This window comes from Pseudomonas sp. MF4836 (assembly GCF_002018875.1).
GTDB lineage: Bacteria > Pseudomonadota > Gammaproteobacteria > Pseudomonadales > Pseudomonadaceae > Aquipseudomonas.
In genome coordinates this window covers 1-111,397 of record NZ_MVOL01000004.1, presented here as the reverse complement: position 1 = coordinate 111,397, position 111,397 = coordinate 1, and the positions used below count along the sequence as shown (strand labels likewise).

At 62.7% G+C, this 111,397-nt stretch carries 107 protein-coding genes (1 of these 107 cut by a window edge); 48 read left to right on the top strand and 59 right to left on the bottom strand.

Annotated elements, in window-relative coordinates; all coding sequences use genetic code 11:
* Positions 1-233, bottom strand: partial view of a peptide deformylase gene (def, locus tag MF4836_RS10680; RefSeq protein WP_020294974.1) — the 5' portion only. It extends 274 nt beyond the left edge of the window; only the first 233 of its 507 coding nucleotides appear in the window; its start codon is at positions 231-233; its stop codon lies beyond the left edge, outside the window.
* Positions 234-388: 155 nt separating this feature from the next.
* On the opposite strand from def, the gene MF4836_RS10675 reads away from it, so the two are divergent.
* From MF4836_RS10675 to MF4836_RS10665, 3 genes are all read left to right on the top strand, one after another.
* Positions 389-1,417, top strand: a complete 1,029-nt coding sequence (locus MF4836_RS10675; protein ID WP_078470315.1) for a LysM peptidoglycan-binding domain-containing protein — start codon at positions 389-391, stop codon at positions 1,415-1,417.
* An 88-nt stretch (positions 1,418-1,505) separates the two neighbouring features.
* Positions 1,506-2,612, top strand: a complete 1,107-nt coding sequence (dprA, locus tag MF4836_RS10670) for a DNA-processing protein DprA (protein WP_078470314.1) — start codon at positions 1,506-1,508, stop codon at positions 2,610-2,612.
* A gap of 55 nt (positions 2,613-2,667) precedes the next feature.
* A complete protein-coding gene (locus MF4836_RS10665; RefSeq protein WP_078470313.1) occupies positions 2,668-3,225 on the top strand; it encodes an L-threonylcarbamoyladenylate synthase in 558 nt (185 codons plus the stop codon).
* A gap of 108 nt (positions 3,226-3,333) precedes the next feature.
* On the opposite strand, the gene MF4836_RS34975 is transcribed toward MF4836_RS10665, so the two are convergent.
* The gene (locus MF4836_RS34975; RefSeq protein WP_153050227.1) at positions 3,334-4,371 is read right to left on the bottom strand and encodes a hypothetical protein; all 1,038 of its coding nucleotides are present in this window, start codon (positions 4,369-4,371) and stop codon (positions 3,334-3,336) included.
* A 609-nt stretch (positions 4,372-4,980) separates the two neighbouring features.
* Complete coding sequence (locus MF4836_RS10650; protein WP_078470310.1) at positions 4,981-5,958, bottom strand: quinone oxidoreductase family protein; 978 nt, start codon at positions 5,956-5,958, stop codon at positions 4,981-4,983.
* 168 nt (positions 5,959-6,126) lie between these two features.
* On the opposite strand from MF4836_RS10650, the gene hemF reads away from it, so the two are divergent.
* Entirely contained in the window at positions 6,127-7,044 is a 918-nt protein-coding gene (gene hemF / locus MF4836_RS10645; protein ID WP_078470309.1) for an oxygen-dependent coproporphyrinogen oxidase, read from the top strand.
* Positions 7,045-7,062: 18 nt separating this feature from the next.
* A complete protein-coding gene (aroE, locus tag MF4836_RS10640) occupies positions 7,063-7,884 on the top strand; it encodes a shikimate dehydrogenase (protein ID WP_078470308.1) in 822 nt (273 codons plus the stop codon).
* 171 nt (positions 7,885-8,055) lie between these two features.
* Here the strand turns inward: aroE and MF4836_RS10635 are convergent, their stop codons facing one another.
* The 3 genes from MF4836_RS10635 to betC all read right to left on the bottom strand — a co-directional run bounded on the left by MF4836_RS10635 (position 8,056) and on the right by betC (position 12,238).
* The gene (locus tag MF4836_RS10635) at positions 8,056-9,624 is read right to left on the bottom strand and encodes a SulP family inorganic anion transporter (RefSeq protein ID WP_078470307.1); all 1,569 of its coding nucleotides are present in this window, start codon (positions 9,622-9,624) and stop codon (positions 8,056-8,058) included.
* Between the two features lie 154 nt (positions 9,625-9,778).
* Positions 9,779-10,708 (bottom strand): choline ABC transporter substrate-binding protein, encoded by a 930-nt coding sequence (gene choX, locus MF4836_RS10630; RefSeq protein WP_078470306.1) that lies wholly within the window; start codon positions 10,706-10,708, stop codon positions 9,779-9,781.
* 15 nt (positions 10,709-10,723) lie between these two features.
* Positions 10,724-12,238, bottom strand: coding sequence for a choline-sulfatase (gene betC / locus MF4836_RS10625; protein ID WP_078470305.1), 1,515 nt, complete (start codon positions 12,236-12,238; stop codon positions 10,724-10,726).
* Positions 12,239-12,352: 114 nt separating this feature from the next.
* Here betC and MF4836_RS10620 point away from each other — a divergent pair, with 114 nt between their 5' ends.
* Positions 12,353-13,303 (top strand): choline sulfate utilization transcriptional regulator, encoded by a 951-nt coding sequence (locus tag MF4836_RS10620; protein WP_078470304.1) that lies wholly within the window; start codon positions 12,353-12,355, stop codon positions 13,301-13,303.
* A 20-nt stretch (positions 13,304-13,323) separates the two neighbouring features.
* Here MF4836_RS10620 and MF4836_RS10615 read toward each other — a convergent pair whose 3' ends face one another.
* Positions 13,324-13,977, bottom strand: a complete 654-nt coding sequence (locus MF4836_RS10615) for an NAD(P)-dependent oxidoreductase (RefSeq protein ID WP_078470303.1) — start codon at positions 13,975-13,977, stop codon at positions 13,324-13,326.
* Positions 13,978-14,059: 82 nt separating this feature from the next.
* Here MF4836_RS10615 and MF4836_RS10610 point away from each other — a divergent pair, with 82 nt between their 5' ends.
* A complete protein-coding gene (locus tag MF4836_RS10610; protein WP_078470302.1) occupies positions 14,060-14,386 on the top strand; it encodes a DOPA 4,5-dioxygenase family protein in 327 nt (108 codons plus the stop codon).
* Between the two features lie 79 nt (positions 14,387-14,465).
* Here MF4836_RS10610 and MF4836_RS10605 read toward each other — a convergent pair whose 3' ends face one another.
* From MF4836_RS10605 to trpB, 3 genes are all read right to left on the bottom strand, one after another.
* Positions 14,466-14,921 (bottom strand): anti-virulence regulator CigR family protein, encoded by a 456-nt coding sequence (locus MF4836_RS10605; protein WP_078470301.1) that lies wholly within the window; start codon positions 14,919-14,921, stop codon positions 14,466-14,468.
* A 119-nt stretch (positions 14,922-15,040) separates the two neighbouring features.
* Positions 15,041-15,853, bottom strand: coding sequence for a tryptophan synthase subunit alpha (gene trpA / locus MF4836_RS10600; protein ID WP_078470300.1), 813 nt, complete (start codon positions 15,851-15,853; stop codon positions 15,041-15,043).
* Positions 15,853-17,088 (bottom strand): tryptophan synthase subunit beta, encoded by a 1,236-nt coding sequence (gene trpB / locus MF4836_RS10595; protein ID WP_078470299.1) that lies wholly within the window; start codon positions 17,086-17,088, stop codon positions 15,853-15,855. The genes trpA and trpB overlap by 1 nt, the downstream gene beginning before the upstream one ends.
* A 127-nt stretch (positions 17,089-17,215) precedes the next feature.
* Between trpB and MF4836_RS10590 the strand changes: the two genes are divergently transcribed.
* Positions 17,216-18,109, top strand: a complete 894-nt coding sequence (locus tag MF4836_RS10590; RefSeq protein WP_078470298.1) for a LysR family transcriptional regulator — start codon at positions 17,216-17,218, stop codon at positions 18,107-18,109.
* On the opposite strand, the gene MF4836_RS10585 is transcribed toward MF4836_RS10590, so the two are convergent.
* Positions 18,106-18,432: a DUF883 family protein gene (locus tag MF4836_RS10585; protein WP_020294995.1), complete on the bottom strand. Its 327-nt coding sequence runs from the start codon at positions 18,430-18,432 to the stop codon at positions 18,106-18,108. The genes MF4836_RS10590 and MF4836_RS10585 overlap by 4 nt on opposite strands.
* A gap of 157 nt (positions 18,433-18,589) precedes the next feature.
* Here MF4836_RS10585 and MF4836_RS10580 point away from each other — a divergent pair, with 157 nt between their 5' ends.
* Positions 18,590-18,805, top strand: coding sequence for a dodecin (locus MF4836_RS10580; protein WP_078470297.1), 216 nt, complete (start codon positions 18,590-18,592; stop codon positions 18,803-18,805).
* 133 nt (positions 18,806-18,938) lie between these two features.
* Complete coding sequence (locus MF4836_RS10575) at positions 18,939-19,163, top strand: DUF1161 domain-containing protein (RefSeq protein ID WP_078470296.1); 225 nt, start codon at positions 18,939-18,941, stop codon at positions 19,161-19,163.
* A 165-nt stretch (positions 19,164-19,328) separates the two neighbouring features.
* Here MF4836_RS10575 and MF4836_RS10570 read toward each other — a convergent pair whose 3' ends face one another.
* Entirely contained in the window at positions 19,329-20,330 is a 1,002-nt protein-coding gene (locus MF4836_RS10570; protein WP_078470295.1) for an LLM class flavin-dependent oxidoreductase, read from the bottom strand.
* A 241-nt stretch (positions 20,331-20,571) separates the two neighbouring features.
* Between MF4836_RS10570 and MF4836_RS10565 the strand changes: the two genes are divergently transcribed.
* Positions 20,572-21,003: an OsmC family protein gene (locus tag MF4836_RS10565; RefSeq protein ID WP_078470294.1), complete on the top strand. Its 432-nt coding sequence runs from the start codon at positions 20,572-20,574 to the stop codon at positions 21,001-21,003.
* 184 nt (positions 21,004-21,187) lie between these two features.
* Entirely contained in the window at positions 21,188-21,421 is a 234-nt protein-coding gene (locus MF4836_RS10560) for a DUF1161 domain-containing protein (protein ID WP_020295000.1), read from the top strand.
* Between the two features lie 11 nt (positions 21,422-21,432).
* Here the strand turns inward: MF4836_RS10560 and MF4836_RS10555 are convergent, their stop codons facing one another.
* Positions 21,433-21,852 carry a PA0061/PA0062 family lipoprotein gene (locus MF4836_RS10555; protein ID WP_078470293.1) on the bottom strand — a complete coding sequence of 140 codons (420 nt, stop codon included), beginning with the start codon at positions 21,850-21,852 and terminating at the stop codon, positions 21,433-21,435.
* A gap of 42 nt (positions 21,853-21,894) precedes the next feature.
* Positions 21,895-22,308, bottom strand: coding sequence for a PA0061/PA0062 family lipoprotein (locus MF4836_RS10550; protein ID WP_078470292.1), 414 nt, complete (start codon positions 22,306-22,308; stop codon positions 21,895-21,897).
* 59 nt (positions 22,309-22,367) lie between these two features.
* On the opposite strand from MF4836_RS10550, the gene MF4836_RS10545 reads away from it, so the two are divergent.
* On the top strand, positions 22,368-23,444 hold the full coding sequence (locus tag MF4836_RS10545; RefSeq protein WP_078470291.1) for an aminopeptidase: 1,077 nt from the start codon (positions 22,368-22,370) through the stop codon (positions 23,442-23,444).
* 142 nt (positions 23,445-23,586) lie between these two features.
* On the opposite strand, the gene MF4836_RS10540 is transcribed toward MF4836_RS10545, so the two are convergent.
* Positions 23,587-24,237: an HAD family hydrolase gene (locus tag MF4836_RS10540; protein WP_078470290.1), complete on the bottom strand. Its 651-nt coding sequence runs from the start codon at positions 24,235-24,237 to the stop codon at positions 23,587-23,589.
* A 31-nt stretch (positions 24,238-24,268) separates the two neighbouring features.
* Entirely contained in the window at positions 24,269-24,814 is a 546-nt protein-coding gene (locus tag MF4836_RS10535; RefSeq protein WP_078470289.1) for a gamma carbonic anhydrase family protein, read from the bottom strand.
* Positions 24,815-24,916: 102 nt separating this feature from the next.
* Here MF4836_RS10535 and prlC point away from each other — a divergent pair, with 102 nt between their 5' ends.
* Together prlC and MF4836_RS10525 are read left to right on the top strand one after the other, a co-directional pair.
* Positions 24,917-26,968 (top strand): oligopeptidase A, encoded by a 2,052-nt coding sequence (prlC, locus tag MF4836_RS10530; RefSeq protein WP_078470288.1) that lies wholly within the window; start codon positions 24,917-24,919, stop codon positions 26,966-26,968.
* Positions 26,965-27,255 (top strand): YheV family putative zinc ribbon protein, encoded by a 291-nt coding sequence (locus MF4836_RS10525; protein WP_020295007.1) that lies wholly within the window; start codon positions 26,965-26,967, stop codon positions 27,253-27,255. The genes prlC and MF4836_RS10525 overlap by 4 nt, the downstream gene beginning before the upstream one ends.
* A gap of 86 nt (positions 27,256-27,341) precedes the next feature.
* Here MF4836_RS10525 and MF4836_RS10520 read toward each other — a convergent pair whose 3' ends face one another.
* Positions 27,342-27,998 (bottom strand): dual specificity protein phosphatase family protein, encoded by a 657-nt coding sequence (locus MF4836_RS10520; RefSeq protein WP_078470578.1) that lies wholly within the window; start codon positions 27,996-27,998, stop codon positions 27,342-27,344.
* Positions 27,999-28,290: 292 nt separating this feature from the next.
* Between MF4836_RS10520 and MF4836_RS10515 the strand changes: the two genes are divergently transcribed.
* Genes MF4836_RS10515 through MF4836_RS10505 form a run of 3 tightly spaced genes read left to right on the top strand, consistent with a single transcriptional unit; the run spans position 28,291 to position 32,138 of the window.
* A complete protein-coding gene (locus MF4836_RS10515) occupies positions 28,291-29,034 on the top strand; it encodes a gluconate 2-dehydrogenase subunit 3 family protein (protein WP_078470287.1) in 744 nt (247 codons plus the stop codon).
* Positions 29,035-29,036: 2 nt separating this feature from the next.
* Positions 29,037-30,821, top strand: a complete 1,785-nt coding sequence (locus MF4836_RS10510; RefSeq protein ID WP_020295010.1) for a GMC family oxidoreductase — start codon at positions 29,037-29,039, stop codon at positions 30,819-30,821.
* Between the two features lie 12 nt (positions 30,822-30,833).
* Positions 30,834-32,138, top strand: coding sequence for a c-type cytochrome (locus tag MF4836_RS10505; protein ID WP_078470286.1), 1,305 nt, complete (start codon positions 30,834-30,836; stop codon positions 32,136-32,138).
* A gap of 51 nt (positions 32,139-32,189) precedes the next feature.
* Here the strand turns inward: MF4836_RS10505 and MF4836_RS10500 are convergent, their stop codons facing one another.
* Positions 32,190-32,519 carry a hypothetical protein gene (locus MF4836_RS10500; RefSeq protein ID WP_078470285.1) on the bottom strand — a complete coding sequence of 110 codons (330 nt, stop codon included), beginning with the start codon at positions 32,517-32,519 and terminating at the stop codon, positions 32,190-32,192.
* A gap of 5 nt (positions 32,520-32,524) precedes the next feature.
* On the bottom strand, positions 32,525-32,953 hold the full coding sequence (locus tag MF4836_RS10495; RefSeq protein ID WP_078470284.1) for a hypothetical protein: 429 nt from the start codon (positions 32,951-32,953) through the stop codon (positions 32,525-32,527).
* Positions 32,954-33,090: 137 nt separating this feature from the next.
* On the opposite strand from MF4836_RS10495, the gene MF4836_RS10490 reads away from it, so the two are divergent.
* The 3 genes from MF4836_RS10490 to MF4836_RS10480 all read left to right on the top strand — a co-directional run bounded on the left by MF4836_RS10490 (position 33,091) and on the right by MF4836_RS10480 (position 36,795).
* Positions 33,091-34,149, top strand: coding sequence for a PA0069 family radical SAM protein (locus MF4836_RS10490; protein ID WP_078470283.1), 1,059 nt, complete (start codon positions 33,091-33,093; stop codon positions 34,147-34,149).
* A gap of 259 nt (positions 34,150-34,408) precedes the next feature.
* A complete protein-coding gene (locus tag MF4836_RS10485) occupies positions 34,409-35,137 on the top strand; it encodes a carbonic anhydrase (RefSeq protein WP_078470282.1) in 729 nt (242 codons plus the stop codon).
* An 89-nt stretch (positions 35,138-35,226) separates the two neighbouring features.
* Positions 35,227-36,795, top strand: coding sequence for a SulP family inorganic anion transporter (locus tag MF4836_RS10480; protein ID WP_078470281.1), 1,569 nt, complete (start codon positions 35,227-35,229; stop codon positions 36,793-36,795).
* A 46-nt stretch (positions 36,796-36,841) separates the two neighbouring features.
* Here MF4836_RS10480 and MF4836_RS10475 read toward each other — a convergent pair whose 3' ends face one another.
* Positions 36,842-37,492, bottom strand: coding sequence for a hypothetical protein (locus MF4836_RS10475; protein ID WP_078470280.1), 651 nt, complete (start codon positions 37,490-37,492; stop codon positions 36,842-36,844).
* A gap of 371 nt (positions 37,493-37,863) precedes the next feature.
* On the opposite strand from MF4836_RS10475, the gene coxB reads away from it, so the two are divergent.
* The 4 genes from coxB to MF4836_RS10455 all read left to right on the top strand — a co-directional run bounded on the left by coxB (position 37,864) and on the right by MF4836_RS10455 (position 42,233).
* The gene (coxB, locus tag MF4836_RS10470) at positions 37,864-38,991 is read left to right on the top strand and encodes a cytochrome c oxidase subunit II (RefSeq protein WP_078470279.1); all 1,128 of its coding nucleotides are present in this window, start codon (positions 37,864-37,866) and stop codon (positions 38,989-38,991) included.
* Between the two features lie 82 nt (positions 38,992-39,073).
* Positions 39,074-40,669 carry a cytochrome c oxidase subunit I gene (gene ctaD / locus MF4836_RS10465; protein ID WP_078470278.1) on the top strand — a complete coding sequence of 532 codons (1,596 nt, stop codon included), beginning with the start codon at positions 39,074-39,076 and terminating at the stop codon, positions 40,667-40,669.
* An 84-nt stretch (positions 40,670-40,753) separates the two neighbouring features.
* The gene (locus MF4836_RS10460; RefSeq protein ID WP_020295019.1) at positions 40,754-41,311 is read left to right on the top strand and encodes a cytochrome c oxidase assembly protein; all 558 of its coding nucleotides are present in this window, start codon (positions 40,754-40,756) and stop codon (positions 41,309-41,311) included.
* Between the two features lie 34 nt (positions 41,312-41,345).
* Complete coding sequence (locus tag MF4836_RS10455; RefSeq protein WP_020295020.1) at positions 41,346-42,233, top strand: cytochrome c oxidase subunit 3; 888 nt, start codon at positions 41,346-41,348, stop codon at positions 42,231-42,233.
* Positions 42,234-42,240: 7 nt separating this feature from the next.
* On the opposite strand, the gene MF4836_RS10450 is transcribed toward MF4836_RS10455, so the two are convergent.
* Complete coding sequence (locus MF4836_RS10450) at positions 42,241-42,444, bottom strand: twin transmembrane helix small protein (protein WP_020295021.1); 204 nt, start codon at positions 42,442-42,444, stop codon at positions 42,241-42,243.
* Positions 42,445-42,515: 71 nt separating this feature from the next.
* Between MF4836_RS10450 and MF4836_RS10445 the strand changes: the two genes are divergently transcribed.
* The 5 genes from MF4836_RS10445 to MF4836_RS10425 are packed head-to-tail and all read left to right on the top strand — an operon-like array spanning position 42,516 to position 46,415.
* On the top strand, positions 42,516-43,256 hold the full coding sequence (locus tag MF4836_RS10445) for an SURF1 family protein (RefSeq protein WP_078470277.1): 741 nt from the start codon (positions 42,516-42,518) through the stop codon (positions 43,254-43,256).
* Positions 43,222-43,809, top strand: coding sequence for a hypothetical protein (locus MF4836_RS10440; protein ID WP_078470276.1), 588 nt, complete (start codon positions 43,222-43,224; stop codon positions 43,807-43,809). Before MF4836_RS10445 ends, MF4836_RS10440 begins: the two co-directional genes overlap by 35 nt.
* A 10-nt stretch (positions 43,810-43,819) precedes the next feature.
* On the top strand, positions 43,820-44,899 hold the full coding sequence (locus MF4836_RS10435) for a COX15/CtaA family protein (RefSeq protein WP_078470275.1): 1,080 nt from the start codon (positions 43,820-43,822) through the stop codon (positions 44,897-44,899).
* A complete protein-coding gene (gene cyoE / locus MF4836_RS10430) occupies positions 44,887-45,786 on the top strand; it encodes a heme o synthase (protein ID WP_020295025.1) in 900 nt (299 codons plus the stop codon). The genes MF4836_RS10435 and cyoE overlap by 13 nt, the downstream gene beginning before the upstream one ends.
* Positions 45,783-46,415 (top strand): SCO family protein, encoded by a 633-nt coding sequence (locus MF4836_RS10425; RefSeq protein ID WP_020295026.1) that lies wholly within the window; start codon positions 45,783-45,785, stop codon positions 46,413-46,415. Before cyoE ends, MF4836_RS10425 begins: the two co-directional genes overlap by 4 nt.
* 88 nt (positions 46,416-46,503) lie before the next feature.
* Here MF4836_RS10425 and MF4836_RS10420 read toward each other — a convergent pair whose 3' ends face one another.
* From MF4836_RS10420 to MF4836_RS10410, 3 genes are read right to left on the bottom strand one after another with little or no spacing between them, the layout of a single operon-like run.
* Entirely contained in the window at positions 46,504-47,277 is a 774-nt protein-coding gene (locus MF4836_RS10420) for a MetQ/NlpA family ABC transporter substrate-binding protein (RefSeq protein WP_078470274.1), read from the bottom strand.
* 47 nt (positions 47,278-47,324) lie between these two features.
* On the bottom strand, positions 47,325-47,990 hold the full coding sequence (locus MF4836_RS10415; protein ID WP_078470273.1) for a methionine ABC transporter permease: 666 nt from the start codon (positions 47,988-47,990) through the stop codon (positions 47,325-47,327).
* Positions 47,990-48,997 (bottom strand): methionine ABC transporter ATP-binding protein, encoded by a 1,008-nt coding sequence (locus MF4836_RS10410; protein ID WP_078470577.1) that lies wholly within the window; start codon positions 48,995-48,997, stop codon positions 47,990-47,992. The genes MF4836_RS10415 and MF4836_RS10410 overlap by 1 nt, the downstream gene beginning before the upstream one ends.
* Before the next feature lie 270 nt (positions 48,998-49,267).
* Between MF4836_RS10410 and katE the strand changes: the two genes are divergently transcribed.
* The gene (gene katE, locus MF4836_RS10405; RefSeq protein WP_078470272.1) at positions 49,268-51,406 is read left to right on the top strand and encodes a catalase HPII; all 2,139 of its coding nucleotides are present in this window, start codon (positions 49,268-49,270) and stop codon (positions 51,404-51,406) included.
* Positions 51,407-51,483: 77 nt separating this feature from the next.
* Here katE and MF4836_RS10400 read toward each other — a convergent pair whose 3' ends face one another.
* The 4 genes from MF4836_RS10400 to zur are packed head-to-tail and all read right to left on the bottom strand — an operon-like array spanning position 51,484 to position 54,292.
* Entirely contained in the window at positions 51,484-52,203 is a 720-nt protein-coding gene (locus tag MF4836_RS10400; RefSeq protein WP_078470271.1) for a PA5502 family lipoprotein, read from the bottom strand.
* Positions 52,204-52,240: 37 nt separating this feature from the next.
* The gene (gene znuB, locus MF4836_RS10395; protein WP_020295032.1) at positions 52,241-53,029 is read right to left on the bottom strand and encodes a zinc ABC transporter permease subunit ZnuB; all 789 of its coding nucleotides are present in this window, start codon (positions 53,027-53,029) and stop codon (positions 52,241-52,243) included.
* Complete coding sequence (znuC, locus tag MF4836_RS10390) at positions 53,022-53,810, bottom strand: zinc ABC transporter ATP-binding protein ZnuC (protein ID WP_020295033.1); 789 nt, start codon at positions 53,808-53,810, stop codon at positions 53,022-53,024. The genes znuB and znuC overlap by 8 nt, the downstream gene beginning before the upstream one ends.
* Entirely contained in the window at positions 53,810-54,292 is a 483-nt protein-coding gene (zur, locus tag MF4836_RS10385) for a zinc uptake transcriptional repressor Zur (protein WP_020295034.1), read from the bottom strand. The genes znuC and zur overlap by 1 nt, the downstream gene beginning before the upstream one ends.
* Positions 54,293-54,349: 57 nt before the next feature.
* Here zur and MF4836_RS10380 point away from each other — a divergent pair, with 57 nt between their 5' ends.
* Entirely contained in the window at positions 54,350-55,279 is a 930-nt protein-coding gene (locus MF4836_RS10380; protein WP_078470270.1) for a zinc ABC transporter substrate-binding protein ZnuA, read from the top strand.
* A 102-nt stretch (positions 55,280-55,381) separates the two neighbouring features.
* Here MF4836_RS10380 and MF4836_RS10375 read toward each other — a convergent pair whose 3' ends face one another.
* Together MF4836_RS10375 and MF4836_RS10370 are read right to left on the bottom strand one after the other, a co-directional pair.
* Positions 55,382-56,332: a homoserine kinase gene (locus MF4836_RS10375; protein ID WP_078470269.1), complete on the bottom strand. Its 951-nt coding sequence runs from the start codon at positions 56,330-56,332 to the stop codon at positions 55,382-55,384.
* A gap of 61 nt (positions 56,333-56,393) precedes the next feature.
* Positions 56,394-56,681, bottom strand: a complete 288-nt coding sequence (locus MF4836_RS10370; RefSeq protein ID WP_020295037.1) for a DUF2782 domain-containing protein — start codon at positions 56,679-56,681, stop codon at positions 56,394-56,396.
* Positions 56,682-56,755: 74 nt separating this feature from the next.
* On the opposite strand from MF4836_RS10370, the gene polA reads away from it, so the two are divergent.
* Positions 56,756-59,554, top strand: coding sequence for a DNA polymerase I (polA, locus tag MF4836_RS10365; protein WP_078470268.1), 2,799 nt, complete (start codon positions 56,756-56,758; stop codon positions 59,552-59,554).
* Positions 59,555-59,880: 326 nt separating this feature from the next.
* On the opposite strand, the gene yihA is transcribed toward polA, so the two are convergent.
* On the bottom strand, positions 59,881-60,522 hold the full coding sequence (gene yihA / locus MF4836_RS10360) for a ribosome biogenesis GTP-binding protein YihA/YsxC (protein ID WP_020295039.1): 642 nt from the start codon (positions 60,520-60,522) through the stop codon (positions 59,881-59,883).
* A 191-nt stretch (positions 60,523-60,713) separates the two neighbouring features.
* Between yihA and MF4836_RS10355 the strand changes: the two genes are divergently transcribed.
* The 7 genes from MF4836_RS10355 to MF4836_RS10325 all read left to right on the top strand — a co-directional run bounded on the left by MF4836_RS10355 (position 60,714) and on the right by MF4836_RS10325 (position 68,130).
* Positions 60,714-61,004 carry a c-type cytochrome gene (locus MF4836_RS10355; RefSeq protein ID WP_078470267.1) on the top strand — a complete coding sequence of 97 codons (291 nt, stop codon included), beginning with the start codon at positions 60,714-60,716 and terminating at the stop codon, positions 61,002-61,004.
* Positions 61,005-61,050: 46 nt separating this feature from the next.
* Entirely contained in the window at positions 61,051-61,656 is a 606-nt protein-coding gene (locus MF4836_RS10350; RefSeq protein ID WP_020295041.1) for a c-type cytochrome, read from the top strand.
* Positions 61,657-61,854: 198 nt separating this feature from the next.
* Entirely contained in the window at positions 61,855-62,484 is a 630-nt protein-coding gene (locus MF4836_RS10345) for a thiol:disulfide interchange protein DsbA/DsbL (RefSeq protein ID WP_078470266.1), read from the top strand.
* Positions 62,485-62,496: 12 nt separating this feature from the next.
* Complete coding sequence (locus MF4836_RS10340) at positions 62,497-63,375, top strand: endonuclease/exonuclease/phosphatase family protein (RefSeq protein WP_078470265.1); 879 nt, start codon at positions 62,497-62,499, stop codon at positions 63,373-63,375.
* Positions 63,372-65,549: a GGDEF domain-containing protein gene (locus tag MF4836_RS10335; RefSeq protein ID WP_078470264.1), complete on the top strand. Its 2,178-nt coding sequence runs from the start codon at positions 63,372-63,374 to the stop codon at positions 65,547-65,549. The genes MF4836_RS10340 and MF4836_RS10335 overlap by 4 nt, the downstream gene beginning before the upstream one ends.
* Positions 65,550-65,654: 105 nt before the next feature.
* Positions 65,655-66,434, top strand: a complete 780-nt coding sequence (locus MF4836_RS10330) for an N-acetylmuramoyl-L-alanine amidase (protein WP_078470263.1) — start codon at positions 65,655-65,657, stop codon at positions 66,432-66,434.
* 76 nt (positions 66,435-66,510) lie between these two features.
* Positions 66,511-68,130 carry an EAL domain-containing protein gene (locus MF4836_RS10325; RefSeq protein ID WP_078470262.1) on the top strand — a complete coding sequence of 540 codons (1,620 nt, stop codon included), beginning with the start codon at positions 66,511-66,513 and terminating at the stop codon, positions 68,128-68,130.
* Positions 68,131-68,136: 6 nt separating this feature from the next.
* On the opposite strand, the gene MF4836_RS10320 is transcribed toward MF4836_RS10325, so the two are convergent.
* Positions 68,137-69,924 carry an ATP-binding protein gene (locus MF4836_RS10320; RefSeq protein WP_078470261.1) on the bottom strand — a complete coding sequence of 596 codons (1,788 nt, stop codon included), beginning with the start codon at positions 69,922-69,924 and terminating at the stop codon, positions 68,137-68,139.
* Between the two features lie 10 nt (positions 69,925-69,934).
* Positions 69,935-71,281 (bottom strand): sigma-54-dependent response regulator transcription factor AlgB, encoded by a 1,347-nt coding sequence (algB, locus tag MF4836_RS10315; protein WP_078470260.1) that lies wholly within the window; start codon positions 71,279-71,281, stop codon positions 69,935-69,937.
* Positions 71,282-71,709: 428 nt separating this feature from the next.
* On the opposite strand from algB, the gene MF4836_RS10310 reads away from it, so the two are divergent.
* From MF4836_RS10310 to MF4836_RS10290, 5 genes are all read left to right on the top strand, one after another.
* The gene (locus MF4836_RS10310; RefSeq protein ID WP_078470259.1) at positions 71,710-71,997 is read left to right on the top strand and encodes a hypothetical protein; all 288 of its coding nucleotides are present in this window, start codon (positions 71,710-71,712) and stop codon (positions 71,995-71,997) included.
* Between the two features lie 81 nt (positions 71,998-72,078).
* Positions 72,079-72,243, top strand: coding sequence for a DUF1328 domain-containing protein (locus MF4836_RS10305; protein ID WP_003170804.1), 165 nt, complete (start codon positions 72,079-72,081; stop codon positions 72,241-72,243).
* A 2-nt stretch (positions 72,244-72,245) separates the two neighbouring features.
* Positions 72,246-72,710 (top strand): inhibitor of vertebrate lysozyme family protein, encoded by a 465-nt coding sequence (locus MF4836_RS10300; protein WP_078470258.1) that lies wholly within the window; start codon positions 72,246-72,248, stop codon positions 72,708-72,710.
* Positions 72,711-73,446: 736 nt separating this feature from the next.
* Positions 73,447-74,775 carry a glutamate/aspartate:proton symporter GltP gene (gene gltP, locus MF4836_RS10295; protein WP_078470257.1) on the top strand — a complete coding sequence of 443 codons (1,329 nt, stop codon included), beginning with the start codon at positions 73,447-73,449 and terminating at the stop codon, positions 74,773-74,775.
* 150 nt (positions 74,776-74,925) lie between these two features.
* A complete protein-coding gene (locus MF4836_RS10290) occupies positions 74,926-76,155 on the top strand; it encodes a nucleoside recognition domain-containing protein (protein ID WP_020297731.1) in 1,230 nt (409 codons plus the stop codon).
* Positions 76,156-76,205: 50 nt separating this feature from the next.
* Here the strand turns inward: MF4836_RS10290 and MF4836_RS10285 are convergent, their stop codons facing one another.
* The 9 genes from MF4836_RS10285 to MF4836_RS10245 all read right to left on the bottom strand — a co-directional run bounded on the left by MF4836_RS10285 (position 76,206) and on the right by MF4836_RS10245 (position 86,380).
* Complete coding sequence (locus MF4836_RS10285) at positions 76,206-76,835, bottom strand: ABC-type transport auxiliary lipoprotein family protein (RefSeq protein WP_078470256.1); 630 nt, start codon at positions 76,833-76,835, stop codon at positions 76,206-76,208.
* Positions 76,832-77,770 carry an MlaD family protein gene (locus MF4836_RS10280; RefSeq protein ID WP_020297733.1) on the bottom strand — a complete coding sequence of 313 codons (939 nt, stop codon included), beginning with the start codon at positions 77,768-77,770 and terminating at the stop codon, positions 76,832-76,834. Before MF4836_RS10280 ends, MF4836_RS10285 begins: the two co-directional genes overlap by 4 nt.
* Before the next feature lies 1 nt (position 77,771).
* Positions 77,772-78,578, bottom strand: coding sequence for an ABC transporter ATP-binding protein (locus tag MF4836_RS10275; protein ID WP_178102930.1), 807 nt, complete (start codon positions 78,576-78,578; stop codon positions 77,772-77,774).
* Entirely contained in the window at positions 78,572-79,720 is a 1,149-nt protein-coding gene (locus MF4836_RS10270) for an ABC transporter permease (RefSeq protein ID WP_078470255.1), read from the bottom strand. Before MF4836_RS10270 ends, MF4836_RS10275 begins: the two co-directional genes overlap by 7 nt.
* A gap of 54 nt (positions 79,721-79,774) precedes the next feature.
* Positions 79,775-80,818 carry a DUF5924 family protein gene (locus tag MF4836_RS10265; RefSeq protein ID WP_078470254.1) on the bottom strand — a complete coding sequence of 348 codons (1,044 nt, stop codon included), beginning with the start codon at positions 80,816-80,818 and terminating at the stop codon, positions 79,775-79,777.
* A 108-nt stretch (positions 80,819-80,926) separates the two neighbouring features.
* Positions 80,927-82,300, bottom strand: a complete 1,374-nt coding sequence (locus MF4836_RS10260; RefSeq protein WP_078470253.1) for a M16 family metallopeptidase — start codon at positions 82,298-82,300, stop codon at positions 80,927-80,929.
* A gap of 56 nt (positions 82,301-82,356) precedes the next feature.
* Positions 82,357-84,015: a Na/Pi cotransporter family protein gene (locus MF4836_RS10255; protein ID WP_078470252.1), complete on the bottom strand. Its 1,659-nt coding sequence runs from the start codon at positions 84,013-84,015 to the stop codon at positions 82,357-82,359.
* Between the two features lie 212 nt (positions 84,016-84,227).
* Positions 84,228-84,995, bottom strand: a complete 768-nt coding sequence (locus MF4836_RS10250) for a TerC family protein (protein ID WP_078470251.1) — start codon at positions 84,993-84,995, stop codon at positions 84,228-84,230.
* A 77-nt stretch (positions 84,996-85,072) separates the two neighbouring features.
* On the bottom strand, positions 85,073-86,380 hold the full coding sequence (locus tag MF4836_RS10245) for a CitMHS family transporter (RefSeq protein ID WP_020297740.1): 1,308 nt from the start codon (positions 86,378-86,380) through the stop codon (positions 85,073-85,075).
* A 319-nt stretch (positions 86,381-86,699) separates the two neighbouring features.
* Between MF4836_RS10245 and MF4836_RS10240 the strand changes: the two genes are divergently transcribed.
* Entirely contained in the window at positions 86,700-87,101 is a 402-nt protein-coding gene (locus MF4836_RS10240) for a GFA family protein (RefSeq protein WP_078470250.1), read from the top strand.
* Here the strand turns inward: MF4836_RS10240 and MF4836_RS10235 are convergent.
* From MF4836_RS10235 to MF4836_RS10155, 17 genes are all read right to left on the bottom strand, one after another.
* Positions 87,098-89,464, bottom strand: a complete 2,367-nt coding sequence (locus tag MF4836_RS10235) for a tubulin-like doman-containing protein (RefSeq protein WP_161955741.1) — start codon at positions 89,462-89,464, stop codon at positions 87,098-87,100. The two genes, MF4836_RS10240 and MF4836_RS10235, sit on opposite strands and share 4 nt — an antisense overlap.
* Positions 89,465-89,531: 67 nt before the next feature.
* On the bottom strand, positions 89,532-90,245 hold the full coding sequence (locus tag MF4836_RS10230) for a hypothetical protein (protein ID WP_078470248.1): 714 nt from the start codon (positions 90,243-90,245) through the stop codon (positions 89,532-89,534).
* Between the two features lie 37 nt (positions 90,246-90,282).
* The gene (locus MF4836_RS35370) at positions 90,283-91,254 is read right to left on the bottom strand and encodes a hypothetical protein (protein WP_161955740.1); all 972 of its coding nucleotides are present in this window, start codon (positions 91,252-91,254) and stop codon (positions 90,283-90,285) included.
* Between the two features lie 22 nt (positions 91,255-91,276).
* Entirely contained in the window at positions 91,277-94,954 is a 3,678-nt protein-coding gene (locus MF4836_RS10220; RefSeq protein WP_161955739.1) for a tubulin-like doman-containing protein, read from the bottom strand.
* 113 nt (positions 94,955-95,067) lie between these two features.
* Entirely contained in the window at positions 95,068-95,484 is a 417-nt protein-coding gene (locus MF4836_RS10215; RefSeq protein WP_078470245.1) for a hypothetical protein, read from the bottom strand.
* Positions 95,485-95,516: 32 nt separating this feature from the next.
* Positions 95,517-96,992 carry a hypothetical protein gene (locus MF4836_RS10210; protein WP_078470244.1) on the bottom strand — a complete coding sequence of 492 codons (1,476 nt, stop codon included), beginning with the start codon at positions 96,990-96,992 and terminating at the stop codon, positions 95,517-95,519.
* Positions 96,980-98,437: a hypothetical protein gene (locus MF4836_RS10205; protein ID WP_078470243.1), complete on the bottom strand. Its 1,458-nt coding sequence runs from the start codon at positions 98,435-98,437 to the stop codon at positions 96,980-96,982. Before MF4836_RS10205 ends, MF4836_RS10210 begins: the two co-directional genes overlap by 13 nt.
* Positions 98,438-98,652: 215 nt before the next feature.
* On the bottom strand, positions 98,653-100,614 hold the full coding sequence (locus MF4836_RS10200; RefSeq protein ID WP_078470242.1) for a DUF7844 domain-containing protein: 1,962 nt from the start codon (positions 100,612-100,614) through the stop codon (positions 98,653-98,655).
* Positions 100,611-100,931 carry a DUF2388 domain-containing protein gene (locus MF4836_RS10195; protein ID WP_020296239.1) on the bottom strand — a complete coding sequence of 107 codons (321 nt, stop codon included), beginning with the start codon at positions 100,929-100,931 and terminating at the stop codon, positions 100,611-100,613. The genes MF4836_RS10200 and MF4836_RS10195 overlap by 4 nt, the downstream gene beginning before the upstream one ends.
* Positions 100,932-100,959: 28 nt before the next feature.
* Positions 100,960-101,262, bottom strand: a complete 303-nt coding sequence (locus MF4836_RS10190) for a DUF2388 domain-containing protein (protein ID WP_443217309.1) — start codon at positions 101,260-101,262, stop codon at positions 100,960-100,962.
* A gap of 113 nt (positions 101,263-101,375) precedes the next feature.
* Positions 101,376-101,693, bottom strand: coding sequence for a DUF2388 domain-containing protein (locus MF4836_RS10185; protein WP_078470240.1), 318 nt, complete (start codon positions 101,691-101,693; stop codon positions 101,376-101,378).
* 453 nt (positions 101,694-102,146) lie between these two features.
* On the bottom strand, positions 102,147-102,362 hold the full coding sequence (locus tag MF4836_RS10180) for a DUF1127 domain-containing protein (RefSeq protein ID WP_078470239.1): 216 nt from the start codon (positions 102,360-102,362) through the stop codon (positions 102,147-102,149).
* Positions 102,363-102,681: 319 nt separating this feature from the next.
* Positions 102,682-104,175, bottom strand: a complete 1,494-nt coding sequence (locus tag MF4836_RS10175; protein WP_078470238.1) for an acetyl-CoA hydrolase/transferase family protein — start codon at positions 104,173-104,175, stop codon at positions 102,682-102,684.
* A gap of 180 nt (positions 104,176-104,355) precedes the next feature.
* On the bottom strand, positions 104,356-105,792 hold the full coding sequence (locus MF4836_RS10170; protein ID WP_078470237.1) for an NAD(P)(+) transhydrogenase (Re/Si-specific) subunit beta: 1,437 nt from the start codon (positions 105,790-105,792) through the stop codon (positions 104,356-104,358).
* A complete protein-coding gene (locus MF4836_RS10165; protein WP_003187417.1) occupies positions 105,792-106,112 on the bottom strand; it encodes an NAD(P) transhydrogenase subunit alpha in 321 nt (106 codons plus the stop codon). The genes MF4836_RS10170 and MF4836_RS10165 overlap by 1 nt, the downstream gene beginning before the upstream one ends.
* Positions 106,113-106,127: 15 nt before the next feature.
* Positions 106,128-107,249 carry a Re/Si-specific NAD(P)(+) transhydrogenase subunit alpha gene (locus tag MF4836_RS10160; RefSeq protein WP_078470236.1) on the bottom strand — a complete coding sequence of 374 codons (1,122 nt, stop codon included), beginning with the start codon at positions 107,247-107,249 and terminating at the stop codon, positions 106,128-106,130.
* A gap of 451 nt (positions 107,250-107,700) precedes the next feature.
* Positions 107,701-108,600, bottom strand: a complete 900-nt coding sequence (locus MF4836_RS10155; protein WP_078470235.1) for a LysR family transcriptional regulator — start codon at positions 108,598-108,600, stop codon at positions 107,701-107,703.
* 158 nt (positions 108,601-108,758) lie between these two features.
* On the opposite strand from MF4836_RS10155, the gene MF4836_RS10150 reads away from it, so the two are divergent.
* Together MF4836_RS10150 and MF4836_RS10145 are read left to right on the top strand one after the other, a co-directional pair.
* Positions 108,759-109,940, top strand: a complete 1,182-nt coding sequence (locus tag MF4836_RS10150) for an acyl-CoA dehydrogenase (RefSeq protein ID WP_078470234.1) — start codon at positions 108,759-108,761, stop codon at positions 109,938-109,940.
* 13 nt (positions 109,941-109,953) lie between these two features.
* On the top strand, positions 109,954-111,174 hold the full coding sequence (locus MF4836_RS10145) for a CaiB/BaiF CoA transferase family protein (RefSeq protein WP_078470233.1): 1,221 nt from the start codon (positions 109,954-109,956) through the stop codon (positions 111,172-111,174).
* The last annotated feature ends 223 nt before the right edge of the window (positions 111,175-111,397 follow it).

Below are 111,397 nucleotides of genomic sequence, written 5' to 3'. Positions count from 1 at the left end.
AACTCGGGGTTGATGAACACCCGAGGTTCGCTGCGGTCTTCGGAGAGGTCCATGACCACGATGCGCTTGTGTACGTTGACTTGAGTCGCGGCCAGGCCGATACCGGGCGCTTCATACATTGTTTCAAACATGTCGTCGACCAACTGACGCACTTCGTCGTCCACTACGTCCACCGGTTTGGCGATAGTGCGCAGGCGCGAATCGGGGAATTCGAGGATGTTTAAAATGGCCATAGGCGTAATTGCTACACGTGTGAAGTAAGGGCGGAGTCGGTGGCCTTGCAGGTGCTGGACCCGGGCTACCGTTGCAAAACGTGCTCCAGCAGGAGGAGCGAGCCGCGCAGGCTCTGGCGTTTCACGCGAACGCACATAATAAAGGGATTCACCGCATGAGGAAATCACTACTCGCCTTGCTGCTGTTGGGCTGGGCCGCGATCGCCCAGGCGCAGGTGCCACTTCGGGAGGGTTATCCACAGCGCTATACGGTGGCTGCGGGCGATACGCTGTGGAGCATCGCCGGCCAATTCCTGCGTGATCCCTGGCAATGGCCGGCACTGTGGCAGGCCAATACCCAGGTGGGTGATCCCGACCTGCTGTATCCGGGCGATGTCCTGACCCTGGTCCAGTCTTCCGGACAGCCGCAGCTCAACCTCGAGCGCGGCACCTCACGCGGCACCCTCAAGTTATCCCCGCAAGTACGGCGCACGCCCCTGGTGGATGCGATACCGGCTCTGCCACCGCACGCCATCGACAGCTTCCTGCTGGGCAATCGCATGATCGAGCGCGAAGAGGATTTCCGGCAGGCGCCCTATATCGTTGCCGGCGATGCCGAGCGGGTCCTGGCCGGCAGCGGCGACCGTGTGTTCGCGCGCGGGCATTTCGACGTGGCGCTGCCCGTGGCCTATGGCATCTTCCGTCAGGGCAAGGTCTACCGCGATCCGCAAAGCCAGGAGGTATTGGGGATCAATGCCGACGATATCGGCGGCGGCGAGGTGCTGGCGCTCGACGGTGACCTGGCGACCTTGGCCCTGCAACGCACCACTCAGGAGGTGCGCCCGGGGGATCGCCTGTTCCCCAGCCAGGCCCCGCCCGCGGCAGAGAACTTCGTGCCCAGCGCGCCGGATCGCCCCGTCGACGGCCTGATCATCGATGTGCCGCGTGGGGTGACCCAGGTCGGGGCCATGGATGTGGTGACCCTGGACAAGGGCCGGCTGGACGGCCTGACACCCGGCAACGTGCTGGCGGTGATGAAGACCGGCGAAACCGTGCGTGACCGGGTCGCCGGCGAACAGGTGAAGATTCCTGACGAACGTGCCGGACTGCTGATGGTGTTTCGAACCTATGACCGGCTCAGCTATGGATTGGTGCTCAGCGCCTCGCGTTCGCTGGCAGTGCAGGACAAGCTGCGCAACCCTTGAAGCAGCCCATTCCTCAACAAGTTACCAACAGAGTTATCCACAGCTTATTCCCGCCACAGCGGGGCTTATAACGATCAAGGATGATCCTATGACCCAGCCTGTCACTGCCCAGGTTTCCCCCGCGGAACTGGAAGCGCGTTTACGTTTGCATCGCCTGCCGGAGCTAGGTCCGAGGCGTTTTCAGCGCTTGCTTGACGCCTTTGGTTCGGCCTCCAAGGCCATCAGCGCGCCGGCCAGTGCGTGGCGTGCCCTGGGGTTGCCCCAGGCTTGTACCGAGGCCCGGCGCAGTGTCGAAGTACGGGATGGCGCCAGCCGTGCATTGGCCTGGCTTGAGCGTCCGGGCCAGCATTTGCTGCTGTTGGGCGAGCCGGGCTACCCGGCGTTGCTCGCGCAATTGTCTGACGCTCCACCCCTGTTGTTTGTCGCGGGTGACCCACGGATTCTGGAAAAACCGCAGTTGGCGATGGTCGGCAGCCGCCGCGCGTCCAAGCCCGGGATGGACACGGCGAGGGCTTTTTCCCGCAGCCTCGCCGGGGCCGGTTTTGTCATCACCAGTGGCTTGGCTTTGGGCATCGATGGTGCGGCGCATCAGGCTGCACTGGATGTTGGCGGGCAAACCGTGGGCGTGCTCGGCACCGGCCTGGAAAATTTTTATCCACAGCGCCACCGGGCCCTGGCCGAGGCGATGATTGAGCGCGGCAGCGCGGTGGTTTCCGAGTTCCCGCTGGAGACCGGGCCCCAGGCCAGCCACTTCCCGCGGCGCAACCGGATCATCAGTGGTTTGTCCCTGGGGGTGCTGGTGGTCGAGGCCAGTGTCGCCAGCGGGTCGTTGATCACCGCGCGCCTGGCGGGGGAACAGGGGCGTGAGGTCTACGCCATTCCGGGGTCGATTCATCACCCCGGGGCCCGTGGCTGTCATCAATTGATTCGTGATGGCGCGGTGCTGGTGGAGACCATCGAACACATTCTCGAAGCCCTGCGCGGTTGGCAGCACCTGGGGTTATCCACAGAGCCACCGCCGGCTGTCGCCGAGCATCCGTTGCTGCAGCTGCTGCACGCGGCGCCGCAGACCAGCGAGGCCCTGGCCACGGCCAGCGGCTGGGCGTTGCCCAAGGTGTTGGGTGAACTCACGGAGCTGGAATTGGCAGGGCGCGCCGTCTGTGAGTCCGGTCGCTGGTTTGCGCGGGTGAGCTAGGTTTTACAGACAAGATCGGTAAACTGCGCACAGCCTTAATCCCGGAGAATCAGTAATGGTCAGCAGTTGGCGCGTGCAACAAGCCGCACGAGAAATTCGCGCAGGAGCGGTAATTGCCTACCCAACCGAAGCGGTCTGGGGCCTGGGGTGCGATCCATGGAACGAGGAGGCAGTGGATCGTCTGCTGGCGATCAAGTCGCGTTCGGTGGACAAGGGCCTGATCCTGATCGCCGATAACATCCGCCAGTTCGACTTTCTCTTCGAAGACTTCCCGGACACCTGGATCGAGCGCATGTCCAGCACCTGGCCCGGGCCCAACACCTGGTTGGTGCCCCATCAGGACCTGTTGCCGGAATGGATTACCGGGGTCCACGACACCGTGGCATTGCGGGTCAGCGACCATCCGCAGGTGCGTGAGCTGTGTGCCTTGGTCGGTCCGTTGATTTCCACTTCGGCCAATCCCCAGGGGCGTCCCGCGGCACGCACGCGAATCCGTGTGGAGCAGTACTTTCGCGGGCAGCTGGATCTGGTGCTGGGTGGCAGCTTGGGTGGGCGCAAGAATCCGAGTGTTATCCGTGACCTGGCCAGCGGGAAGGTCATTCGCTCAGCGTGATGAGCCGGGCCAGTTTCCTGTGAGGACAGTCACTGGCACCAGCTCATGCAGGCAGGCACATCAGGCAATGCTGGGTGCTGCTTGCCCTGTGATGCAGGCGAGCGCGGTCTAGAGAGAATCGATGATTAGGGTGAGTATGGCGTCCGTGCGCCCGGGCGTAATGACTGACGACGCAGTCGCAGGTTTAAGTTTGGCGACGAACTGATGGGTGATCGTGTCATTGCCAATACTGTAGTTTCCATTCTTCAGTCTGAACTTTTCATTTAGGTTGATAGCTACGCCCCCTTCAGGCTTCACTTCAATGACGGTGCCCTTCGCACACCCTTTCTCGCAGGGGATGGTATCGAGGTTGCCATCAGCACGTATGTTTGCTGAAAGAAAACGAAGTGATGCAACGTTGTTGAAGTATTCCGCGTTACTCTGGATGCCACAACCACTGAACTCAAGCCTGAACGGCCTTTCTACAGCCCCTCTTGCCACATCATCTACCTGCACAGTTCCAAATCTGACGTTAGTTTGCGCACTGCTGAAGTGACACGGGTTGACCAGCAACTTGGTATTCGCCACAAACACAATTTTGCCCCAGGCACTACTGTTAGTTGTCCCTGGCCAGAAGGAAGTGAGTGAGTTTTTTGGATCAATCAATACATCATGAGTACCAGGGGGTAGGGTTGTATTTTCCTTGGTCTTTATAAGCTCGGCTACGAGTGGAGTATTCATGGTGTATATTTGGCCATTGACCACGTTTGTTATTTTGAAAAATTCCCCCCAACGGCTACAGGGTGTATATCCACCGCCGTCAGCATTTCTATAACGAATACCAACACCGTCTAGTTGTGTCTTGCAGACGTATCCACTTTCTCCGCTATTGGGGAAACCTTGTATGACAAAGGTTTTGCCCCACATGCTGCTACCGTTGCTACCGCCGCATATAAGAGAACCGGTCATGTTGGCAGTACCTAATACGCCATTGACAGGTACTGCATTGAACGGTTTCAGGCTCGTCAAACGTATTTCAGCTTGATTGTTACCTGCAGAGGCGTTCGGGCTGCTGCGGCACAGAGCGTTGAGCGGATTGGAATAAGCGAGGCTGGGTAGAAAAAGTGTGGGCAGGAAAGCAGCGATCAGTATTCTTTTATACTGCATGGGAATATCTTTTTTTATGAAAAATCATCATCTGTCTTCTGCATTTCTAATTACAGTTATTAGGAGGCAAAATCCTAACAGGTTTTGATTTTTGAATGGTGTGCGACTTATGTTTCTGGATTTTTTTCAGACAAGTCCTGTTGGTAGAACTAGGGTGCAGGCATGTAAAACCGTGCCTGGCGCGCCTTGCGTCCATTCACAGAATGTCGATGCAGACAGTGAGCGTGGCGTTGGTTTTCCCGTCCGTGGTGTTTGAGGTCTTGATAATATTTGGAGATACACTTTAAATCTTGACGTCGCCCCGGACGGTAATGAAGTAACGAGGAATGAGCGGCAATCGGGAGTTCGTAATAAATTTACTTTACCCCCAAGGGCCCCGGTCGTTCGCCCTGACCACTAGGGTAAAAGTCTATTGTGCAGGGCGAGGCTAAAGTAATACGGCCGAGGAGCAAGACTTGTCTTCTAATCGGCTTTTATATGGGCTCCATCAATGGATATTCCACGGTGTGGTGAGTCTCTGTATTGAGTGCGCAGCGCTCCGCACTTAGCCAGGTCATGTATGGATTCATACGCCTGCCGTGGTTGTTTCGCGCCACGCACCTGCCGGGTTTAGGGCAGCAAAATGGTCGAGCCGGTGGTACGACGCGCCGACAATTCGGTGTGGGCCTTGGCGGCGTCGGACAGTGGATAACGCTGGCCGATCTCAATCTTCAGCTTGCCGCTGGCAATCATCGCGAACAGGTCATCAGCCATCAGTTGCAGGTTTTGCGCGTTGTTGGCGTAGCTCGCCAGGGTCGGCCGGGTGACGTACAGCGAGCCCTTGGCCGATAGGATTCCCAGGTTGACCCCCTCCACTGCGCCCGAGGCATTGCCGAAGCTGACCATCAGCCCGCGTGGCGCCAGGCAGTCCAGGGAGGTCAGCCAGGTGTCCTTGCCCACGCCGTCGTAGACCACCGGGCACTTTTTGCCGTCGGTCAGTTCCAGCACGCGCTTGGCCACGTCTTCATGGCTGTAGTCGATGGTCTCCCAGGCGCCCAATGCCTTGGCGATGGCGGCTTTTTCCGGCGAACTGACGGTGCCGATCAGTTTTACCCCCAGGGCCTTGGCCCATTGGCAGGCCAGGGAGCCGACGCCACCGGCCGCCGCGTGGAACAACACGGTTTCGCCGCCCTTGAGCTCGTAGGTCTGGCGCAACAGGTATTGCACGGTCAGGCCCTTGAGCATGACGCCCGCCGCCTGTTCGAAGCTGATGGAGTCCGGCAGGTGCACCAGGTTCGCCGCCGGCAGCACATGCACATCGCTGTAGGCGCCCAGGGGGCCGCTGCCATAGGCCACACGGTCGCCGACCTTGAACTGGGTGACCTCGGTGCCCACTGCGTCGACCACGCCCGCGCCTTCGGCGCCCAGGCCTGATGGCAGGCTCGGCGGCGCATACAGGCCACTGCGGAAATAGGTGTCGATAAAATTCAGGCCGATGGCCTTGTTGCTGACACGGACTTGTTGGGGACCCGGCTCGGCGGGCTGGTAGTCCGCATATTCAAGTACTTCGGGGCCGCCATGGGCACGGAACTGGATACGTTTGGCCATCTGCATTCTCTCCTCGGTCGTGTCGCGAAAGTGTTCTATCGGACTCCTCTGCTTGACCTTCGTCAACTGCGGCAGGCCGGGGTGCAGTGTTATGCTACGCGCCCATTTGCGCCGGCCCCTGCTTCATCCCTAGCGCCGCGTAGCTTTGCCCCGATTCAAGGTGATGCCATGACTACCCGCACCGAGGCCGTAAAAGCCTACCTGCTCGACCTGCAAGACCGCATTTGCGCTGCGCTGGAAACCGAAGACGGCGGCGCACGCTTCATCGAGGACGCCTGGACCCGCCCGGCCGGCGGTGGCGGACGCACCCGAGTGATTGGCGACGGAGCGGTGATCGAAAAAGGCGGCGTCAACTTTTCCCACGTGTTCGGCAGCGGTTTGCCCCCTTCGGCCAGTGCCCACCGGCCGGAGCTGGCTGGTCGCGGTTTCGAGGCCCTGGGCGTGTCGCTGGTGATCCACCCGCACAACCCTCACGTGCCGACATCCCACGCCAACGTGCGCTTCTTCATCGCCGAGAAAGAAGGCGAAGAGCCGGTCTGGTGGTTCGGTGGCGGTTTTGACCTGACCCCCTATTACGGCAATGAAGCGGACTGCGTGCACTGGCACCGTGTCGCCGAAAAGGCCTGCGCACCGTTCGGCGCCGATGTTTATCCACGCTACAAGGCCTGGTGCGACAGCTACTTCCACATCAAGCATCGCAGCGAGCCACGGGGCATTGGCGGCCTGTTCTTCGACGATCTGAACGAGTGGGACTTCGACACCAGCTTCGCCTTTATGCGCGCCATCGGTGACGCCTACATCGAGGCTTACCTGCCGATCGTCCAGCGCCGCAAGGCTGCGGCCTACACCGCCCAGCAACGCGAGTTCCAGGAATTCCGCCGGGGCCGCTACGTCGAGTTCAACCTGGTCTACGACCGTGGCACCCTGTTCGGCCTGCAATCGGGCGGGCGCACCGAATCGATCCTGATGTCGCTGCCGCCGCAGGTGCGTTGGGGCTATGACTGGAAAGCCGAGCCCGGCAGCGAAGAAGCACGCCTGACCGAATACTTCCTGCAAGACCGTGACTGGCTGGCCGGTTCCGCTTGAACAAAAGGGCTTTAGCAGATGGATCAGTACGTCGTTTTTGGTAACCCGATCGGCCACAGCAAATCGCCGCTGATCCATCGCCTGTTCGCCGAGCAGACGGCTCAGCAACTGGACTACAACACCCTGCTGGCCCCCCTGGACGACTTCACCGGCAGCGCCCGGGCGTTCTTCGCCGAGGGCCGTGGCGCCAACGTCACCGTGCCGTTCAAGGAAGAAGCCTATCGCCTGGCCGACAGCCTGACCGAGCGCGCGCAACGGGCCGGTGCGGTGAACACCTTGAGCAAGCTCGCCGACGGCCGCCTGCTGGGGGACAACACCGACGGTGCCGGCCTGGTCCGGGACCTGACGGTCAATGCCGGGTTCAGCCTCAAGGGCAAGCGCATCCTGCTGCTGGGGGCCGGTGGCGCGGTGCGCGGTGCCCTGGAACCGTTGCTGGCGGAACAGCCGGCCTCGGTCATCATCGCCAACCGCACTGTGGAAAAGGCCGAGCTGCTGGCGGAGTTGTTCGCCGACCTGGGGCCGGTGTCGGCCAGCGGTTTCGACTGGTTGCAAGAGTCGGTGGACCTGATCATCAACGCGACCTCGGCCAGCCTCTCCGGCGATGTGCCGCCGATTGCCGGGAGCCTGATCGAGCCCGGCCACACCCTGTGCTACGACATGATGTACGGCAAGGAACCCACGCCGTTCTGCCGTTGGGCCAGGGAGCACGGGGCGACGCAGGTGATGGATGGCCTGGGCATGCTCGCCGAGCAGGCGGCGGAAGCCTTCTACCTCTGGCGTGGCGTGCGCCCGGACAGCGCGCCGGTGCTGGCTGAGTTGCGGCGGCAATTGGCGCAGTAACGGGCTGCAACAGTGTGGCGAGGAGCTTGCTCGCGCTCGGCCGCGCAGCGGTGGTAGAACCGGCTTTCGAAGTCTGTCAGACGGACGACGGTGCCCGGCTTTGGGCCTGCTGCGCAGTCCAGCGCGAGCAAGCTCGCTCGCCACAGGGAGCGCCCCCGTCAAACCTTGGGGTCAGTCTTCGAAGTGGATCGGGCAATGCTGCGGTCCTTCGAGCTTGATCAACTCCTCCTTCACCGCCTGGCGCGCCCGGCGCAGGATCAGGCTGCGATCCTGGCGCCGCAGACGCCTGGCCTCCTGGTGCAGCATTTCCACCCCCGAGTAATCGATGAAATTGATGTGCTGGGCCTCGATCACCAGGCGTGGCGCGTGGCAGCGTTGCATGCGCACTTGCAGGTAGTGGCTGGCGCCGAAGAAGATCGAGCCGCCAACCCGCAGGATGTCCTCGTCACCCTCGCGCCATTGCTGCACCCGCGGTTGCGAGGTGCGCTTGAGGTAGAAAAACAGCGACGCCAGGACCCCGGCATAAATCGCCGTTTGCAGCTCTAGGAGCAAGGTGGCGATGCAGGTCAGACTCATCACCACGAACTCGGCGCGACTGACCCGGAACAACGCGCGGATGCCGCGATGGTCCACCAGCCCCCAGCAGATCAGCAGGATGCTGCCCGCCATGGCCGGGATCGGAATATGGGCGATCAGCGACGCGCCACTCACGGCAAACAGCGCCACCCACAGTGCGGAAAACACCCCGGCCAGCGGTGAATGCGCGCCGGCTTCGTAGCTCAGGCCGGAGCGGGTAAAAGAGCCGGACGACAGATAGCCGGAAAAAAACGCGCCGACGATATTCGACAGACCCTGTGCACGCACTTCCTGGTTGGCATCGAGCAATTGTTCGGAGCGGGCCGACAGTGAGCGGGCAATCGACAAACTGGTGACCAGCCCCAGCATCCCCACCGCCACGGCGCTGGGCAGCAGGCGCAGGATCATTTCCAGGTCCAGCGGCAGGGGGCTGAGGGGTGGCAGTTGGCCGACAAAGGCGCTGACCAGTTGCACATGGCCGAACAGCGCGGGCCACATCCACACCACCAGGGCGCTGAGTACCAAGGTTATCAACAGGCTCGGCCAGCGGGGCAGCAGCAGTTTCAGCGCCACCCCCAACAACAAGGTGCCCAGGCCGAGCAGCAAGGAGGGTTTATCCACAGCGTCGAGGTGGCCCAGCAGTGAGAGCAGGCTGTTGAGGGCGGTGGCCTGGTTCGGCAGGTCCAGCCCCAGCAGGTTGGGCAATTGGCCGAGGGCGATTACCACGGCGGCGCCGAGGGTGAACCCCAGCACCACCGAGTGCGAGACGAAGTTCACCAGGGCGCCAAAGCGCAGCATGCCCAGCAACCACTGGAACACCCCGGCCAGCAGGGTCAGCAACAGGATCAGGGTGATGTAGTCCTGGGACGCGGGCACGGCCAGGGGGCTGACACTGGCATAGAGCACGATGGAAATGGCCGCCGTCGGGCCGCAGATCAGGTGCCAGGAAGAGCCCCAGAGGCAGGCGATCAGCACCGGCACTATCGCGGCATACAGGCCGTACTCCGGCGGCAGCCCGGCGATCAGGGCGTAGGCAATGGATTGCGGCAGGGCCAGGATGGCGCCGCTCAGCCCCACCAACAGATCACGTCCGACGCTGGCGCGGGTTTGCCGAGGCAGCCAGCTCAGGAAGGGAAAGAGTGAATGGCGGTTGGGCCAGGCCATGGTTCCTCGCGGGTGGATTGATTCAAGGGCGTCAGGTTAAAGCATTGCCCAGGCGCTTGCCCAAGGATGGCGCGCGCGCCGGGCTTCAGCCCAGCCTTCAAAAGCTGGGATGGGGACGCTGGCGCTTCAGGGTGCAGCGTCCCCATCCAGCCCACTACAGCTTGGCCTTCACCGCCGCCAGCGCATCCTTGCCATCGAGGGTCTTCACCCCTTCCAGCCAGGTGTCCAGCACCCCCGGATTGGCCTTGATCCAGGCCTTGGCCGCATCCGCATTGCTGACCTTCTTGTTGGCCACCTCGGACATGATGCTGTTCTCCATTTCCTGGGTGAAGCTCAGGTTGGTCAGCAACTTGCCGACGTTCGGGCAGGCCTGTGCATAACCCTTGCGGGTCAGGGTGTAGACGCTGCCGGTGTCGCCGAAATACTTCTCGCCACCTTTGAGGTAGTGCATTTTCAGCTGCACGTTCATCGGGTGCGGGGTCCAGCCGAGGAAGGTCACGAACTTCTGTTTCTTCATGGCCCGCGACACTTCCGCCAGCATCGCCTGCTCGCTGGACTCCACCAGCTTCCACTGGCCGAGGTTGAAGTCATTCTTCTTGATGATCTCCTGCAACGAGATATTGGCCGGCGCGCCGGAGCCGATGCCGTAGATCTTCTTCTCGACGTCCTTGGGGTGCGCCTCGGCGTAGGTGTTCAGGTCGGCAAAATCGTGCACTCCTGCATCCCACACGTAATCCGGCACGGCCAGGGTGAACTCGGTGCCGTCGAGGTTCTTCGCCAGCTGGGTGACATCGCCGGTGGCCACGAACTTGTCGTAGAAGCCCTGCTGCGCCGGCATCCAGTTGCCGAGGAACACATCCACCTGGCCGTCCTTGAGACCGCCAAAGGTGATCGGCACCGCCAGGGTATCGACCTTGGCCTTGTAGCCCATGCCGCTCAACAGGAAACCGGTGATGGCGTTGGTCGCGGCGATGTCGCTCCAGCCCGGATCGGCCATTTTCACCGTTTCGCACTGATCGGCCCGGGCCGACGCACTGCCCAGGGCCAGGAGGCCGATGGCGACTGCTGTGGATAACCTTTGCATGCTCTTCCCCTTACGTTATTGGTTTTGGCAGGGTTGTGGATAACGAGCCTTGCGCTCCAGATCGTCGAGGTCGATGTGGTTACGCATGTATTGCTGGCTGGCATCGACCAGTGGCTGGTGGTCCCAGCTCTTCAGCTTGCCCACGGTCAGCGCGCTGGCGACGAAACGCCGACGCCGCTGGCTGGCGAGTACCTGTTGCCGGATCAGCGGGATATCCCACTTGGCCCGGGCTTCGGCGAGGAAGGCCTCGAACAGCGGCCGATGCTGCGGCGACTGGCTGAGTTCTTCGAGCTCGCGGGGATCGTTGGCTACATCGAAGAGTAGGCACGGGTCGTCTTCGCTGTAGATGAATTTATAGGCGCCGCGGCGGATCATCATCAGCGGGCTGATGGTGCCTTCGGCCATGTATTCGCCAAAGACCTCGTCGTGCCCGCCCTGCCCTTGCAGGTGGGGCACCAGCGAGCGTCCGTCGAGAGGCAGGCCCGGTTCCAGCTCGCCGCCGGCGAGTTCCACCAGGGTCGGCAGCAGGTCGGCGGTCGAGACCGCCGCGCTGACCCGCCCGGCGGCGAACAGACCGGGAGCGCTGACCAGCAGCGGCACCCGCGCGGCCATCTCGAACCAGTGCATTTTGTACCAGAGCCCGCGCTCGCCGAGCATGTCGCCATGGTCGCCGGAGAACACAATGATGGTGTCGTCGATCAGCCCCGTGTCCTCCAGGGTTTGCAGGAGTTTGCCGACGTTGCTGTCGATATAGCTGCACGCGCCGAAGTAGGCGCGGCGGGCGTCGCGGATCTTATCCACAGGCAGCGGCTTGTCCCACAGGTCGTAGACCTTGAGCAGGCGCCGGGAATGGGGATCCTGGCTGCTCTGTGGTGGCGTTTCCGGCAGCGGAATGTCGTCGTCGCGGTACAGGTCCCAGAAGGCCTTTGGAATGGTGTACGGGTCGTGGGGGTGGGTCATGGACACGGTGAGGCAGAACGGCTGGTCGCCGTCTTCGCGGATATGGTCGAACAGGTACTGCTGGGCCTTGAACACCACCTCTTCATCGAAATCCAGCTGGTTGGTGCGCACGCAGGGCCCGGCCTGCAGCACCGAGGACATGTTGTGGTACCAGCTGGGCCGCACATCGGGTTCATCCCAGTTCACCGCCCAGCCATAGTCGGCGGGGTAGATATCGCTGGTCAGGCGCTCTTCATAACCGTGCAACTGGTCCGGGCCGCAGAAGTGCATCTTGCCCGACAGCGCGGTGCGGTAGCCGAGGCGGCGCAGATAGTGGGCGTAAGTCGGGACATCCGCGGGAAAGTCCGCAGCGTTGTCGTAGGCGCCGATCTTGCTCGGCAACTGGCCGCTGACCAGGGTGAAACGCGAGGGCGCGCACAGCGGGCTGTTGCAGTACGCGGCGTCGAACACCACGCCCTGGGCGGCGAGGCGACTGAGATTGGGCAGCTTGATGGGCGAGGAACCGTAGAACGGCAACATTGGCGCGGCCATTTGATCGGCCATGATGAAAAGAATGTTCTTGCGCTTCATGTATTCGCGGCATTCCATAGTAAGCAGTTATGCGAAAGTGCTGCGATCGAGCATGTAGCCCATGCATTTTGCGGTAAAGCCCATGCCGGGCAATGACTAGGATAAGTACAGCTTATGTATGAAGCGCTCGGGGACCTGTCCCTTGATCTGTTTCGCGCCTTTGAAACCGCAGCCCGCCTGCGCAGCTTTACCGCGGCGGCGGTGGAGCTGGGCACCACCCAGCCGGCCATCAGCCAACAGATCAAGCGCCTGGAAGAGCAACTGGGCACCCGGCTGTTCGACCGCATCTACCGTGGCATCGAGCTGACCGAGGCCGGGGCGACGCTGTTCGAGCAGGTGCAGGAAGGCTTGCAAAGCATCGACGCCGGCTTGAGCGCGATCAGCACCCAGCATCAGCATGAGGTGCTGCAGGTGGCCACCGACTTTGCCTTCGCCGCCTACTGGCTGATGCCGCGCCTGCATCGGTTCCACCAGGCCAACCCCCAGGTCGATGTCAGCCTGGTGACCAGCGAGCGCAGCCACACCATGCTGCGCAGCGATATCGATGTGGCGGTGCTGTTTGGCGACGGGCGTTTCAAACAGGGCACCAGCCATTGGCTGTTCAGCGAGGAAGTGTTCCCGGTGTGCAGCCCGCTGCTGCTCAAGGAGCAGGCCGCGCCCTTGCCCCTGGCGGCGTTGCTGGAGATGCCCCTGCTGCATCTGCGCGGGGAAAACAGCAGCCACTGGTTCGACTGGAGCGGGGTGTTTCGCGAACTGGGGATCGCCACGCCTCCGGCTCCAGGGCAGCTGCGTTTCGATAACTACACCCTGCTGATCCAGGCAGCGATCGGCGGTCAGGGCGTGGCCATCGGTTGGCGGCACCTTGTGGATAACTTGCTGGCCCAGGGCCTGCTCTGTCGGCCCATCAGCGAAACGGTGATGTCCCGCTACGGCTATTACGTGGTGTTGCCGCAACGCAAACGGCGCGCGGCCCTGATCCAGCGCTTCGTCGACTGGCTGATGCTCGAGCAGGCCAGCAGCGCCCAGTCACTGACCGGTATGGCGCTGCCGTCAATCGCGGTGTGAGGCCCGGCGTGCGCCCTGCCCTAGCTGACAAATTGCACATGCTCACGCAGGTGCAGATTCAGCCGCAGTTCATCGGCGATCCCGATTGCCACGCTGTTGAGTCGCTGCAGGGGTTCTGCGAGCCCCGGCTCCAGGCTGCTGCTGACCTGGCTGAAATGCTCGATGCCAAGGCCCGGCACGCCGCGTGGAGCGTTGACCAGGGTCCAGCGCAAGGTACTGGTCTGCAATGCATCGAGGATTTCCTGGGCGGCGTGATGCTGCAATGGGTCGCGGGGTTGAGTGCTGTCGAGCACCTCGAAGTCGCCGACCACGAACAGGCGCTGCACCTGGGTCGCCTGCATCCCGGCGATCAAGGCATCGATGGCCCGGACCTGCTCCAGGGAATCGCAGATTCGCAGCTTTTCCACCTGCTCACTGCCCATAGGCAGGCCGGGCGCGTCCAGCAGGCACACCACCAGATCGCCGCCGGCAACACTTTGCTTGACCCGTTCGGCGTCGAACAGGTCGCCGCTCTTGGTCCGCAGCCCGGGGCGCGGCGCGAGGGCGGTGAGGTCGTCGAGGATGGCAATGACTTCATGCTGGCGGCGCAGGAATTCGGCCATCAGCGCACTGCCCAGGCTACTCATGGCACCATAGAGCACCAGTTTGATCACCAGGGTTTCGGCATTTTTCATGGCGCAGCTTCCTTCTTTCCACAGGTATGAGGTGTGACCTGTGGCGGGTCGCAAGGGTTCGACTTTGTCGCGAGGGGTTTTGATGCAACGAATCAAGGGCTATCACGCCCACGTCTATTTTGACGCCAGCACTATCGATCAGGCGCGCAGCTTGTGCGAACAGGCGGCGCAGTTGTTTTCATTGAAGATGGGCCGGGTTCATGAACGTCCGGTGGGTCCGCACCCGGACTGGAGCTGCCAGTTGGCCTTCGAACCGCAGTACCTGGGCGTGGTGCTGCCGTGGCTGGCGCTGAACCGCAAGGGGTTGGTGGTGTTTTTGCACCCGGACACCGGCGATGACCTGGTGGACCACACCGACCATGCCATCTGGATGGGCGCGGTGCGGCCGCTGGATCTGTCGGGGTTTTAGGCGCAGCAGGCCTGCAAGCCGCTCATCGGCTTGCAGGTACTCGTCAGGGGATGGACGTCAGCGATTGGACAAAAAACGATCAGTTGAGTACGCCATCGAGAATCTCGTAGACGATGCCTGAGCCAATGGCGATCAACACCACGTCACCGCCCATGCGCCGCCATTCGTAGCCCTGGTAGTACGGCAGGTGGGCCAGGGCGCGGTTGTCCAGGCGCTCGCCGTAGTAGCCCCGTGGCAACGGCTGGCCACGCACCAGGTGCACACCCGGTGGCGGTGGCGCACCCCGCACGAAGTAACCGTGGTTATCGCGGATGGTCTGGCGCACCGGGCCGAAATCCCTGGGTGGCGCGCCGCGATGATCATTCTGCGGACCGCGATGCTCTTCGCCACGATTGTCCCGCTGGCCCTGTTGCGGGCCGCCGCGATCACCGCCGCGATCATTGTCCCCCCGTTGATCGGCCATGACATTCAGCATCGGGCCGGCACTGAGCATCAGCACACCGAGACCGGCAATCAGGCGTTTGGGCATTTTCATCAGGTCTTCCTCACAGCGAGCAACAAAAAGGGGTAGGCAACCTGAGCTGCCTACCCCTGGGTCTTGCTATTTAGTCTGTGACTTCGGGTGCTAATTCCTCTGTATCAGGAACTTTACCTTCAGCTGACCCGCGCTTTACCAATGCCTTCGGCCAGGGAGGCGCACAGGCTGAGCACGCCATCGACGGCCTGCTCGGGGGTGGTGGCGTTGGCGATCTGGTCGATCAGTGCCGACCCCACCACCACGCCGTCGGCGAGGCGCGCGATGGCCGCGGCCTGCTCCGGGGTGCGGATGCCGAAACCGATGCTGATCGGCAAATCGGTGTGGCGACGCAGACGGGTCACGGCTTCTTCGACGTGCTCCAGGGTCGCAGCACCGGCCCCGGTCACGCCGGCCACTGAGACGTAGTAGACGAAGCCGGAGCTGCCGTTGAGCACCTTCGGCAGGCGCGCATCGTCGGTGGTCGGCGTGGTCAGGCGGATGAAGTCGATGCCCGCAGCCTGGGCCGGGTCGCACAGCTCGCTGTTATGTTCCGGCGGCATGTCGACCACGATCAGGCCATCGACCCCGGCGGCCTTGGCGTCGCTGATGAAACGCGGCACGCCGTAGTGGTGGATCGGGTTGAAATAACCCATCAGCACCAGCGGGGTTTCACTGTTGCCTTCGCGGAACTCGCGAACCATTTGCAGGGTTTTCGCCAGGTTTTGCTTGGCGTCCAGGGCGCGGATATTGGCCAGCTGGATCGCCGGGCCGTCGGCCATCGGGTCGGTGAAGGGCATGCCCAGCTCGATCACGTCGGCACCGGCGGCGGGCAAGCCCTTGAGGATCGCCAGCGAGGTGTCGTAGCCCGGGTCGCCGGCGGTGATGAAGGTCACCAGGGCGGCGCGGTTTTGTTGCTTAAGCTCGGCAAAGCGCGTTTGCAGGCGGCTCATCAGTGTTTCTCCTGCTGGGATTTTTCTTGTTGAGAGCTTTCCATATGGTGCATCACGGTCTGCATGTCTTTGTCGCCACGGCCCGACAGGTTGACCACCATCAGGTGATCCTTGGGCAGGGTCGGTGCGCGTTTGAATACTTCAGCCAGGGCGTGGGCGCTTTCCAGGGCCGGGATGATGCCTTCCAGGCGGCAGCACTGGTGGAAGGCGGCCAGGGCTTCGTCATCGGTCACCGAGGTGTACTGGACGCGGCCGATGTCGTGCAACCAGGCGTGCTCGGGGCCGATGCCCGGGTAGTCGAGGCCGGCGGAAATCGAGTGGGCGTCGATGATCTGGCCATCGTCGTCCTGCAGCAGGAAGGTGCGGTTGCCGTGCAGCACGCCCGGCACCCCGCCGTTCAGGCTGGCGGCGTGCTTGCCGGTTTCAATGCCGTAGCCGGCGGCTTCGACGCCGATGATTTCGACGCTCTTGTCGTCGAGGAACGGGTGAAACAGGCCCATGGCGTTGGAACCGCCACCGATGCACGCCACCAGGCTGTCCGGCAGGCGGCCTTCCTGGGCTTGCAGCTGTTCACGGGTTTCCTTGCCGATCACGGCCTGGAAGTCGCGGACCATCGCCGGGTACGGGTGCGGGCCGGCCACGGTGCCGATCAGGTAGAAGGTGCTGTCGACATTGGTGACCCAGTCGCGCAGGGCTTCGTTCATCGCGTCCTTCAGGGTGCCGGTACCGGCGACGACCGGGATTACCTCGGCCCCCAGCAGCTTCATGCGGAACACGTTGGCCTGCTGGCGCTCGATGTCGGTGGTGCCCATGTAGATCACGCAGTCCAGGCCGAAGCGCGCGGCCACGGTGGCAGTGGCCACGCCGTGCATGCCGGCGCCGGTCTCGGCGATGATGCGTTTCTTGCCCATGCGCCGGGCCAGGAGGATCTGGCCGATGCAGTTGTTGATCTTGTGCGCGCCGGTGTGGTTCAGCTCTTCGCGCTTGAGGTAGATCTTGGCGCCGCCGCAGTGCTCGGTCAGGCGTTCGGCGAAGTACAGCGGGCTCGGACGGCCGACGTAATCGCTCTGGAAGTAGGCCAGTTCCTTGAGGAAGGCCGGATCTTCCTTGGCGATTTCATACTCGCGGGCCAGGTCGAGGATCAGCGGCATCAAGGTTTCTGCCACGTAGCGGCCGCCGAACGAGCCAAACATGCCGTTGGTGTCAGGACCGTTGCGCAAAGGGGTCTGGGTCATCGGAAGCTCCCGGTGAAGGTCAAAAGAGTGAATTGATGCGAAGACAATGGCGTTCACTCTACCCCTGACAGGGCAGGCTGAAAACCGATAAGATCGCCGCAACCTGTCAGGAAAACTCACAGATACCATGAGCCACGACCTTCCTCCGCTGAATGCCCTCAGGGCCTTTGAAGCCACCGCCCGCCTCGGCAGCGTCAGCCAGGCGGCCGAGCAACTGCACGTCACCCATGGCGCGGTCAGCCGGCAGTTGAAAGTGCTGGAAGAGCACCTCGGGGTGAGCCTTTTCGTCAAGGACGGGCGTGGCCTTAAACTCACAGATGCCGGGGTGCGCCTGCGCGATGCCAGCAACGATGCCTTTGAGCGGCTGCGCGCGGTCTGCGCCGAACTGACCCAGGGAGGCGCCGACGCGCCGTTTGTCCTTGGGTGCTCCGGCAGCCTGTTGGCGCGCTGGCTGATCCCGCGCCTGGGGCGGCTGAACGCCGACCTGCCGGACCTGCGTCTGCACCTGTCAGCCGGCGAAGGCGATCTCGACCCGCGGCGCCCGGGGCTGGATGCGCTGCTGGTGTTCGCCGAGCCACCGTGGCCGGCGGACATGCAGGTCTACGAACTGGCCAGCGAGCGCATCGGTCCGGTCATGAGCCCACGTTTTGCCGGCTACGAGCAGCTGCGTCGACAGCCGCCTGCCGCATTGCTTGACCAGGCCTTGCTGCAAACCACGTCGCGGCCCCAGGCGTGGCCCAGTTGGGCACGGCAAAACGGCCTCGATGCCCAGGCATTGAAGTTCGGACAGGGGTTCGAGCATTTGTATTATTTGCTGGAGGCGGCGGTGGCCGGGCTGGGGGTGGCGATTGCGCCAGAGCCGCTGGTGGCCGAAGACTTGCGGGCGGGTCGCCTGGTTGCCCCGTGGGGTTTTGGTGAAACCTCGGGGCAACTGGCGTTGTGGCTACCCAAGCGCGCCGCGGATGGGCGCGCCCGGCAACTGGCGCAGTGGCTCAGGAATGAGCTGCGCCAGGCAACTTAATCGCCGCGTTTGCACAACAGATAAGCCGCCAGCAGGCCCAGGGCGCCGACCGCGACACCGGCCGTGGTCCAAGGGTGTTCCTGGGCGTAATCGCGGGTGGCGATCCCGGTTTCGCGGGTCTTCACTTTGACTTCTTCATAGGCATCGCTGAGCAGGCTGCGGGAATGTTTCAGCGCGCTCTCGGCGTTGGTTTTCAGGGCCTTGAGGGTTTTACGCGACTCGTCAGACGCGTCGTCCTTGAGGCTTTCCAGAGACTTGAGCAGGCTCGAGATCTCCGCTTCCATACTTTCCAGTGAGGCTTTACGTAACGAGTTGTTAGCCATGTCGGCTCTCCTGCATGGTTGATGAGTGGCATGTGTAGGTTCCGACTCCAGCGCTTGGCGAAAGTGCAGTTAATCTGAACTTTGCTGTATGCGATGCACCGAAAAGGGGTATCAAAAAATCACTGCTAGGCTGTATTCAAACCTTAAGGAGCACGCCATGACTGACCACCACACGTACAAAAAAGTCGAACTCGTCGGTTCGTCCCCCTCCAGCATCGAAGACGCCATCAATAACGCGTTGGCCGAGGCCAGCAAAAGCATCAAGCACCTGGAGTGGTTCGAAGTGATCGAAACCCGGGGCCATATCAAGGACGGCAAGGCGGCGCATTTCCAGGTCACGCTCAAGGTTGGCTTTCGTATTGCCAACAGTTGAGGGCTTGGACTAGGCTCTTGAACTTGTGCGCTGGCCGATTGCCATAGGAAATGGCAAAGCGCTACAGCTGTCTTGAGCCTGAGAAAGGCTGGCGCAGATGCTTACCTTTTGATCCGACCAGGGAATGTGACCGATGAAGAAACTAATATTGGCAGCAGCATTGTTCAGCCTCGCGGGAACAGCCCTTGCCGCAGGCAAGCCGTGCGAAGAGCTGAAAAGCGAAATCGCCGCGAAGATCGACGCCAACGGCGCCACGCATTACTCGCTGGAAGTGGTGGACAAGGGCGCAGCCGCTGACGGCAAAGTCGTGGGCTCGTGCGAAGCCGGGACCAAGGAAATCGTCTACAAACGTGGTTGAGACGTTGTAGATGCAGATTGAGAAAACCGACGCCATGGCGTCGGTTTTTTTATGCCTGGGAGATAGGGGCGGGGCGGGGTCGCGTCAGCGCAGCCGCCTGCTGGAGCCACTGCCGAAGGCAGCGCTGGCCTTGCGCACCACCGCCGCATTACCTGAAAAGACCCTTCAGCCCTTCATCACCTGCGCCAGCAGTTCATAGGAGTGCAGGCGATCGGCGTGTTCATACAGGTCGCAGGTGAAGATCAGCTCATCGGCCCCAGTCTGTTCGATCAGCACTTCGAGCTTGGCGCGGATTTTCGCCGGGCTGCCGACCATGGCCAGGCCGAGGAAGCTCGCCACCGCTTCTTTCTCGTGGGGCAGCCACAGGCCGTCCATGGTTTTCACCGGGGCGCGCTGCACCAGGCTCTGCCCGCGCATCAGCGCGAGGATGCGCTGGTACACCGAGGTCGCCAGGTAATCGGCCTGCTCGTCGGTATCGGCCGCCACCAGGGGCACGCCGAGCATCACGTAGGGCTTGTCGAGCACGGCCGAAGGTTTGAAGTGGTTGCGGTACACGCGAATCGCTTCATGCATGTAGCGCGGTGCGAAATGCGAAGCGAAGGCATAAGGCAGGCCGAGTTCGCCGGCCAGTTGCGCACTGAACAGGCTGGAGCCCAGCAGCCAGACCGGGACCTGGGTGCCAGTGCCCGGCACCGCGATCACCCGTTGTTCCGGGGTGCGTGGGCCGAGGTAGGCCATCAGCTCGGCCACATCCTCGGGGAAGTCGTCGGCGCTGCCTGAGCGCTCGCGGCGCAGGGCGCGGGCGGTCATCTGGTCGGAACCGGGGGCGCGGCCCAGACCCAGGTCAATACGGCCGGGGTACAGGCTTTCCAGGGTGCCGAACTGCTCGGCAATCACCAGCGGCGCATGGTTGGGCAGCATCACCCCGCCGGAACCGACGCGGATGGTCGAAGTACCGCCGGCCAGGTAACCGAGCAGAACCGAGGTCGCGGAGCTGGCGATGCCATCCATGTTGTGGTGTTCCGCTACCCAGAAGCGGTTATAGCCGAACTTCTCGACATGTTGCGCCAGATCCAGGGAGTTTCGCAGGGACTGCGCGGGGCTGCCGTCGGCGCGTACCGGTACCAGGTCGAGGGTGGAAAACTTGACGTCGGACAGTGGTTTCATAAGCCTGCTTCTCCAAAGGGCGTGCAGGCTTTTGTCATGAACCAAAACCTGCCGAATTTAATAAGCCAGGTCTATGCAATGTGGGCATATACCCGAGTTTCAATAGCCAGCGTGAATTTGCCGCTCTGATCGGTGGTGAATTCAGACAGGATGAACTTTGTCCGGCCTTCTATCCTCAGAACCCTGTGTAGCGCAAACCCGTTGGGCGTGAATTCTCGCGCTCGATCTTGAGGAGACAGAGATGAGTATCAAAAAGAAAGCCTCGGCTCATTGGGAAGGTGATCTGAAAACCGGCATCGGTTCTATTTCGACCGAAACCGGTGTCTTGCGTGAAGCGCCCTACGGCTTCAAGGCGCGTTTTGAAGGGGGCAAAGGCACCAACCCGGAAGAACTGATCGGCGCGGCCCATGCCGGCTGCTTCTCCATGGCTTTTTCCATGATCCTCGGCGATGCCGGGCTCAAGGCGGATGCCATCGACACCACCGCCGAGGTGACCCTGGACCAGGTTGATGGTGGTTTTGCGATCACTGCAGTGCACCTGATTCTCAAGGCCAAGATCCCGGGCGCGAGCCAGCAGCAGTTCGATGAACTGAGCCGCAAGGCCAAGGAAGGGTGCCCGGTGTCCAAGGTGCTCAATGCCAAGATCAGCCTGGACGCCACGCTGATCAGCTGACCTGTGCCGCGCCCGGGGTCACGCGCCGGCATGCTCGGCGCCGCTCCCCGGGGCGGGCCTGGCCAGCCAGCGCAGTGATCCGCAGGTGCGCCGCGTCAGAACTCGGTTCTGCGAAATGTGGTCGAATGAGTGACTGCGGCTTCAGTCCATGACCATGGGCGCTGCAGCAAGGGAGCTCCACATCATGAAACGTTTTGCCTTGGCGGTTGTTTGTTGCGCGCTGGCCACATCGGCCCTGGCGGCACCCAAGCCCTGCGATGAGCTCAAGGCCGAGATCGAGGCCAAGATCCAGGCCCAGGGGGTGGCGTCCTACACCCTGGAAATCGTCACCAATGACGAAGTCCACGACAACAACATGGTGGTCGGTAGCTGTGAAAACGGCACCCGCAAGATCATCTATCAAAAGAACGATCGCTGAAGCATTCAGGTTCAGGGCACGCAGTTGACCATGCGGTCTTCGGCGACGAGCTGACGCTGGGCGTCGTATAGCCGCGCGCTGGCGTTGAAGCCCAGGGAGCGTGCCTCCAGCCGGTAGCGCTGGCCGGCCTGGAAGTGGTCGTAGCGCACCGTCAGGTAGCACAGGCGCTCCGAGGTGCCGGTCATCATGCCCATGCCACCGGAATAGATCTCGAAATCGAAACGTACCGTCAGCTCGTGACTGCCCGGGGTGACCTGGAAGTAGCGCCCGTCGGGCAAACGCTGCTGGTCCAGGCGCTCGGCCATCACCAGCTTGCCGCCCGGCGCGGGGGCGGCCAGGTCGACCCAGGCCTGTTGCGGGTCGACGTTGGGCAAGGGGCTGGAACAGGCACAAAGGCTGGCCAGGGAGAGAGCGAGCAAAGGTTGGCGCATGAGGGTGGCCACATCAACGAAAGACCTGAAGCATAGCGCCGATCAGGTTCGCTGGCAGCCCGCCGGTTGGCCCATGCCGACGACTTTGCGTTGTTCGTCATACAGCTTGGCCCAGGGCCGGAAGCCGATATTCCCGGCCTGCACCTGATAACGCTGGCCGGCGTTGAAGTCCTTGAATTTCAGACTCAGTTGGCAGTCGCGCCACAGCGGTTCTGCGTCCGGCCCGATATTGGTCGGCTGCACCGCGAACTGATAACGCAGGGTCAGCTCATGGCTGCCGGGCGCCACCTCGAAGTAGCGTTTGTCACCGGCGGCCTTTTCGTCGACCTCCAGGGCCTGCAGGGTGGTGTCGCGGTGGGGGTGAAGGTCGATCCAGGCTTGTGCCGGATCCGGGTCGGGCAGGCTGGCGCAGCCACCCAGGGCAAGCAGGCCAGTGGTCAACAGCAATACGCGCATAGCGAAACTCCAGGCAGGCGAGATAGTCTTGCGAACCGATTCTCGACGGATGATTCGATTTGATTAGGCCGCGTTCAAGCCATGGGTTACTTGATCCTCTTTTGCGCCTTTTGTTTCCGGCCCTGATGCTTTTGTTGCTCAACGGTTGCGCCAGCGTCGGTTATTACAGCCAGCTCGCCAGCGGCCAATGGCAGTTGTTGCGGGCCCGCACCCCGGTGGCCGAGGTGGTCGCCGACCCGGCCCGCGACCCGCAACTGCGGGCGCACCTGGAGCAATCGCAGCAGGCCCGGGCCTTCGCCAGCGAGCACCTGCACCTGCCGGACAACCAGAGTTACCGCCTGTATGCCGATATCGGCCGGCCCTATGTGGTGTGGAACGTGTTCGCCACCCCGGAGTTTTCCCTGCAGGCGCAAACCCATTGCTTCCCGATTGCCGGGTGCGTGGCCTATCGCGGCTACTACAACCAGGGTGCTGCTCGCGGTGCGGCGGCCCTGTTGCAACAGCAAGGCATGGATGTGGCGGTGAGTGGGGTCGAGGCGTATTCGACCCTGGGCTGGTTCAACGACCCGATCATCAGTTCGATGATGCATTGGGGCGACGAGCGCCTGGCGACCCTGATCTTCCACGAGCTGGCGCACCAGCGGTTTTACGTGCAGGACGACACCGAGTTCAATGAGTCCTTCGCCACCTTCGTCGAGCAGCAGGGCACCCGGCAGTGGCGCGCCTATCGCGGCTTGCCCCCGGCCAGCGAAGCCCAGGTGCAGCAGCGCGACCAATTTACCCAGTTGCTCCTCGATACCCGGCAACGCCTGGAGCATCTGTACGCCCAGGCGTTGCCTGCCGAGCAGATGCGTGAGCGCAAGGCGGCGCAATTCGAGCAACTGCGTCAGGACTATCGGCAACTGCGCGACAGCCAATGGCACGGCGACAAGCGCTACGACGCCTGGATCAACGCCCCGATCAACAATGCCCGGTTGCTGCCTTTCGGCCTTTACGACCAGTGGGTGCCAGCGTTTGCCGCCCTGTTCAAACAGGTGGGCGGCGACTGGCCGGCCTTCTACGATGCGGTGCAAACCCTGGGTAAACGCCCGCCGGCCGAGCGCAAGGCAGAGCTGCGGCGCTTGGCCCAACTCTAAGGCGCCAGAGGCTTTGCGCCGAGGGGCGGCATTCTGTGGTCCGCACCTGGGCTTTTTGTGGCGAGGGCGCTTGCTCCCGTTCGGCTGCGCAGCGGCCGTCATCAGGTCACTGCGGTGTGTCAGGCCAAGTGGCGGTGTGGCCTTAGCTGCGCAAAAACGCCTGGTGCAATTGGTCCAGGGTCTGGAAGTGATAGGCCGGCGCTTCGGCAGTCAGTTCTTCGTGGCTGCCAAAACCGTAGCCCACTGCCGCCGCGTCCAGGCCGTTGCGTCGGGCGCCGATCAGGTCGTGCTTGCGGTCGCCAATCATCAGGGTGTTCGCCGGATCCAGGCGTTCCTGTTCCAGCAAATGGGCGATCAACTCGACTTTGTCGGTGCGGGTGCCGTCCAGCTCGCTGCCGTAGATCACCTTGAAGTGCTTGGCGAAATCGAAATGGCGGGCGATTTCCCGGGCGAATACCCAAGGCTTGGAGGTCGCGATATACAGCTGCCGGCCCTGGCCGCTCAAGGTTTCGAGCAAAGGTGTAACGCCGTCGAACACGCGGTTCTCATACAGGCCGCTGACCTTGAAACGTTCGCGATAGAAGTTCACCGCCTCCCAGGCCCGGGCCTCGTCGAAGTCGTAGAACTGCATGAAGGCCTGCAACAGCGGCGGCCCGATGAAGTGTTCGAGTCGGGTCAGGTCAGGTTCGTCGATGCCCAATTTGCTCAGGGCGAACTGGATCGAACGGGTGATGCCTTCACGTGGGTCGGTCAGGGTGCCATCGAGGTCAAATAGAACGGTCTGGTAATGCATGGGGTTTCCTGGGCAAGGGGTCAGAGGGCATTCAAGGCAGGTGGTAGCCTTCGGCCAGGTGCAGGTCCTTGAGTTTTACGTAATTGGCGGCGCTGTAGGTGAAGAAGGCGCGCTCCTTGTCGGTCAGGGCCCGCACTTGTTTCACCGGGCTGCCGACATACAGGAAGCCACTTTCCAGCTGCTTGCCCGGGGGCACCAGGCTGCCGGCGCCGATGATCACATCGTCGGCCACCCGGGCGCCGTCCATGACAATGCTGCCCATGCCGATCAGTACCCGGCTGCCGACGGTGCAGCCGTGCAGCATGACTTTGTGGGCGATGGTCACGTCATCGCCGATCAGCAGCGGGAAGCCGTCGGGGTTGAACGGGCCGGCATGGGTGATGTGCAGCACGCAGCCGTCCTGCACGCTGGTGCGTTGGCCGATGCGGATGCGGTGCATGTCGCCGCGGATCACGGTCAGTGGCCAGATCGAGCTGTCGCTGCCGATCTCGACGTCGCCGATCACCACCGCCGAGTGGTCGACGAAGGCCCGTTCACCGAGGCTCGGCGTGTGCTGCTGATAGGTGCGAATGGCCACGTGGGGTTGCCTCTCTGACATTTATTAATGGGGTCGATAGCTGCGGTGGGCATCGATTGTAATTAAGATGGCGCTACGTTTCTTCCAGCCAAGGTGCCAACCGTGAGCCTGAACAACCCTCTTCTGCAGTCCTACGACCTGCCGCCGTTCTCGGCGATCCGTGCCGAGCATGTGCAACCGGCCATCGAACAGATCCTGGCGGATAACCGGGTTGCCATCGCGCAGATCCTCAAGACTCAAGGCCAGCAGCCGACCTGGGCCGGCCTGGTGCTGGCCATGGACGAACTCAATGATCGCCTGGGCGCCGCCTGGAGCCCGGTCAGCCACCTCAACGCCGTGTGCAACAGCGCCGAACTGCGTGAAGCCTATGAGGCGTGCCTGCCTGCCCTGAGCGCCTACTCTACCGAGATGGGCCAGAACCGCGAGTTGTTCCAGGCCTTCGAAGCCCTGGCCAACAGCCCCGAAGCCGCCGGTTTCGATGTGGCGCAGAAGACTATCCTCGAACATTCCCTGCGTGACTTCCGCCTGTCGGGTATCGACCTGCCGCCGGAGCAGCAGAAGCGCTACGCCGAGGTGCAGAGCAAACTGTCGGAGCTGGGCAGCCGCTTCTCCAACCAGTTGCTCGACGCCACCCAGGCCTGGACCAAGCACGTCACCGACGAAGCGGCCTTGGCCGGCCTGACCGACTCGGCCAAGGCGCAAATGGCCGCCGCCGCCCAGGCCAAAGAGCTCGACGGCTGGCTGATCACCCTGGAATTCCCCAGCTACTACGCAGTGATGACCTACGCCCAGGACCGTGCCCTGCGTGAAGAGATCTACGCCGCCTACTGCACCCGTGCCTCGGACCAGGGCCCGAATGCCGGGCAGAACGACAATGGCCCGGTGATGGAGCAGATCCTCGACCTGCGTCAGGAACTGGCCAAGCTCCTGGGCTTTGCCAGCTTCTCCGAATTGAGCCTGGCCACCAAGATGGCCGAATCCAGCGACCAGGTGCTGAGTTTCCTGCGCGACCTGGCCAAGCGCAGCAAGCCGTTTGCCGCCCAGGACCTGCAGCAGCTCAAGGCTTACGCCGCCGAACAGGGCTGCCCGGACCTGCAAAGCTGGGACAGCGGCTTCTACGGTGAAAAACTCCGTGAGCAGCGTTACAGCGTGGCCCAGGAAGCCCTGCGCGCCTACTTCCCGATCGACAAGGTGCTGGGCGGCCTGTTCGCCATCGTGCAGCGTCTGTATGGCATCGAGATCGCCGAGCAGAAAGGCTTCGACACCTGGCACCCGGATGTACGCCTGTTCGAAATCAAGGAGAACGGCCAGCACGTCGGCCGTTTCTTCTTCGACCTGTATGCCCGCGCCAACAAGCGTGGCGGGGCCTGGATGGATGGCGCCCGTGACCGTCGCCGCACCCTGGACGGCGTGTTGCAGAGCCCGGTGGCCAATCTGGTGTGCAACTTCACCCCGGCCGACAGCGGCAAGCCTGCGCTGCTGACCCACGATGAAGTCACCACCCTGTTCCACGAATTCGGCCACGGCCTGCACCACCTGCTGACCCGGGTTGAACATGCCGGCGTATCCGGTATCAACGGCGTGGCCTGGGATGCGGTCGAGCTGCCGAGCCAGTTCATGGAGAACTGGTGCTGGGAGCCGGAAGGCCTGGCGCTGATCTCCGGCCACTATGAGAGCGGCGAGCCGCTGCCCGAGGACCTGTTGCAGAAGATGCTCGCGGCGAAGAACTTCCAGTCCGGACTGATGATGGTGCGCCAGCTGGAATTCTCGCTGTTCGACTTCGAGCTGCACGCCACCCACGGCGACGGGCGCAGCGTGCTGCAAGTGCTAGAAGGGATACGCGACGAGGTCTCGGTCATGCGTCCGCCGGCCTACAACCGCTTCCCCAACAGCTTCGCGCACATCTTCGCCGGCGGTTACGCCGCGGGTTACTACAGCTACAAGTGGGCGGAAGTGCTGTCGGCGGATGCGTTCTCCAGGTTCGAAGAGGAAGGCGTGCTCAACCCGGCCACCGGGCGTGCGTTCCGCGAGGCGATCCTGGCCCGTGGCGGCTCCCAGGCGCCGATGGTGCTGTTCGTCGATTTCCGCGGACGTGCCCCGTCGATTGACGCACTCTTGCGCCACAGCGGCCTGAGTGAGGACGCGGCGGCATGAGTGAGGGTTCCGTGAAGATCACCAAGAAGCGCTTTATCGCCGGGGCCGTCTGCCCGGCGTGCAGCGAGCCGGACCGGCTGATGATGTGGAGCGAGGGCGACGTGCCCCATCGCGAGTGCGTGGCCTGCGGCTATTCCGACACCCTGAATGAACAGGGGCTGTCGGTGCCCAAGGAATTGGGGACCCGGGTCAATACCACGGCGTTGAAAGTGCAGGATGCCAAGGTGCAGTCGGTGCAGTTTTTCCCCAACCCCAAGCTGAAGAAAAAAACCGACGACCCGCAATAACTCCCCGCCATACCACCGGCTCCGCAAGGAGCCGGCCTGTTTTTCCCCATCGTCAATAAAACAGCTCGCTCGGCCCGCTGCTGCGGTCAGATGGCGGGTTTGTTGCTGCTCACGGTTTCGAGCCAGCTCTTCATCGAGCAGGTATCAAACACGCTGGTACTGCAATCGCCATTGGCCAGGGCGGTACGCAGTTTGTCGACATCGGCCTGCATCATGTAGCGAATGCCGTCCTTGAAGTGGGAACTGTCGCCGAACCCGCCCTGGGTCATTTCATTCAGGGCGTCCTCTTTGCTCCAGCCCTGGATCACCACCCGGTACATCGCTGAAATCAGCCCGGTACGGTCCGAGCCGTGCTTGCAATGCATCAGCACCGGGCCCTGGCTCTCTGCGCTCTGGATGGCCCGCAGCGCATTCAGCACATCGGCGTCGTCCACATGATTGGTTCGGTACGGCAGTTGCACCTGCTTGATCCCCGGGGCCGATAGCCAGCGGGAGTCGGCCTCGGGCAGGAAGTTGATCACGGTGCCCACTTGCAACTGTTGCAGCAGGGGCAAGGCTCGGCTGTCGGGCAATGCGCTGCGATAGAGGGTCGGCGACATCTGGTACAGGTTGTAGTGCGCATCTACCGGCTGCGCCCATTGGCTCGGGCGGCTGCTGGGCGCATCGGCGGCCCAGGCCTGGGGCCATGCGAGCAGGGTCAGCAGCGACAGGCAGAGGGCGGGAAAGAGGCGAGTGTTTGACATGCGCAGGCCGACGCTCAGGAAGGAGGGATGATGCTGCACAGCCTGTTCTGGCGGGCGTCAAAGCCCCGTGAGGCCTTTGTCAAAGAATCGTGAAGCATCGGCTGTTGGCTAAAAAAACTGTTTTTTCCACCTTGAAGCGACTTATCTGGATGCTTAGCCTGCTACCATTTGCCCAGTTGTAACCAAATTTTGCTGAGGTTGGGGGGATGCCCCGGCCTGTACCGCGACCAGAACGACAAGCTGCGCCATGACGCCGCTGATCAATCCATCAATGCCTGATGAGGTGCCCCCCATGTCTGATCAAGATCGAGACAACCCGCGGCGTGAGTTTTTGCGCAAATCCCTGACCTTGATCCCGGTGGTCACCGTCGCCAGTACCGGCCTGGGCAGTTCCGTGCTGATGGCGGCGTCGGAGCCGGCCAAGCCGGTCGAACCCGCCAGGGCGGCACCTGCCGGCCAGGCCTATGAGCCGAGTTACTTCACTGCCGAGGAATGGGCCTTTATCAAGGCCGCCGTCGAGCGCCTGATCCCGGCCGACGAGCAAGGCCCTGGAGCCCTGGAAGCCGGTGTCCCGGAATACATCGACCGGCAGATGAACACCCCCTACGCCGCTGGCGCCCTGTGGTACATGCAAGGGCCGTTCAACGCCGACGCCGCGCCGGAAATGGGCTGGCAGAGCAAGCTGGTGCCCAAGGACATCTACCGTCTGGGCATAGCCGCCACGGATGCCTGGTCCAAAGCCTTCAACGGCAAATTATTTGCCGAGCAAGACAGCGCTACCCGGGACGACCTGCTCAAGCAGCTCGAAGCCGGCAAACCGCAGTTCGACAGTGTTCCGGCGAAGATTTTCTTCAACCTGCTGCTGCAAAACACCAAGGAAGGGTTCTTCTGCGACCCGATCCACGGTGGCAATAAAGGTATGGTCGGCTGGACCCTGATCGGCTTTCCCGGCGCCCGCGCCGATTTCATGGATTGGGTGGAACGCAACGAGCAATACCCCTTCCCGGCAGTGTCGATTCGCGGCGAGAGGGCTTGAGCATGGCAACGGTAATGAAGAAGGTCGATGCAGTGATCGTCGGGTTTGGCTGGACCGGCGCGATCATGGCCAAGGAGCTGACCGAGGCGGGCCTCAACGTGCTGGCGCTGGAGCGCGGGCCGATGCAGGACACCTACCCCGACGGCAACTATCCCCAGGTGATCGACGAACTCACCTACAGCGTGCGTAAGAAACTTTTCCAGGACATCTCCAAAGAGACGGTGACCATTCGCCACAGCGTCAACGACATCGCCCTGCCCAACCGCCAGCTGGGCGCGTTCCTGCCTGGCAATGGCGTCGGCGGCGCCGGTCTGCACTGGTCGGGCGTGCATTTTCGGGTGGACCCCATCGAGTTGCGCATGCGCAGCCACTACGAAGAACGCTACGGCAAAAATTTCATTCCCAAGGACATGACCATCCAGGACTTCGGCGTCAGCTACGAAGAGCTGGAGCCGTTCTTCGACTATGCCGAAAAAGTCTTCGGTACTTCGGGTCAGGCCTGGACCGTGAAAGGTCAACTGGTCGGCGAGGGCAAGGGCGGCAACCCTTACGCCCCGGATCGCTCGAACCCATTCCCGCTGGAGTCGCAGAAAAACACCTATTCCGCACAGCTGTTTCAGAAGGCGGCCGGGGATGTCGGGTACAAACCCTACAATCTGCCGTCGGCCAATACCTCGGGGCCTTACACCAACCCCTACGGCGCGCAGATGGGCCCGTGCAACTTCTGCGGCTTCTGCAGCGGTTACGTCTGCTACATGTATTCCAAGGCCTCGCCCAACGTGAACATCCTGCCGGCCCTCAAGCCGCTGCCGAATTTCGAGTTGCGGCCCAATTCCCACGTGCTCAAGGTCAACCTCGACAGCACCAAGACCCGTGCCACCGGCGTGACCTATGTCGACGGCCAGGGTCGCGAGATCGAGCAACCGGCCGACCTGGTGATTCTCGGCGCGTTCCAGTTCCACAACGTGCGCCTGATGCTGCTGTCCGGCATTGGCAAGCCTTACGACCCGATCAGCGGTGAAGGCGTGGTGGGCAAGAACTTCGCCTACCAGAACATGGCCACCATCAAGGCCTACTTCGACAAGGATGTGCACACCAACAACTTCATCGGCGCTGGCGGCAATGGCGTAGCGGTGGACGACTTCAACGCCGACAACTTCGACCACGGCCCCCACGGTTTCGTCGGTGGTTCGCCGATGTGGGTCAACCAGGCCGGCAGCCGGCCGATTGCGGGCACTTCCAACCCACCCGGCACTCCGGCCTGGGGCAGCGCATGGAAGAAGGCCACGGCCGATTACTACACCCACCAGGTATCGATGGACGCCCACGGCGCGCATCAGTCCTACCGGGGCAACTACCTCGATCTGGACCCGGTGTACCGCGATGCCTACGGCCTTCCCCTGCTGCGGATGACCTTCGACTGGCAGGAAAACGACATCAAGATGAACCGCTTCATGGTCGAGAAAATGAGCAAGATCGCCGAAGCCATGAACCCCAAGGCCATCGCCCTGCTGGGCAAGAAGGTCGGCGAGCACTTCAACACCGCGTCCTACCAGACCACCCACCTCAACGGTGGCGCGATCATGGGCACCGACCCCAAGACCAGTGCCCTGAACCGTTACCTGCAAAGCTGGGACGTGCACAACGTGTTTGTTCCCGGCGCGTCGGCATTCCCCCAGGGCCTGGGCTACAACCCCACTGGCCTGGTGGCGGCCCTGACCTACTGGTCGGCGCGGGCGATTCGCGAGCAGTACCTGAAAAACCCCGGCCCGCTGGTTCAGGCTTAAGGAGCGATGACCATGAAAGCACTCGTTATCGCGACCCTGGCCCTGCTCGGCAGCGCCTCCCTCCAGGCGGCCGAAGTCGATCAGCCGGCCCTGGTCAAACAAGGTGAATACCTGGCCCGCGCCGGTGACTGCGTGGCCTGCCACACCGCCAAGGGCGGCAAGCCGTTCGCCGGCGGGCTGGCGATGGAAACCCCGATCGGGGTGATCTACTCGACCAACATCACCCCGGACAAGACCGGGATTGGCGACTACAGCTTCGAAGACTTCGACCAGGCCGTGCGCCATGGCGTGGCCAAGAGCGGCAGCACCCTGTACCCGGCCATGCCCTTCCCGTCCTATGCGCGGGTCAGCGATGCCGACATGCAGGCGCTCTATGCCTACTTCATGCAAGGCGTGGCGCCGGTGGCCCAGGACAACAAGGACAGCGACATCCCCTGGCCGCTGAGCATGCGCTGGCCGCTGACCGCCTGGCGCTGGATGTTCGCGCCCAAGGTCGAAGCCCAGCAGCCGAACATCGGTGCCGACCCGGTGGTCAGCCGCGGTGCGTATCTGGTGGAAGGCCTGGGGCATTGCGGCGCCTGCCATACGCCACGGGCCCTGACCATGCAGGAGAAGGCCCTGAGCGCCAACGATGGCAGCCGCTTTCTGTCCGGCAGTGCGCCCCTGGAGGGCTGGATCGCCAAGAGCCTGCGCGGTGACCACAAGGACGGTCTCGGCAGCTGGAGCGAAGAGCAACTGGTGCAGTTCCTCAAGACCGGGCGCAGTGATCGCAGCGCCGTCTTCGGCGGCATGAGCGATGTGGTGGTGCACAGCATGCAGTACATGTCCGAGGACGACCTGACCGCGATTGCCCGCTACCTCAAATCCTTGCCGGCCAACGACCCCGCGGATCAGCCGCACCAGTACGACAAGCAGGTGGCCGAAGCCCTGTGGAAAGGCGACGACAGCAAGCCGGGGGCCGCGGTGTACATCGACAATTGCGCGGCTTGCCACCGCACCGACGGCCATGGCTACACCCGGGTGTTCCCGGCGTTGGCGGGCAATCCGGTGTTGCAGTCGGACGATGCCACCTCGCTGATTCACATCGTGCTCAAGGGTGGCACCTTGCCGGCGACCCATACCGCGCCGTCGACCTTCACCATGCCGGCCTTCGCCTGGCGCCTGTCGGACCAGGAAGTGGCGGATGTGGTGAATTTCATCCGCACCAACTGGGGCAACCAGGGTTCCAAGGTCAAGGCCGGGGACGTGGCCGACCTGCGCAAGGACGATATGCAGAGCACGTCCGGTGACGACCTGGGGCAAGTGACCAGCCACTGAGGATCAGCTGCGGCCCCCCCGCCAGCGCTGGTTGGCGGGGGTGCTTGGGGCTTATTTGAAGCGGCGGATGCCCAGTTCGCTGCCCAACTGGTAGCCGCACACGTGGTCCGATAGCCCGGCGTGCATCAGGTCCTCCCAACCGGCGGGGACAAGGCCGATCGCGTCGCTGTACTCGACCCAGTGCGCCTGGGCGAAGCGCGGGTCGTGTTCATCGAAGGTGGCGTTGCGTGGCAGCGTCGCCAGGGCGATATCCCGGGTGCAGATGTCAAATTCCAACGACACGCCCCACAGCGCTCCGGCGCTGCTCTTGACCATGATCATGTCGGCGCCCTGGTCGTAGCTCGGCAGGTAGGCATCGGCTGCGTAGAAAATTTTCTCCATGTCGCTTACTCCGCCAGGTACCAGGTTAAAAACTGGAAAAAACCATCCCACTTCAGCGCAACGCTGCCCGCCAGGAACAACTCCCGGTCGGCCAGGCTGAAGTCCAGCACCGCGCCGCTGTTGCGGTCATACAGGTAGCAGCCTTCGCCCTGGCAACTGGTGAGGCATATCAGGTGCTGCGGCAGCTCCCACACCTCATGCACGAATTCGGTGCCGAACCGGATGGCGCCGTCATCGATGTCGACCAGCTCTACATCGCTGGCGTGGCCGCGGTAGCAAGTGATGGCGTAGTTGAGGAAAAACACCCCGAACTCACTGTCCAGGGGTACGCCCAGGGCCTGGAGCTCCTCGATCACCGGCCCCTCGTGGGTTCTGTGGATGCTGCCTGGCTGGCGCTCGATCAAGCGCACCAGCGCGCTGGGGATTGCGGGCATTCCTGTGCTCCTTCGGATTCAGGGCGACCTTATACCGCGATCTGCGTCCGCCCGGGGCGGGGTTTTCGGCTCGGCGGCGCTAGGCGCCGGGCGCAGGCTCCATTACTGTATGTGCATACAGTTGAGGAGTGCCTTTCATGTTCACCCCCTTGCCGCCTCGCGGTCGTGGCACCGCGAGCAACCCCCACAACCGTTTCGCCCCCAGCCGTTCAGTGGCCGAGGACGATGGCTGGTATCAGGAAGCGCCGCTGACCCAAGGCACCGAGGTGATGTTTGAAACGGCCAAGACCATTATTTCCCGCAATACCTCGCCGGACCTGCCCTTCGACCGCTCGATCAACCCCTATCGCGGCTGCGAGCACGGCTGCATCTACTGCTACGCCCGGCCCAGCCATGCGTACTGGGACCTGTCCCCGGGGCTTGATTTTGAAACCAAGCTGATCGCCAAGACCAACGCTGCGTCGGTGCTCGAACAGCAGTTGTCCAAACCCGGCTACGTCTGTGCGCCGATCAACCTGGGCTCCAACACCGACCCCTACCAGCCGATCGAGCGCGAGCACCAGTTGACCCGGCGCACCCTCGAAGTGCTGCTGCGTTACCGGCATCCGGTGACCATCGTCACCAAGGGCTCGCTGATTTTGCGCGACCTCGACCTGCTGGTGCAGTTGGCCGAGCAGCGGCTGGTGGCGGTGATGATCAGCCTGACCACCCTGGACGACGAGCTCAAGCGCATTCTCGAACCCCGCGCAGCGGCGCCCAAGGCGCGCTTGCGGGCGATCCGGGTGATGCGCGAAGCGGGAATCCCGGTGGGGGTGCTGTGTTCGCCGATGATCCCGATGATCAACGACAGCGAGCTGGAAAGCCTGCTCACCGAAGCCTTTGAGGCCGGGGCGCAGAGCGCGGCCTACATGATGTTGCGCCTGCCGTTGGAAGTGGCGCCGCTGTTCGAGGAATGGTTGGCGGCGCACTACCCGCAGCGAGCAGCCCATGTGCTGAGCCTGATTCGCCAGAGCCGTGGCGGCGAACTGTACGACAGCCGTTTTGGCGCGCGCATGCGCGGCGAAGGTCCGTTCGCCGACCTGCTGGCGCAGCGTTTTACCAAGGCCATCAAGCGTCTGGGGCTTGATCGGCGGGAGGGCTACAACCTCGACTGCAGTGCGTTTTGTCCGCCGGGCGGTCAGATGTCGTTGCTGTAAGGGCAACGGGCCTATGGTTGAATTGGCCTATGGTTGCGTAGTACCGCGAGAGGTCGTTCGCTAACATAGTCACGTTTTGCCGTGCCTATAGTGGCGTTCTAGAGCGCTCCATTCAGTTTGAGTTAAGTTTCCATGGCTACCGTGTTCATCGAGTGACCGATGGGTCGCAGTCAGTGTGCTGGTTGTTTATTGATCAAGTGCTGGCTTCGCGCCGGATAAAACTGGAAAATTTTGCCTAATCCGTCAGAGAGAATGAATCATGAGTGACAAGGATAAACAGCCGCTAGCTGCGTCGGCTTCAGCCCAATCCACTGAAAGCGCCGATGCAGCGCTGCAGCATATCGTTGATGGCTTTTTGCATTTTCAACATGAAGTCTTTCCGCAGCAGGAAGAGTTGTTCAAGAAGCTGGCCACCGCCCAGCGGCCCCGGGCGATGTTCATTGCCTGCGCCGATTCGCGGATCGTTCCCGAATTGATTACCCAAAGTGCCCCCGGCGATCTGTTTGTCACCCGCAACGTGGGCAACGTGGTGCCGCCCTACGGGCAAATGAACGGCGGCGTGTCGACCGCCATCGAGTACGCGGTGCTGGCGCTGGGTGTGCACCACATCATCGTTTGCGGGCATTCCGATTGCGGCGCCATGCGTGCGGTACTCAACCCGCAAAGCCTGGAAAAAATGCCCACGGTCAAAGCCTGGCTGCGCCACGCCGAAGTGGCCAAGACCATGGTCCACGAGAACTGCGATTGCGCCGACGAAAACGCCAGCATGCATGTGCTGACCGAAGAGAACGTCATCGCCCAGCTCCAGCATTTGCGCACCCACCCCTCCGTGGCTTCGCGCATGGCCAACGGCCAGTTGTTTATCCATGGCTGGGTCTACGACATCGAAAGTTGCGAGATCAAGGCCTACGACGCCGACCAGGGCATCTTCCTGCCATTGGACGGCAAACACCCGGTGCCTGTCGCGACGCCTAAAGCGCGCTTCTAAAACCTCCTAATCCCAGCCTGGCTCTGCCCTGACGGCCGTTTATACGGCCGGGCTTTGCCACGCCTGAAGAAAGTCGCGGGAGAGTCATCATGCGTGCAGCGCAACTCAAAGCTGTTTTGCCACGGGAGCTGCTGGCCTCCGTGGTGGTGTTTCTGGTCGCCCTGCCCTTGTGTATGGGGATCGCCATTGCCTCGGGCCTGCCGCCGGCCAAGGGCCTGATTACCGGGATTATCGGTGGCCTGGTGGTGGGTTGGCTGGCCGGCTCGCCGTTGCAGGTCAGTGGCCCCGCCGCGGGCCTGGCGGTGCTGGTGTTCGAACTGGTGCGCCAGCACGGTATCGCCATGCTGGGGCCGATCCTGTTGCTGGCGGGGTTTCTGCAATTGGTGGCCGGCCGCTTGCGCCTGGGCTGCTGGTTTCGGGTCACCGCGCCAGCGGTGGTGTACGGCATGCTGGCCGGGATCGGGGTGTTGATCGTGCTTTCCCAGGTGCATGTGATGCTCGATGCCAAGCCCCAGGCGTCGGGCCTGGATAACCTGGCGGGCTTCCCCCAGGCCGTGGTCGAAGCCTGGCCGACCCTGGGCGGTGGGTTGGGCTGGCAGGCAGGCCTGCTCGGGCTGCTGACCATCGGCGTGATGTACCTGTGGGACAAAGTGCGGCCCCATCGTTTGCGTTTCATTCCCGGCGCGCTGCTGGGGGTGGGCCTGGCCACGGGCATCAGCCTGGCGCTGGCGTTGCAGGTGAAACGGGTCGAGGTGCCGGCCAACCTGGCCGAGGCCATCGACTGGCTGCGCCCCGCCGACCTGCTCAACCTGGCGGATCCGACCTTGCTGATCGCAGCCTTCGCCGTGGCCTTTATCGCCAGCGCCGAAACCCTGCTTTCGGCGGCCGCGGTGGATCGTATGCACAGCGGCCAGCGCTCGGATTTCGATCGTGAACTGTCGGCCCAGGGTGTGGGCAATATGCTCTGCGGCCTGCTGGGAGCGTTGCCGATGACCGGGGTGATCGTGCGCAGTTCGGCCAATGTGCAGGCCGGCGCCACCACACGCCTGTCGGCAATTTTCCATGGTCTGTGGCTGCTGGCTTTCGTGATGTTGCTGTCCAGCGTGTTGCAGAGCATCCCGGTGGCCAGCCTGGCGGGCGTGCTGGTGTACACCGGCTTCAAGCTGGTGGACCTCAAGTCGCTGCGCAAGCTGGGGCGCTATGGGCCGATGCCGATGCTGATCTATGGGGTGACGGCGCTGGCCATCGTCTTCACTGACTTGCTGACTGGGGTCTTGATCGGTTTTGGCCTGACCCTGGTGAAGCTGGCGTGGGGGGCGTCGCGCCTGAAGATCAGCCTGGTGGACCTGCCGGCCGAAGGCGAGATGGAACTGCGCCTGGTGGGCTCGGCGACTTTCCTTAAGGTGCCGGCGCTGACCCAGGCCCTGGGCAGCATCCCCCCCGGAACCACGGTCCATGTGCCCCTGAGCAACCTGGGCTATATCGACCATGCGTGTCTTGAGCTACTGGAAGAATGGGACCGGGCCAATGCAGCGAAAGGTTCGCGGCTGGTGATCGAGGCGCGCGGCCTCAGGCGGCGACTGGAGGGGCGCTTGCACACCGCGAGCGGGGTGGGCAGTGCGCGCAGCCTGGTTGCGGCGGGTCACGACCGAGGGTAGGCGCGCCATGAAAAAAGCCCTCTAGCGAGGGCTTTTGCTTATCAGGTCAGGCGGCGGGTTGGTCCAGCTCCAGCTCGACCCCCAGTTGGCGCGACAGGCACGGCCAGCGTTTCCAGGCGGCTTCGGTGTCGGGGCTGGCGAGTTTTTCGCGGTAGGCCTCGACCGACTCCAGGGCAAAGCTTTCCTCATCGAGCATGGAGTCCACCGCATGGTGCACGGCCTCATCCAGTTGGTTGGCGAAGGTTTCGCCGATCAGCTGGTGCGCGATCAGGTTGGCGACAGTCATGTCCAGCGGGATCAGGGGCTGGTTGAAATGCTTGATATAGAGATCGTTGACCTCCTCCACCAGACGGTGGGCCAGGTAGGCTTCGTCCAGCAGGCTGTCGAGGCCGACATGGCCTTCCATGATTGCCGGCGGCTGGATGAAGAAGTGTTCGGCGATTTTCAGCACCGGTTTGATCTGGGATTCGATGCCGGCTTCACGCGCAACGGCGTTGGCGGCGTCCAGCAGATCGGGAACCTGGTCGATGTAGGCCGTGACGAAACGGGTCATCACGCCCTTGGCGTCGACGTCAGGCAGCGAAATAGCGGGGTGAAGATGGGGCAGTTGGGTCTCCAGCTGGCTCGTCAGTTGGCCAGTGCTGGCTTCATGTTGATGGGCAAGGTGAATCTGCTCGCGCAATGCGGCGGTGTTCATGAAATCTCCAGGGAACAAGGGCAGTTAAATAGGGAAGACATAAGTTAGCCTGCTTGAGAAACCAGCTAAGACGCATTTGTCATAATTATTTCATGCTTAGTCGTCCAGGTTATATCGATTTGCCATCACTGATCCCGCAACCCCTTTCCCTCCGGGGCCTTCGCGGCTGAGCCGAAGTGTTTTCGCTGATTTGCCCCGTCGCGTTGCGAGGTCACAGGCCCTGTCTATACTCGGCCTTGTATGAAGTTAGCTGATGACGCCCGACTGCAAATGCAGCGAGGCCCGGCGGTTTAAGTTCGTAGTCTAGGCAGCCGCTCCCTTGCCGCAGGTGAAAGCCGGCGGGATAACAAGAACGATAAGGGGAACCCGCAATGATGCGACATCCACAAGTCTGGATGGGCCTCCTGTTGTGGTCGATATTCAGCCAGGCAAACGCTGCCTGGACCGTGAATATGGCGCCTGGAGCTACTGAAATCAGTCACGCGGTATTCGACCTGCACATGACCATTTTCTGGATCTGTGTGGTGATCGGCGTCATCGTCTTCGGCGCCATGTTCTGGTCGATGATGGTTCACCGCCGTTCCACCGGCCAGGTGGCTGCCAAATTCCATGAAAGCACGACCGTCGAGATTCTCTGGACGGTGATCCCTTTCCTGATCCTGGTGGCCATGGCGGTGCCGGCGACCGCGACCCTGATCAAGATGTACGACACCAGTGAGCCGGATGTGGACATCCAGATCACCGGCTATCAGTGGAAGTGGCACTACAAGTACCTGGGCCAGGACGTCGAGTTCTTCAGCAACCTGGCCACCCCGGCCGAGCAGATTCATAACCAGGCCGTCAAAGGCGAGCATTACCTGCTGGAGGTGGACCAACCGCTGGTGCTGCCGGTGGGCGCCAAGGTGCGATTCCTGGTGACGGCGGCGGACGTGATCCACTCCTGGTGGGTGCCGGCGTTTGCGGTCAAGCGCGATGCCATCCCCGGGTTCGTCAACGAAGCCTGGACCCGGGTCGACAAGCCCGGCATCTACCGTGGCCAGTGCGCCGAGCTGTGCGGCAAGGACCACGGCTTCATGCCGATCGTGGTCGAGGTCAAGACTCAGGCCGACTACGACACCTGGCTCGGCGAGCGCAAAGCCGAGGCCGCCAAGCTCAAGGAACTGACCAGCAAGGAATGGACACTCGACGAGCTCAAGGAGCGCGGTGACAAGATCTACCACACCACCTGCGTCGCCTGTCACCAGGCCGAAGGCCAGGGCCTGCCGCCGATGTTCCCGGCACTCAAGGGCTCGAAAATCGCCACCGGGCCCAAGGAGGGTCACCTGAGCCTGGTGTTCCACGGCAAACCGGGTACTGCCATGGCTGCGTTCGGCAAGCAGCTGTCGGAAGTCGATATCGCCGCGGTCGTGACCTACGAACGCAACGCCTGGGGCAACAACAAGGGCGACATGGTCACGCCAAAAGAGGTTTTGGCTCTGAAACAGGCGGAAAGCAAATGAGCCGGTCTATTGCGTATTTCCGGAACCGGTCACGGGGCATCGCCCCTGATCGTCCAGCCCACCCGTTTGCAGGAGACAGGGCATGAGTGCTGTTATCGATGACCACGGCCACGCCGGCCATGATGACCACGCCCATGGCCCGGCCAAGGGCCTGATGCGCTGGGTACTGACCACCAACCACAAAGACATCGGCACCCTCTACCTGTGGTTCAGCTTCTGCATGTTCCTCCTGGGCGGTTCGTTCGCCATGGTGATCCGCGCCGAGCTGTTCCAGCCCGGGTTGCAGATCGTCGAGCCGGCGTTCTTCAACCAGATGACCACCATGCATGGCCTGGTGATGGTCTTCGGTGCGGTGATGCCGGCCTTCGTCGGCCTCGCCAACTGGATGATCCCGCTGATGATCGGCGCGCCGGACATGGCCCTGCCGCGCATGAACAACTTCAGTTTCTGGCTGCTGCCGGCGGCGTTCCTGCTGCTGGTCTCGACCCTGTTCATGCCCGGTGGCGGGCCCAACTTCGGTTGGACCTTCTACGCCCCGCTCTCCACCACTTACGCCCCGGAAAGCGTGACCTTCTTTATCTTTGCCATCCACCTGATGGGCATCAGCTCGATCATGGGCGCGATCAACGTGATCGCCACCATCCTCAACCTGCGTGCCCCGGGCATGACCCTGATGAAGATGCCGCTGTTCGTCTGGACCTGGCTGATCACCGCATTCCTGCTGATTGCGGTCATGCCGGTGCTGGCCGGTTGCGTGACCATGATGCTGATGGACATCCACTTCGGCACCAGCTTCTTCAGCGCGGCCGGTGGCGGCGACCCGGTGTTGTTCCAGCACGTATTCTGGTTCTTCGGCCACCCCGAGGTGTACATCATGATCCTGCCGGCCTTCGGCGCCGTCAGCTCGATCATCCCCACCTTCTCGCGCAAGCCGCTGTTCGGCTACACCTCGATGGTCTACGCCACGGCGAGCATCGCCTTCCTGTCGTTCATCGTCTGGGCGCACCACATGTTCGTGGTCGGCATTCCGCTGGTGGGCGAACTGTTCTTCATGTACGCGACCCTGCTGATTGCAGTGCCCACCGGGGTCAAGGTGTTCAACTGGGTCAGCACCATGTGGCAGGGCTCGCTGACCTTCGAGACGCCGATGCTGTTCGCCGTGGCCTTCGTGATCCTGTTCACCATCGGCGGCTTCTCCGGGCTGATGCTGGCCATTGCCCCGGCGGACTTCCAGTACCAGGACACCTACTTCGTGGTGGCGCACTTCCACTACGTGCTGGTGCCGGGAGCGATCTTCGGCATCTTCGCCTCGGCCTATTACTGGCTGCCGAAGTGGACCGGGCACATGTACGACGAAACCCTGGGCAAGCTGCACTTCTGGCTGTCCTTCGTCGGCATGAACATGGCCTTCTTCCCGATGCACTTCGTCGGGCTGGCGGGCATGCCGCGCCGGATCCCGGACTACAACCTGCAGTTCGCCGACTTCAACATGGTGTCGTCCATCGGCGCCTTCACCTTTGGCGCAACGCAGATCTTCTTCCTGTTCATCGTCATCAAGACCATTCGTGGTGGTCCGGCGGCACCGGCCAAACCCTGGGACGGTGCCGAAGGGCTGGAGTGGAGCGTGCCGTCGCCGGCGCCTTACCACACCTTCACCACGCCCCCGGAAGTCAAATGAAAGCCATGGCCGCGGGGCCCGGCGCCCGTGCGTGGCTCAAGCACACTGCCGGCGTGAGCCCGCCGGCTGCGGGAGGTTGCCGTCATGGCTGAGGTCTCGCTGAAAAAACTGGTCACCCGGCTGCTGCTGGTGGTGCTGGCGATGTTTGCCTTCGGCTTTGCCCTGGTGCCGATCTACGACGTGATGTGCAAGGCCCTGGGCATCAACGGCAAGACCGGTGGCCAGTACCAGCAGGGCGAGCTGCAGGTGGATGCGTCGCGCCAGGTCCGGGTGCAGTTCCTGTCCACCAATGCCATCGACATGGTCTGGGATTTCTACCCCAAGTCCGATGACATCGTGGTCCACCCGGGGGCGGTCAACGAGATGATTTTCATCGCCCGCAACCCGAGCAATCACCCGATGAGTGCGCAGGCGGTGCCGAGTATTTCACCGAGCAGCGCGGCGATGTATTTCCACAAGACCGAGTGCTTCTGCTTTACCCAGCAGGTGCTGCAGCCCGGCGAACAGATCGAGATGCCGGTCCGTTTCATCGTGGACCGTGACATGCCCAAGGATGTGAAGCACCTGACGCTGGCTTACACGCTGTTCGATATCACCGCGCGTCATCCACCGGTCGCGGTAACCACCCCCTCCGGCGGTTAAGACGATCTAGCGTGCCCGATAAGGAGAACAATAAATGGCGACTCATGAGCACTATTACGTTCCCGCCCAGAGCAAATGGCCGATCATTGCCACGGTGGGCATGTTTGTCACCGTGTTCGGCCTGGCCACCTGGTTCAACGACCTCAAGGCCGCGCGCCCGGAGTCCCATGGCCCGCTGATCTTTTTCGTCGGTGGCCTGCTGCTGGCCTACATGCTCTTCGGCTGGTTCGGCGCGGTGATCAAGGAAAGCCGCGCCGGGCTCTACAGCGCCCAGCTCGACCGCTCGTTCCGCTGGGGCATGAGCTGGTTCATCTTTTCCGAAGTGATGTTCTTCATCGCCTTCTTCGGCGCGCTGTTTTACGTGCGGCATATGTCCGGGCCGTGGCTCGGCGGCGAGGGGCACAAAGGCATCGCCCATATGCTGTGGCCGAACTTCGAGTTCGTCTGGCCGCTGCTGAACAACCCCGACCCCAAACTGTTCCCGGCGCCCAAGGGCACCATCAGCCCCTGGGGCCTGCCCCTGCTGAACACGGTGCTGCTGGTCAGCTCCAGCGTCACCGTGACCATCGCCCACCACGCGTTAAAAAAAGGCCATCGCGGCGCGCTGAAAATCTGGCTGGCGCTGACCGTGCTGCTCGGTTGTGCCTTCCTTGGCTTCCAGGCCGAGGAGTACATCCACGCCTATCACGAGTTGGGCCTGACCCTGGGGTCCGGCGTGTACGGCGCGACCTTCTTCATGCTCACCGGCTTTCACGGGGCCCACGTCACCATCGGCACCCTGATCCTGTTTGTGATGCTGATGCGGGTGATGAAGGGGCATTTCGATGCCGAGCACCAGTTCGGCTTCGAGGCGGCCAGTTGGTACTGGCACTTCGTCGATGTGGTGTGGATCGGTCTGTTCGTTTTCGTCTACGTGCTCTGAGGCGCGCCTACCAGGGCGCGTGGGACACCAGCTGGCCGCTGAAGAAACCCCAGGCAATCAAGCCGACGGTGATCGCGGCCAGGCACACGCGAATGGTCAGGCTGGTGAGCACGCGGTTGGAGTGACTGTCGTCCCTGACCAGAAAGAACAGGCCGCTGAACAGGCTGATTACCGTGGCTATCAGCATCAGGACGATCGCTGCTTTGAGCATGGTCGGACTCCGGGGGGAACTGCGATGCGCTTGAGTATAGCTAGCCGATTTCTCGACCCTGTGGCGCAAGCATGAGGCGCTTTCGCCCGGGCATCCTGCCGACCCTGGTGGTGCTGGCGTTGCTGCCTGTGCTGGTGGGCCTGGGCTTCTGGCAGCTGTCGCGCGGCGAACAGAAACGCGAGCTGCTGGCCAGCTACGCCGAGCGCCGGGTGGCCGAGCCGATGTCGCTCTATGAACTGCAAGGCACCGAGGATCCGGCGTTTCGCCGGGTGCGCCTGCACGGGCATTTCGATGCCGCCCACAGCCTCCTGCTGGATAACCGCATGCATGACGGCAAGGTCGGCGTGGAGTTGCTTCAACCCTTTCTCGACCAGGCCAGCGGGCTCTGGCTGCTGCTCAATCGCGGCTGGTTGCCCTGGCCCGACCGCCGCACCCCGCCGGTGTTCAGCACCCCTGACTCAAGCCTGAGCCTGGAGGCCTGGGTCTACGTCAGCCCCGGTACGACCTTCCAGCTGCATGCCGACCCGACAGGCGCGAGCTGGCCGCGCCTGGTCACCGCGGTCGATCCGGCCAGGCTCTGGAGCGAGCTGGGGCGTGGCGGCTTTAGTTATGAACTGCGCGCAGAAGGCGGCCCCGGCACCTACGTCACCGAATGGCCGGTGGTGGCCATGGGCCCGGAAAAACACCTGGCCTACGCCGTGCAGTGGTTCGCCATGGCCCTGGCGCTGCTGGCTCTGTACCTCTACCTCGGATGGCACAACGCAAGGGAGAAAAACCATGGGAACGGCCATGAATCCACCCAACACATCTGACGCTCCGCGCACGAAAAGCCGCGGGCGCTGGCAGTTGATCCTGATCGTGGCCATGGTCATCGGCCCCATGATCCTCGCCACCGGCATGTACAAGTTGCAGTTCTGGGTGCCGGAAAGCCGCAGCTACCATGGCGAGCTGATCGGCAATGGCCAGACCCGGGCCGATATCGGGGTGCAGGCCGACGAAGAGCGCTGGCAGATCCTGGTCACCGCACCCAAAGAATGCGCCGTGGATTGCCAGCAACTGGTGTACCTGGCGCGGCAGATCCAGGTCGCCCTCGGCCGTGATGCCTCCCGGGCCAGCCATGCGTTGGCCAGTGCCCAGCCCCTGAGCGCCGAGTACAGCGCCAAGCTGCAACGTGAATACCCGCAACTGCAACGCTACCCGCTGGACCTCTCGACCTTCAGCCGCAACGCCAATGACCAGGGCGCGCCGCAGCTGTGGATCGTCGACCCGCACAGCAACCTGGTGCTGCGCTACGACGCCCGGGTCAAGGGCAAGGACCTGCTCAACGACCTGCGCCACCTGTTGAAACTGTCGAACATCGGATAAGGGCACCGTCATGGCCAAACCTGGATTTCGCCTCGCGCTGTTTGCCACCCTGCTCGCACTGATCGTGGTGTTGCTCGGCGCCTACACCCGGCTGACCCACGCCGGCCTGGGCTGCCCGGATTGGCCAGGCTGCTACGGCTTTATCAGCGTGCCCAAAAGCGAGGCCCAACTGGCCCATGCCGAACTGCACTTTCCCGATGCGCCAGTGGAGGCCCACAAGGGCTGGAACGAGATGGTCCATCGCTACTTCGCCGGGACCCTGGGCCTGCTGATCGTGGCCCTGGCCGCCCGCGCCTGGACCCATCGCCGCCATCCGGGGCAGCCGTTGAAGCTGCCGCTGTTCCTGTTGTTCGTGGTCTTCGCCCAGGCGGCCTTCGGCATGTGGACGGTGACCCTCAAGCTCTGGCCGCAGGTGGTGACGGCGCACCTGCTGGGCGGTTTCGCCACCTTGAGCCTGCTGTTTTTGCTGACTCTGCGCCTGTCCGGGGTCCTGCCGGCGCTGATCGTGCCGCGTCGCCTGCAGTATTGGGCCACGGCGGGGCTGGTGCTGGTGATCGGGCAGATCGCGCTGGGCGGCTGGGTCAGCTCCAACTATGCGGCGGTGGCCTGTATCGACCTGCCGACCTGCCACGGCCAGTGGTGGCCGAATGCGGACTTTGCCAATGGCTTCCACCTGACCCAGCACATCGGCCCCAACTACCTGGGTGGGCAACTGGACAGCGATGCCCGCACCGCCATTCACCTGACCCACCGCATCGGCGCGATGCTGGTGACCCTGGTGTTGCTGGGCCTGGCCTGGCAGCTCAAGCAGGTGGGCATGACTCGCCTTGCCGGGCTGGTGCTGGTTGCGCTGGCGGCGCAGGTCGGCCTGGGCATCAGCAACGTGTTGTTCCACCTGCCGCTGCCGGTGGCCGTGGCCCACAACGCCGGCGGCGCGGCGCTGCTGCTGAGCCTGGTGCTGGTCAACTATCACGCCCGTACCAGCCTGGTCCGGGCTCGGCGCCAATGGCCCCTGGGCTGGCGCCTCAGCCCGCGTAAACAGCCGGTTGGGCCCATAACCATAAAAGGAGAGATGCCATGGCGACTTTGATCGGCGAGCGTCACAGTCAGGCGATCTGGCGCGACTACCTGGAGCTGACCAAGCCCAAGGTGGTGGTGCTGATGCTGATCACCTCGCTGGTGGGCATGTTCCTCGCCACCCGCGCCGGCGTGCCGTGGACGGTACTGGTGTTCGGCAACCTGGGGATTGGCCTGTGCGCGGGCGGTGCGGCGGCGGTCAACCACGTGGTGGACCGACGCATCGATGCAGTGATGGCCCGCACCCACAAGCGGCCGCTGGCTGAAGGCCGGGTGTCGCCGGCGGCGGCGCTGACCTTTGCCCTTGCTCTTGCCCTGGCCGGTCAGGCCTTGCTGCTGACCTTTACCAACCCGCTGACGGCCTGGCTGACCCTGGCATCGCTCTTGGGGTACGCGGTGATCTATACCGGCTTTCTCAAGCGCGCCACGCCGCAGAACATCGTGATCGGCGGCCTGGCCGGGGCCGCACCGCCGCTGCTGGGCTGGGTGGCGGCCACCGGGCATGTCAGCGCCGAGCCCCTGCTGCTGGTGCTGATTATCTTCGCCTGGACCCCGCCGCACTTCTGGGCCCTGGCGATCCATCGCAAGGAGGAATACGCCAAGGCCGATATCCCGATGCTGCCGGTGACCCACGGCGAGCACTACACCAAGGTGCATATCCTGCTCTACACCTTTGCCCTGCTGGCCGTGAGCCTGCTGCCTTTCGTCATCCACATGAGCGGCGTGCTGTACCTGGTGTGCGCCCTCGGATTGGGCGCACGGTTTCTGCAATGGGCCTGGGTGCTGTACCGTGGCACTCGGCCGCACGCGGCGATCAACACCTTCAAGTACTCTATTTACTACTTGTTCCTGCTGTTTATCGCCCTGCTCGTAGACCACTACCTAGTGTTGAACCTATGACTCGAACTCAAAAAACCGTCTTTATTCTCGTTGCCCTGGTGGCCCTGGTCCTGGGGCTCACCGTCAATAAAGTGCTGTCCGGCAAGGGCCAGGGTGATCCGACTGCGCTGATCGACGCCGGGATCATCCTGCTGCCACAGAGCCGCAACCTGCCGGATGTGCAGATGATCGATCAGGACGGCCAACCGGTGGTGGTCAACCAATTGAAGGGCAAGTGGAGCCTCCTGTTCTTCGGCTATACCTTCTGCCCCGATATCTGCCCGACCACCCTCGCCCAGCTGCGCCAGATCAAAAGCGAGCTGCCCAAGGAGGCGGTGGCCAACCTGCAAATCATTCTGGTCAGCGTCGACCCGAACCGCGATAACCCCAAGCAGCTCAAGCAGTATCTGGGTTACTTCGACCCGGAGTTCAAGGGCCTGACCGCCGCTTCGGTGGAAGACCTTCAGAAGCTGGCCAACGCGGTGAGCATCCCCTTTATCCCGGCGGATACCAGCAAGCCCAACTACACCGTCGACCACAGCGGCAACCTGGCCGTGATCGGCCCCGACGGCACCCAGCGTGGCTTCATCCGTGCACCCCTTAACAACCAGAAACTCGTGGTCCAACTGCCGGTGATGTTGAAGCGCTAGCCATTCGATCGCCGAGCCTCTGTAGCAGCTGCCGAGGCCAAAACAAAACGGGGCGCCCTAAGGCGCCCCGTTTTTGTATCGGTAGCAATCAGAACGCTGGCAGTACTGCGCCTTTGTACTTCTCGAGAATGAATTGCTTCACTTCCGGGCTGTGCAGGGCGGCAACCAGTTTCTGCAGGGCAACCGAGTCCTTGTTGTCAGGACGGGCCACCAGGATGTTCACGTAAGGCGAGTCCTTGCCTTCGATCACCAGGGCGTCCTTGGACGGATCCAGCTTGGCTTCCAGGGCGTAGTTGGTGTTGATCAGCGCCAGGTCGACCTGGGTCAGCACGCGCGGGATGGTGGCGGCTTCCAGTTCGCGGAATTTCAGGTCCTTGGGGTTCTCGCTGATGTCCTTGATCGTCGACAGGATGTTGGTCGAGTCCTTGAGCTTGATCAGGCCGGCTTTATCCAGCAGCAACAGGGCGCGGCCACCGTTGGTAGCGTCGTTGGGGATCACCACGTTGGCGCCGCCTGGCAGTTCGTCGAGCTTCTTGAACTTGTTGGAGTAGGCGCCCAGGGGTTCCAGGTGCACGCCGGCCACGCTCACCAGTTGCGTGCCCTTGGCCTTGTTGAACTCATCCAGGTACGGCTGGTGCTGGAAGAAGTTGGCGTCCAGGCGCTTTTCGGCCACTTGCACGTTGGGCTGGATGTAGTCGGTGAAGACTTTGACCTTGAGGTCCACGCCTTCTTTGGCCAGTGCCGGTTTGACGAATTCCAGGATCTCGGCGTGGGGCACCGGGGAGGCGGCCACGGTCAGGGTTTCGGCAGCGTGCGCGGAGAACGCGGCAACGGCTGCGAAAGCGACGAGTAGTTTTTTCATCCAGCAAACTCCTTGTGAGGCGCCCGTCGCCGGGCGTCGGCCATGCGTTATTTTCGGGAAAAATGCACCACCAGCTTATCGCCGACGGTCTGCAGAACTTGAACCAGCACCAGCAACAGGATCACCGTGACCACCATCACATCGGTCTGGAAGCGCTGGTAACCAAAGCGGATCGCCAGGTCGCCCAAACCGCCGGCACCCACCACCCCGGCCATGGCCGTGTAGGACACCAGGGTAATCGCGGTCACGGTAATGGCGGCAAAGATGCCGGGACGCGCTTCGGGCAGCAAGGCATTGGTAATGATCTGTCGGGTGGTGGCGCCCATGGCCTGGGTGGCCTCGATGATGCCGCGGTCGACTTCACGCAGTGCCGTCTCCACCAGCCGCGCAAAGAACGGCGTGGCCCCGACTACCAGGGGCGGGATGGCGCCGCCGACACCCAGCGAAGTGCCGGTGATCAGGACGGTGAACGGGATCATCACGATCAGCAAAATGATGAAAGGCAGCGAGCGCAGGATATTCACGATCAGCGACAGCAAGGCATACACCGACTTCTGCTCCAGCAGCTGCCGTGGGCTGCACAGAAACAGCAGCACGCCCAGGGGCAGGCCGAGCAGCACGGTGAACAGCAGCGAGCCGCCGAGCATCATCAGGGTGTCGCCGGTGGCCAGCCAGATTTCAATCCAGTCGATATTGGCGAAGAAAGCATCCATCAGCGCAGCACCTCCATATGCACATCGGCCGCGGTGAAGCGGGCGAAGGCCGCTTCCATGTCACCGCCGGTCACGGCCAGGGTCAGTTGCCCATAAGGGGTGTCTTTGATGCGGTCGATGCGTCCGGCGAGAATGCTGTAGTCGACTCCGGTCTCGCGGGCCACGGTGCCCAGCAGCGGCGCGTAGGTGGCGTCGCCCTGGAACGTCAGGCGCACGATGCGCCCCGGCACGTGAGCGAAATCGTCGCGCTGTTCGTTTTCGTCGATCTGCTCGTTTTCCTGGACGAAACGCTTGGTGGTCGGGTGCTTGGGGTGCAGGAACACATCGGCCACCGCACCTTGCTCGACGATCACGCCGGCATCCATCACCGCCACCTGGTCGCAGACGCGGCGGATCACGTCCATTTCATGGGTGATCAGCACGATGGTCAGGTTCAGCTCGCGGTTGATCTCGGCCAGCAGTTGCAGGACCGACGCAGTGGTTTGCGGGTCCAGGGCACTGGTGGCTTCGTCGCAGAGCAGGATTTTCGGCTTGGTGGCCAGGGCGCGGGCGATGCCGACGCGCTGCTTCTGGCCTCCGGAAAGCTGGGCCGGGTACTTCTTGGCGTGATCGGCGAGGCCGACGCGATCCAGCAGCTCGGCGACCCGTTTGTCGATCTCGCTGCGGGGCATTTCGCCGGCCAGGGTCAGGGGCAAGGCCACGTTGTCGGCCACGGTCTTGGACGCCAGCAGGTTGAAGTGCTGGAAAATCATCCCGACCTGCTGGCGGAAGCGCCGCAGGCCATAGGCGTTGAGCAGGGTGACAGCCTCGCCGTCGACGATGATCTCGCCGCCGCTGGGGTTTTCCAGGCGGTTGATCAGGCGCAGCAGGGTACTTTTGCCCGCGCCGGAATGGCCGATGATGCCGAACACCTGGCCTTCCTCGACACGCAGATTGGTCGAATGCAGGGCGGGAATATCCTTACCGGCGACCCGGTAGGTTTTATGGACGTCTTGAAACTCGATCACGTAGCGAACCTTGTGGGGCGCGTTGGAAAAAGGGTCAGCGGTTAGCCGGGCGCGCATTTTAGCCTGTCCGTATAGAGGTTCTTAGCATTTATTTCTTATTCATCCTTCGATTTGGCAATAACGCGATCAAAGGTCATAAAAAAGGAACGGCCACAGCGGCTCGCCAGTCACTACTTAAGCAACTCGAAAGCTCCCAGGTGCCGTGCCTGGGGACCTTGCTCATGAAACCCAGGCCTGCTGGGGATTCGCAAAACGAGGAGTTTTTGTCTGATGAGTACCAAGAAGCCAAACCCAGCAAAAAGCCAGCTGGCCGGGACCGACACCCTGGATCGGGGCAACACCAACAGCAAGCTGCAAAGCCTGGAACCCTTTCGCTCGGACGCCACCGAGCAAGCCCTGCGCACCAACCAGGGGGTCAAGGTCGCCGATAACCAGAACACCCTGAAGGCCGGCGCCCGCGGGCCTTCGCTGCTGGAAGACTTCATCATGCGTGAGAAAATCACGCATTTTGACCATGAGCGCATTCCGGAGCGCATCGTCCACGCCCGCGGCGTCGGCGCCCATGGCTACTTTCAGACCTACGACAACCATTCGGCCCTGACCAAAGCCGGTTTCCTGCGGGACCCGGGGAAGAAAACCCCGGTCTTCGTCCGTTTCTCCACGGTGCAGGGCCCCCGTGGCTCGGGTGATACCGTGCGTGACGTGCGTGGCTTTGCCGTGAAGTTCTTCACCGACGAGGGCAACTTCGACCTGGTGGGCAACAACATGCCGGTGTTCTTTATCCAGGATGCGATCAAGTTTCCGGACTTCGTGCACGCGGTAAAACCCGAGCCGCACAACGAAATACCCACTGGTGGTTCGGCCCACGATACGTTCTGGGATTTCGTCTCGTTGCAGCCGGAGTCGGCGCACATGGTGATCTGGGCCATGTCCGACCGCGCCATTCCGAAAAGCCTGCGCACCATGCAAGGCTTTGGCGTGCACACCTTTCGCCTGGTGAATGCCGAGGGCAAGTCCAACTTCGTCAAGTTCCACTGGCGTCCGACTGCGGGCACGTGCTCCCTGGTGTGGGACGAGGCGCAGAAGCTGGCAGGCAAGGACACCGACTTCCACCGGCGTGACCTCTGGGAGTCGATCGAAGGCGGCGACTACCCGGAATGGGAGTTCGGCGTACAGATCATTGCCGAGGAAGACGAGCACAACTTCGACTTCGACATCCTCGACCCGACCAAGCTGATTCCCGAAGAGCTGGTGCCCATCACGCCCCTGGGCAAGATGGTGCTCAACCGCAACCCGGATAACTACTTTGCCGAGACCGAGCAGGTGGCGTTCTGTCCCGGGCATATCGTGCCGGGCATCGACTTCTCCAATGACCCGCTGCTGCAGGGTCGGCTGTTTTCCTACACCGATACTCAGATCAGCCGCCTGGGTGGCCCGAATTTTCACGAGCTGCCGATCAACCGTCCGGTCACGCCGTTTCATAACGGCCAGCGCGATGCCATGCACCGCACCACCATCGACAAGGGTCGCGCCTCCTACGAGCCGAACTCGATCGACGGCGGCTGGCCCAGGGAGACGCCACCTGCGGCCCAGGATGGCGGTTTCGAGAGCTATAACGAGCGCATCGATGCGCACAAGATCCGCGAACGCAGCGAATCCTTCAGCGATCACTTCTCTCAGGCGCGGCTGTTCTTCAAGAGCATGAGCGCCCACGAGCAGGAGCACATCATTGCGGCCTACAGCTTCGAACTGGGCAAGGTCGAGCGCCAGTGGATCCGCGAGCGCCAGGTCAACGAGATCCTGGCCAATATCGACCTGGGCCTGGCTGCACGGGTCGCCGAGAACCTCGGCCTGCCGGCACCTAAAGCCGGCACCGTCGGCGTGCCCGAGCCGGCCCTGGATCGCTCGCCGGCCCTGAGTCAGGCCAACCTGCTGTCAGGGGATATCAAAACTCGGAAAGTCGCGATTCTGGCGGCCAATGGCGTCGATGGTGCGGCGATCGCTGCCATTAAAAAAGCCCTCGAGGCTGCCGGTGCCCACGCCAAATTGCTCGGCCCGACGTCGGCGCCGGTGACCACGGCCGATGGCAAGAGCCTGGCGGTGGATGCGTCGATGGAAGGCTTGCCGTCAGTGGCCTTTGACGCCGTATTCGTGCCCGGCGGCGCCAAGTCGATCCAGGCCCTGAGTGGCGATGGCGTGGCCCTGCATTACCTGCTGGAAGCCTACAAGCACCTCAAGGCGATTGCCCTGAGTGGCGAGGCCAAGCAGTTGCTGGATGTGCTGAAGCTGGAGGCCGATGCGGGCTTGATCGTCGGTGGCGATGCCAAGGCGATCAAGGCGTTTTTCGCTGCGATTGCCCAGCACCGGGTCTGGGCGCGGGAGCCCAAGGCCAAGGCAATTCCGGCGTGAGCTGACTGCAGCGCTATCGCCGGCCCGACGACTCCAGCAGGAGCCGCCGGGCCGGCGCTTGAGGTTGGCGCCTAAGGTTATTGGGCCTTGCGTGGGCTCAAGACGATCTGCGCGGGGATGTGGCGCAGGATCTGCCGTTCGATCTTCAGATCGAAACCGGCATCGAGTTTCTTCACCCGTTTGCTCAGCAACGTCGCCAGCCAGGGGTAATCTTCGGTGCGCGGGGCCTGGATGCTCACGTCACACTGATAATTCACTACATCGCTGGCGATCGCGTCGAGTTGGCGCCGCATTTGCCGAATATCCTTCAAGTTCAGCGCAACGGTGGTGCTTTCGGCTGTCGGGTCGATCACCTTGGCCGCAGGTTTGGCTTCGGCGGCTTTCAGCGCGGCTTCGGCCTGCTCGAGTTCGGCCTTGCGGGCGTGGGCGATGGCGTTGTTGACGCCGCCGGTGAGGGCCGGTGCCTTCGGCATCAGCGCCCGGGCGCGGCTCAGCGCGGTGGCGGCGGCGTTGACATCACCCTTTTGCAGCACGATCTGGCTGCGCTGCAGATAGGCTTCGGCCAATTGCCGTTGATAGGGTTCCAACTGCGGGTCGTTGGGCGACTGGGCCTGCAACGCGGCAAGTTGATCCTCGGCGGTGGCCAGCTCGCTGCTGGCGATGTTTTGTTGCAGCTGCGCGATCGCCGCGGCCCGTGCGTCGGGGACCTCGGTGGCCGCCGGCGGCGTGCTTTGGCAGGCGCCCAGTAGCAGGGAAAATGCGACAAGGAGCAGATAACGGGAGGCGAACGGCTTCATTCCTGCGACTCTCTAATTGCGCAAAAAACGAGCAAGTCTACACCCCTCGACGGGGCAGGACAAAACTCAGCAGAAACAGCGCGGCGGCAGTGACCACAATCGAGGGTCCGGCCGGGGTGTCCTTGAACCAGGACAACGCCAGACCGCCGCACACCGCGAGCATGCCCAGCAGGCTGGCGCCGAGGGCCATCTGCTCCGGCGAGCGGGCGTGGCGCTGGGCGGCGGCGGCCGGGATGATCAACAGCGAGGTGATCAGCAAAACCCCGACAATCTTCATCGCGACCGCGATCACCACGGCGATCAGCAGCATCAGCACCAGGCGCAACGCGGCTACCGGCAAGCCTTCGACCCGTGCCAGCTCTTCGTGCACGGTCACCGCTAGCAGCGGTCGCCACAGGGCGACCAGCAACAGCAATACCAGGGCGCTGCCGCCGAGGATCCAGCCCAGGTCACCGGGGCTGATCGCCAACAGGTCGCCGAACAGATAGGCCATCAGGTCGATCCGCACCTCATGCATGAAGCTTAGTACCACCAGCCCCAGGGACAGGGTGCTGGGGGCGAGAATCCCCAGCAGGGTGTCGGACGCCAGTGGCTGGCGCTGTTGCAGCGTGACCAGCAGCACGGCCAGCAGCAGGCAACCGACGGTCACCGCGACGGTCGGGCTGACATCCAGCAGAAAGCCCAAGGCCACGCCAAGCAGGGCGGCGTGGGACAGGGTGTCGCCGAAATACGCCATGCGGCGCCAGACCACGAAAGAACCCAGGGGGCCTGCGACCAGTGCCAGAGCAAGACCTGCAAGCAGGGCGTAGAGCAGAAAATCAGCCATGCTTGCAGCTTTCTCCATGGACATGAACGTGGCCTGCGGCGGCCTCGGTGGTGACCACCGACCCGTGCAGGTCATGGGCGTGGTCGTGGTGGTGGTGATAGATCGCCAGGCTTTGCGCGTTCTTGCCAAACAGTTCGACGAAGGCCGGGTCGCCGCTGACTTGCTCGGGGTGCCCGGAGCAGCAGACGTGACGGTTGAGGCACACCACCTGGTCAGTGGTGCTCATCACCAAGTGCAGGTCGTGGGAGACCATCAGCACCCCGCAGCCGTGGCGGTCGCGCAGGCGGGTGATCAGGCTGTACAGCTCGGCCTGGCCAGCGACATCGACGCCCTGCACCGGCTCGTCGAGCACCAGCAGTTCAGGCTCGCGCAGCAGGGCCCGGGCCAGCAGCACGCGCTGCATCTCGCCGCCGGACACGCTCTGCACCGGGCTGTCGATCACGTGTTCGGCGCCGACTTCCTTGAGCGCGGCCAGGGCCCGAGGTCGGTCCACCCCCGGTACCAGGCGCAGGAAGCGCAGGACCGACAGCGGCAAGGTCGGGTCGACATGGAGTTTTTGCGGCATGTAGCCCACGCGCAGCTTGGGCTTGCGCCAGACCGTGCCGCTGTCGGGCTTGAGCAGGCCGAGCACGGCCCGCACCAGGGTGGTCTTGCCGGCGCCGTTGGGGCCGATCAGGGTCACGATCTGTCCCGGCTCGACGCTGAGCTGGATATTGTCCAGTACGTTCTGCCCGGCAAAGGTCACGGCGACCTGATCGAGGCGAATCAGCGCAGTGCTCATCAAGCCCCCTGGCAGCCCGAGCACAGACCGACGACTTCGACGGTCTGGCCTTCGACGATAAAGCCGACATCGCGGGCACTGCTGACGATCGCGTCGCTGATGCTGGCTTGTTCAAGTTCGATGGCAGCGTGGCATTCACGGCAAATCAGAAACTGGCCCTGATGCGCATGCTCCGGATGGTTGCAGCCGACAAAGGCATTGAGCGAGGCAATGCGGTGTACCAGGCCGTTTTCCAGAAGGAAATCCAGGGCGCGGTACACCGTCGGTGGCGCGGCGCGGCGGCCGTCCTGCTCGCTGAGTACGGCGAGGATGTCGTAGGCGCCCAACGGCTTATGGCTTTGCCACACCAGTTCCAGCACCCGCCGCCGCAGGGCGGTCAGGCGCAGGCCTTGCCGGGCGCACAGGGCGTCGGCCTCAGACAGTGCGCTGTGCACGCAATGAGAGTGGTCGTGGGGACGGCTGGCGAGCGGTGTTTTAGGCATGAGCGGCGACGATAGTTGTGAGAGACGTTATTATGTTACCTGTTCTCGCCTCCTCGAGTGGTCATCGTGTCCCGACTTTTTGCCCTTTTTGTCGCTTTTACCGTCAACCTGTTCGTGATCGGCGCTGCCCAGGCCGAAGTTCAGGTGCTGACCAGCATCAAACCCTTGCAGTTGATTGCCGCTGCGGTACAGGACGGCGTTGCCGTTCCCGAAGTGCTGCTGCCGCCTGGCGCCTCGCCGCACAACTATGCGTTGCGCCCGTCGGATGTGCGCAAGGTGCAGTCGGTCGACCTGCTGTACTGGATTGGTCCGGACATGGAGGGGTTCCTGCCACGGGTGCTCAAGAGCCGGACCCTGCCGTCCGTGGCGCTTCAGGACATTCCCGGGCTCAAGCTTCGCCGTTTTGCCGAAGATAGCCACTCCCACGCCGAAGATGCCGACGAACACGACCACGATCATCGCCCCGGCAGCCTGGATGCCCATCTCTGGCTTTCCCCGGTCAACGCCCGCGTGATCGCTGCACGCATGGCCGCCGACCTGAGCGCTGCCGACCCTGCCAATGCCGCGCGCTACCAGAGCAACCTCAGCGCCTTCGAAGGCCGCCTGGACGCCCTGGACGCACGTCTGAAGCAGCGCCTGGCGGGTATCGCCGGCAAACCCTATTTCGTGTTCCACGAAGCGTTCGATTATTTCGAAGACGCCTACGGCCTCAAGCACACAGGCGTGTTCAGCGTCGCGGCGGAAGTCCAGCCCGGTGCGCAGCACGTCGCGGCGATGCGCACGCGCTTGCAGGAAGTCGGCAAGACTTGCGTATTCAGCGAGCCGCCGCTACGCCCGCGGCTGGCGGAAACCCTGATCGCCGGGCTGCCGGTGAAGCTGGCCGAGCTGGATGCCTTGGGCGGCTACACGCCGGCTACGGCTCAGGGTTATGAGCAGGTGCTGGAAAAGCTCGGCAATGACCTGGCGGGTTGCCTGGAGTCGCTGTAAAGCCGGGCCTGTGGCGAGGGAGCTTGCTCCTGTTGGACCGAGCAGTCCCATGCCCAGGCCACGCGGCACTGGAGCCCGAGCGGGCCCCGGTGCCACCAGCCTTCAGAACGCGAAAGGCAGAGGGGTATCGACGCTCTGGCGCTGCGCCAGGCGTTGCTGAAACTCCATCGGGTCGTGAATCAGCACGTCCTGCCCGGCAAACGATTCGGCGGCGATCAACCGTGACAGCCAGAACCGCACGCAGGCTACGCGCAACAGGGTCGGCCACAGTTGAGCCTCGGCAGCGCTGAACGGGCGCAGGGCAGCATAGGCCCCGAGCAGGGCCCGGGCGCGAGGGCCATCGATCACGCCTTCGTCGTCCGAACACCAATCGTTCAGGGCAATTGCCACGTCATACAGCATCGGGCCTGAGCAGGCGTTGTAGAAGTCGATCAGCCCGGTCAGGTGCGTGCCTTCGAACATCGCATTGTCGCGAAACAGGTCGGCATGGATGTTCGCCCGGGGCAGCGCCAGGATCTTTACCTTCTGCTCGGTGATTTCATCCAGCGCCCGCTGCAGCAGTTCACGTGCATCGTCCGGCAGATGGGACAGCAGCTGGTTGCCATGCTCCTGCATCCAGTCCAGCCCACGATCGGTCTTGCGCTTGATCATGTTGTCTTTGGTGGCCAGGTGCAGATGCCCCAGCAGTTCGCCGACTTGTGCGCAGTGCTGGGCGTTGGCCTGCTTGATGTGCTTGCCGGCCAGGCGCGGCTGCAGCAGTGCAGGTTTGCCGGCCAGCTCGCGCAGGGCCTGGCCGTCGGTGGTGCGCAGCGCGTACGGCACTGGCAAATCGGCGTTGTGCAGGACGTCCAGCAGTTCGATGAAGAACGGCATTTCCTGGACAGGACCGCGCTCGACCAGGGTCAGGACAAACTCGCCCTGCTCCAGGCTGATGAAGAAATTGGTGTTTTCGCTACCAGCGGCGATTCCCTGGAAATCAAGCAGACGGCCGAGCCCGTAAGGGGCGAGAAAGGTTTCCAGCTCGGGCCGAGCCAGGGGGGTGAACACAGACATGGTTAAAACTGCCAGTACGGGCGCGGCTGGGCAGCCAGCGCCGATTAAAGTTGAGAGCGTTTTACCACTCGAAAATTTTCCACGCCGGGATCAGCATATCCGGCTGATCCGAGCGGATGAAGTTGCCATCCGAGCCATCGGCACGTACCAGAAAGTACGGTTTGCCGCCCTTTGGCGTGATTTTGATGGCGTACAGGAAACCGTTTTGGCGGTATTCCTGAATGGTCTTGTCGCCTTCCGTGCGAATGGTGACGTCCGGATCCGCTGATGGCGCGTCCTCTGCCGCGATTACTGCCAATGGTGTCACTGCAATCAAGCTGGCCAGCAGCAAGCGATTTAGTGTGCGCATGATAACCTTGTCCCTTTGTCGTCAACGGTCCCGCTATTCTAGCGCCGGACCCGCCGAAAAGGTTGATCCTGCTCATGAGCCAAGCCCCCCTCGTCCTGGTGGACGGTTCGTCTTACCTGTACCGCGCGTTCCACGCCCTGCCCCCGCTGACTACGTCCAAAGGCCTGCCGACTGGCGCGGTCAAGGGCGTGTTGAATATGCTCAAAAGTCTGCGCAAGCAGTACCCAAACAGCCCGTTCGCGGTGGTGTTCGACGCCAAGGGTGGGACATTTCGCGATGACATGTACGCCGAGTACAAGGCCAACCGCCCAAGCATGCCCGACGACATGCGGGTGCAGATCGAGCCCTTGCATGCCAGCGTGATTGCCCTGGGGTTCCCGCTGTTGTGCGTCGAAGGGGTCGAGGCCGACGATGTGATCGGCACCCTGGCCCGCAGCAGCGCGGCAGCCGACCGCCCGGTGGTGATCTCCACTGGCGACAAAGACATGGCACAGCTGGTGGACGGGCACATTACTCTGGTCAACACCATGACCGGTAGCAGCATGGACGTGGAGGGCGTGAAGGAGAAATTCGGTGTCGCTCCCGAGCAGATCATCGATTACCTGGCGCTGATGGGCGACTCTTCCGACAACATTCCGGGCGTTCCGGGTATCGGCCCCAAGACCGCTTCGGGGCTGTTGGTGGGGGTCAATGGCGGGCTCAAAGAGCTCTACGAGCAGTTGGATATTGTGCCGACTCTGCCGATTCGGGGGGCCAAGACCCTGCCGGCCAAGCTCGAAGAGCACAAGGAAATGGCGTTCCTGTCCTACCAGCTGGCGACTATCAAGATCGACGTGCCGCTGGATATCGGCCTGGACGACCTGCACCTGGGTGAGCCGGACCGCGAAAAACTGGCCGAGCTCTACAGCCTGCTGGAATTCAAGAGCTGGCTCGATGAGCTGCAACGCGATGCCAAGCGCACCGAGCTCAGCGCCGCAGCCCAGACGGACCTGCTGACCGATGCGCCGGTTGCCGAAGTCGAAGCTGCGGTTACCGTCGAGGCTCAGTACGAAACCATCCTCGACCAGGCTCGATTCGATGTCTGGCTGGAGAAACTGCGCAATGCCGAGCTGATCGCCTTTGATACCGAAACCACCGGTATCGACGCGCAGCAAGCGCAGCTGGTGGGATTGTCGTTCGCGGTGAAGGCCAATGAAGCGGCCTACATTCCGTTGACCCATACCTACATTGGCGTGCCTGAGCAGTTGGATCGCGACCGCGTGCTGCTGGCCTTGAAGCCGATTCTGGAAGATCCGGCCAAGCTCAAGGTCGGCCAACATGCCAAGTTCGACATGAACATCCTGGCCAATTGCGCCATCGGCGGCGATCAGGCCAACGGCATCACGGTGCGCGGCGTCGCCTTCGACACCATGCTTGAGTCCTACGTGCTCAATTCCACCGCCACCCGGCACGACATGGACAGCCTGGCCCAGAAGTACCTGGACCACAGCACCGTGAGCTTCCAGGACATCGCCGGCAAAGGCGCCAAGCAACTGACCTTCGATCAGATCGCCCTCGAACAGGCCGGCCCTTACGCCGCCGAAGACGCCGATGTGACCCTGCGCCTGCACCAGGCCCTGCATCAGAAGCTGGCCGCGATCCCGAGTCTGGCCAGTGTCTTGACCGATATCGAAATGCCGCTGGTGCCGGTCCTGGCCCGCATCGAGCGCCAGGGCGCTTTGGTCGATGCCGCCCTGCTGGGTGTGCAGAGCATCGAGCTGGGCGAGAAGATGATCGCGCTGGAGCGTGAAGCCTTCGAGATTGCCGGTGAAGAGTTCAACCTGGGTTCGCCCAAACAGTTGGGCGCGATCCTCTACGAAAAACTGGGTCTGCCGGTGCTGAAGAAGACCGCCAAGGGCCAGCCTTCGACCGCCGAAGAGGTGCTGGCCAAACTGGCCGAAGATGACTACCCGCTGCCCAAGGTGCTGACCCAGTACCGTTCCATGAGCAAGCTGAAAAGCACCTACACCGACCGCCTGCCGGAGCAGATCAACCCGCGTACCGGGCGGATTCACACGTCTTATCACCAGGCGGTGGCGTCTACCGGTCGTTTGTCGTCCAGCGATCCGAACCTGCAGAACATCCCGGTGCGTACGGCCGAGGGTCGGCGAATCCGTCAGGCCTTCGTCGCCCCGGCTGGCTACAAACTGCTGGCGGCGGACTATTCGCAGATCGAACTGCGGATCATGGCTCACCTGTCCAAGGACGAAGGGTTGCTCAATGCCTTCCGCAACAACCTCGATGTGCACACGGCCACGGCTGCCGAAGTGTTCCGGGTTGAGCTGACGGATGTGTCCTCGGATCAGCGGCGCAGCGCCAAGGCCATCAACTTCGGCCTGATCTACGGCATGGGCGCGCAGAAGCTGGGCAAGGACATCGGCGTCGATACCAAGCAGGCCAAGGCTTATATCGATACCTACTTCGCCCGTTATCCCGGGGTGCGCGAATACATGGACCGCACCCGCGCCCAGGCTGCGGATCAAGGCTACGTCGAAACCTTCTTCGGTCGCCGCCTGTACCTGCCGGAGATCAACTCCAACAAGCCTCAGGAGCGTGCTGCTGCCGAGCGCACCGCAATCAACGCGCCGATGCAGGGCACGGCGGCGGACATCATCAAGAAAGCCATGGTGGCGGTGGACAATTGGCTTGCCGACTCGGGGCTGGATGCCCGGGTGATCCTGCAGGTACACGATGAACTGGTGCTGGAAGTGCGCGAGGACCTGGTGGAACAGGTCAGCCAGGAAATCCGGGTGCACATGAGCGGTGCCGCGGTCCTGGATGTGCCGCTTCTGGTGGAAGTGGGGGTGGGAAACAACTGGGATGAGGCCCACTAAGGGGCGTTTTTCGAGGGCTTTGCCGCGGCATAGTGTCGCGGCAAAGGCTGGCGAAGGGCTATTAGCGCCGAAAATTTCATCGGTTATCGCCAAGAGTTTTTTGGCCTTCCCGGAACTATTTCAGTGAAACGCTACTCAGAGTTACTGAATGGCTGGTGAAGCCCTTCAATGCTCCTATGTTGTGTTAAGTGTTGGCAGATATCTGGACCCCGCCCTAACGGTCCGGACCTTAGACCCCGAACTTCCCCCTCCCCATACGAAGTCCGGGGTTTTTTTTGCCTGCAGGAAACTGCCCGTCTACCTCACAGGCAGCCCCCACCGGCCTTTCAGGCCTCGACTTCAGCGCCTTTGTCGGCCAGTTCCATCCAGTCCGCCAGCACGGTGTACGCCTCTTCCAGGCCCATGCGCTTGGGCGCCGAGAAGAGTTGGATGCTGATGCTGTCGCCCCAGCCTTTGCGGATATCGGCCTGGACCTTGAGCAGGGTGTTCTTGGCTGCGCCGTAGGTCAGCTTGTCGGCCTTGGTCAGCAGAATGTGCATCGGCATGCCGCTGGCCATGGTCCAGTCGAGCATCAGCAGGTCGAAGTCGGTCATTGGATGACGGATGTCCATCATCAGAATCAAGCCCTTCAAGCTCTCGCGGCTGCCCAGGTAGGCTTCCAGGTGGCGCTGCCAGTGCAGCTTGAGCGGGATCGGCACCTTGGCATAACCGTAGCCTGGCAGGTCGACCAGACGGCGTTCATCGTCTAGCTTGAAGAAGTTCAACAGCTGTGTGCGCCCCGGAGTTTTCGAGGTGCGCGCCAGGCTGGCGTGGGTCAGGGTGTTCAGGGCGCTGGATTTGCCGGCGTTGGAACGCCCGGCAAAGGCCACTTCAAAGCCTTCGTCGTCGGGGCATTGATCGACTTTGGCGGCGCTGAGCATGAAGGTGGACTGTTGGCACAGGCCGAGAATGGGGTTTTTCAGTTGCATGGGATTTCCGATAGGGGCGGTGCCGAGAATGGGTGCGGCAAGCAGTTCATTTCCGTTTCAGTAGCGCCAGTATATAATGTCGCAGATTTTGTGTGTGCTTTGTCCCGGCGTAGGATGAAGTTCACGAGAGCGATAGACCTTGATTGCGCATTAGAACGCAGAACGCTCTCAAACCCTGAAAAGGTCGTTTTATGACGAAGTGGCTGCTAGCTGCCGGTGTCTTGATGCCGCTTTACAGCGCTCAGGCTACACAGGATCCGGAAGCCATGTACAACCGTGCTTGTGGTGCCTGCCATGCCGGACAGCTGCCAAACGCTCCCCAAAAGGGTGACAAGGCAGCTTGGGCGCCGAGGTTGGCGCAAGGTATGGAGACGCTGGTGCAACACGTGACCCAGGGTTTCAAGGCGATGCCGCCGCGTGGTTTGTGCATGGAATGCAGTGCCGAGGATTACCGAGTCATCATCCTTTGGATGAGCGAGTGATCCCGGTCCATAACTCTTTAACCCTTAGCCGTAGTTGGATTAGCTGATGAACAAATTGATCGTGAGTCTGCTGTTGACCTTGGGCATCACGGGCGTGGCCCATGCTGCGGGCGACGCTGCTGCAGGCCAGGCAAAAGCCGCTGTATGTGGTGCTTGCCATGGTCCGGATGGGAACAGCATGGCGCCTAACTTTCCAAAACTGGCGGGTCAGGGTGAGCGTTACCTGAACAAGCAGTTGCACGACATCAAGTCCGGAAAGCGCCAGGTGCTGGAAATGACTGGCCTGCTGACCAACCTGAGCGATCAGGACCTGGCTGACATCGCCGCCTACTTCGCCAGCCAGAAAGGCAGCGTCGGTGCGGCAGATCCCAAGGTCGTGGCTCGCGGCGAAGAACTGTTCCGCGGCGGCAAGCTGGACCAGGGCATGCCAGCCTGCACCGGTTGCCACTCGCCAAACGGCACGGGCAACGCAGCTGCCGGCTTCCCGCACCTGGGTGGCCAGCACGCTCAATACGTGACCAAGCAGCTGACCGACTTCCGTGAAGGCAATCGCACCAACGACGGCGACACCATGGTCATGCGCAGCATTGCGGCCAAGCTCAGCAACAAAGACATCGAAGCGGTGTCCAGCTACATTCAAGGCCTGCACTAAGGCCGGCGCGATCGAACGATGCCCGGGCGGTTGCCGTTGGCAGCGTTAATGATCGATTAATCTGTCGGTGCAAAGATAAAGGGTGGCTCAGGCCGCCCTTTTTTATGGCGTCTGCCGCTACACTAGCGAACTCAAGCCCGCCATGGCCTGTCTGAACTCAGGTCGCGCGAGGCGCCCTTATTTGTTCAGGAGTAAAGCATGCGTAATCTGATTCTGAGCGCCGCTCTCGTCACCGCCAGCCTGTTTGGCGTGACCGCTCAAGCCGCCGAGCCGATTGTTGCCGGTAAACAATATGTCGAGCTGAGCAACGCGGTTCCGGTTGCGGTGCCTGGAAAGATCGAAGTGGTCGAGCTGTTCTGGTACGGCTGCCCACACTGCTACGCCTTCGAGCCGACCATCAACCCATGGGTTGAGAAGCTGCCGGCTGATGTCAATTTCGTACGCATTCCCGCCATGTTCGGCGGTATCTGGAACGTCCACGGCCAGCTGTTCATCACCCTGGAAGCCATGGGTGTCGAGCACAGTGTCCATAAAGCCGTGTTCGAAGCCATCCATAGCGGCAAGAAACTGGCGACCCCTGACGAAATGGCCGAGTTCCTGGCCGGCGAAGGTGTCGACAAGGACAAGTTCCTGAGCACCTACAACTCGTTCGCCGTTAAAGGCAAGGTTGAAGACGCCAAGAAGAAGGCCCAGGCCTACCAGATCTCCGGCGTACCGACCATGGTCGTCAACGGCAAGTATCGCTTTGACCTGGGCAGCGCCGAAGGTCCAGAAGGTGCCTTGAACGTCGCTGACCAGCTGATCGCCAAAGAGCGAGCGGCCAAGTAAGCGGCGCCTGCCATGGCGCGCTGGGGCACTGAACGCATCGTTGGCCTGCACGACCCGCAGGTCAACGAAGACCATCTGGCAGCGACCGGCCTGCCGGCCGACAGTCGCCTGCGTTTACTCAGTTTCAATATCCAGGTCGGTATCAGCACCGAACGTTACCGGCATTACCTGACCCGTGGCTGGCAGCACCTGCTGCCGCACACCGGGCGTGCCGACAATCTGCAAAAGATCGGTAACCTGCTGGGCGACTTCGACCTGGTGGCGCTGCAGGAAGCCGATGGCGGCAGCCTGCGATCCGGCTATGTCAACCAGGTCGAACACCTGGCTCAGCTGGGCGCGTTCCCTTACTGGTATCAACAGCTCAACCGCAACCTGGGGCGTCTCGGCCAGCACAGCAATGGTGTGCTCAGCCGCTTGAAACCCTGGGCGATTGAAGACCACCCGTTGCCCGGGCCCAAGGGGCGCGGCGCGATTCTCGTGCGTTTTGGCGAGGGTCCCGAGGCGTTGGTGGTGGTGATGATGCACCTGGCTCTGGGGGCTCGTGCCCGCACCCGGCAATTGGCCTATATCCGCGAGTTGATCGGCGGCTATCGCCATCAGGTGCTGATGGGCGACATGAACACCCACGCCAGCGATCTGCTGGAAAGTTCTCCGCTGCGCGACCTGGGCCTGCTGGCCCCGCAACTGCAAGCGACCTTTCCCAGCTGGCGCCCGCAACGCTGCCTTGACCATATTCTGCTCAGCCCCAGCCTCACTCTGGAGCGTGTCGAGGTCCTGGCCCAACCGATTTCCGATCACCTGCCGGTCGCGGTAGAGATTCGTCTGCCGGGTTCGCTCACGGCTGATGCATTGCCCGCGTTGAGTCCTGCCCCTCGCGGATCCCATGAATGAGCGACGACGCCCAGCGCTGGAAAGAGAAGTACCTCAAAAGCATTGAACAACAGGAAAAGCTCGAGCGACGCTGGGATGCCCGCCTCGACTTGCTACGCCGTGGGCTGGTGCGCAGCACCCTGGCGGCGGAGGGTACGGATCGCGCGGTCGATCAGTGCATGAAGGAAATGCGCGACGTGGTGCGCAGCGACGATATGGACGCGGCCCTGGCCGCCCTGTTGCCGCGCCTGGAAAAAGCCGTGCTCGACTCCGAGCAGCGGCGCGAGACCCGCGTCGAGCAGATGAGCAGCGCGCTGACGGCTTTGGTCGCTCAACTCCAGACTCTGCCGTTGCCCCGAGAGGTTCGCCGACCGCTGAAGGCGTTCGCCAAGCAATTGGATGGTCGGGTTGGGCAGGCACGGGAAATTCCATTGCTGCTCAGCGAGCTGAGCAATTTGCAGGGCAAGGCACTGAGCCAGTTGGATGCGCCGGCCGAGCCGGAGCGGCCGGGCCTGTTGCAACGCCTGTTTGGCCATCGCGATGCCCAGCCAGAGGGCACAGAGCCCGCGCCGCAAAGCCCGGCACTGGCGGCACCCGAAGCGGGTCCGGTGGTCAGCGAGGTCGAGCGCGCGTCGCCTGCGCCAGTGGCTGAAGCCCCGCGCCAGGCGCTGCCGGCTGCTGTCGAGGTGCCTGCAGCCCCTGAGCCGGCGCCAGCTCCGACAGTGGCACCGGCCGCCGCCGCTGAAATCACTCCGCCCGTTGCGGCCCTGGAGCCCGACGTCACCAAGACCCCGGAAGAGCCGGAACCGTCGCAGTTGCCGCCCGCCGCGCAAGTCGTGGCGTTCGTGCCACCGGTGCTGGCCTCCCCTGGCGAGCCTGCCGCAGCCGCAGCCGAGTTGCCCGTCGAGCCTGTGGTTGAAGCGCCAGCGCCGAGCGCTGTGGCGCCTGAAGCCGCAGAGGTGCCCAGCCCTGAGCTCGACAACCCGGACGAATTGACCCCGACCGTGGCGCTCGAAGACAGCGTGCCGAGCGTACCGCTGATCGACAGCCTGCCCCTGCCGGCCGTGATGGCCGAAGCCCTGGCCGCGATTGACCCCGAGCAGCCCGAAGAGGACGTGCTCTACGCCCTGCCTGATTCCCCCGAGCCGTCCTACAGCTCGGTGGCCAAGCACATCGAACACACGCTGCTTGGCCTGCTGGACGACCTGAGTCTGCCCGAGCGCCATCGGCCCCAGGCCGAAGCCATGCGTGATCGCCTGCAACATGGGCTCAACTGGTATGAATTGCTGCCGATCCTCGACGATCTGGCGGTGTTGATGCTGGCGATCACCGACAGCGGTCAGCATGAGTTCGAGGTGTACCTCAAGCAGTTGAACGAGCGCCTGGAATCGTTCCAGAGCAACCTGCAGGCCGCCAGCGATGGGCATGCCGACAGCCACTCCGCAGCGCGGGCCATGGATACGCAGATCCGCGAGCAGGTCGACGGCTTGCAGAGCAGCGTTCAGGAAGCAGCCGATCTGGAAGACCTCAAGCAGGTGCTGGAAAGCCACCTCGAGGGGCTGCTGGGGACCATGGACCATCACCAGAAGCAACGGGACGAACGCGAGAAGGAAGTGGCCGCGCGCCTGCAAAGCCTGGCCGAGCGCGTCTCAAGCATGGAGCAGGAAGCCCAGGGCTATCGCGAGCACTTGGAAGAACAGCGGCAGAAGGCGCTGATCGATCCTTTGACCGGCCTGCCTAACCGCGCGGCCTGGAGCGAGCGGCTGGAGCATGAAATCGCCCAATGGCAGCAGCACGGCAACACCCTGTTGCTGGCGATGCTCGACCTTGATCACTTCAAGCGCATCAACGACAACTACGGCCACCTTGCCGGTGACAAAGTGCTGAAAATCATTGCCACCGTGCTGCGCAAGCGCCTGCGTGGCAGTGATTTCATCGCCCGCTTCGGCGGTGAAGAGTTTGTCCTGATGATGCCCGATACCACCGTCGCGGTCGGTGCGCGGCTGGTGGAGGCCCTGCGCTCCGCCATCGAAGCCTGCCCGTTCCACTTCAAGGGCGAGCGCGTGACCATTACCGTGTCCATCGGCATGAGTGCGTTCAAAAGCGGCGAACGCAGCGAGCAGGTGTTGAAAAGAGCCGATCAGGCGCTGTATCGGGCGAAAGATGCCGGACGCAACCGGGTGGAGATCGGCTAAACCGGATTTGTCCTATTTTTGTGTAAAACGCCGGCTTTCGCCGGCCCGGCCCGGAGCAGTACGTTACACTGTTGCATTATTGTCTGCCGCGTACTGCTCTCTGCCATGAAATCTCTTGTGTTTGCCCTCTCGTTTTTACTGCTGGCCGGTTGCGCCAGTGGTCCTCGAATCGACACCAGCCACCCTTCGGTCAACTTCGACAATCGCGCGCAGTTCATCGTCGTGCATTACACCTCGGCCTCCCTGGAACGTTCGCTGGCACTGCTGACCCATGGCCAGGTCAGTAGCCATTACCTGATCGGCGACGACAAGGCGGGCACCATCTTCAAGCTGGTGGACGAGAATTACCGCGCCTGGCACGCCGGAGAAAGCGAGTGGCAAGGCCGCACCTGGCTCAACTCCAGTTCCATTGGCATTGAAATCGTCAACCCGGGCTTTCGCGATACCCCCACCGGCCGCGTCTGGTACCCCTACAGCGAAGCGCAGATCCAGAACCTGATCGTGCTGCTCAAAGACATCAGCAAGCGCAACAACATTTCGCCCCGCCATATCATCGGGCACAGTGACATCGCCCCCCTGCGCAAGCTCGACCCGGGCCCGCTGTTCCCCTGGAAGCGCCTGGCGGATGCCGGCCTCGGCCAATGGCCCAATGCCCAGGCGGTTGCGCGACAGCAGGCGGTGTATGCCCAGGCGTTGCCCAGCGCGACCTGGTTCCAGCAGGAATTGGCTCGCCTGGGCTACACCACCCCCCAGACCGGCGAGTTCGACGTGGCGACCCGGCATGTATTGACGGCATTCCAGATGCATTTCCGCCCGGGCCGCTTTGATGGCATCGCCGATGCCGAAAGCGCGGCAATCCTGCAGGTACTCAACCAGACAAAATAATGACGCCCGCCAGACGGTCCGGGCGTTTTCTCAATCAGTTGCTATAACTCATTGGTAATCCTTCGGATATCCAATCATGCCCGCTGCTCGCGAGCTCTTGCGCACCTGGTTCCATCGCCCGTGGTTATTGGCGGTGCTGGCGGCTGGGTTGAGCGCGGGGTTGCTGCTGCTCGGAAGCGCCGGGGTGGCCATGCATCAGGTCGAACAGCGCGAGAGCGAGCAGATGAATGCCCAGGGCGAGCGCTTCCTGGAGCGTCTGGAGCAACTGTTTGGCCAGTTGCGCGAAGGCCTGGATGTGCTGGAGGCGCAGCCCCTGCGTGAATGCAGCGGCGATATGGTCGCCGCGCTGCAGCAGGTGAGCTTCAACTACCGCTTCATTTATGAGGCGGCCTACATCGATGCCACCCAGGCCTGCTCCAATTGGCCGCGCCAGGACAGCCTGGCGGCGATCCGTGCCCCGGATATCAGGGGCCCGACCTACAGCTACTGGCTCAACACCTCGACCCAACCCAACGAAAACCTCGCGGCGCTGATGCTGGGGCGTGGCAACTTCCGAGTCGCCACCTCCCGTGGGCATCTGACCGATGTCGTGGACCTGCCGGCCAACAGCAGCCTGATGGTGGTAGTGGACCATGGCACCCGCGCCATCCCGGTGCTTGGCCAGGCCCTGCCATGGCCGGTGGCCGAACCGGTGCCGCCGGGCAATCACGATGCCCTGCAGGTGACACCGACCCGCCTGATCTATCGCATGCCCACCCGCACGCCCGAGTATCAGTTGGTGCTGGTCACCCCGCGCGCGAGCATGCAGGCCGAGATGCTGGAGGACTGGTGGTGGCTGCTGCCCATCAGCCTGCTGTTATCGACCTTTATCGGCGGCCTGGTCTATCAACTGGCGCGCCAGAGCCAATCGCTGGGTGGGGAGTTGCACGGAGCCCTGCGCCGCGATGAATTGCAGGTGCTGTACCAGCCAATCTTCGACCTCAATACCCGCCGCTGCGTCGGTGCCGAAGCCCTGCTGCGCTGGCGCCGCCCGGATGGCACCCTGACCAGCCCCGACCTGTTCATCCCCCTGGCGGAAAACACCGGGCAGATCCGCCAGATCACCGACTTTGTCCTGCAGCGCCTGTTGGAGCAGTTGGGGCACCTGCTGCGGGCCAATCCGCAGCTGTACATCTCCGTCAACCTGGCGGCCTGCGATGTGATGGTGCCGCGCATTGGCCAGGTAATGGCCCGGCTGCTGGCCTTGCATCACGTGGCGGCGCGGCAGATTGCGTTCGAGGTGACCGAGCGTGGGCTGATCGATGTGGTGGTGGCCCGCGACAACTTGCAGGCACTGCGCGATGTCGGGCATCAGGTATTGATCGACGATTTCGGCACCGGTTATTGCAGCCTGGCGTACTTGCAGACCCTGCCGGTGGACTGCCTGAAGATCGACAAGGCGTTTATCGACGCTCTGGGCCACGACGCCGCCAGCAGTGGCGTGGCCCCGCATATCATTCGCATGGCCCACGCCCTGCAACTCAAGGTGATTGCCGAGGGCATCGAGTATGAAGATCAGGCGTTGCTGCTGAGCAGCGAGGGGGTGAGCTACGGCCAGGGCTGGCTGTTCGCCCACGCCCTGACGGCGATGCAGTTTATCGAATTGGTCACCCGCGGCCGGCGCCTGGCGCCAAGGCGTATCGACGACGAAGCCTGAAACCTGCTAGAGCGGCAACGCCAGGTAGAACTGGGTGCCCTGCCCCGGCCTTGAGTAGACGCCCATGCGCCCGCCGTGCAGTTGGACGATCTCCTTGCACAGCGCCAGGCCCAGGCCGGCGCCGCCTTTCTTGCGGCCGACCTGGACGAAGGGCTCGAAAATCCGCCCTTGCTGCCCATAGGCAATGCCTTCGCCATTGTCTTCGATGCTGATGATCACCCGTTCGCCATGGCGCCTGGCCTGCAGGCGGATCTGCCCGCCAGGGCCGGTGTGCCGCAAGGCATTGTCGATCAGGTTGTCCAGCACCCGCTCCAGCTGTTGCTGGTCGGCGTTCAGGCGCGGCAGCGGTGCCTGGACCTCCACCAGCAGCTCGATGTCCTTGTCCCGGGCCTCGCCGGCGAAGCGCTGTTGCGCCTGTTCCAGCAGGTTCTCGATGGTGCAGGGCGCCAGGGTGAGTTTTTGCAGGCCGTTCTGATAACGGGAGAAATTCAGCAGGTCGTTGATCAGTTGCATCAGGCGCTGCATTTCTTCGTTGACGGTATTGAGCAGGTCCGCCTCGCGGGAGTCCTCGGCGAAATGCACCCGCTCCTGCAACAGGCCGAAGGCCATGTGCATGCCGGTGACCGGGGTGCGCAATTCGTGGGAGGCACGCAGCACGAACTCGCTGCGTACCCGCTCGAAGGCCCGTTGTTCGGTCACGTCGTGCAGCACCATCACCGCCCCGAGAATATGCCCCTGGGTATGGCTGACCGGGGTCAGGCTGTAGGTCAGCAGGCGCGATTCCCCGTCCACTTCGATGGCCAGGTCCTCTGGCGCGCGCTCCAGGTTGCCGCCGCGCAGCACCAGTTGCAGTTGTTCGTCGAGCTCCGGGCGCTCCAGGGCGCTGCCCAGGCCTTGGCCGAGGCGTTCCTCGTCCCAGCCCAGCTGGCGCTGCGCTACCGGGTTGAGGTGCTCCAGGCGGCCTTGGCGGTCGATCATCAGCAGGCCGTCGTCGATGCTGTCGAGTACCGCCTGCAAGCGCTGCTGGCCGGCCAGCAGTTCATCGATATTGGTCGCCTGATGCTGGCGCAGGGCCTCGGCCATGATCCCGAAGCGGCGGGTCAGCAGGTTCATCTCCGCCGCCGAGGAGATCGGCAGGGTCACTTCGAAATTGCCCTGTCCGATATTGTCGGCCGCCTTGGCCAGGGCCTCGATCGGTGCACCGAAGCGCCGGGCAATGCCATGGGCGGTGATAAAGCCGATGATCAGCACCGCCACGCCCACCAGCCCCAGCAGGCCGGCGATCAACAGCGCCCGATCACGGGCCTTGCTCTCGATGTGGTTGATGTTGTCCAGGGCTTGCTTGTGTTCATTGATCAAACCACTGCGCAATGCATTGAAGCGGTCGGTCAGTTGCTGATTGCCTTTGATCCCCAGGGTTGCGTGCTCGGCATTCTGGTAGGCCTCCATAAAGCCCAGGTAATCGCTGCGGGCCTGGTGGAAGTTGCCGTTCGCATCGCCCTGGCGCTGATACTCGATGCCCTGGTCGAGCAGTTCCAGGTAGTGCTGCTTGGACGCTTCCAGGGCGGTCAGGTCGGGGTTGTCGCCGAGCATGATGATGAGTTGATCACCCAGGGTCTGGCGCAGCTTGAGGCCCAGGTCCAGGGTGATGAAGTTGCTGCGGATCAGCGATTCCTGGTTCTTGGCCATCTGCATCACGCTGACCAGCCCCAGCAGCAGCCCCAGTAGGGCCACGGTGATCAACGCGGAAATGCTCAGGAACAGCCGCGTGCGCAGTTTCATCGCTAACTTCATGAAATGCAGCTCACAGGTTGTACTGTTTACGTTTGCGATACAGGGTCGAAGCATCGATGCCGAGTGTCTTGGCCGCCTGGTCGAGGGTGTCGCTGGTAGCCAGCACTGCGCCGATATGGGCTTTTTCCAACTCGTCCAGGCTTAGCGCTGCGCCGATGCGCGGGGCGTTGTTGGTGGGTTGTTCGGCCATGCCCAGGTGGCTGATTTCCACCCGTTCCTGAGGGCAGATGATGCTCGCGCGCTCCACCACGTTGCGCAGCTCGCGGATATTGCCGGGCCAGCGGTAGTTGAGCAGCGCTTCCCGCGCCTCGTCGCTGAAGCCCCGGGCCGGGCGCGCGTATTCCTTGACGAAGCGCGCCAGGAAACGATCGGCCAGGGTCAGGATGTCCTCACTGCGTTCGCGCAGGGGCGGCAGGTGCAGGGTGATCACGTTCAGGCGGTACAGCAGGTCTTCACGGAAGCGTCCGTCACGCACCATGTCCTCGAGGTTGAGGTTGGTGGCGGCGAGGATCCGCACGTCGGCGCGGCGGGTCACCGGGTCGCCCACGCGCTCGTATTCCTTGTCCTGGATAAAGCGCAGCAGCTTGGGTTGCAGGGTCAGGGGGAAGTCGCCGATTTCGTCCAGAAACAAGGTGCCGCCATCGGCCTGGTTGACCCGGCCCAGGGTGCTTTCGCTGGCCCCGGTAAAGGCGCCGCGGCTGTGGCCGAAGAGCTCGCTCTCCATCAACTCCGCGGTCAGGGACGGGCAGTTGATGGTGACGCAGGACTTTTTCGCGCGCTTGCTCCAGCCGTGAATGGCCCGGGCCAGCTCGCCTTTACCGGTACCGGACTTGCCCAGGATCAATATGTTGGCATCGGTGCTGGCCACCTGGCGCGCGGTTTCCAGTACCACCTTCATCGCCGGGCTGTGGGAGTCCAGGCCGTCCTTGGGTTTGCGCACTTCACCTTCAAGGGCTTCCAGGCGCGCCGAGAGCTGGCGCACTTCCAGTTGCTTGGCGGTGGCCAGGCGCAGTTGGTCGGGGCTGCAGGGCTTGACCAGGTAATCGGCGGCGCCGGCCTGGATCGCATCCACCGCAGTGTCGACTGCCGAATGCGCGGTCACGATCACCACGCGCATCCACGGCGCCTGGGTGCGCATTTGCGCCAGTACATCCAGGCCGTTGTCTTCCCCCAGGCGCAGGTCGAGGAAGCACAGGTCGAACACCTGGCGTTGCAACAGGGCGTCGGCCTGGGCCGCGCTGTTGGCGGTGGCGACGGTATAGCCCTCATCTTCCAGGCAGTAGCGGAAGGTGCGAAGGATCGCGGACTCATCATCCACCAGAAGGATACGACCTTGTTTTTCCGGCGTTGATGCCATTTCCCACTCTCCTTAAATGAACTGTCTTATTTAGTCCCGGAAAAATCGGGCAAGTTGCAATGTTAATTCTGATCCATTCCAGGACATGCAGGTTAGTTATCTCCCGACCTAATAGCTAATGACCTGAATTGGCGGATTTTTCGCGGTTTTGCCGGGGTGTTGTTCAGTCTGGCCTAGGGCCAGCAAAGTTCCCCGGGGGTGATTGGCGGCGCCCAGAACCCGACGAATCGTGCATTTCGCACGGCGTGCCGGGGGCCATCGTGCAGGATGCGTGCGAACAAGGTGTTTTTGTATTTCATAACCTATTGATTTTATTGGTTATTTAATCATTTTCGAAGCTGGCATGGGGGCTGCAATGTAGTCACTATCAAGGGGCGATTTGCACGGCCCCGCTAATAACATCACCACAGTGTGGGAGGAGTTTCAGGATGAGCCGCCAAAGCCTTGCCCAATTGCGCATTTCGCCTCTGCACTTGCAGCAGGGTCTGTTCGCCAGCCTCGCGTTGCTGGTGACCCTGATTGGCGGCCAGCAGTTTCAGCAGTGGCAGCACGCCCAGCAGCAGCAAGCGCTGCGTGTGCCGGCTCATCAATTCACCCAGACCCATTTCAGCCAGGCGGGCAGCGCATCTGCCGCCTCGGCGCCGATGCAGATGATGGCAGTCGACCAGGCTCAGCCTGCGCTCGAGGCGCCCGCTCAGCAGCGCTGGGTGTTCTAGGCAAAAGGCCCGGCGCGCATTCAGCGCACCGGCGCTGGCAACACAAGCGGCATCCCCAATAGAAGAGTAAGGAGAATCACCATGTTGAGCTGGGCAATCACATTCCTGATCATCGCCATTGTCGCTGCTGTACTGGGCTTCGGTGGTATCGCGGGCACCGCCACGGGTATCGCCAAAATTCTCTTTGTCGTGTTCCTAGTGATGTTTATCGCTTCCTTCTTCTTTGGCCGTCGCGGCCGAGGCTGACCATGAGCTTTTCGTTCAAGACATTGACGGCCGCGCTGTTGCTGGGTGGCAGCACCCTGGCAATGGCGGCCAACGATGGCCAGGCGCGGGTCAATGAGCTGCTCAGCTCGGACCCGCAGTACCGTGAGACCTGGCAAGGGGTTGTGCACAAGGAAGAGCGGTTGCCGGAGTGGGTGATGAACCTCTCGGGTGATGCGCAGCAAATGAACGCCGTTGCAGAAGACGGCGACAAGTACCTGGTCGGGCCGCTGTGCGAAACCGCGCAGACCTGCCTGAACAAGCGCTTGATCGTCGCCGTCAGTTTCGACAAGAAACACGCCTACGCCATGCTGGTCGAAGTGCCGGCGGGCCTGCCCGCAGACAAGTCGCCCACCCGCCATGCCGAGTACCGTTTCCTCGGCAAGCCGGACGAAGGCATGCAGGCGCTGTTGAAAGAGCAACTCAAGAAAGACCCGAACTGGTACTGAGTTCAGAGGTTTTGCTGACAGGCAGAGGCGCCGGCCCAGGCGCTTCTGACTCTTGCCCCGGCCTGAGGAAGGCTTGGGCATGACCAAGGGGCCGGGACGTTCTGATTGTTTCAGGATCGGAGTGACCTAGGGGTACAGGGAGTGCCTCCGCAAGGGCCGGGTCAGGAAAGAGCGGCGGCGCAAGTTCCCAAGCCAATCGTGGCTTGACGGACTTGCGGCGTGCTTGAACGCGCCGCGTCGCGCGCTGAGGCCATGGGCTTCAATTCGACAGCATCGCCCTTGGGATAAAACATCCGTTGACGTCGATCAAACGTTTCACGGTGTTTCTCTGCGACCGTATATCCAGAAACTTCTCAAAAAATACGGATCAGTCTTAGGCTGTTTAATCAGCACATTCCAGAAGTTTCCAAGGCTCTTTCCTGACCTTCCCGACAGCCCTGCACACCGCCTGAAATGGCCGTTTCGCGGCATTATTGCCTGCCGAAATGGCGTATTCGAACCGGTTGGGACGTTCGTTTCGTTTGGAAAATCTCATGCCGATTCGGCATAGGGTAGGCGTTTACGGCATTAGACGCGCTTCCCTTGCATCGGAATAGTTGCGCCTTTTTTCGCCTGCCGAGAGCCCTGAATCCGCGCTCGGGGTGACCTTATACGGGGGCCGATGCACAGACTTTTCCGCCATTGAGCGTTCCAGTTCGCGCATCAGCCCGAGTCCAACGCAAGTAAGGGTAATGATATGAAGAAGGCAAAGCTTAGCCTCGCCTGGCAGATCCTCATCGGTCTGGTTCTGGGGATAGCAATTGGTGCGCTGCTCAACCACTTCAGTGCGGAAAAAGCCTGGTGGATCAGCAACGTCCTGCAACCTGCGGGCGATATCTTTATCCGTCTGATCAAAATGATCGTGATTCCTATCGTGATCTCTTCGCTGATCGTCGGTATCGCCGGTGTCGGCGATGCGAAAAAACTGGGGCGCATCGGCCTCAAGACCATCGTCTACTTCGAAATCGTCACCACCATCGCGATCCTCGTTGGCCTGGTCCTGGCGAACGTGTTCCACCCGGGCACCGGCATCGACATGAGCACCCTGGGCACGGTGGATATCTCCAAGTACCAGGCGACCGCCGCCGAAGTGCAGCATGAGCACGCGTTCATCGAGACCATCCTCAACCTGATCCCGTCGAACATCTTCGCGGCCATGGCTCGCGGCGAAATGCTGCCGATCATCTTCTTCTCGGTGCTGTTCGGCCTCGGTCTGTCGAGCCTGCAATCGGACCTGCGCGAACCCCTGGTGAAGATGTTCCAGGGCGTTTCGGAAAGCATGTTCAAAGTCACCCACATGATCATGAACTACGCCCCGATCGGCGTATTCGCCCTGATCGCGGTGACCGTCGCCAACTTCGGCTTCGCCTCCCTGCTGCCGCTGGCCAAGCTGGTGATCCTGGTTTACGTGGCCATCGTCTTCTTCGCCTTCGTGGTCCTGGGCCTGATCGCACGCCTGTTCGGCTTCTCGGTGATCAAGCTGATGCGCATCTTCAAGGATGAGCTGGTGCTCGCCTATTCCACCGCCAGTTCGGAAACCGTACTGCCGCGTGTGATCGAGAAGATGGAAGCCTACGGCGCGCCGAAAGCCATTTGCAGCTTCGTGGTGCCGACCGGCTACTCGTTCAACCTCGACGGTTCGACCCTGTACCAGAGCATCGCCGCGATCTTTATCGCCCAGCTGTATGGCATCGACCTGTCCATCAGCCAGCAACTGCTGCTGGTGCTGACGCTGATGGTCACCTCCAAAGGCATCGCCGGTGTACCGGGCGTGTCCTTCGTGGTGCTGCTGGCGACCCTGGGCAGTGTTGGCATCCCGCTGGAAGGCCTGGCCTTCATCGCCGGTGTCGACCGCATCATGGACATGGCGCGTACCGCCCTGAACGTGATCGGCAACGCCCTGGCCGTGCTGGTCATCTCCCGCTGGGAAGGCATGTACGACGACGCCAAGGGCCAGCGCTACTGGAATTCCCTGCCGCACTGGCGCAGCAAGGAACCGCTGCCAAGCGGCGAAACCAGCCGCTGATCTAACCGCTGTCGCAGGCGCGCCGGTCCTCACGTCCGGCGCGCTGCTTCAGCCCGGCCACTGCGTTGTTCGACAAACCCCGGTCAATCCGGGGTTTGTCGTTTCTGCCCGCCCCGCTATCATTCGCCGCATCTTCCGGGGGATTAACTGATGCTCAATGGCCTGTGGCTTGGCTTTTTCATCGTCGCGGCCGTTTCGGCACTGGCGCAGTGGCTGATCGGCGGCAACGCCGGGATCTTTGCGGCGATGGTGGAAAGCATCTTCGCCATGGCCAAGTTGTCGGTGGAAGTGATGGTGCTGCTGTTCGGCACCCTGACCCTGTGGCTGGGGTTCCTGCGCATCGCCGAAAAAGCCGGGATCGTCGACTGGCTGGCCAAGGTCCTGGGCCCGCTGTTCCGCCGCTTGATGCCGGAGGTGCCCGCCGGCCACCCGGCCATCGGCCTGATCACCCTCAACTTCGCCGCCAACGGCCTGGGCCTGGACAACGCGGCCACCCCCATCGGGCTCAAGGCCATGCGTGCGCTGCAGGAGCTCAACCCCAGCCAGACCGTGGCCAGTAACGCGCAGATCCTGTTTCTGGTGCTCAACGCCTCCTCCCTGACCCTGCTGCCGGTGACCATCTTCATGTACCGCGCCCAGCAAGGCGCCGCCGATCCGACCCTGGTGTTCCTGCCGATCCTCCTGGCCACCAGCGCGTCGACCCTGGTCGGGCTGCTCTCGGTGGCCGTGATGCAGCGCCTGCGCCTGTGGGACCCGGTGGTGCTGGCGTACCTGATTCCCGGCGCCTTGGTCCTGGGCGGCTTCATGGCACTGCTGGCGACCCTTTCGGCCACGGCCCTGGCCAGCCTGTCGTCGATCCTCGGCAACCTCACCCTGTTCGGCTTGATCATGCTGTTCCTGGTGATTGGCGCGCTGCGCAAGGTCAAGGTCTACGAGGCCTTCGTCGAGGGCGCCAAAGAAGGCTTCGACGTCGCCAAGAACCTGCTGCCGTACCTGGTGGCGATGCTGTGTGCGGTGGGTGTGCTGCGGGCTTCCGGGGCCCTGGACTTCGGCCTGGACGGCATTCGCTACCTGGTGGAATGGGCGGGTTGGGACACGCGTTTCGTCGACGCCCTGCCGACCGCCATGGTCAAGCCGTTCTCCGGCAGTGCGGCACGGGCGATGCTGATCGAAACCATGCAGACCCAGGGCGTGGACAGCTTCCCGGCCCTGGTGGCGGCGACTATCCAGGGCAGCACCGAGACCACCTTCTACGTGCTGGCGGTGTATTTCGGCGCGGTGGGTATCCAGCGTGCGCGGCACGCCGTGGGCTGTGCCCTGCTGGCAGAGTTTGCTGGGGTCGTGGCGGCCATCGGGGTGTGCTACTGGTTCTTTGGCTGAGTCCGGGCAAGGCGCTGCAAGGGTGAACGCCCCTGCAGCGTCATCAGACCCTAGGGTTTGTACAGGGCGCTGCCCTGGGCCACGGCCCAGTCCACCACCTGGCGGCTGAGGGTATCCCCGGCCTGGCCAAAGCCTGCCACCACCGCTGGGACTTTCGGGTCGTTCAACGGCTGGCGCACTTCAAAGCGTTTGCTGGCGAGGATCTTCTGGTCGTAACCGCGCACCAGCCGCGCATCCAGCCCAATCACCACCTCCACCGCGCTGCCCTGGTACTGGCTCTGGAACGCCTGCAATTCGCCGCCCAGTTCGAAGTCCGCCTGCAGGTTGCTGTCGTCGGTGCTCAGCAACGGCACCCGACCGTCGCGCTGAAAGCCGTCGAGCAGGCGGTTGCGCAGCAGGATCGGCGCCGGATCGCTCCAGCGCGAGTTCTTGTAGCTGCTGATCAGGTTGCCCTCGGGCAACACGGCGATGCGCGCATTGTTCAGTGCATCCCCCGCCACCGGCTTGGCCACCCGCAGCGACCAGTGCTGGACCTGCCCTGTGCCCTTCGCTGCGGTCTGGGCCACTGGCAGCCGATAGACATCAACCGGCTCGCCCTTGGGCAGGATCGAGCAGGCGCTGCTCAGGGCAAAACCGCCGATCAGGGCGAGGTGGCCAAAGGCTCGGCAAATAGGCGTCATGGCGTGAATTCCTTGTTCGTGTCGTTACCCAGGAGGTAGCCGCCGGGATTGGCTTCCAGGCGGCGGGTGATGGCCCGCAGCGAACTCAGGGTATCGCGCAGTTCCCGCACCGCCGGCGCCAGGCCGTTGAGGCCCTGGATGCCGTTGTTCAGCGAGTCTTTGTTGTTGCTCAGCAAGCTGTTGATGGTGGCGCTGCTTTGTTCCAGTGAGCGCATGGCCTGCTCGGCGCTGCCGAACATCTGCTTGCCCTGGTCGTTGAGCAGGCCGTTGGCGGTGCGCATCAGTGCGGTGGTCTGCTCCAGGGTGCCGCTGGCTTGCTTGCCGAGGTTGGCCACCTGCTGCATGGCCAGGCGCAGGTCGCCCCGTTGCTCGGCAATGGCGCTGGTGGTCTGTTCGAGATTGGCCAGGGTGTTGTTGATGTGTTCGACGTTCTCCCGGGAGAACATGCGGTTGGCGTTGTGCAGCAGCAGGTTGATGCTGGTCATCAGGTCATTGCTGTTGTTCAGCAGGCGGGCGATGGGAGATGGCGAGGCGACAATGATCGGCAGCTTGCCGTCCTTGCCCCGCAGCGGCTCGCTTTGCGGGGTGCCGCCACTGAGCTGGATGATCGAGGTGCCGGTGATCCCGGTCAGGGCCAGCTTGGCCTGGGTGTCTTCCTTGATTGGGGTTTCGCCGCTCAGGCGGATCCGCGCCAGGACCCGGCGCGGGTCTTTCGGGTCCAGGCGCAGGCTGACCACGTCGCCGACCTTGATCCCGCTGTATTGCACCGCGCTGCCTTTGGACAGGCCGCTGACCGCCTCGTTGAAGACGATCTCGTAGTCCTTGAACTCCTTGTCCACGCTGGACTTGGCCAGCCACAGGCCAAACAGCAGGGCGCCGACCACCACTAGCACGGTGAACAGGCCGATCAATACGTGATGGGCTCGGGTTTCCATGTCATACCTCGTTGAGCTGTGTAGCGGCCAGAAGCGCCGCGCGGCCGCGAGGGCCATGGAAGTATTCGTGTATCCACGCGTCGTCGGTCTCGGCGACCTTGTCGATGGCGTCCGCAACCAGCACCTTCTTCTGCGCCAGCACCGCCACCCGGTCGGTGATGGTGTACAGCGTGTCCAGGTCGTGGGTGACCAGGAACACACTCAGGCCCAGGGCATCGCGCAGGGTCAGGATCAGTTGGTCGAACGCCGCGGCGCCGATCGGGTCGAGGCCGGCGGTGGGTTCGTCGAGAAACAGGATGTCCGGGTCCAGGGCCAGTGCCCGGGCCAGTGCCGCGCGCTTGATCATGCCGCCCGACAGCGAGGCCGGGTATTTGTCGGCAGCCGACAGCGGCAGCCCGGCCAGGGCCAGCTTGACCGCCGCCAGGTGTTCGGCGTCGGCGCGGCTCAGGCCGGCGTGTTCGATCAGCGGCAAGGCGACGTTCTCGGTGACGGTCAGCGATGAAAACAGCGCGCCTTTCTGAAACAGCACGCCGAAGCGTCGCTCGACCATCGAGCGTTCATGCTCGGAGAGGCTGGGCAGGTTCTGCCCAAAGACCCGCACCGAACCTTCGCTGGGCTGGCGCAGGCCGATGATGCTACGCAGCAGCACCGACTTGCCGCTGCCCGAACCACCGACCACGGCGAGGATCTCGCCCTTGTACAGGTCCAGGTCGAGGTTCTCGTGCACGCTCTGCTTGCCGAAGCGGTTGCACAGCCCACGGACTTCAATCACCGCCTCGGCGGGGGCGCGAGGTAGACGACTCACCATCCCATCTCCATGAAAAACAGCGCGGCCACGGCGTCCAGCACAATCACCACGAAAATCGACTGCACCACGCTGGACGTGGTGTGGGCGCCCACCGATTCGGCACTGCCGCTGACCTTGAAGCCTTCCAGGCAGCCGATCGCAGCGATCAGGAAGGCGAAGATCGGCGCCTTGACCATGCCCACCAGGAAGTGTTGTACGCCGATATCGGTTTGCAGCAGGGACAGGAACATCGCCGGCGAAATCCCCAACGACAAAGCACAAACCACCCCGCCACCGATGATCCCCGAAAGCATCGCCAGGAACGTCAGCATCGGCAAGGCCACCAGCAGCGCCAGGACCCTGGGCACCACCAGCAGCTCCATGGGGTCGAGGCCGAGGGTGCGGATCGCGTCGATTTCCTCGTTGGCCTTCATCGAGCCGATCTGCGCGGTAAAGGCACTGGCCGTGCGCCCGGCCATCAGGATCGCGGTCAGCAGCACGCCGAATTCCCGCAGGAAGGAGAACGCCACCAGGTCCACGGTAAAGATGCTGGCGCCGAAACTGGCGAGCACCGTGGCCCCGAGGAACGCCACCACTGCGCCCACCAGAAAGGTCAGCAGGGCCACGATGGGCGCTGCGTCGAGGCCGGTCTGTTCGATATGGGCCACCATCGGCGTGATGCGCCAGCGCTTGGGGCGCAGCAGGCCACGGGTGATGGTTTCCAGAATCAGCCCGACAAAGCCCAGCAGTTGCAGGGTGTCCTGCCAGATCGCATCCACCGCCCGGCCGATGCGCGACAGCAGTTGGATGCCGACCGAGACTTCCGGCTCCTTGACCGGGATGCAGAAGTCGCTCAGGGAGCAGTAGACGGTGCGCAGCAGCGCGCGGTCGGCGGTCGACAGGGTGCAATCCTGGTGCTCGGCGCTATGTCCCAGGCGCTCGGCCCCCAGCAGCTCCACTAGCAGCGAAGCGCCGGCGGTGTCCAGGGCGCCCAGGGCGTTGAGGTCGACAGGGGTGTTGGCGTCGTACTGGCTGGCCAGCTGCTGGGTGAGGTGCTTGAGTGCGGTGTAGTGGGCAAGCGTCCAGTCCCCGCTGATGCGCAGCTGGGGCGGGGTCTGGGAAGTATCGAGTTGGGCACTGCCGGCCGTTGCGCTGCTGGTCATAAGCTCCGTGCTTGTCTGGCTATTACGCAGTGCTACGTAATAGCACGATCCCGGTTATTTTGCCTCGCCCTGAGCCGGGGCGGCTTGATCTGTGCCGGTGACATTGAAGCGCAGCACACCGATCACCTGGCCGTCCTCGGTCAGGACCCTGACCTGCCAGCGGCCCACCGGGTCGCCGGGGAAATTCTGCTTGTGGCTCCAGGCGCGGTAACCCTCCTTGCGCCCGCCATGGATATCCAGGGCAATGCGGTCGAGCTCTTTGCCGTTGAATTGCCAGACGTGATAAATCCGCTCGTCGAGCCCGCGCGGGGCGTTGATCGCGGTGTAGGCGTACAGGCCGTTGCTGCGCACCTGGGCGACGCTGATGTCTTCCAGGCTGTCGCCGGGCGTGCGGTCCTGCAACTGGGTGCTGATGGCCTCTTCGGTGATCCACAGGGTCGCCGGCGGCACCCAGGAACGCAGCAGCCAGCCGGTGCCGCCAATCGCCAGGGTGATGCTCAACACCGCCAGGCCGCTGCGCAGGCTGCGGATCGGGAAGATCGAGGCCAGGCTCGGAAACGACAGCAGCATGGCGATACCCAGCGCCAGCTTGAAGCTCTGCGAGGTGGTCAGGTGCAGGATGATCGGCAGCGCCGTGAGCAGCACCGCGAACAGGGTCAGGGTGTGCAGCGCCAGGAACAGCCAGCGCCGCGGTGCCAGCCACTTGTAGTACAGCGGGTCGGTGATCGAGACCAGCGCCGCGGCCCCCAGCAGCCCGGTAAAGGCCAGTTGGCCGCTGTTCCAGGCGGTGGTGATAAAGAAGAACGGCAGGACGAAGAACAGGCTTTCCTGGTGGATCATCTGCGTCGCGTAGCGCAACAGCGGCTGGGGAATTTCGCGCTTGAAGACCCGGGTGAAGAGTTGGGTCAGGGTGTTTTCCAGCATCAGCCAGACCCAGCTCACCAGCATGATCACCGCGATCCAGGTGGCCAGGCCTTGCTGGCGGTCCACCAGGATGAAACTGCCGACCCCGGAAATGAACCCGCCGAGGGCGATCACCCCTGGGTAGCGCTTCATCAGTTCGAGGATGCGCTGTATATGGTGAGTCCAGTTAGGCATTGGGCGGGTTCACAGTCATGGCGGGGAAAATCGGCGACAGGATAGCGTCGCCGCGCAGGTGTGGCGAGGCGCCCGGGCAATTAAACCGCGTGCGCCTGCGACCCCGCTTCATCGTCGCCGCAGGCGCCAGCCCAGGGCGATCAAGAGCACCAGCGCCAGCAGCCCGCCCAGCAGCCACACCACCTGCTCGTCACTGAGCAGCGGTTTTTCGATGCGCAGGTAGCCCGGCTCCGCCAGCAATTGGCGCATGGCCTGGTTGGTCTGCTCCAGGCTCACGGCCCTCAGGCGCTTGGCCGGGTCGTTGAAACGGCCATCGGCGTAATCGCCCAGGGCGCTCCAGTAGTAGTCGGCCAGGGCACTGTTGCCCTGCACGGCCCAGGCCTGGCGGGCAATGGCGGCCTGCTTGAGGCGCTCGAAAGTGGCGGCATCCAGTCCGTCCTTGAGCAACTGCGCCTTGAGCTCGCGAATCACTTGCTGCGCCTGCTCCAGGTCATCGCGCGCCAGGTCGGCGTTGAGGCTGAGGAAGCCCTGACCGCCGAACACCTCGCGGTCGCTCCAGGGGCCGTATGACAATTCGTGGTCGAGCCGCAGCCGGCTGTAGAGCGCCCAGTCCAGGTACTCCTTGAGCAGGTCGAAGGTGGCGTCGTGCTCGTCGTCCAGCACCGGCTCGGCAAACAGCCAGTGCAAGGTTGCGCCGTTGCCGACCCAGCCCTTGATCAGGCTGCGCTCGGCCGCTGCCGGCTGCTGGATATCCGGCAGCGCCAAGTGTTCGCTGGGCTCCACCGGTTCGAGCTGGCCGTAGGTGCGCTCCAGGTAGGCCGGGAGCAGGCGGTCGAGGTCGCCGACGATGATCAGGGTCATGTTGTTCGGGGCATACCAGTGCTTGCGCACCTGATCCAGCTGCTCGGCCGTGAGGTGTTCGACTTCGGCGCGCTCGGCGCATTTCAGGCCCAGTTCCACCGCCAGTTGATTGCCGGCCTTGTGGCCCAGGTCCTGACGATCGAGCCAGCGCTGCAGGTGCGAGTAATGGCCGCCGTCCTCGCGCTCCACCACCTGTTTCGCGGCGGTGATGGCGTTGTCGTCGATCTGGGTGCGGGTCAGCAGGGCCAGCAGCAGGTCGAGGACCTTGCGCTGGTTTTTGGCCGGGGCCTCGATGACGAAGGTGGTGTCGGCGTTGCTGGTGAAGGCATTCCACTCGCCGCCCAGGGCCTGCATGCGTTCTTCCAGGCCGCCTTCGCCGCTGCCATCGATACCGCTGAACAGCAGGTGTTCCAGCAGGTGCGGCAGCTCCTTGTCGGCACAGTCGAAGTCATCCAGGCCGACCCCGACCACCAGGCGGATGGCCACATGGCCGCGCTCGGTCCCGGGCTTGAGCAACAGCTGCAGGCCGTTGGGCAGCATGTAGCCCTCGACCTGAAAGCGGTCCAGGGCCGACACATGAGCGCAACTCAACAACAGACAGGCGAACAACAGACAACGCATAGCGAGCTTCCTTACGGCGTGCGTAAGTTCTACAGACTTCAGTCAACCATGGACGTTCAGGGTGAATGGGTGATGTCAGCGAGATCTTCCGCCGCCAGGGCACCGGTTTCGGAGGTTTCCAGGACCACATAGGCGCTGCTGCAGAACAGCGAGTTCAAGCGCTTCATGTCGGCGATCAGCTCTAGGTGCAGCGAACTGGTCTCGATGCTCTGGACGATTTTACGTTGCAGGCGGCTGACGTGGGCGTGCGCCAGGCGTCGTTCCTGTGCGCGGAAGCGACGCTTCTCGCGCAGCAGCTGGCGCGCGCTTTCCGGATCGGCACTGAGAAAGACCGACAGCCCCAGGCGCAGGTTGGCGATCAATTGGGCGTGCAGCCCGGCCAGCTCTTCCAGGCCGACTTCGGAGAACTGGCGGCGTTGCGAGGTTTTCTGCTGTTGCACCTTGCGCAGCATGCGTTCGATCAGGTCGCCGGCAAGCTTGAGGTTGATTGCCAGCTCGATGATCTCGGCCCAGCGCCGGCTGTCCTGGTCGCTGAGGTCTTCCCGGGGCATTTGCGCCAGGTAGAGTTTGATTGCGCTGTAGAGCGCTTCCACATCGTCGCTCAGGCTGCGCATTTCCTGGGTGACGGCGGTCTGTTTGCCGCGCAGCACGTCGAGCATGGCTTCGAGCATGTTGTCGATCAGGTCGCCCAGGCGCAGGGTTTCCCGCGCCGCGTTGGCCAGGGCCAGGCTCGGGGTGACCAGGGCCGTGGGGTCCAGGTGTCGCGGTTTGGCCCGGCCGCTGTCTTGCGGGCGCTCGGGCAACAGCCAGGCGCAGAGCTTGGCCATAGGCCCGACCGTGGGCAGGAGCAGCAGGCAGCGCAAGGTGTTGTAGAGCAGGTGGAAGCCGATCACCACCTCTTGCGGGCTGAAATCCAGGCTGTCCATCCAGTGCGCCAGGGGGTCGAGCACCGGGATGATCAACAGCAGGCCGAACAATTTGTACAACAGGCTGCCCAGGGCCACCTGGCGCCCGGCGGCGTTCTGCATGCTGGTACTGAGGAAGGCCAACACGCCGCTGCCGATGTTGGCGCCAATCACCAGGCCGATGGCCACCGGCAGGCTGATCACGCCGGCACCGGCCAGGGTCGCGGTCAGCAGTACGGCCGCCAGGCTGGAATAGGACACCATGGCGAACACCGCGCCCATCAGGGCGTCGAGCAGGATGTCGCCGGTCAGGGAGGCGAACAGGACCTTCACGCCCTGGGCATGGGTGATCGGCGCGGCGGCTTCGACAATCAGCTGCAACGCCAGAATGATCAGACCCAGGCCGATACCGACCCGACCCAACTGGCCGGCACGGGTCTGTTTGCGCGAGAGGAAGAAGATGACCCCGAGGAAGATCAGCAGCGGCGACAGCCAAGACAAATCAAAGGTCAGCACCCGTGCCATCAGCGCGGTGCCGACGTCGGCCCCGAGCATGGTCGCCAGGGCTGGGGTCAGCGCCATCAGGCCCTGGCCGACGAATGAGGTGACCAGCATCGCCGTGGCGTTGCTGCTCTGGACCATGGCGGTGACCAGGATCCCGGCGACAAAGGCCAGCGGGCGGCTGGCCATGTTCTGGCCGATGACGTGACGCAGGTTCGAGCCATAGACCCGCAGGATCCCGGTACGCACGATATGCGTGCCCCAGATCAACAGGGTCACGGCGGACAGCAGATTGAGCAGGGTCAGCATAAAGGGTCCCCTGGGGTGAATCGCCCCAAAGGGGCAAGTTGACGGTGCCGCGCGACGATCTACGTTCTGTACTTAAGCTGTAGTTGGCTAACGGTCTGGGCGCCAGCATCGCATAGCTAAAGTGCGCATTGAAATAAAACTGTCATGAAAACAGCTTTCTGCAGACGTGAAAAAGGGGCCCGTGAGCCCCTTTCTTTCAGTCCGCGCTCGGGTTATTGACCCGGAATATCCTTGCGCAGTTTCACTGGATCGCTCTGTTTTTTCTTTTTCGCGATGGCGGTGCGCATCTTGATGTTGACCGCTTCCACCGCCAGGGAGAACGCCATGGCGAAGTAGACGTAGCCTTTTGGCACGTGCACTTCGAAGGCTTCGGCGATCAGCACGGTACCCACCACCAGCAGGAACGACAGCGCCAGCATCTTCAGCGACGGGTGCTTGTCGATGAAGTCGCTGATGGTGCCTGCTGCGAGCATCATCACCAGCACCGCGACCACGATCGCCGCGACCATCACTGGCACATGGGACACCATGCCGACGGCGGTGATCACCGAGTCCAGGGAGAACACGATGTCGATGATCGCGATCTGGATGATGGTGTAGAGGAAGTTGCCGCCCTTGCCGGTGGGTTCGTCCGCCGTCTCGTCCTCGCCTTCCAGGGCGTGGTACATCTCCTGGGAGCTTTTCCAGAGCAGGAACAGGCCGCCGAAGAACAGGATCAGGTCACGCCCGGAAATACCCTGGCCGAAGACCACGAACAGGTCGGCGGTCAGGCGCATGACCCAGGTGATCGACAACAGCAACAGGATGCGCGTGACCATGGCCAGCGCCAGGCCGAACAGCCGGGTCCGGGCCTGCATATGCTTGGGCATGCGGCTGACCAGGATCGAAATCATGATGATGTTATCGATGCCCAGGACGATTTCCAGGGCGGTCAGGGTAAAGAAGGCAACCCAGATTTCCGGGTTGGTCAGCCATTCCATGTGTATTCCTTTGAGCGAGTGTTAGATCGCCCGGGGCGGTTGATCAGCCAACCGGCCCGGGCGAAGAGTCATTGCAGTTATAGAGTGCTGAACAGTGGAAAGATCCCCATCAGCAAGGCTGCGAACATTATGCACAGGCAGACCAGCACTGCCCACTTGAGGGTGAAGCGCTGGTGATCGCCGAACTCGATCCCGGCCAGGGCTACCAGCAAGTAGGTCGAGGGTACCAGCGGGCTCAGCAAATGCACGGGTTGGCCGACGATCGAGGCACGGGCCATCTCCACCGCGGTGATGCCGTAGTGGCTGGCCGCCTCGGCCAGTACCGGCAACACGCCGTAGTAGAAGGCATCGTTGGACATGAAGAAGGTGAACGGCATGCTCACCAGCGCGGTAATCACCGCCAGGTACGGCCCCAGTGCGTCGGGGATGACCGCCAGCAGGCTCTTGGACATGGCGTCGACCATGCCGGTGCCGGACAGGATCCCGGTGAAGATACCGGCGGCGAAGATCAGCCCGACCACCGCCAGTACGCTGCCGGCGTGGGCGGCGACGCGGTCCTTCTGCTGTTGCAGGCACGGGTAGTTGACGATCATCGCGATACTGAAGGCCACCATGAACAGCACCGGCAGCGGCAGCAAGCCGGCGATCAAGGTGCACATCAGGGCCAGGGTCAGCGCGCCGTTGAACCAGATCAGCTTCGGACGGCGGGCATCAGGGAATTGCGAGACGCTGATTTCGCTGTGGTCGATCTCGTCGCCCACCAGGTGCAGTTCACCCAGACGCGCCCGCTCACGCTTGCCGTACATATAGGCAATCGCCAGGATCGCCACCACGCCCGCCAGCATGGCCGGGATCATGGGTACGAAAATGTCCGAAGGGTCCACGTGCAGCGCACTGGCGGCGCGTGCAGTGGGGCCGCCCCAGGGGGTCATGTTCATCACCCCGCCGGCGAGGATGATCAGGCCGGCCATGATCCGCGGGCTCATGCCGATGCGGCTGTACAGCGGCAGCATGGCGGCCACGCAGATCATGTAGGTGGTGGCGCCGTCACCGTCCAGGGACACCACCAGGGCCAGCACCGCCGTGCCGACCGAGACCTTCAGCGGGTCACCCTTGACCAGCTTGAGGATCTTGCGCACCGCCGGGTCGAACAGGCCCGAGTCGATCATCAGGGCGAAATACAGGATGGCGAACATCAGCATCACGCCGGTGGGCGCCAGCTTGGTGATGCCTTCGAGCATCATCGGGCCGATCTTCGGCGCAAAGCCGCCGAACAGGGCGAAGAGGATGGGCACGATGATCAGGGCAATCAGCGCGGACAGGCGCTTGGTCATGATCAGGAACATGAAGGTGATGACCATGGCAAAGCCAAGGAAAGTCAGCATGGGAATACTCCAGGCGTAGCGCGGCTAGGGAATGGCGAACCGGGTGGGGTCAGCGCAGAACGGGAAGCGCGAGGCGTACGGGTGGAGTAGGTGCAGCGAGGCGGGTAGGAGCAAACATCAGAATCACCATTGTTGTTGTTAATTGGGCCGGGAAGCGTCGCAACGCTCACTGTGGCCAACCGGTCTATTGCCGGAAGTGGAGGCGATCCTAATCGGGGAAGCTTTCAGCTACCTTTCGCCGGTGAAAGGAATGAGTGGATGTTCAAGCAACCGATGAGCGGCATACAGTGACCGCCATCACAGCAAGGGAGAAAGGCACATGGGCGAACTGCACACCGGGGGCTGTCATTGTGGTCGGCTGCGTTATCAATTCAGTGGCCCGCTACGGGATATCGCCCATTGCCACTGCTCGATCTGCCGCCGGGTCAGCGGCGGCCTGGTGACCACCTGGATCACCCTGCCCGCCCCGGCCTTCCAATGGACCCAAGGCACGCCCGTGCGCTACGGCTCCTCCCCCAGCTGCACTCGCCTGTTCTGTGGCAACTGCGGTGCGCAGCTGGCGCTGGAGACCCAGCTGAGCCCGGGCAGCATCGACGTGACCATCGCCACCCTCGACCACCCGGAACAGGCCCCGGCCGACCGGCATATCTGGACCGACAGCCGCCTGCCCTGGCTGCACCTGGATGAGCAACTGCCGCAAGAGCCGCAAGAACAGCTCTAGCCCGGCATCGGCGGCTCGCTGGGGGGCGCCGCAGGCGGTGTGAACAGGCCCGCCAGCTCCGCCTGGGTCTCGGCGACAAACCACTGGCTCAAGCCCGGACGCCACAGCAAGCTCTGGCGCGTGATCTGCCCGGTGCTGACGTAGTGTTGCAGCTCAAGAAAGCTGTAAGGGCCGTATTCGACGCCGCCAACGTTGAGGTGATAGCGCGCCTGACTGTCCCTGGCATGCTGCGCCGCGGCCTGTGCTGCATGAATGCCTGGGTTGAACAAAGCCTCCAGCCAGCCAGGGTCGAAGCACTCCGGGCGCAGCTGGAGTTTCTCGCTGTGGTGCGGGACGACTTCAGAGACATAGACATCGCCTTTGGAGCCGCTGATCGAACGGGTGAACGCCGGCAAGTGATTTCGCGCCTGCTCGATCAGGGCTTCGGCGTGTTCAGGCGCCTGCTCGTGCAGGAGCCTGAAGGATTCGCTGCGGAGGATGGCGCTGAGCTCCCTGGGCAATGAGCACGCCGGCTCGGCTATCCCTTTTTCATCGACCACTCTCAGGCTTTTGTAAGCGTCGTGCCTTAAGTGCTCGAACAGCGCGCACAGCGCGGCAAGCAGTGCCGGGCGCGGCTGGCTCAAACGCGCCTGCACCCGCGTCGAGAGCAGCTGCCGATGAGGGGCCCGCAGCCCGTATTGGCGAATGGCCGGCTCGGTGCCGATGCCAAAGGCCTCGCCTTCGTCGATGAGTTCGTAGGCCTGCCCCGGGTTGCGGGTCAATTCGCCCAGGGCAATGGCTTGCAGATACAGGCGCAGGTCGTGCGCCAAGGCCAGGTAGTGCGCCTGGTCGAAGATCAGCGGATGGCAGTTGGCGTGCTTGTTCACGTGCAAGGGACGCTGCTGTGCCTGCTTGCGGTAGTTGGCCAGGTAGACGGGCAGGTCGCGCAAGGCATTCAGGGCAAAGCCGCTCGAGCGCATGGAGGCGACCAACCGCCCAGGGACCTGACAATCGATGAATTGCAGGTCATTCGGGCGCAGGCCTGGCAGTGCGGGCAGGCATTGACTCAGCAACTCACCGTACAGGCGCCTGAACTCGGCAGGTTGCGGCACGCTGAGCAGACACAGGTAACCGTCGGGGTTGGTTCCGCGGCCGGGTTCAAGCTCCAGGTTGGCCCAGGGCATGGCCTGTTCCAGCCACAGGCTCAATACCCGGCGGAGGTCTTGCGCAGTCAGGCCGGCCAACAGGGCGAGCAGTGGGTCTTCGCCCTCCTGTGGCGCCATCAACCCGCTGAGCAGCGGCTGGGTGTGGCCGCTCAGGTGCAGGTCGGCCAGGCCGTCGGGCCGGAACGTCGCGTACAGCTCGGCATGCCCCTGGCTGGAATAGCTCATGGGGTTCCGCAGGGCGGGGGTATTTTCGAATTCTTCCGGCAGTTCCACTCTATGACTACGGATGGTGTACTGGCGATGGATGCTGCTCATGATCCATTTTTTTTCGCTCAGCGGCGGATTGGCCAGATCGTTGAACAGCATGTCGCCGAGCATCAACGGCAGGTCTTCAGGCTCCTCACAGCGACGTTGCGCGAGGTTGCAGGTGTCGAACACATAGAGGTCGTCGAACGGCCCCACCGGGTTGTCGTCCTGCGCGGTCGTATAACCACGCCCGCGAGTTTCCAGCTCCATCAGTGCGGCGTAGCTGTGGGCCTGTGCCCGCTCCGGTTCGATGTGCATCGCCCCGCCGGCCAATACCAGATGCAAGGCGACACGCCCGGGGATGTTCTGTTCGGCAAGTGTTTGCCGGACCAGATCGCCGATCTGCAGAAACGACCCCGAACCGTAGCTGCCCGCCGCCGAAGCGGTTATCACGATATTGACGCAGTCCCGGCTTACCTTGAGGCCAAGGCGCTGGGCCTCGGCGTCTTGCGTGGGGTCGCAGGTGTGCAGGTGGTGCAGGGCCTGACGCACCCTGGCGCGGATCTGGTCGGCCTGGGTCAGGCAGTACAGGCGGGAAAAACCGCGAAGCCGATGGTATTTCATCGGCTCGATTCCCCAGTGCTTCATGGTCTGCGAGGTCAGGGGCGACCATTTGGCGACGTCGGGCGAGTCCAGCTCGGCCTCGGGGTCGAACGGGCCACTGATGATTTCATCGACCCGAAAACAGGCTTCGGGCTGTGCGGGCTCCAGGCCCCGCTCCCAGACCTGGAAGTCACTCGGGTGGAACCGAATAAAGCGCGCCAGGGGGAAGTCGGCGAGGCGCTCGATGCGTTGCCCCTCGCGCCAGGAGGTGGCCAGCAGGCGCTTGCGCAGGTGCAGGCCGACCCGGCGGCCGGTGTTGCCCAGCGCGATAAAAAGCGTGGGGCGAACCTCATACCCGGATTCGGTCATGGGTGTGTCTCCAGCGATCCATGCGGTTTGCCCAGGGGCGCCCGACGGGCGCCCCCCATCAGGCATTTCAGTCGAGGTAGGCGATCTGATAGGTGTCGGCGTCGATCATCACCAGTTGCACGTTGTTGCTGCGGGTGTTGACCGGCTTGCCGTTGAGCAGCACCGAGGTGTCGACGCGGTACACGCCTTGCGGCACCTGGTTGTCCAGGGTGATGGTGAAGGTGTTTTCGTAACCGCCGCTGCCGGGCTTCTCGTTGGCGACCTTGGTGCCTTCCTTGAACGCGGTGGTGGCGCCCGGCTCATACAGGCGCACTTCTTCCTTGATCTCGTTGACGGCCTGGCGGCTGCCATCGATGGCCACGATGTTGGACACCACTTTGATCGGCTGGCCGCGCTTGATGGTGCTGCCGGGCTGGATGCTGGTCTGGTAGCTGACCACTTGCGGCTCGGCAGGAGCCTTCTTGCCGCCTTTGCGGTACTGCGCCTCGACTTCCTGGGGCGACTGGGTCTGCACCGACTTGGCGTTGATCACGAAGCACACGGCGATACCTGCGGCCGTGCCGGCTACGACGCCGACCCCGCGATCCTTCTTGCCGCTGACCGCTGCCCCTGCTGCCGCCCCTGCCGCGATGGCCAGGCCGCACTTGAGCCAGTCGCCGCCGCTCCAGCCGGTCGGGTTCATGCTCTTGGAGTCGATGTTGGCGCAGCTCTGCAGGCCGAAGATCGATACGAGGCCCAGGGCAAGCAAACGCTTATTGGGGGAACGCGGGTGCTGGGTCATGGATGACTTCCAAGTGTTCGAAGGGAGGCCGGCGTCATCATTCGATGGTGGTCCGGTTCAGGGCCTGGGATTGCTGGCGGGTGGCCTGGTTGATGATGTTCTGCGCCTCGCGGTTGCCCGGGTCCATGTTGAGCACCAACCGGGCGACGGTGATCGCGCTCTGGTAGTCGCGGCGGATCAAGGCCTTGCGTGCCTCGTTCAGCGAGCGGCCGACCATGCTGGCGGCGCCGTTGTTCTGCTCGATGCGCGTGGTGGAACGCGGAGGCGTGCTGGGCTGCGTTGCGGGTGCCGGGATCGACTGGACCTGCGCCGCGGCCTTGGCTTCCTGCTCGCGCCGGGCCTGCTCTTCGGCGCGCTTGCGCTGGTCGGCAGCGTCTTGCTGAGCCTTGCGGTCCTGCTCCTTCTGCCGTGCCTGGTCCGCCAGGTCCTTGTCGCGCTGAACCTGCTTCAAGCCGTCTTTGGCCCGATTCAACAGGCTCAGGGCCGCCGGGTCCTTGCTGTTTTTCTGCAGGACCTGTTCGGCTTTATCCAGCGCGCAGTTGTAGTCGCTCTGGCGCAGGCATTGCTGACCAGCGAGCAGCACTTGCTCCAGGTCGCGCTGACTGTTGCGCGAGCCGAGCTGGTTCATGCCATAGAACGCCAGCAGTGCCAGGACCAGCGCACCGATCACGATTTTTTTCAGCAGGCCCTTGGGTTTATCCGCAGGCGGTGCCACGGGTGGGGTCGGCGCGGCTGCCGGAGCGGCCGGCGCGGGTGCCACGGGCTGCGGCGCGGCTGGCGCAGGGGCAGCCGGCAGCTCGAACTTCAGCGCGGCGGCCTTGGGTTCGACCACCGGCGGCGGGCTGGCGGGCTCCTTGGCGGCCACGGCCACGGGGGCCTTGGCCGAGATCGGCGGTTGCACGGCGACGCCACAGTACGGGCAGTGTTTCACCGGCCCGCAGAGTGTCCGGCCACAGGCGCTGTTGGCGCAGGTAGCGGGAAACTCGGCGGCTTTGACTGACGCTGACATAGGGTTCTCGTCTTCGCTTGGTTCAGAGCGGTGGCGGCATGGCTGGGCCGCCCAGTGGCGGTGGACTGCCTGCCGCCGGGGCGAACAGGTGGGCCAGCTCCTGGATCTGCCCGGCACTGAGCCAGGCGGCCATGCCTTCACGCCACAGCATGCTGTCGCGGGTCACTTGCCCGGTCTGCACGTACTGCTGCAACTGCGCCGAGGTGTAGGGGCCGTAATTGGTCCCGGCGACGTTCAGGTGATAGCTGTACTGCACCGCCGCCACCGGTGGTGGTAGCGCGCCGCCGGCAATCGGCGGTGGCGCGGCAAAGCCTGGGGCCGCAGGCGCTTGGCCGGCAAACGGCGCCGCCACCGGCTTGAGCAGGTTCTCCAGCCAGCCCTCGGCGAAAAACTCCTTGGCGACGCTGAGTTTTTCTTCGTGGTCGGCATGCACCTCATCTGCGTAGACGTCGGCCCGGGAGCCGATCACGCGCTGGCTGAAGCGCCCCAGGTAGCTTTCGGCCAACTTCACCAGCTCCTGGTCGCGGTCACCGGCCTGGCGCTTGAGGCGGGCCAGGTACTCTTTTTTCAGCAGCTCGGCAATCTTGTACGGGAAGGCCTGGAACGGTTCCGAAGCGCCTTGCTCGTCGATGCGTTTCTGCGCTTTGTAGGCGCTGCGGCTCATGTCATCGAACAGCGCGATCAGCGCCGCGATCTGGACCTCGTTGAGGCTCAGGGTGCGGTCACGCACCTGGGCTTCGATGTCACTGCGGTGCACCGGCTTCAGGCCGCTTTGACGAATGGAGAATTCGTCGCCGATGGTGAAGTCTTCCTTGTCGATAAAGAACTCGTACAGGCCGTTGTCCAGGCGCTTGAGCACGCCAAGGGCAATCGCGTGCAGGTAGAGTTTGAAGTCCTCGGCGAACTGGCGGTACTGCTCCTGGGTGAACTGGATCGGCTGCACGAACTGGCTGATGCGCTTGTGCACATGCAGCGGGATCGCCGCGCTTTCCTTGCGGTAGCTGGCCAGGTAGGTCGACAGCGGGGTCAGCGCCGGCAGCGGGAAGCCGCTCAATTCGGTGAAGCAGATCAGTTTGCCGGGGATCCCCGACTCCACGAACTGGATATCGCTGGCGTTGATAGCCGTACCCTGTGGCAGGCATTGGCCGAGGGTCGCGCCGTATACGCGCTTGAACTCGGCATGGTCATGCACGCCGATCAGGCAGGTGTAGAGCTTCTGGCCGATATCGAAACCGCCAGTGAGGTTCAGCGGCACCCACGGCATGGCCCGTTGCAGCAACTGGCGGAATTTCTCGCGCTGCTCTTCCGGGTTCAGGGCCGCCAGGGCGCTCATCAGCGGATCGATGCGCTGCGCGTTCTTCGGCAGTTGCTGCACGGATTTATTGCGCAGCTTGAGCAGCAGCTCTTCCTGGCCCTCTTCGGTCTGCAACTTGCCGAACAGCACTTTCGAACCGCCGAAATCCTTGAACGCGTCCTTGGCCCACTCGCGCACATCCGCGCCATTGGCGGCCGGCTCTTCGTTGCCTTGCACTGGCGCCAGGGGAATCAGGGTGGCGTGTTTTTCCTTGATGCTGGCGTCGATCTTGGTGATGTCGGTGTCGATGCGCTTGAGCAGGCTGTCGACCGCGTTGCGGCCATCCTGCAGGCGGCCGACAAAGCCGTTCCAGATCGCGCGACCGTTCTGGTCCACCGATTCCTTGCGGCCCAGCCACTCGGAGATCTCGCGCAGCAGTTGTGCGGCTTCACGGGCGGCGACATGGCGCACGTAGAACAGCAGGCTTTCGCGCAGGGTGTCCTTGACCTGGACCAGCACCGTGTCGGCTTGTTTGTCCTTGCCGCTCAGGCGCGCCAGCAGGCCTGAACCGGTGGTTTCCTTGAGGCGTTCGAACTCGCGGGCCAGCTCCGAGGACTCGAGTTTTTCCGACAGTTCCTTGAAGCGCGCGGCGTTCTTTTCCAGGGCCGGGATGATCCCGGTGCCTTCGTTTTCCAGGCGGTCCTTGAGCATTTCCACCAGCGCCAGGGTGTAATCCAGGCCGCCGCGCTCGTCATCGTCCAGGCGTCGGAACAGCTTCTCGGGCAAGGCGTCTTCACGCACCAGTTCGGCGATGCGCTTCTTGCGGTTTTCCTTGATCCGCACTTCGTGGTTGCGCTCGGCGCTGTCCACCGAACTGCCCTTGGTGTCGCGCTCCAGCTGTTGCTGGATTTCCCGCACGTGGGTCAGCCACTGGTCCTTGTCTGCCCCGCCGTTTTGCAGGCGTTCGAACAGGCTCTCGGTTTTCTGCTCGATCTGCGCGGTGATGCTGTTGTCGCCCTCGACCTGCAACAGGTCGTCGGCGATCTGGTAGTGGGTGAACTCGCCCGTGGCCAGGGTCAACTCGACGCGGGACAGGAAGTCCGGCAGCTCGGTGAAGGTCCGTGGGGTGACGTTCAGTTGCTCGCGCAGGAACTCGTCGCGTTCCTTGTCGGTCGGGCGATTGTCGTTGACCGCGTTATTGGCGTTGGCCGCCCCGAAGAACGCCTTGAGCATCTGCTGCACCTGGCGATTGAGGCGAACGTGCTGGCGCGCGTCGACCTGGGTGTCGAGCACCGCCTGGCCCAGGGACGAGTACGAGCGCGGAAAGTGCAGCTTGGTGTCGCTGCCGTAGTCCTGGGGCAGGCTCACGCTGTAGGAGCGGATCTTGTGCTGGTTCTGGTTGACCGCGATCGAGCGCTTCTTGTTGGCGAAATCCTGGGAGGTGAAGTCGGTGAACAGCGCATCCGAGAGCATCTCGTAGATGTCTTCCTGGTCGCTGGTCTTGGCCTGGGCGACGTTGCTGTTATCGATGATGTACACGTCGTCGTAGGGACGGTTGTCGATAAACAGGTTGTCGGTGGCGTCCCAGTGCTTGAGCAGCGGGTTGCCGCGCATGCAGGTCTCCAGCTCCATCAGCGCCGCATAGCCGTTGGCCTGGACGCGCTCGGCGTTGTAGGAGCCGAAGCCGCCCGGCAGCACCAGGAACAGGTCGACCTTACCGGCGATGTTGTTTTCCTTGAGGATGGCCTTGGCCAGGAACCCCATGTCCAGGAACGAACCCGAACCGGTGCCGCCGGCCGCAGAGCCGGTGATCACCACGCGGATCTTGCCCGGATCGATTTCCAGGCCGAGCTTTTTCAACTTGTCGGCCTGGGCGCCGATGTTGCTCAGCAGGCGCCCGACCTTGCTGCGCAGCTTGTCGCGGATGCTCGGGTACTTGTCGAAGAAGTACAGCCGAGACAGGGCGCGGATTTGCCCGGCGCCCTTGGACGGATCGATGCCCAGGCTCTTGATCTTTTCCGGGGTCAGGGGGAACCACTCGGCCACTTCGCGATGGCGGTTGAGCTCATCGATGGAGTGCGTGTACTTGCTCAGGTTGAGCGGCTCGATGATCTTTTCTTCGGAGGTGAAGGCCACCTGCTCGGCCAGCACGTCGGTCTTGATCGACTTGCCGTCCTGGGTCACTTCACCCGAATCGAGGTCGAAGTTGACGAACTGCACTAGGGGGAAGTCGGAAATCTGCTGCACCTGGTTGTTGCCACCCCAAATGGCATTGAGGATGCGCCGGCGCAGGCGGATGTTGACCTTCATGCCGGTGCCGCCGAGGGCGATGAACAAGGTTGGGTGGATCTTTTCACTGACCTGCGGGGCTGCTGCCTGGCCGGAAGGTTGTGCACTCTCGTTCATCAGAAACTCCATGAGCCCGGGTGGGCTGGCCAAGTGAACTTGGCAATTGATCCGCTATTGGGGTGAGACGGGCCGGGTGCGCAGCGCACCCCCGGCCATCAGGCAGCGATGACTCAGCGCTTGGCCGAGAAGGTCATCAGCCAGGCAACCAGGGAGATGGCTGCAACGCCGCCCAGCGGCGCCAGGTACAGCGGAGCCAGGAACTGGCCGGAGTTGATCACCGCCAGCACCGCCATGGTCGCAACCATCAGCAGGCCGAGGAACAGGAACCAGCCGGAAGCATTGGCGCGGCTCGGTGCCACACGCTCACGTACGCGCCAGTTGGCGTAGGCGTTCTTGATCACGAAGAAGATGATCGCCAGGACCACCAGCACCGCCACCCCGATCAGGGCGTCGCGGCTGTCGACTTTTTTCGGACCCAGGTCCAGACCGATCGGCGATGGCACGCTCAAGGTGCTGCTGGTGGTGCTGGCCGGTGCTGCCGGTGCTTCGCTTTCAATCGGGGCTGGCAGTGTGCTGGTCTGGGCCATGTTCAACTTCCTTGGGGATTCTTGAGTGAGGGTTACTTGAGACGCACAGCAGTGTCGGGAGCCTTGTCCAGGAGCTTGACCCCGAACAGGCCGCGCTTGATGGTCGCGACCTTGTTCTGCTGGGCGTCGTAGACGTTGGCACTGCTAAAGGGTTTGAGCGGATAGTGCTGGGCCACGCCCTCCACCATCACGGTCACGGCTTTCTTGCCGGCGATCATGCTTTTGCCCACCAGGGCCGCGATCAACAGCAGCAGGAACAGCCCGAACAGCAACAGCACCGGCCCCAGCGGGTAGCTGATGCGCAGCACGATCGGCAGAACGGTCGAAGAAGTGCTGGCTTCGCTGGACGGGATAAACACGTCCGGCAGCGCATCGCCAGGGAACAGTTCGTTCATCTTCGCGATGAAGTCCTGGGAGATACGCAGTTGCTGCTCGCTCAGGCGCACCTCGATGGTCCCGGCGCGCTGGTAACCGCTGGAGAGGATCACCTCGCTCGACCATTGGGACGGCAGGGGCGGCAGTTGCAGGCTGATCGCGGCTTCGCTGGAGCGCGCACCGGGTTCCAGGTCCGTCAGGCGGTCGAGGGAGATGCTCGATTGCAGGGCTTCGCCCGGCATGTCCAGGTTCATCTCGATCTTCGCGTCGTGGATCTGGTACGGGTTGAACTGGTTTTCGAACTTGCCCAGCAGCACCGCGGTTTTGGGCGAGCTGTCGACGTTGATATTGAGGATCAGGGTCTGCTGGTCCGGGGCCAGTTCGGCACTGACGTCCGGGGTGTCCTGCACGCCGGTGGGGATAAAGCGTACCGCCGACTGGGTCAGGGGCTTGAGCCGTACCCGGTTGTCCTTGAGCAGGGTCGCCAGGGCCGGCTGGGCCAGGACCTGCTCCAGGGCCTTGCCGGCGTTATCGCCGTAGGCCAGCGCATAAATCATCAGGCCGTTGGCTTGGTAGTTGGGGCCTGCCACCGGCATTTTCTGCGGGAATGCGGCGATCCGGGTGATGCTGGCCTCGTTGTGCAGCAGGTCATAGAACTCGCGGTTCTTGAGCGAGGTTTCGCTGCTGTTGTTGGGGCTGTTCTTGTTGTTGGTGAGGATCCAGACAATCCCTTCCCGGCCCTCGAGCCCGGTCTTGATGGCCGCCAGCAACGCTTCCTTGAAGTCGGTGTCGGCGTAGGCGCCGCCGGCCTTGCGCACCAGGTTCAGCTGATTGACGCTGGCGGCGAGCTTGTCGTGGGTGCCGGGACCGCGATAAGTCCACTCCGGCGACGGGTGCTGGGCATCGGCCTGGTTGAAACCGCCAATCACCACTTCCGAATTGCCCGCCGCCGCGGCGGCCAGCTTGATTACCAGCGGTTTGAACGACGACGCCGGGTCCAGATAGAAGGGCTCCATCCAGCCGGAGTTCTGCACCAGGAACACCTGGCGCATCGGCTCGGCGACAGCGCCCGCGCTGCCCAGGGCCAGAATCAGTAACAAGCCACGGCGTAGCATCAGGGTCAGGCGTTCCATCGGTAAAGCGCTCCGGAAGAATCGATATACAGCCACAGCGCGTTATCGAAAAAGAACCACTGGGCATTCCACGGGCGGCTGACGTGGGCCTTGAGCCCGAAACCGCGGCCACCGACCTGCTCGAGGCGGTACTGCGCATCCACCGGCTGTTCGCTTTTGAAGAAATCGTCGAGGGTGCTGTTCTGCTCCACGCGCATCGAGAGCAGGAGCTTGTCGCTGCTGAACTCGATAAACGGGTACACCACCTCACGGGTGGTCGGGGTGATGCTTTCGTCGTGGGTGTCCCAGGGACGTTCCAGGCGAATGTTGTACTTGAAGCTCAGGTGCCCGGTGCCCAGGCGATAGCCCTTGATCGGCTTGGGCTGGTCGGTAGCCCCCGGGTCCAGTTGCAGATAGCTCTGGCCCTCGGCGGTAAAGATCAGTTGCCACAGGCCGTAGCCGTCCTGGAAGGGCGGCCCCTGCTCGGGCATGGCGGTGGCGCCGTTGGGCCACGGGTGCCACTGCGCTTGCAGGGCCTGGCCCTGGCGCATGCTCAGGTAACCATGCTCGCCAATCCACAGCAGGCGGCGGGACGTGTGGTCACGAATCGGCGCCGACAGGCGGGTCATCTGCGCGGCGTCGGCACCTTCTACCGGGTAGCGCTCCCAGCCGTTGGCGCTGGGGCTGACCAGGCAGACGCTGCCGTCTTCCAGCACCAGGGGCAGGAACGACTGCTCCTCAAGGTCGCCGGAGCCGGCCAGCGCTCGGCCATCGCGGCGTTGGCAGCGGTATTTGAGGTTCAGCGGATCGACCTTGACCAGCACCGCGCCTTCATCGCCGGCCAACAGCAGGTGCTGGCCATGTTCGGCGGGGCACAGGCTGACCGAGTTGGCCCAGTTCTCCAGGCGGTTGCGGCCGATCGGATGGCCTTCGGGGCGCAGTTCCAGCCACTTCTCGGAACCGCGCTGCCAGAGAAACAGGCTGCCTTCACGGCCCAGGGCGAACAGCGCCTCACGGTGGCCGCCGAGGTTGGCAGCGAAGAAGCTCAGGCCATTCTTGCGCGGCAGCTCAATGATCTGCTTGCTGTCATTGAGATCGCGCTCGGCGGAGTTCTGCAGGCGTTCGAAGAGTTGTTTGACGGTCTGTTGCGCGCCGTCCAGGTGGCAGGCGTCATTGACTACCCGCGATCCGCTGCCATCGCCATAGGGCGGCAGCCAGCGATTTTGCGCCTGGTAGCCGATGGCTGTGAGGGCGGCGCCGCTGTTCGGGCAGAACGCGAAAGATGATGGCAGATAGGTATCGGATTCAGTGAGCCGCGCACCGACCAGATAGTCGAGATCGACCAGGGTCGCTGCCGGTTTTACCCCGCCGACGCTGGAGAGCGAACAACCACCTTCTGCTGTTTGTTGCCATTGCTGGTCGCCAAGCTGCCACTGGTACCCGCCGCGATTACCGACTATCTCCATATAATCCTGCTGATACCTGCGTAAAAGTCCGCGCCCGATCTCTCCGGCAAGCACTTCTGATAAGGGGGGTTATTGTCGTACGAGGCGCTCGATCACCGTGAAAAACGCGGCGCAGAGCCTGGCATGGCACCATTTTTTCGATCGCGGAATAGTGGCATATTGATGGGTGTTGTCAACTATTCCATGGCGTCAAAAGTCCTGCTTATACCAAAGGATCAAGGCAGCTCCAGCCCCCCTGCTGCCTTGTGCAATGCCCTTAAATGTTCCCCCACCTGCTTCAGGTTGGCTTCGTTGGCGGCAATTTCGGCAGCCCGCGCAGGTTCGAGCAAGGCGCGGACTTCTTTATCCAGGTCGCCGGTCAGGGCTTGCAGGTGTTTCTGGCGCAGGCTGCTCTCCGCTTCCAGGCGCTGCCATTCACTGGGCTGCGGCAGGCCGTAGCCACTGCTGCCCAGCAGCTCCGCCGGGCGGCTGAGGAAGCCACTGTTGGCGAGGATTTCCTGCAGGGTCTTGTTGGCGTTGTCCATGCCGCCGTTTTTCAGTTCGCGGGCGCCCAGGTAGCGTTGCTTGACCTCATCCTGGGCCAGCAGCAATTGCCGGCGAAAGCTGGCCTGTTCCAGCAGCAGCAAGGCGGCGCTGGTGCGCAGGTCGGCCTGGGCGAACCATTGGCGACGTTCCTCGGCACTGAGTGACAGCCAGTCTTCGACGCTGGTCTGTTTGATCGGCAGGTGCTTCTTGATGACCTCGAACATGGCCTGGTAGCGATCGCGGAACGAGTCGAAGCGATAGCCCAGGCGCAGGGCTTCACGGGGGTCATCGAGCACGCTGGTGTCGGCCAGCCCCCTGCCTTTGAGCACCTCCAGCAGGCCATTGGGCACGATGCTGTCGAGGCCGATCAGTTGCGGATTGTTGCTGCCGCTGCGCAGCAGCTTGAGGCTCTCCACCGCGCAGTTATTGGACAGAAAGTAATAGTTGCCGTCGTAGCTCCAGTGCATTTCCGCGGCGTGTTCCACCACCTGCTCGATCTCGGTGCGCGACAGGTTCAGCGGCACCGAGGCCAGGCTGCGCAGCTCGGTCTTGGTGTATTCGTCGATGACCTGGGCCAGGGGCAGGACAAACAGCCGTGACGGGTATTTACCCACCAGGCCATCCCAGCTCGACAGCTGCACGTCTCCGACAAAGGCCCGATACGACAGCACCAGGTGCTGATCCAGGTCCAGCCGGCAATCGGGTCCGCGCGGGCGGCCCGGGGCACAGATCACCAGGCGCAGCATGCTGTGGCCCCAGCGGCTGACCCAGTTCTGGTTGGCTTCGGCCAGCAAGTAGTCGACCGCATACACGCGCTCGGGGTCGACCTGGCCCAGGGGCTGCTTGGCAAAGTCGTTGCCGGCATTGAGGAAGGCGAACGACTTGGCGCAGCTGTCCTTGGCCGGCGGTGCCCAGCCGAAGTGTTCCTGGTAATAGCGGTACAGCCCGGGGCGACGGCAGGCGTAGCTCGGATCGAGGAGGAAGTACTCCATGTTCACCGCGACGAACTCTTTGGGGTTGGTCGTCTCGTAGATGTCCGGGCTGCGTGCCACTTGCCGGTTGTGTTCCTCGCGGGCTCCACGGCGGCCGACGTATTGCGGCCAGCCGGCGAGGTCCAGCAGGCGCGGGTCATCGCTCAGGGTGAAGCGGCGCTCGGTCTGGCCGCGGCACTCATCCCGCAGGCCGACCAGGCCGCTGTTGGCGTTCTGTCTGGCGCAGCGCTGGATCAGCGGGCGCTCTGCGGCGGACCACAAGCGCGAGCGGTCATAAATGTGGGTCAGCTCGTGGAGCACGGTGGCGAGCATTTCCCGGCGCACGGTGCCGTGTGGGCGATAGGTCTTCTGGGTCGCGGCCGAGCCGTCGGTGAGGCTGGCGAGCAGGTTGCGATTGAGGTCCAGCTCGGACACCAGCGACGCCTGGCCATAGGCGTTTTCGGGCATCTTGTCGGTCCAGCCGACATCGATGCGCCGATCCAGTTGCTGGATGAAACGCGGCGGCAGGGCCTGCATCGCTTCATCCAGCAGCGCCTGGCTGGCCTGCTGTTGCGCCGGGGTCAAGCCGTCGGTCTTGAGGCGCAGCTGCAGGTCGGCCTGGGCCGTGCCGCACAGTAGCGACAGGGCCCCGGCCAGCAGCCAGGCGACTGATGGCCTCACAGTGCGAGGATAGCTTCGGCGAGTACCTGGTCACTGGCGTCGCGAGCTTGCGGCACGCGGGTGCGCAAGGTGTCGAAGGCGGCTTCCAGTTGGGCGCCACGGATTTCGCCGTTGCTGGCGACGAAGCTGGCGGCATCGTCGTGGGCTTCGCGCACGACTTTCGAGTCGCGGATGGAGGTGGTGGTGTCCGAGGTGAAATCGATCGTGCGGCCAAAGGCGCGGACGATGATGTTACTGGTGGCCACCAGGGTGTGTGCCTGGGCCACATCGGCCAACAACAACAGGCCTAGGGTGGCGGCAATCAGCGGGCTGCGCATGGAACGACTCCGGAATAACAGGGGATGATTATTGGACGAGAATTGCTTGCGCCAGTTCAAGGTCGCTTGCATGAAGTTTTGGCTGGCTGCGCCGCAGGTATTCCAGGGCCGACTCCAACTGTGCGCCTCGCATGACGCCATCGCTGGCAACGAAGGCCGCGGCGTCATCCTGGGCCGCGAGTATCAGTTTTCTGTCGAAGGGGGCACTGGTCACCTTGCTGGTGGCGTAACCGGTGACGACCAGGCCTTCGGTGGTCAGGTCAAAAGCCTGAGCCGAGCCCACTCCACAGACCATGGATAACAGCAACACACTAAGCGGTATTCGGAACAAAACCAGACTCTCGACAGCTGAAAAAAAACAGCGCCAAGGCTAGCGCAATGCCCGGGTGAGGGCCAGCGCCGGGGATTCCGGGTGCGCGAGGCAGAGCCGGAATCGGTCTGTGATCAGATCGCCAGAATGGCCTGGGCCAACTGTGCGTCGCTGACGTCCAACTGCGGAGCCTGTTGGCGGATATGCTCGAACGCGCTTTCCAGTTTCACGCCGCGAATGGCGCCATCGGTGGCGACGAAGCTGGCGGCGTCGTCCCGGGCCGCGCGCACGATCTTGTTGTCGCGCAGCGACGAGGTGGCATCGGACGTGGCGTCGGTGGTGGCCTTGAGTGCGCCGACAATTGCATCAGTGGTCACGATAAGGCTGCTGGCGTGCGCGTTGGCAGCCACGGCCAGCAAGGCAGCAGCGCTGAGCAGGCGAAGACGGATCATGGATGAAACTCCTGTAAATAGCAGATAAGGGGGCGCTGAGTGGGCACCGGACAGCCTGGTGGAGGTGTTCAGATAAATCAGACGAGCCTTCAGGATTGCTCGCCACATAATCCAGGGATATTAGGCCTGCGCCAAGGCTTCGAACAGCCTGCCCCGCACCCTTCAAGCCAATGGGTGGCGGGAGTGTAGGGGCCTTGCGTGGGCTCAATCCCGGGGGTTGCAGCGCGCTGGTGCTCGGCACAGAGCTACCGATACAGATAACCAAACCTTAAAACTGTATTGGTTCAATATATGTAATATTAAAACTGTACCTATCTGACGCAAATCGCTTTTGCACACTGGAACTGAGGCCCTGAAACGACAAAACCCGTCGCGGTTGCCCGCGACGGGTTTTGTTTTCTTAATCTGGGGTGCTGGCGGTGGACCCGGTGGGTCAGGGCCAGCGACGCTAACTTAGCGCCAGAACGGCTTGCTCAGCTCTTCGTAGCGTTGTGCTTCGCTGATACCGGCGTCAGCCAGCAAACGCGAATCCAGACGAGCCAGTTGATGGCGGCTGGAGATGCGGCGCTGCCACAGCATCAGGTTGGCGATAATGCGCAGAGGCATGGAAGCCTGGGATTTTGCAGCTTTCTCTTCGAAGAACAGTTCGGAACTGATTGTACGTTCCATGGTTGACATCCTTCCGCTTGTGGCGGGATCAGGTAGTGGTTTAACTGATGCCAATGATCCTCCTCTGACGCAAGACTCTGTAGATACAGTTCACCTGTATTGTGAGGGACCAGTTAACTGTTTATAGGGGCTGTACTGCTCGGAAATGAGGCAACTGTACCTATGCGCACTTATTTAGTGCGTTTTGTAAGGTTTTATGAGATTGGAGGGGGTTTTAGGTGGGAAAATCACCGGTACAGTAGTACAGTTTTTACCGGTTCTATTCAGGCGGCTGACCAGCTGACGAAACTGTGTTTGCGTCAGCGGCCAACTGTTGCATTTACTTCACCAGCATCTGCCCGTGCTCTTCCAGGTTGATGTGCCAGCTCAGGGCATCACGCAGGATGTGCGGGGTGTGTCCGCCCAGTGCGCAGGCGGCGGTGTAGTAGTCATTCAGGGCGGCGCGGTAGGACGGGTGCACGCAGTTGTCGATGATCACCCGGGCGCGTTCCCGCGGTGCCAGGCCGCGCAGGTCGGCCAGGCCGATCTCGGTGACCAGGATGTCGACGTCATGTTCGGTGTGGTCGACGTGGCTGACCATCGGTACCACGCTGGAAATCGCCCCGCCCTTGGCAATCGACTTGGTGACGAAGACCGACAGGTGCGCGTTGCGGGCGAAGTCGCCGGAGCCGCCGATGCCGTTCATCATCCGCGTGCCGCAGACGTGGGTGGAGTTGACGTTGCCGTAGATGTCGAACTCCAGTGCGGTGTTGACCGCGATGATGCCCAGGCGCCGCACCACTTCCGGGTGGTTGGAGATCTCCTGCGGGCGCAGCACCAGTTTGTCCTTGTAGCGCTCCAGGTTGCCGAACACGTCGGCATTGCGCCGGCTCGACAGGGTGATCGAGCTGCCCGAGGCGAAGCTCAGCTTGCCGGCATCGATCAGGTCGAAGGTCGAATCCTGCAGCACTTCGGAGTACATGGTCAGGTCTTCGAACGGCGAGTCGATCAGGCCGCACATCACCGCGTTGGCGATGTTGCCGATGCCCGCCTGCAGCGGACCGAGCTTGTTGGTCATGCGCCCGGCGTCCACTTCCTGCTTGAGGAAGTTGATCAGGTGGTAGGCGATGCCCTGGGTCTCGCTGTCCGGCGCCAGCACCGTAGAAGCCGAGTCAGGCTGGTTGGTGATGACGATGGCGGCGATTTTTTCCGGTGGAATCGGAATCGCGGTGCTGCCGATGCGGTCGTCGACCTTGGTCAGTGGGATCGGCGTGCGGGTCGGCCGGTAGGTCGGGATATAGATGTCGTGCAGGCCTTCCAGGTTCGGGTTGTGCGCCAGGTTGATCTCGACGATCACCTGCTTGGCGAAAATCGCGAAGCTGGCGGAGTTGCCCACCGAGGTGGTCGGCACGATATGGCCTTGTTCGGTGATCGCCACGGCCTCGATCACGGCGATGTCCGGCAGCTTGAGCTGCTGGTTGCGCAGTTGTTCCACGGTCTCCGACAGATGCTGGTCGATAAACATGACTTCGCCGGCGTTGATCGCCTTGCGCAGGGTGCTGTCGACCTGGAACGGCATGCGCCGCGCCAGCACGCCAGCTTCGGTGAGCTGCTTGTCGAGGTCGTTGCCCAGGCTGGCGCCGGTCATCAGGGTAATTTTCAGCGGGGTCACTTTGGCACGCTCGGCCAGCGCGTGGGGCACGGCCTTGGCTTCGCCGGCGCGGGTAAAGCCGCTCATGCCGACGGTCATGCCGTCCTGAATCAGAGCGGCAGCGTCGGCGGCGCTCATCACCTTATCCAACAACGAAGGCAAGCGGATACGATCACGGTACATGGATTGTTATCTCGGGCAACGGAAGCAAGATGCGCAGTCTAGTGATTTCGAACAAATTCGGCGCGCTACCATGGTCGAATGCAGCGCCGCGATTTAGAGCCTTTTGTCGGGATTGTGCAGCCAATAAAAAACCCCAGCCTACTAAAGGCTGAGGTTTGGGGTATTGCCTTGGCGCAGGTTTTACTCGACAGCCTTGACCATGTCTTCGATGACTTTCTTCGCGTCGCCGAAGACCATCATGGTTTTGTCGAGGTAAAACAGCTCGTTGTCCAGGCCGGCATAACCGCTGGCCATGGAGCGCTTGTTGACGATGATGGTCTTGGCCTTGAACGCTTCCAGAATCGGCATGCCGGCAATCGGCGATTTCGGATCGTTCTTGGCGGCCGGGTTGACCACGTCGTTGGCCCCCAGTACCAGCACCACGTCAGCCTGGCCGAACTCGGAGTTGATGTCCTCCATCTCGAACACCTGGTCATACGGCACTTCGGCCTCGGCCAGCAGTACGTTCATATGACCGGGCATGCGCCCCGCCACCGGGTGGATCGCGTACTTCACGGTCACGCCGCGGTGGGTCAGCTTCTCGGTCAGCTCCTTCAGCGCATGCTGCGCCCGGGCCACTGCCAGGCCATAGCCGGGAACGATAATCACGGTGTCGGCGTTGGTCAGGAGGAAGGTCGCATCATCAGCCGAACCCGATTTCACCGGACGCGCTTCTTTCGAACCGGCAGGTCCGGCGGCATCCGCGGTGTTGCCGAAGCCACCGAGCAGCACATTAAAGAAGGAACGGTTCATCGCCTTGCACATGATGTACGAGAGGATCGCGCCGCTGGAGCCCACCAGGGAGCCGGCGATGATCAGCATCGAGTTGTTCAGCGAGAAGCCGATACCCGCCGCTGCCCAGCCGGAGTAGCTGTTGAGCATCGACACCACCACCGGCATGTCGGCGCCGCCGATGGGGATGATGATCAGCACGCCCAGCACAAACGCCAGGGCCAGCATCAGCGCGAAGGCGCTGAGGTTGCCGGTGAGCATGAACGCCAGGCCCAGGCCCAGGGTCGCAAGGCCCAATACCAGGTTGATCTTGTGCTGGCCGCCGAACTGTACCGGTGCGCCCTGGAACAGGCGGAACTTGTACTTGCCCGACAGCTTGCCGAAGGCGATCACCGAACCGGAGAAGGTGATGGCGCCGATGGCCGCGCCAAGGAACAGCTCCAGGCGGTTACCGGCAGGGATCGCGTCCCCCAGCTGTTTGACGATGCCCAGGGACTGCGGCTCGACCACGGCGGCGATAGCGATGAACACCGCAGCCAGGCCGATCATGCTGTGCATGAAAGCCACCAGCTCCGGCATCTTGGTCATCTCGACGCGCTTGGCCATGATCGAGCCGGCGCTGCCGCCGATCAACAGGCCGACAATCACATAACCGATACCGGCGGTGGCCAGCTCAGCGCCCAGCTTATAGATGAGGCCCACGGTGGTGAGCACCGCCAGCGCCATGCCGAGCATGCCGAACAGGTTGCCGCGCCGCGAAGTGGTCGGGTGCGACAGGCCCTTGAGGGCCTGGATAAAGCAGATCGACGCGATCAGGTAGAGCGTCGTTACCAGGTTCATGCTCATTACTTGGGCGCCTCTTCTTTTACTTTCGGGGCTTTCTTCTTGAACATCTCAAGCATGCGGCGCGTCACCAGGAAGCCGCCGAACACATTGACCGCCGCCAGGGCCACGGCCAGGGTGCCCATGGTCTTGCCCAGGGGGGTCACGGTCAGTGCCGCAGCCAGCATGGCGCCGACGATCACGATCGCTGAAATCGCGTTGGTCACCGCCATCAAGGGGGTGTGCAGTGCAGGTGTGACGTTCCAGACCACGTGGTAACCGACATAAATCGCCAGCACGAAGATGATCAGGTTGTAGATACCGGGGGAGATAAGCTCTTCCATCGTCTGAATCCCTGCTTAGGCGTTTTTACGGATGACTTGCCCGTCGCGGCACATCAGGCACGCGGCGACGATGTCGTCTTCAAGGTTGACTTCGAACTGCCCTTCTTTGGTGAAGACAAGCTTCAGGAAGTCCAGCAGGTTGCGCGCATACAGCGCCGAGGCGTCGGCGGCGACAGCGCCGGCCAGGTTGGTCGGGCCGCAGATGGTCACGCCATGCTCGACCACCACCTGGTCGGCCACGGTCAGCGGGCAGTTGCCGCCCTGGGCTGCGGCGAGGTCGATGACCACCGAACCTGGTTTCATCTGTGCGACGGTTTCGGCGCTCAGTAGGGTCGGAGCCTTGCGGCCCGGAATCAGCGCGGTGGTGATGACGATATCGGCCTGCTTGGCGCGTTCGTGCACCGCCAGGGCCTGGCGCTGCATCCAACTGCTCGGCATGGGGCGGGCGTAACCGCCGACACCGACCGCGCATTCACGCTCTTCATCGGTCTCGTAGGGCACGTCGACGAACTTGGCGCCCAGGGATTCGATCTGTTCCTTCACCGCCGGACGCACGTCCGAAGCCTCGATCACCGCACCCAGGCGCTTGGCCGTGGCAATGGCCTGCAGGCCGGCAACGCCGGCGCCGAGAATCAGCACACGGGCGGCTTTCACCGTACCGGCGGCGGTCATCAGCATGGGCATGAAGCGTGGGTAATGATGGGCTGCCAGCAGCACCGCCTTGTAACCGGCGATGTTGGCCTGGGACGACAGCACATCCAGGCTCTGGGCTCGAGAGGTGCGGGGCGCGGCTTCCAGGGCGAAAGCGGTAATGCCGTGCTCGGCCAGTTTGGCAATGGTTTCATTGCTGAACGGGTTGAGCATGCCCACCAGCACGGTGCCGCTCTTGATCAGGGTCAGCTCGCTGTCGCTAGGGGCCACGACCTTGAGAATCAGCTCTGCACCAAAGGCGTCATTGGCGCTGCCAATGCTTGCGCCTGCCGCTTCATAGGCGCTGTCGACAACGCTGGCATTAATGCCGGCGCCGCTTTGCACAGTGACCTTGTGACCCTGGCCGATCAGCTTCTTGATGGTTTCCGGGGTTGCAGCAACCCGTGTTTCACCCGTTTGGGTTTCGAGAGGAACACCAATGTGCACGTCAAATCTCCTGCTTGATCTTATTGCTTTCGATCTTTCTTAGAAGGCCAGCGCACTGCGGAAGGTGCGACTGGGGCGGCCGATCAGCACGATCCCACCGAAATCACGGCGGGGCGCGGCATTTTGCAGGCGAACTTTGCACCCTTCAAGGGATTCTGATGCGTGACGGAAAATTAACTACAAGTCACCCCGTGACCGAATGTCGCAATGGTACGGCTAGATCCCTTACAGGCCGTGCCTTTCAAGGATTTATCCGGGGAAACGATATTTTTTCTATCGGTGGTGTGAATGCTCGGTTATCGCTGTTAATTAAACCCTACAAGCCACGTGGTTAGCCGCTTGTAGGACGATTGTTCAGCTTGTCGGTACAGTCTGTCTAAATGCGACAAATAGTTATATCTGTAGTGCTTTAAATAAGTTGACTACGTGGTCAGCTAATGGCGCTATCCCTTTATTCTTCGAGGCTGTAGCTGTGTGCCTGGTGGATCAGCCAGTCGCGAAAAGCCCGTAAAGACGCTGATTCGACCTTGCGCTCGGGAATCATCAGGTAATAAGCCTTGATGCTCGAGAGGCGCTGAGGGTTGGCAATCACCAGGCGTTTCTCGGCGAGTTCACGCTGAATAAGGAAAGGCGGAATCAGGGCGATGCCCATGTCATGCATGGCGGCCTGGGCGAGCATGGAGAATAGCTCGTAACGCGGGCCCGTCATGTCGCGAGGGATATTCATGTGCTGGGCGTTGAACCATTGCCGCCATGCATAAGGCCGCGTGGTTTGCTGCAGCAGGGGCAGATCGGCGATCTGGGCGGCGCTTAACTGCCCCTGGGTGCCGAGCATGGCCGGGCTGCACACCGGAAGCGGGCTCTCGCCCATCAGACGGTGGGACTGGGTGCCGGACCAGTCGGCGTCGCCAAAGTAGATGGCGCCGTCGAAGTCGGTGTCGGCGAACAGAAAGGGGCGCGTGCGGTTGGTCAGGTTGACCGTAACTTCCGGGTGCTGCTGCTGGAAGTCCTTGAGCCGTGGCAGCAGCCACTGGGTGCCGAAGGTGGGTACCACGGCCAGTTCGATCACATTGGCGCCCTGCTGGCCCATGACCGACAGCGTATCGCGTTCAACTGCATCCAATTGAGTCGCCACCCGGCGGCTGTAGGAAAGCCCGGCCTCGGTCAGCTTGACCCCGCGCCGTGAGCGCCGGAACAACTCGACACTGAGGAACTCTTCCAGGCTGGCGATCTGCCTACAAATTGCGCCCTGGGTCAGCGACAGCTCCTGGGCGGCCTTGGTGAAGCTTTCATGGCGGGCGGCTGCCTCGAAGCTGACCAGGGCGACGGTGCTGGGGATCTTTCTGCGCATGTACAGCTACCTCACTCAGTGCAACCTGCTGATGCCGTTTATGGCGATTACGGAGTGAGAAATTAGCACAACAGTATGCGGAATCCTCGTTTGCCGTTCACGGCAACCCGGCCTAGGATCAGCCCACGATAGTTGACCTACTTCACGAGGACTCACTCATGGGCGGCAAAGCAAGCTTCAACTGGATCGATCCCCTTCTGCTGGATCAACAGCTCACTGAAGAAGAGCGCATGGTGTGCGACAGTGCCGAGCAGTTCGCTCAGGGCAAGCTGGCGCCGCGTGTGCTTGAAGCTTTCCGCCATGAAAAGACCGACCCGGCGATTTTCCGCGAAATGGGCGAGATCGGCCTGCTGGGTGCGACCATCCCTGAGCAGTACGGTGGCAGCGGCCTGAACTATGTGTGCTACGGCCTGATCGCCCGTGAAGTCGAGCGCGTGGATTCGGGCTATCGCTCGATGATGAGTGTGCAGTCCTCGCTGGTGATGGTGCCGATCAACGAATTCGGCACCGAGGCGCAAAAACAGAAATACCTGCCAAAACTGGCTTCCGGCGAGTGGATCGGCTGCTTTGGCCTGACCGAGCCGAACCATGGCTCCGACCCGGGTGCGATGATCACTCGCGCGCGCAAGGTCGACGGCGGCTACAGCCTGACCGGCAGCAAGATGTGGATCACCAACAGCCCGATTGCCGATGTGTTTGTGGTCTGGGCCAAAGATGATGCCGGCGACATTCGTGGCTTCGTTCTGGAAAAAGGCTGGAAAGGCCTGAGCGCTCCGGCGATTCACGGCAAGGTCGGGTTGCGTGCATCCATCACCGGCGAAATCGTCATGGACAACGTATTTGTGCCGGAAGAGAACATCTTCCCGGATGTGCGTGGCCTGAAAGGTCCGTTCACCTGCCTCAACTCGGCGCGCTACGGCATCTCCTGGGGCGCCCTGGGGGCAGCGGAGTTCTGCTGGCACACCGCTCGCCAGTACACCCTGGATCGCCATCAGTTCGGTCGCCCATTGGCTGCCACCCAGCTGATCCAGAAAAAACTCGCTGACATGCAGACCGAAATCACCCTGGCCCTGCAAGGTTGCCTGCGTCTGGGGCGGATGAAGGATGAAGGCACGGCTGCGGTGGAGATCACCTCGATCATGAAGCGCAATTCCTGCGGCAAGTCCCTGGACATCGCCCGTATGGCGCGTGACATGCTCGGCGGCAACGGCATTTCGGATGAGTTCGGTGTCGCCCGGCATCTGGTCAACCTTGAGGTGGTGAATACCTATGAAGGGACCCATGACGTGCATGCGCTGATTCTGGGTCGTGCGCAGACCGGTCTCCAGGCGTTCTATTAATAGGAGAACGACCATGGGCGCGTTATCGCATCTGCGGGTACTGGACTTATCGCGTGTGTTGGCCGGGCCCTGGGCCGGGCAGATACTCGCCGACCTTGGCGCCGAAGTGATCAAGGTCGAGCGCCCGGGCAATGGTGACGATACCCGCGCCTGGGGGCCGCCCTTCCTCAAGGACGCCTACGGCGAGAACACCAGCGAGGCCGCCTACTACCTGTCGGCCAATCGCAACAAGCAATCGGTGACCATCGACTTCACCCAGCCTGAAGGTCAGCGTCTGGTGCGTGAGCTGGCGGCCAAGTCCGACATCCTGATCGAAAACTTCAAGGTCGGTGGTCTGGCGGCTTATGGTTTGGACTATGAATCGCTGAAGGCGCTGAACCCGCAGTTGATCTATTGCTCGATCACCGGCTTCGGTCAGACCGGGCCTTATGCCAAGCGCGCGGGCTACGACTTCATGATTCAGGGGTTGGGTGGTCTGATGAGCCTGACCGGCCGCCCCGAGGGGGATGAAGGTGCCGGGCCGGTCAAGGTCGGCGTGGCCCTGACCGATATCCTTACCGGGTTGTACTCGACGGTGGCGATCCTGGCGGCGTTGGCCCATAGGGATCATGACGGTGGTGGGCAGCATATCGATATGGCGTTGCTCGATGTGCAGGTGGCCTGTCTGGCCAACCAGGCGATGAACTATCTGACTACGGGGGTTGCCCCCAAGCGTCTGGGCAATGCTCATCCGAATATCGTGCCTTATCAGGATTTCCCTACGGCGGATGGCGACTTCATCCTTACCGTGGGCAATGACGGGCAGTTCCGCAAGTTTGCCGAAGTGGCTGGGCAGCCGCAGTGGGCGGACGACCCGCGGTTTGCCACCAATAAGCTGCGGGTGGCCAATCGTGCGCTGCTGATTCCTCTGATCCGCCAGGCAACGGTTTTCAAGACCACTGCCGAGTGGGTGGTGCAGTTGGAGCAGGCTGGGGTGCCTTGCGGGCCTATCAATGATCTGGCCCAGGTGTTTGCTGATCCCCAGGTGCAGGCTCGCGGTTTGGCGATCGAGCTGCCTCACGCGCTGGCCGGCATGGTGCCGCAGGTGGCGAGCCCTATCCGGCTCTCTGAAACCCCGGTTGAGTACCGCAATGCCCCTCCTCTATTGGGTGAGCACACGCAGCAGGTGTTACAGCGTGTGCTGGGGCTTGAGGCCGAAGCTGTCAGTACGTTGCGGCAGGCTGGGGTGCTGTAAGTTTCTTCTTCTATATAGAGGGGCGCTTGCGCCCTCCTATATAGAAGGGAAAAACACCCTGTTTTGGGTGTTTTTGAGCTTATTCATAGAAAGTGCAAATTAGGGGTTGACGGCAGATTCTGGAAGTCTATAATTCGCCCCACTTCCGGCGCAGTCGAAACGGAAAACTCCTTGGTAAACAAAGAGTTACGCGGTTTTCGACAGCGAGCTGCTTCAGATCATC

Excerpts from the sequence above, each read along its gene's own strand:
- MF4836_RS10675 (WP_078470315.1), top strand. The coding sequence starts at position 389 with ATGAGGAAATCACTACTCGCCTTGCTGCTGTTGGGCTGGGCCGCGATC.
- dprA (WP_078470314.1), top strand. The coding sequence starts at position 1,506 with ATGACCCAGCCTGTCACTGCCCAGGTTTCCCCCGCGGAACTGGAAGCG.
- MF4836_RS10665 (WP_078470313.1), top strand. The coding sequence starts at position 2,668 with ATGGTCAGCAGTTGGCGCGTGCAACAAGCCGCACGAGAAATTCGCGCA.
- MF4836_RS34975 (WP_153050227.1), bottom strand. The coding sequence starts at position 4,371 with ATGCAGTATAAAAGAATACTGATCGCTGCTTTCCTGCCCACACTTTTT.
- MF4836_RS10650 (WP_078470310.1), bottom strand. The coding sequence starts at position 5,958 with ATGGCCAAACGTATCCAGTTCCGTGCCCATGGCGGCCCCGAAGTACTT.
- hemF (WP_078470309.1), top strand. The coding sequence starts at position 6,127 with ATGACTACCCGCACCGAGGCCGTAAAAGCCTACCTGCTCGACCTGCAA.
- aroE (WP_078470308.1), top strand. The coding sequence starts at position 7,063 with ATGGATCAGTACGTCGTTTTTGGTAACCCGATCGGCCACAGCAAATCG.
- MF4836_RS10635 (WP_078470307.1), bottom strand. The coding sequence starts at position 9,624 with ATGGCCTGGCCCAACCGCCATTCACTCTTTCCCTTCCTGAGCTGGCTG.
- choX (WP_078470306.1), bottom strand. The coding sequence starts at position 10,708 with ATGCAAAGGTTATCCACAGCAGTCGCCATCGGCCTCCTGGCCCTGGGC.
- betC (WP_078470305.1), bottom strand. The coding sequence starts at position 12,238 with ATGAAGCGCAAGAACATTCTTTTCATCATGGCCGATCAAATGGCCGCG.
- MF4836_RS10620 (WP_078470304.1), top strand. The coding sequence starts at position 12,353 with ATGTATGAAGCGCTCGGGGACCTGTCCCTTGATCTGTTTCGCGCCTTT.
- MF4836_RS10615 (WP_078470303.1), bottom strand. The coding sequence starts at position 13,977 with ATGAAAAATGCCGAAACCCTGGTGATCAAACTGGTGCTCTATGGTGCC.
- MF4836_RS10610 (WP_078470302.1), top strand. The coding sequence starts at position 14,060 with ATGCAACGAATCAAGGGCTATCACGCCCACGTCTATTTTGACGCCAGC.
- MF4836_RS10605 (WP_078470301.1), bottom strand. The coding sequence starts at position 14,921 with ATGAAAATGCCCAAACGCCTGATTGCCGGTCTCGGTGTGCTGATGCTC.
- trpA (WP_078470300.1), bottom strand. The coding sequence starts at position 15,853 with ATGAGCCGCCTGCAAACGCGCTTTGCCGAGCTTAAGCAACAAAACCGC.
- trpB (WP_078470299.1), bottom strand. The coding sequence starts at position 17,088 with ATGACCCAGACCCCTTTGCGCAACGGTCCTGACACCAACGGCATGTTT.
- MF4836_RS10590 (WP_078470298.1), top strand. The coding sequence starts at position 17,216 with ATGAGCCACGACCTTCCTCCGCTGAATGCCCTCAGGGCCTTTGAAGCC.
- MF4836_RS10585 (WP_020294995.1), bottom strand. The coding sequence starts at position 18,432 with ATGGCTAACAACTCGTTACGTAAAGCCTCACTGGAAAGTATGGAAGCG.
- MF4836_RS10580 (WP_078470297.1), top strand. The coding sequence starts at position 18,590 with ATGACTGACCACCACACGTACAAAAAAGTCGAACTCGTCGGTTCGTCC.
- MF4836_RS10575 (WP_078470296.1), top strand. The coding sequence starts at position 18,939 with ATGAAGAAACTAATATTGGCAGCAGCATTGTTCAGCCTCGCGGGAACA.
- MF4836_RS10570 (WP_078470295.1), bottom strand. The coding sequence starts at position 20,330 with ATGAAACCACTGTCCGACGTCAAGTTTTCCACCCTCGACCTGGTACCG.
- MF4836_RS10565 (WP_078470294.1), top strand. The coding sequence starts at position 20,572 with ATGAGTATCAAAAAGAAAGCCTCGGCTCATTGGGAAGGTGATCTGAAA.
- MF4836_RS10560 (WP_020295000.1), top strand. The coding sequence starts at position 21,188 with ATGAAACGTTTTGCCTTGGCGGTTGTTTGTTGCGCGCTGGCCACATCG.
- MF4836_RS10555 (WP_078470293.1), bottom strand. The coding sequence starts at position 21,852 with ATGCGCCAACCTTTGCTCGCTCTCTCCCTGGCCAGCCTTTGTGCCTGT.
- MF4836_RS10550 (WP_078470292.1), bottom strand. The coding sequence starts at position 22,308 with ATGCGCGTATTGCTGTTGACCACTGGCCTGCTTGCCCTGGGTGGCTGC.
- MF4836_RS10540 (WP_078470290.1), bottom strand. The coding sequence starts at position 24,237 with ATGCATTACCAGACCGTTCTATTTGACCTCGATGGCACCCTGACCGAC.
- MF4836_RS10525 (WP_020295007.1), top strand. The coding sequence starts at position 26,965 with ATGAGTGAGGGTTCCGTGAAGATCACCAAGAAGCGCTTTATCGCCGGG.
- MF4836_RS10520 (WP_078470578.1), bottom strand. The coding sequence starts at position 27,998 with ATGTCAAACACTCGCCTCTTTCCCGCCCTCTGCCTGTCGCTGCTGACC.
- MF4836_RS10515 (WP_078470287.1), top strand. The coding sequence starts at position 28,291 with ATGTCTGATCAAGATCGAGACAACCCGCGGCGTGAGTTTTTGCGCAAA.
- MF4836_RS10510 (WP_020295010.1), top strand. The coding sequence starts at position 29,037 with ATGGCAACGGTAATGAAGAAGGTCGATGCAGTGATCGTCGGGTTTGGC.
- MF4836_RS10505 (WP_078470286.1), top strand. The coding sequence starts at position 30,834 with ATGAAAGCACTCGTTATCGCGACCCTGGCCCTGCTCGGCAGCGCCTCC.
- MF4836_RS10500 (WP_078470285.1), bottom strand. The coding sequence starts at position 32,519 with ATGGAGAAAATTTTCTACGCAGCCGATGCCTACCTGCCGAGCTACGAC.
- MF4836_RS10495 (WP_078470284.1), bottom strand. The coding sequence starts at position 32,953 with ATGCCCGCAATCCCCAGCGCGCTGGTGCGCTTGATCGAGCGCCAGCCA.
- MF4836_RS10490 (WP_078470283.1), top strand. The coding sequence starts at position 33,091 with ATGTTCACCCCCTTGCCGCCTCGCGGTCGTGGCACCGCGAGCAACCCC.
- MF4836_RS10485 (WP_078470282.1), top strand. The coding sequence starts at position 34,409 with ATGAGTGACAAGGATAAACAGCCGCTAGCTGCGTCGGCTTCAGCCCAA.
- MF4836_RS10480 (WP_078470281.1), top strand. The coding sequence starts at position 35,227 with ATGCGTGCAGCGCAACTCAAAGCTGTTTTGCCACGGGAGCTGCTGGCC.
- MF4836_RS10475 (WP_078470280.1), bottom strand. The coding sequence starts at position 37,492 with ATGAACACCGCCGCATTGCGCGAGCAGATTCACCTTGCCCATCAACAT.
- coxB (WP_078470279.1), top strand. The coding sequence starts at position 37,864 with ATGATGCGACATCCACAAGTCTGGATGGGCCTCCTGTTGTGGTCGATA.
- ctaD (WP_078470278.1), top strand. The coding sequence starts at position 39,074 with ATGAGTGCTGTTATCGATGACCACGGCCACGCCGGCCATGATGACCAC.
- MF4836_RS10460 (WP_020295019.1), top strand. The coding sequence starts at position 40,754 with ATGGCTGAGGTCTCGCTGAAAAAACTGGTCACCCGGCTGCTGCTGGTG.
- MF4836_RS10455 (WP_020295020.1), top strand. The coding sequence starts at position 41,346 with ATGGCGACTCATGAGCACTATTACGTTCCCGCCCAGAGCAAATGGCCG.
- MF4836_RS10450 (WP_020295021.1), bottom strand. The coding sequence starts at position 42,444 with ATGCTCAAAGCAGCGATCGTCCTGATGCTGATAGCCACGGTAATCAGC.
- MF4836_RS10445 (WP_078470277.1), top strand. The coding sequence starts at position 42,516 with ATGAGGCGCTTTCGCCCGGGCATCCTGCCGACCCTGGTGGTGCTGGCG.
- MF4836_RS10440 (WP_078470276.1), top strand. The coding sequence starts at position 43,222 with ATGGGAACGGCCATGAATCCACCCAACACATCTGACGCTCCGCGCACG.
- MF4836_RS10435 (WP_078470275.1), top strand. The coding sequence starts at position 43,820 with ATGGCCAAACCTGGATTTCGCCTCGCGCTGTTTGCCACCCTGCTCGCA.
- cyoE (WP_020295025.1), top strand. The coding sequence starts at position 44,887 with ATGGCGACTTTGATCGGCGAGCGTCACAGTCAGGCGATCTGGCGCGAC.
- MF4836_RS10425 (WP_020295026.1), top strand. The coding sequence starts at position 45,783 with ATGACTCGAACTCAAAAAACCGTCTTTATTCTCGTTGCCCTGGTGGCC.
- MF4836_RS10420 (WP_078470274.1), bottom strand. The coding sequence starts at position 47,277 with ATGAAAAAACTACTCGTCGCTTTCGCAGCCGTTGCCGCGTTCTCCGCG.
- MF4836_RS10415 (WP_078470273.1), bottom strand. The coding sequence starts at position 47,990 with ATGGATGCTTTCTTCGCCAATATCGACTGGATTGAAATCTGGCTGGCC.
- katE (WP_078470272.1), top strand. The coding sequence starts at position 49,268 with ATGAGTACCAAGAAGCCAAACCCAGCAAAAAGCCAGCTGGCCGGGACC.
- MF4836_RS10400 (WP_078470271.1), bottom strand. The coding sequence starts at position 52,203 with ATGAAGCCGTTCGCCTCCCGTTATCTGCTCCTTGTCGCATTTTCCCTG.
- znuB (WP_020295032.1), bottom strand. The coding sequence starts at position 53,029 with ATGGCTGATTTTCTGCTCTACGCCCTGCTTGCAGGTCTTGCTCTGGCA.
- znuC (WP_020295033.1), bottom strand. The coding sequence starts at position 53,810 with ATGAGCACTGCGCTGATTCGCCTCGATCAGGTCGCCGTGACCTTTGCC.
- zur (WP_020295034.1), bottom strand. The coding sequence starts at position 54,292 with ATGCCTAAAACACCGCTCGCCAGCCGTCCCCACGACCACTCTCATTGC.
- MF4836_RS10375 (WP_078470269.1), bottom strand. The coding sequence starts at position 56,332 with ATGTCTGTGTTCACCCCCCTGGCTCGGCCCGAGCTGGAAACCTTTCTC.
- MF4836_RS10370 (WP_020295037.1), bottom strand. The coding sequence starts at position 56,681 with ATGCGCACACTAAATCGCTTGCTGCTGGCCAGCTTGATTGCAGTGACA.
- polA (WP_078470268.1), top strand. The coding sequence starts at position 56,756 with ATGAGCCAAGCCCCCCTCGTCCTGGTGGACGGTTCGTCTTACCTGTAC.
- yihA (WP_020295039.1), bottom strand. The coding sequence starts at position 60,522 with ATGCAACTGAAAAACCCCATTCTCGGCCTGTGCCAACAGTCCACCTTC.
- MF4836_RS10355 (WP_078470267.1), top strand. The coding sequence starts at position 60,714 with ATGACGAAGTGGCTGCTAGCTGCCGGTGTCTTGATGCCGCTTTACAGC.
- MF4836_RS10350 (WP_020295041.1), top strand. The coding sequence starts at position 61,051 with ATGAACAAATTGATCGTGAGTCTGCTGTTGACCTTGGGCATCACGGGC.
- MF4836_RS10345 (WP_078470266.1), top strand. The coding sequence starts at position 61,855 with ATGCGTAATCTGATTCTGAGCGCCGCTCTCGTCACCGCCAGCCTGTTT.
- MF4836_RS10340 (WP_078470265.1), top strand. The coding sequence starts at position 62,497 with ATGGCGCGCTGGGGCACTGAACGCATCGTTGGCCTGCACGACCCGCAG.
- MF4836_RS10335 (WP_078470264.1), top strand. The coding sequence starts at position 63,372 with ATGAGCGACGACGCCCAGCGCTGGAAAGAGAAGTACCTCAAAAGCATT.
- MF4836_RS10330 (WP_078470263.1), top strand. The coding sequence starts at position 65,655 with ATGAAATCTCTTGTGTTTGCCCTCTCGTTTTTACTGCTGGCCGGTTGC.
- MF4836_RS10325 (WP_078470262.1), top strand. The coding sequence starts at position 66,511 with ATGCCCGCTGCTCGCGAGCTCTTGCGCACCTGGTTCCATCGCCCGTGG.
- MF4836_RS10320 (WP_078470261.1), bottom strand. The coding sequence starts at position 69,924 with ATGAAGTTAGCGATGAAACTGCGCACGCGGCTGTTCCTGAGCATTTCC.
- algB (WP_078470260.1), bottom strand. The coding sequence starts at position 71,281 with ATGGCATCAACGCCGGAAAAACAAGGTCGTATCCTTCTGGTGGATGAT.
- MF4836_RS10310 (WP_078470259.1), top strand. The coding sequence starts at position 71,710 with ATGAGCCGCCAAAGCCTTGCCCAATTGCGCATTTCGCCTCTGCACTTG.
- MF4836_RS10305 (WP_003170804.1), top strand. The coding sequence starts at position 72,079 with ATGTTGAGCTGGGCAATCACATTCCTGATCATCGCCATTGTCGCTGCT.
- MF4836_RS10300 (WP_078470258.1), top strand. The coding sequence starts at position 72,246 with ATGAGCTTTTCGTTCAAGACATTGACGGCCGCGCTGTTGCTGGGTGGC.
- gltP (WP_078470257.1), top strand. The coding sequence starts at position 73,447 with ATGAAGAAGGCAAAGCTTAGCCTCGCCTGGCAGATCCTCATCGGTCTG.
- MF4836_RS10290 (WP_020297731.1), top strand. The coding sequence starts at position 74,926 with ATGCTCAATGGCCTGTGGCTTGGCTTTTTCATCGTCGCGGCCGTTTCG.
- MF4836_RS10285 (WP_078470256.1), bottom strand. The coding sequence starts at position 76,835 with ATGACGCCTATTTGCCGAGCCTTTGGCCACCTCGCCCTGATCGGCGGT.
- MF4836_RS10280 (WP_020297733.1), bottom strand. The coding sequence starts at position 77,770 with ATGGAAACCCGAGCCCATCACGTATTGATCGGCCTGTTCACCGTGCTA.
- MF4836_RS10275 (WP_178102930.1), bottom strand. The coding sequence starts at position 78,578 with ATGGTGAGTCGTCTACCTCGCGCCCCCGCCGAGGCGGTGATTGAAGTC.
- MF4836_RS10270 (WP_078470255.1), bottom strand. The coding sequence starts at position 79,720 with ATGACCAGCAGCGCAACGGCCGGCAGTGCCCAACTCGATACTTCCCAG.
- MF4836_RS10265 (WP_078470254.1), bottom strand. The coding sequence starts at position 80,818 with ATGCCTAACTGGACTCACCATATACAGCGCATCCTCGAACTGATGAAG.
- MF4836_RS10260 (WP_078470253.1), bottom strand. The coding sequence starts at position 82,300 with ATGCGTTGTCTGTTGTTCGCCTGTCTGTTGTTGAGTTGCGCTCATGTG.
- MF4836_RS10255 (WP_078470252.1), bottom strand. The coding sequence starts at position 84,015 with ATGCTGACCCTGCTCAATCTGCTGTCCGCCGTGACCCTGTTGATCTGG.
- MF4836_RS10250 (WP_078470251.1), bottom strand. The coding sequence starts at position 84,995 with ATGGAATGGCTGACCAACCCGGAAATCTGGGTTGCCTTCTTTACCCTG.
- MF4836_RS10245 (WP_020297740.1), bottom strand. The coding sequence starts at position 86,380 with ATGCTGACTTTCCTTGGCTTTGCCATGGTCATCACCTTCATGTTCCTG.
- MF4836_RS10240 (WP_078470250.1), top strand. The coding sequence starts at position 86,700 with ATGGGCGAACTGCACACCGGGGGCTGTCATTGTGGTCGGCTGCGTTAT.
- MF4836_RS10235 (WP_161955741.1), bottom strand. The coding sequence starts at position 89,464 with ATGACCGAATCCGGGTATGAGGTTCGCCCCACGCTTTTTATCGCGCTG.
- MF4836_RS10230 (WP_078470248.1), bottom strand. The coding sequence starts at position 90,245 with ATGACCCAGCACCCGCGTTCCCCCAATAAGCGTTTGCTTGCCCTGGGC.
- MF4836_RS35370 (WP_161955740.1), bottom strand. The coding sequence starts at position 91,254 with ATGTCAGCGTCAGTCAAAGCCGCCGAGTTTCCCGCTACCTGCGCCAAC.
- MF4836_RS10220 (WP_161955739.1), bottom strand. The coding sequence starts at position 94,954 with ATGAACGAGAGTGCACAACCTTCCGGCCAGGCAGCAGCCCCGCAGGTC.
- MF4836_RS10215 (WP_078470245.1), bottom strand. The coding sequence starts at position 95,484 with ATGGCCCAGACCAGCACACTGCCAGCCCCGATTGAAAGCGAAGCACCG.
- MF4836_RS10210 (WP_078470244.1), bottom strand. The coding sequence starts at position 96,992 with ATGGAACGCCTGACCCTGATGCTACGCCGTGGCTTGTTACTGATTCTG.
- MF4836_RS10205 (WP_078470243.1), bottom strand. The coding sequence starts at position 98,437 with ATGGAGATAGTCGGTAATCGCGGCGGGTACCAGTGGCAGCTTGGCGAC.
- MF4836_RS10195 (WP_020296239.1), bottom strand. The coding sequence starts at position 100,931 with ATGCGCAGCCCGCTGATTGCCGCCACCCTAGGCCTGTTGTTGTTGGCC.
- MF4836_RS10185 (WP_078470240.1), bottom strand. The coding sequence starts at position 101,693 with ATGATCCGTCTTCGCCTGCTCAGCGCTGCTGCCTTGCTGGCCGTGGCT.
- MF4836_RS10180 (WP_078470239.1), bottom strand. The coding sequence starts at position 102,362 with ATGGAACGTACAATCAGTTCCGAACTGTTCTTCGAAGAGAAAGCTGCA.
- MF4836_RS10175 (WP_078470238.1), bottom strand. The coding sequence starts at position 104,175 with ATGTACCGTGATCGTATCCGCTTGCCTTCGTTGTTGGATAAGGTGATG.
- MF4836_RS10170 (WP_078470237.1), bottom strand. The coding sequence starts at position 105,792 with ATGAGCATGAACCTGGTAACGACGCTCTACCTGATCGCGTCGATCTGC.
- MF4836_RS10165 (WP_003187417.1), bottom strand. The coding sequence starts at position 106,112 with ATGGAAGAGCTTATCTCCCCCGGTATCTACAACCTGATCATCTTCGTG.
- MF4836_RS10155 (WP_078470235.1), bottom strand. The coding sequence starts at position 108,600 with ATGCGCAGAAAGATCCCCAGCACCGTCGCCCTGGTCAGCTTCGAGGCA.
- MF4836_RS10150 (WP_078470234.1), top strand. The coding sequence starts at position 108,759 with ATGGGCGGCAAAGCAAGCTTCAACTGGATCGATCCCCTTCTGCTGGAT.
- MF4836_RS10145 (WP_078470233.1), top strand. The coding sequence starts at position 109,954 with ATGGGCGCGTTATCGCATCTGCGGGTACTGGACTTATCGCGTGTGTTG.